Here is a 112,668-nt window from a genome sequence, read left to right on the forward strand (position 1 = left end):
GCACACACCATTCACCCGCTGGCCGGGCAGGGTGTGAACCTCGGCTTCCTCGACGCGGCGGTGCTGGCTGAGGTGCTGGTCAATGCTTGCGAGCGCGGCGAGAGACTGGCCGATGTGAAGGTGCTGAGCCGTTACGAGCGCCGGCGCATGCCACACAACCTGGCGTTGATGGCGGCGATGGAGGGGTTCGAGAGGTTGTTCCAGGCCGATCCGCTGCCGTTGCGCTGGTTGCGCAACAGCGGGTTGAAGCTGGTGGAGCAGATGCCGGAGGCCAAGGCGCTGTTTGTGCGCCAGGCGTTGGGTTTGAGTGGTGACCTGCCGGATCTGGCCAAGGCTTGAGAGTGGCGGGGCTGCGTAGCAGTCCTTTGCAACATCCGGTAACGCCTAGGTAGGTGAGCCAGAAAATGGGATTCACTACCATTCGCACCTCTCATACGATCGAGGAGTGCTTCAAATGTTGCCACGCAAGCCCCTACTGGCCGCCTTGGCCCTGACCCTGTTCGGCGGCACTGCCCAGGCAGCGGACGAAGTGGTGGTGTACTCCTCGCGCATCGACGAGCTGATCAAGCCGGTGTTCGATGCCTATACCGCCAAGACCGGGGTCAAGATCAAGTTCATCACCGACAAGGAAGCCCCGCTGATGCAGCGCATCAAGGCCGAGGGCGACAACGGCGTGGCCGACCTCCTGCTGACCGTCGATGCAGGCAACCTGTGGCAGGCCGAGCAGATGGGCATTCTGCAGCCGATCGAGTCCGACGTCATCGACCAGAACATCCCGGCGCAGTTCCGCGCCTCGTCCCATGACTGGACCGGCCTGAGCCTGCGCGCGCGCACCATCATCTACTCCACCGAGCGGGTCAAACCCGAGGAGTTGAGCACCTACGAAGCCCTGGCTGACAAACAGTGGGAAGGCCGTCTGTGCCTGCGCACGGCCAAGAAGGTGTACAACCAGTCGCTGACCGCCACCCTGATCGAAACCCACGGTGAGGCCAAGACCGAGCAAATCGTCAAAGGGTGGGTCAACAACCTGTCCACCGATGTGTTCTCCGACGACAACGCGGTGATCCAGGCCATCGAGGCCGGGCAATGTGATGTGGGCGTGGTCAACACCTACTACTACGGCCGTCTGCACAAGCAGAACCCGAACCTGCCGGTGAAGATCTTCTGGCCCAACCAGGGTGACCGTGGCGTGCACGTGAACCTCTCGGGCATCGGCCTGACCAAGCATGCGCCACACCCGGAAGCCGCGAAGAAACTGGTGGAATGGATGACCGGCGAAGAAGCGCAAAAGCTGTTTGCTGATATCAACCAGGAGTTCCCGGCCAACCCGAAGGTGAAACCATCGGAGGAAGTGGCGGCGTGGGGTAGCTTCAAGGCTGACAGCATTCCGGTGGAAATTGCCGGCAAGCGCCAGGCTGAAGCCATTCGCCTGATGGATCGGGCTGGCTACAACTAAGCGCCAGGCTTTATCCTCTTTGGGCCCGTTAGGGCCCTTTCGCGGGTAAACCCGCTCCTCAGGATCGGCACTGCCTTGCGCGGTCCCCGTAGGAGCGGGTTTACCCGCGAACGACCGCAAAGCGGTCGCAAATCAGCCACAGAGACATTCAATTTGCCCCACACCCCCCAACGCCGCTGGTACCTCCCGGTCTCCCTGATCGCCGCCTTGGTGCTGCTGCCCCTGAGCGTGCTGCTGTTGTCCTGGCAATCCATCGACCTGCAGATCTGGTCCCACCTGCTCGACACCCAGATGGGGCGCCTGCTCGGCAATACCCTGACCCTGGTGGTGGGCGTGGGCATTGGTGTCACCGTGCTGGGCGTCAGCCTGGCCTGGCTTACCAGCCTCTGCGACTTCCCTGGTCGACGCTGGCTGGACTGGGCGCTGATGTTACCGTTCGCCATCCCGGCCTACGTGCTGGCGTTCGTCTTCGTCGGCCTGCTGGACTTTTCCGGCCCGGTGCAAGGCGCCCTGCGCGAGGTGTTCGGGCCAATGCGCCTGCCTCGGGTGCGTTCCACCGGTGGGGTAATCACCGTCCTGGTGCTGGTCTTCTATCCCTATGTCTACTTGTTGGCGCGCACGGCTTTCCTGGCTCAGGGCAAGGGCCTGATGGAGGCGGCGCGGGTACTCGGGTTATCGCCCCTGCAGGCGTTCTGGCGGGTGGCCTTACCCATGGCTCGGCCGGCGATCGGTGCCGGTATCGCCCTGGCGCTGATGGAAACCCTGGCCGACTTCGGTGCAGTGGCCGTATTCAACTTCGACACCTTCACCACGGCCATCTACAAGACCTGGTACGGCTTTTTCAGCTTGTCCAGTGCGGCCCAGTTGGCCAGCCTGCTGCTGCTGGCGGTGATGTTGGTGCTGTACGGCGAGCGCCGCGCCCGCGGTGCCAGCCGGAGCGGCAACGAACGGCCGCGCGCGCAGGCGCTGTATCACCTGCGCGGCCTCAAGGCGCTGTTGGCCAGTGGCTGGTGCCTGCTGGTGTTTGCCTGCGCTTTCGTCATCCCGCTGGCGCAGTTGCTGGTGTGGTTCTGGCAACGCGGTCGGCATGACCTGGATGAGCGTTACGTCGGCCTGGTGCTGCACACCCTGTACCTGGGCAGCATGGCGGCGCTGGTCACGGTATGCGTGGCGCTGCTGCTGGCCTTCGCCCGGCGCCAGGCACCGACGGGCGGAATCCGCGCCGGGGTTGGCCTGGCCAATCTGGGGTATGCCCTGCCCGGTTCGGTGTTGGCGGTATCGATCATGCTGGCCTTCAGTTACCTCGACAACCACCTGGTCATCCCGCTGTCCAGCTGGATGGGCGGCGCCGGCAAGCCGCTGCTGCTAGGCAGCCTCTCGGCGTTGCTGCTGGCCTACCTGGTGCGCTTCATCGCGGTGGCCTACGGGCCGCTGGAGAGCAGCCTGGAGCGCATCCGCCCGTCACTCCCTGAAGCCTCGCGCAGCCTGGGTGTTGGCGGCGCAAGATTGTTTTTCAAGGTGTATCTGCCGCTGCTGGTGCCGGGGGCACTTAGCGCCGCGCTGCTGGTGTTCGTCGATGTGCTCAAGGAAATGCCCGCCACCTTGCTGATGCGGCCGTTCGGCTGGGACACCCTCGCCGTGCGGGTGTTCGAGATGACCAGCGAAGGCGAGTGGGCGCGCGCCTCGCTGCCGGCACTGACCTTGGTATTGGTGGGGCTGCTGCCGGTCATCGGCCTGATTCGCCGTTCGGCACGTCGACCCGGTCACAGTCACTGAGGATGTCAGTTTGCGACCTTGCGGCTACAATGCGCGGCATTCGCGCGGCGGGTGTGAGTAACAAGAAAAGCTGACGACCCAACGTCATCGACCGCCGCCGCTTCGCCACGCCCGGAAGGAGAAACCCATGGGACAGCGCACGCTTTTGTATGACCTGCACCTGGCGCTAGGCGCCAAGACGGTCGATTTCGGTGGCTGGGACATGCCCCTGCACTATGGCTCGCAGGTCGAGGAGCACCATCAGGTGCGCAGCGATTGCGGCGTCTTCGATGTTTCTCATATGACCGTGATCGATGTCGACGGCACTGATGCCACTGTTTGGCTGCAGCGCCTGCTGGCCAACGACGTGGCCCGCCTCGACGACACCGGCAAGGCGCTGTATAGCCCGCTGCTGAACGAACAGGGCGGGGTGATCGATGATCTGATTGTCTACCGCACTGAAACCGGCTATCGCCTGGTCACCAATGCCGCCACCCGTGCCAAGGTGCTCGATTGGCTGCAATTGCAACGTGCCGGGTTTTCCGTGGACTTCCAGGTCCGCCCTGATCTGGCCATCCTTGCCATCCAGGGGCCGCGTGCCCGCGAAAAGGTCGCGGCCCTGCTCAGCCCCGCGCGCGCTGCACTCATCCGCGAACTGCGCCCGTTCGAGGGCGTTGCCGACGGCGACTGGTTCATTGCCCGCACCGGCTATACCGGTGAGGACGGCCTGGAGATCATCTTCCCGGGCGATCAGGCGGTGGCCTTCTTCAACGACCTGGTCGGCGCCGGTATCGCCCCAAGCGGCCTGGGCGCCCGCGATACCCTGCGTCTGGAGGCCGGCATGAACCTGTACGGCCAGGACATCGACGAAAACCACACCCCGCTCACCTCCAACCTGGGCTGGAGCATCGCCTGGGAACCGGCCGAGCGCAACTTCATCGGCCGTGTCGGCCTGCTTGCGGAAATCGAGCACGGCGTGCAGGAAAAGCTGGTGGGTCTGGTGCTGGAAGAGCGCGGTGTACTGCGCGCCCATCAGGTCGTGCGTGTAGCCGGCATTGGCGAAGGAGAGATCACCAGTGGTAGTTTCTCGCCTACGCTGAGCAAGTCCATTGCGTTGGCGCGCGTGCCTATGGCTACCGGTGATCGGGCCGAGGTGGAAATTCGCGGCAAGTGGTACCCGGTGCGGGTGGTCAAACCGACCTTCGTGCGCCACGGCAAGATTCTGATCTGAACAATTTATAACCGGCGGGCGTACCGCTGAGCCAATCGAGGAATTCAAGACATGAGCAATATCCCCGCCGAACTGCGTTTTGCCGAAAGCCATGAGTGGGCTCGCCTGGAAGCCGACGGCAGTGTGACCGTGGGTATCAGCGATCACGCCCAGCAAGCCTTGGGTGATGTGGTGTTCGTCGAGCTGGCTGAAGTCGGCAAAGTGTTTGGCGCTGGCGACGCTGCGGGTGTGGTCGAGTCGGTCAAGGCCGCTTCGGACATCTATGCCCCGGTCGGTGGCGAAGTGATTGCGGTCAACGAAGAGCTGGCCGATAGCCCGGAACTGCTTAACGAAGAGCCTTACGGTTCGTGGATCTTCAAATTGAAGCCAAGCAACCCGGCCGAGCTGGACAAGTTGCTGGATGCGGCTGGCTACCAGGCGCTGATTGGCGAGTAAGACCGCGTCGCTTGCTTCGCGGCTAAAGCCGCTCCTACACAGGTACAGCGCTGCATTCGAGACGGGTGCAGCCCCTGTAGGAGCGGCTTTAGCCGCGAAGAGGCCGGGCCTGCAAACAAGTTTCCCCGCACAATCGGCAATCCCTTCCTAGACTTGTAAGTCTCCATGAGGCCTGGTCTAGGAAGAGAGCGTCGTCATGTCCCAGTCGCCATCCCTGCATCAACTGCAAGAGCTCAACCCATTTCTGCGCCGCCACCTGGGCCCCGATGCCACAGAGCAGCAGGCCATGCTCAACGCGCTGGGTATCGCCAGCCGCAACGAGCTGATCGAGCAGACCGTTCCCCCAGACATCCGCCTCAATCGCCCCCTCGACCTCCCAGCGGCACTGGACGAGCAAGCCGCCCTGGCCAAGCTCGCCGGTTACGCCGAACAGAACCAGGTCTGGACCAGCCTCATCGGCATGGGCTACCACGGCACCATCACCCCCACGGTCATCCTGCGCAACGTGCTGGAAAACCCTGGCTGGTACACCGCCTACACGCCCTACCAACCCGAAATTGCCCAAGGCCGGCTGGAGGCGCTGCTGAACTTCCAGCAAATGGTCATCGACCTCACTGGCCTGCCTCTGGCCAATGCCTCGCTGCTCGATGAAGCCACCGCTGCCGCCGAAGCCATGGCCCTGGCCAAGCGGGTGGCACGCAACAAGAGCAACGCCTTCTTTGCCGACGAGCACTGCCATCCGCAGACCCTTTCGGTACTCAAGACCCGCGCCGAGGGGTTCGGCTTCGAGCTGATCGTCGATTCTGTGGATAACCTTGCCAAACACTCGGTGTTCGGCGCTTTGCTGCAGTACCCCGACACCCACGGCGAAGTGCGCGATTTGCGCCCGCTGATCGACCAGTTGCACGGCCAGCAGGCCTTGGCCTGCGTAGCCGCTGACCTGCTGAGCCTGGTGGTGCTGGCACCGCCCGGAGAGCTGGGCGCCGATGTGGTGCTGGGCTCGACCCAGCGCTTCGGTGTGCCGATGGGCTATGGCGGGCCTCACGCGGCCTATTTCGCCTGTCGCGACGACTACAAGCGAGCCATGCCGGGGCGCATCATCGGCGTGTCGCGCGATGCCCGTGGCAACACCGCATTACGGATGGCCCTGCAAACCCGCGAGCAGCATATTCGCCGCGAAAAGGCCAACTCCAACATCTGCACGGCCCAGGTGCTGTTGGCCAACATTGCCGGCTTCTACGCGGTGTACCACGGCCCGGAAGGCCTGCAACGCATCGCGCAGCGTGTGCACCGGCTGACCTTCATCCTGGCTGCCGGCCTTGAGGCCAAAGGCATCAAACGCCTCAATCAGCACTTCTTCGACACCCTTACCCTGAATGTTGGTGGTGCCCAGGCGGCCATCATTGAAAGCGCCGAGGCCGCGCACATCAATTTGCGCATTCTCGGTCGCGGGCACCTGGGGGTGAGCCTGGACGAAACCTGCACCGAACAGACGGTGCTGCGCCTGCTCGACATCTTCCTGGGGGTGGATCATGGCCTGGAAATCACCGCCCTCGACCAGCTGGCCCTGCCTGAAGGCATCCCCGCCAGCCTGGTGCGACGCACGCCATTCCTCGCCCATCCGGTGTTCAACCTGCATCACAGCGAAACAGAGATGCTGCGCTACCTCAAGCAGCTAGAGAACAAGGACCTGGCGCTGAACCAGTCGATGATTCCACTGGGCTCGTGCACCATGAAGCTCAACGCCACCAGTGAGATGATCCCCATCACCTGGCCCGGTTTTGCCCAGCTGCACCCGTTCGCCCCGGCGGCCCAGGCGGCAGGCTACAAGGCGATGATCGACGAACTGGAAAGCTGGCTGTGCGCGATCACCGGCTTCGATGCGATCTGCATGCAGCCCAACTCCGGTGCTCAGGGTGAATACGCCGGCCTGATGGCCATTACCCGCTATCACTGCAGCCGCCACCAGCCGATGCGCACGTTGTGCCTGATCCCGTCGTCGGCCCACGGCACCAACCCAGCGTCGGCACAGATGGCCGGCATGGAAGTGGTGATCGTCGATTGCGACAACGATGGCAACGTCGACCTGGCTGACCTCAAAGCCAAGGCGCACGCGGCCGGGGAGCGTCTGTCGTGCCTGATGATCACCTACCCCTCGACCCACGGCGTGTACGAAGAGGGGATACGCGAAATCTGCGATGTGGTGCACCAGTACGGCGGCCAGGTTTACATGGACGGTGCCAACCTCAACGCCCAGGTGGGCCTGGCGCGCCCCGCAGACATTGGGGCCGATGTTTCACACATGAACCTGCACAAGACGTTCTGCATTCCCCACGGCGGCGGCGGCCCGGGTATGGGGCCGATCGGTATCCGCGCGCACCTCAAGCCGTTCGTCGCCAGCCACCCGGTGGTGCCGGTGCCTGGGTTGGACCCGAACAACAGCGCGGTCAGCGCCGCGCCCTGGGGCAGCGCTAGCATCTTGCCGATCAGCTGGATGTATATCGCCGTGATGGGCCCGCAGCTGGCCGACGCCAGCGAGGTGGCTATCCTTTCGGCCAACTACCTGGCCAGCCAGTTGGGCGCGGCGTTCCCGGTGCTCTACCGTGGGCGCAACCAGCGCGTGGCGCATGAATGCATCCTCGACCTGCGGCCGTTGAAAGCGCTGACAGGCATCAGCGAAGAGGACGTGGCCAAGCGCCTGATGGACTATGGCTTCCACGCACCGACCATGTCGTTCCCGGTGCCGGGCACGTTGATGGTGGAGCCGACCGAGAGTGAATCGAAGGCCGAGCTGGATCGGTTCGTCGAGGCGATGCTGGCGATACGGGCGGAAATTGACGAAGTACAGCAGGGCAACTGGCCAGCGGAGAACAACCCGCTGAAACATGCACCGCATACCTTGGCTGATGTCTTGGGGGTATGGGACAGACCGTATAGCCTGGAGCAGGCGGTGGCCCCCAGTGCTCACGTGCGCCAGCACAAATACTGGCCGGCGGTGAACCGGGTAGACAACGTGTATGGGGACAGGAACCTGTTCTGTGCGTGTGTGCCGGTGGAGGCTTATCGCTGAGGTTGGTGTTGGATGCTTCGCGGGTGCCTGTAGGAGCGGGTTCACCCGCGAAGCAGGCGACGCAGTTACTCGGCTACCGCATTCTTGGCCAGGATGGCATTGGCCAACTCCATGTCGGAAGCCTGCATCCCTGGGTTATCTGCCCGTGCCTCGCGCATGGCCGCTTCCAGGAACGGCCCGCGGATCGCGCCTTCGCTGGCGACGAAGCTGCTGGCGTCATCCTGCGCGGCCACTACCAGCTTGTGATCCCGCGAGGTCAGGTAGCTCGACGCCGTGGTAGCACCGGAAGTCATCACGTTACGCCAGAAGGTATCGGCCATGGCCGAGCCAAGAGGCAGCGAAAGCAAGGTAGCGGCGGCAATGGCGGTTTTGAGACGCATGTTGAAACACCTCGAAGGGTGATGGTTGAAGATGCGCGCTTGGATCTTTTCGGGCAAGGCAAGTTCCTTGAATACAAAGGACTTTTCGTCAGTTGCAGACGCGCAGCACTTCCTCGGCACGGGTCTGCCCAGCGGCCACCTTGGCCTCGCCGCAACGGCGCAGATCAACCAGGCCATCGGCCAGCGCCTGGCTCCGCAAACGGGTCAGGTCGGCATCAGGGCCGATCAATGCGCGCAAGGTGTCGCTGGGCTCGAGCAGTTCGAATAATCCCGTGCGCCCCTGAAAACCGGTGCCGCGGCAGGCTCGGCAGGTGGCTGATGAACCTGCCTGGCAGTCGGTGCAGACGGTTCGCACCAAGCGCTGGGCCATCACCCCGATAAGCGTTGCCTTGATCAGGTAGTCGGCCACCCCCAGCTCTTGCAGGCGGGTGATTGCTGCGCAGGCGTCGTTGGTATGCAGGGTCGATAGCACCAGGTGCCCGGTAAGCGCTGCCTGCACCGCCACCAGGGCGGTTTCGCGGTCGCGGATTTCGCCGATCATGATGATGTCGGGGTCTTGGCGCAGCATGGCCCTGACCGCGTTGGCAAACCCCAGGTCCAGCGCGGGCTGCACCTGCAACTGGTTGAAGGCTGGCTCCAGGCGCTCGATCGGGTCTTCGATGGTGCACAGGTTGACCTGTGGTGTGGCCAGCAGTTTGAGGCTGGTATACAGCGTGCTGGTCTTGCCGGAGCCGGTGGGGCCGGTGACCAGGATGATGCCTTGGCGCTGACAAAGCAGGCGCTGCCATTGGGCCAGTTGCTGGCCGTGCAGGCCAAGGCGGTCGAAGCCCTCTTGCAACTGGTGCGGGTCGAACAGGCGCAACACCAGTTTCTCGCCAAATGGGGTGGGTAGGGTCGAAAGCCGCAGCTCCACTTCGCCACCACCGGGTAGGCGGCTTTGCAGCCGGCCGTCCTGCGGCCGTCGCTTCTCTGCAACGTCCATGCGGCCCAGGTGTTTCAGGCGGCTGACGAGGGCCAGGGTGACCCCGGCGGGGAAGGCATAGACGGTGTGCAGCAGGCCATCGATGCGGTAGCGCAGCTGGCCCTGTTCGCGGCGTGGTTCCAGGTGGATATCACTGGCGCGTTGCTCGATGGCGTACTGCAACAGCCAGTCGACGATATGCACGATATGCGCGTCGTCTGCGCTGGCCTCGGCCTGGCGTTTGCCCAGCTCAAGCAATTGCTCAAGTTCCCCCAGGCTCGCCGACTGCTGGTATTGCGCGCCTTTTACCGACTGGGCCAGGCGGTGGAACGACTGCGCTGACTGACGGATCTGCTGCGGGCTGGCCAGTACGCGACGGATCGACCGGCCGAGGCTGCGGGCCAGGTCGGCCTGCCAGTCATTCTGGAAAGGCTGGGCGCTGGCGACGGTGACGCTGGAGGCATCGGCCGCGACGATGAGGATGCCGTGGCGCTGGGCGAAGGCTGGGGAGATCAGGCTGGTGACCTGGGGCAGGTCGAGTTGCATGGGGTCGATGCGCAGGTAGGGTTGGCCGACCTTGTCGGCCAGCCACTGGCAAAGGTGCTCCAAGTCCAGGGGCTGGCCGGGGTGCTTGCGGCTTTCCAGGCTGCAGGCGGCGATGTGCTCCAGCGGGTGGCTAGCGGGGTGGGCAGCGGCGTGTTCGAGTACTTGCAGGGTATCGCTGGCGTGCAGGTGCTGGTCAGCGAGCAGGGCCTGGAGCACGCGCTTGAGGTCGAGTGCGGGGTTGTCGGGGGTGTGCATGGTTGGCGTCCGTGCCTGATCGGGTAGTGCTGATCAAGGCTAGCCGGGCGGCGGGAGGCTATCGGAGGTGAAAGGTTTCGGGATTTTGCTGCGCCTGTACCGGACGCTTCGCGGGTGAACCCGCTCCGACAGAGATCGTACGGGCCTTGAGGTACAGGTCCAGCAGAGAGGGTGGTTCAGACCACTGCCAACGCCACTCGCTGCAAGTTGGTCAGGCTCACCTCACCCACACACACCAGGTTACGCAGTTTCTGTGCAATGACCTCGGCCCGGTGCCAGCTCAACCCGCCAATGCCGATTTCGATATCCAGCCAGTCATCCTGCTGGCTGACCTGCACGCTATGCGGGGTCAGGAACTGCAAGGCGAACAGGTTGAGCACCCGGCACAGGCTATCGGGCTCGGCCTCGGCCTGCAGGCGATAGTGCACGGTGCTGTGGGCGTTGGTGGCGGCCCAGGCGTCGGTACGGGGCTGTGCGTTCATGCTGGTCTCCGCAAATGAGGGAGAAATTCTTGCACGTTGGTGGCGGTATTTTTTCGCTATGATTGGGTGATTTCGCCTTATTGGTGAATTTTTTTATTCAAAAAAATCTGATATGGAGAATAAACAATGCACAGCGAGCTGGATGCCTACGACCGTCGCATCCTCGAACTGCTGCAGGAGGACGCTTCGCTGTCCAGTGCACAGATCGCCGAGCGCGTCGGGCTGTCGCAATCGCCGTGCTGGCGGCGCATTCAGCGCTTGAAGGAAGAGGGGGTGATTCGGGGGCAGGTGACCTTGCTGGACCGCAAGAAGGTCGGCCTGAACACGCAGATTTTCGCCGAAGTGAAACTGAACGCCCACGGGCGCTCCAACTTCACCGAGTTCACCGAGGCGATCCGCGGGTTCCCTGAGGTGCTGGAGTGTTATGTACTGATGGGGGCTGTGGACTTTCTGCTGCGCATCGTCACGTCTGACATCGAGGCCTACGAGCGGTTCTTCTTCGAAAAACTGTCGAACGTGCCGGGGATTCAGGAGGTGAATTCGATTGTGGCGCTTTCCGAGATCAAGTCCACCACTAGCCTGCCGCTATCGCGGTGAGGCCATTCGCGGGTAAACCCGCTCCTACACCGGTGTGGTCATTCGCGGGTAAACCCGCGCCTACACCGGCCTCACGCCTGGCGCGAACCTTTGTAGGAGCGGGTTTACCCGCGAAGCAGGCGACGCGGTATCACGCCTTGAGCAGGTGCTTCCAGCCGCGGCTCTGGTCCACCGCCCGAGCCTGTTCGATACGCGCTTCCAGCACTTCATCGCTGATGGGCTGCTCGGCCAGCTCGTGCAGCTTTTTCAGGTCGCCGTACAAGCGGTCCATTTGCGGCGCTTCCAGTATTTGGCGGGCGTGGTGCAGCCAGGCCAGAAGCTGCTCGATACGTGGCAGCTGCTCGGCCAGGTCTTCCGGGCGCTGGGTGTACAGCGGCAGCTTCAGCGCGCGGCCTTCCTCACCCAGCAGGTGCACCAGCCAGCTGGCCAACTGCGCCTTGCCCTGGCGTTCGCCGCGGCCCTTGCGCTCTGCGGTCCAGGTCCGGGCCATCAGCCAGCGTGAGGTTTCCAGCGAGAACTGGCCCCAGCGTACGTCTTCCAGTTCTTCGGTGAACTGCTCGGGCGCGGCGCGACGGATGTCTTCGTCATCGTTGCCGGCCTGCACCAGCGGGCGCCAGTCTTCAAGCAAGGCATCAAGGCTGGCGCGCAGGTCGCGGGTGGTGGCGCGCGGTGCTGCCTGGCCCAGGCTGGCGGTGAGCGCGCGCAGCTCGCTCAGGCACTCGACCCAGTCCTGGAGCAGGCGCCAGTGGCCGTTGTGGCGGTACTGCTCGGCCAGGCGCTGGCTGCTGCCCAGCAGTTGCCAGGCGAGGGCGGCATAGGCGTCGTCCAGGGCCATTTCGGCTTCCAGCGCAGTGTGCGGCAGGTCCAGCTCGTAGCTGTCCGGTTCCAGCAGGCGGTAACCGCGCTCAGCCTTGCTGATGTCGCACGGCATCAGTGGCAGGCTGGCGGCCAGCTCTGCGGCCAGTTCCAGCAGGGCTTGCGGTTCACCTTCGCGCAGTTCCAGCTCCAGCTCGCAGATCTCTTCCTTGCGCTTGCCGGCGATCACGAAGCCTTGGTCCAGTGCAGCCTCGATCACCACCTTGCTCTTGCCACGGCCCCAGGCGATTTCGGCGTATTCACGGCTGAAGTCGGTGGTGAACAGCGGCTTGATGGTTTTCTTGTCCAGGTTGGCCAGTTGCTCGGGCCAGCAGGTGGCGTCCAGCTTCTTCAGGTCGAGCTTGACCTTGTCCAGGTTCCATTCGTACTCGTTGCGCTCGGACAGGCCGGCCACGCTCTGGCCGCGGCACTTGAGGGTTTGAATGACAGCGTCGCCATCGCGGCGCAGGCGCAGGGCGACACGGGCGGCGGACAGCTCACGCTCGGGGGTGTCGAAGTACTGGTTGAGCAGTTCACGGGTCTGCCAGCCGGACTTGTTGCGCTTTTTCAGCAGAGGGTGCTCGCGCAGGGCGGCAAGGGTCTCGCGGCTGGCGCGGAGCTTCAGTTCGGTTTCTTTGTGCATCACAGACTCGAAAGAGGGGGCGTGGTTGGCAGAGAGTCTACAGCAGTCAGCCCTCAACGGTTTATTCCAGACAGCGGATAGTCCTATGATGGGCAACGTTTCCGAGGAGTACGCGCATGCCGTTGCCGACGCTGAAAGACCAGTTTGCCGCCTTGATCGCCGCGCCTTCGGTCAGCTGTACCCAACCTGCGCTGGACCAGTCCAACCGCCAGGTTATCGACCTGCTGGCCGGTTGGCTGGGCGACCTGGGTTTCAAGTGCGATATCCAGCAGGTCAGCCCCGGCAAGTTCAACCTGCTGGCCAGCCGTGGCACCGGCCCGGGAGGGCTGGTGCTGGCCGGGCACAGCGATACCGTGCCCTATGACGAACAGCTGTGGGCCAGCGACCCGCTGAAGCTGACCGAGACCGATGGCCGTTGGGTCGGCCTGGGCAGCTGCGACATGAAGGGCTTCTTTGCCCTGGTCATCGAAGCGGTCATCCCGCTGCTGGAGCACGACTTCAAGGAGCCGCTGCTGATCCTTGCCACCTGCGATGAAGAAAGCTCCATGTCCGGCGCCCGTGCCCTGGCCGAGGCCGGCCAGCCACTGGGCCGTGCAGCGATCATCGGTGAGCCTACCGGGCTGCGGCCGATCCGCATGCACAAGGGCATCCTCATGGACCGCATCGACATCCTCGGTCGCAGCGGCCATTCGTCGGACCCAAGCCTGGGCCGCAGCGCCATGGAGGCCATGCATGCGGTCATGGGCGAGCTGATGGGCCTGCGCCAGCAGTGGCAACAAACCTATAGCAACCCGCAATTCACCGTGCCGACCCCGACCATGAACTTCGGCTGCATCCACGGCGGCGACAACCCCAACCGTATCTGCGGCCAGTGCGCCCTGGAGTTCGACCTGCGGCCGCTGCCGGGCATGGACGTGGACCAGCTGCGCGCGGCTATTCGCGAAAAGCTGGTGCCCGTGGCCGAGCGCCATGAGGTGCGCATCGACTACGCGCCGCTGTTCCCGGAGGTGCCGCCATTCGAGCAGGCTGCCGATGTCGAGCTGGTACAGGTCGCGGAGCGCCTGACCGGCCATCGCGCTGAAGCGGTGGCGTTCGGCACCGAAGCACCTTATCTTCAGCAACTGGGCTGCCAGACCATCGTGCTGGGCCCTGGCGACATTGCCTGTGCCCACCAGCCCGGCGAATACCTTGAAATGTCACGAATCGAGCCTACCGTGCGTCTATTGCGTGACTTGATCCGGCACTATTGCCTGCACTAAACGTCAATCGAACTGATTCGTTCCTGCCTAGAGGAGACCGCGCGTGACCGCAAGCCTGTTCCGACGATGATCCTGAACGCCCCCTGCATCGCCGTTCTCCGTCCACTTATCCACAGGCCCTGTCATGCCCGATTACGTCAACTGGCTGCGTCATGCATCCCCCTATATCAATGCCCATCGCGACTGCACCTTCGTGGTCATGCTTCCTGGCGATGGGGTGGAACACCCTAATTTCGGCAATATCGTCCACGACCTGGTGCTGCTGCACAGCCTCGGCGTGCGGCTGGTGCTGGTGCATGGCTCGCGCCCGCAGATCGAAAGCCGGCTGGCCGATCGCGGCCTGACCCCGCACTACCACCGGGGCATGCGTATTACTGATGCGGCCACCCTGGACTGCGTGATCGATGCCGTCGGCGCCCTGCGCCTGGCCATTGAAGCGCGGCTGTCGATGGACATCGCCGCTTCGCCGATGCAGGGCTCGCGCCTGCGCGTGGCCTCCGGCAACCTGGTCACCGCGCGGCCGATCGGCGTGCTCGAAGGCGTGGACTACCACCACACTGGCGAAGTGCGCCGGGTCGACCGCAAGGGCATCAGCCGCCTGCTCGACGAGCGTTCCATCGTGCTGTTGTCGCCCTTGGGCTACTCGCCTACCGGGGAAATCTTCAACCTGGCCTGCGAAGACGTGGCTACCCGCGCGGCCATCGAACTGGGCGCCGACAAGTTGCTGCTGTTCGGCGCCGAGCCGGGCCTGTTGGACGCTGACGGTAGGTTGGTGCGCGAACTGCGCCCGCAGCAGGTTGCTCCGCATCTGCAGCGTCTAGGCAGCGACTACCAGGGCGAACTGCTGGATGCTGCGGCCGAGGCTTGCAAAGGCGGTGTGGCGCGCAGCCATATCGTCAGCTATGCCGAGGATGGCGCGCTGCTCACCGAGCTGTTCACCCGGGGCGGTGGCGGTACGCTGGTGTCGCAGGAGCAGTTCGAAGTGGTGCGCGAGGCGACCATCGAGGACGTCGGTGGCCTGCTGGAGTTGATCAGCCCGCTGGAAGAGCAGGGCATCCTGGTGCGCCGCTCGCGCGAAGTGCTGGAGCGAGAGATCGAGCAGTTCAGTGTGGTCGAGCGCGAGGGCATGATCATCGCCTGTGCGGCGCTGTACCCGATTGCCGATTCCGAAGCCGGGGAGCTCGCTTGCCTGGCGGTGAACCCGGAGTACCGCCATGGCGGGCGTGGCGATGAGCTGCTGGAACGCATCGAGAGCCGGGCACGGCAGATGGGCTTGAGTACTTTGTTCGTGCTGACTACGCGCACTGCGCACTGGTTCCGCGAGCGCGGCTTTGCGCCGAGTGGCGTGGAGCGGCTGCCGGCGGCGCGGGCTTCGCTGTACAACTACCAGCGCAATTCGAAGATTTTCGAGAAGCCCCTGTAAGCCTGGGCCGCCCTCTTCGCGGGCACGCCCGCTCCCACAGGTAAGTCACAGGCTTCAGCCCTCGAAATTACCCTGTGGGAGCGGGCGAGCCCGCGAAGAGGGCGACACCGGTCTCAAACAAAAACGCCGCCCTTGAGGGGCGGCGTTTTCGTTTACACGGTATGCAGGTACCAGTTGTACTCGAGGTCGGAGATCGAGTGCTCGAACTCTTCCAGCTCGCTTTCCTTGCACGCGACAAAGATGTCGATGTACTTCGGATCGATGTACTTGTTCAGGATCTCGCTGTCGTCCAGCTCGCGCAGGGCATCGCGCAGGTTGTTCGGCAGGCTCTGCTCCAGCTGCTCGTACGAGTTGCCTTCGATCGGCGCGCCTGGCTCGATCTTGTTGGTCAGGCCATGGTGCACGCCAGCCAGTACGGCAGCCATCATCAGGTACGGGTTGGCGTCGGCACCAGCGACGCGGTGCTCGATGCGCACGGCATCGGCCGAGCCGGTCGGTACGCGCAGCGCTACGGTGCGGTTGTCCAGGCCCCAGCTTGGCGCGTTCGGCACGTAGAACTGCGCGCCAAAGCGGCGGTACGAGTTGACGTTCGGGCAAAGGAAGGCCATGGACGCGGGCAGGGTCTCGAGCACACCGCCGACAGCGTGACGTAGCGCGGCGTTCTGCTCGGGATCCTCGCTGGTGAAGATGTTGTTGCCATCTTTGTCCAGCACGGAAATGTGCACGTGCAGGCCGTTGCCTGCCTGGCCCGGGTAGGGCTTGGCCATGAAGGTGGTGTCCATTTCATGGTCGTAGGCGATGTTCTTGATCAACCGCTTGAGCAGTACCGCGTAGTCGCAGGCCTTGAGCGGGTCGGCCACGTGGTGCAGGTTGACTTCGAACTGCGCCGGGGCGCTTTCCTTGACGATGGCGTCGGCCGGAATGCCTTGTTCTTTCGCGCCTTCGAGGATGTCCTGCAGGCAGTCGGCATATTCGTCGAGGTCGTCGATCAGGTACACCTGGGTCGACTGCGGGCGTTTGCCCGAAATTGGCGAGCGTGGTGGCTGCGGGCGGCCGTTCACGTTCTCCTGGTCGATCAGGTAGAACTCCAGCTCGAATGCGGCGCAGATAGTCAGGCCCAGTTCGTCGAACTTGGTCACCACCTGACGCAGCACTTCGCGCGGGTCGGCGAAGAAGGGCTCGCCTTCCAGCTCGTGCATGGTCATCAGCAGCTGGGCGGTGGGGCGCTTTTGCCATGGCTCGTTACAGAGCGTGTCGGGGATTGGATAGCAGATGCGGTCAGCATCGCCGATGTCCAGGCCCAGCCCGGTGCTTTCGACGGTGGAACCGTTGATGTCCAGGGCAAAGAGGGAGGCCGGCAGATTGATGCCTTTCTCGTAAACCTTGTGGAGGCTGGTGCGCTCTATGCGCTTGCCACGCACCACACCATTCATATCTGCAATCAGAAGGTCAACGTAGAGAACCTCAGGATGTTCCTTAAGGAACGCGTTCGCTTCGTTAAGCTGAACGGCACGCGGGGGTACCGACATGATGCAACACCTTTGTTGTTAAAAATATCAATCAAGGGGGGCTTGCAAGACCAGTCAATCGAAAAGAGATACTGATGTCAAGCCGACCCCATGATGCCCTGAAATGGCACATCTACGGCAGATTTGCTGCATATCGGGGCAATCCATTATCCGCTATTTCCCGGGTAAAGGGCTATCTCCGGTGCGCCGTGTTTTATTTTTTACGGAGGTGTTGTGTAAAAAAATGAACAAGGCTAAGCTCGGTTTCAACCCAAAACACAATAATACGAGGGTCACATGGTCCGCTTGCCGCGACCTGAAAGCATTGCCTGCGCAGTGCCATCGGGTACATCCGTCGTTTTTGCAAGCTTCGTCAATGGCGTGGTCGCCCTGGCCGCAATAATTGACGTTTCGCGTTCCCGGACCGGTCCTCGCAGCGGCTTGCCGCCTTTCGCTTCACCTTCCTGCCTTTTGAACTCATTACGGACACAGCTGATTTCAGTGTATCCACTGTGGCTCTGCGCGTGGGTTTTTGCTTTAGCAATCGACTCCATCCAGAATCAAGTCGCGGACCACCTTACCTCCTGAGGTATTTATGAGTAACAACCTCGACCAGCTCACCGATTGGTTGAAAGAGCACAAGATCACCGAAGTCGAATGCATGATCAGCGACCTGACCGGCATCACACGCGGCAAGATTTCGCCAACCAACAAATTCATCGCTGAAAAAGGCATGCGGCTGCCCGAGAGCGTGCTGCTGCAGACCGTGACCGGCGACTACGTCGACGACGACATCTATTACGAACTGCTCGACCCGGCAGACATCGACATGATCTGCCGCCCTGACGAGAACGCCGTGTTCCTCGTGCCGTGGGCCATCGAGCCGACCGCACAGGTCATCCACGACACCTACGACAAGAAGGGCAACCCGGTCGAACTGTCGCCGCGCAACGTGCTGAAGAAAGTGCTCAAGCTATACGCTGACAAGGGCTGGCAGCCGATCGTCGCCCCCGAGATGGAGTTCTACCTGACCAAGCGCAGCGAAGACCCGGACTTTCCGCTGCAGCCCCCGGTAGGCCGTTCCGGTCGCCCGGAAACCGGTCGTCAGTCGTTCTCGATCGAAGCTGCCAACGAATTCGACCCGCTGTTCGAAGACGTCTACGACTGGTGCGAGCTGCAGCAGCTGGACCTCGACACGCTGATCCACGAAGACGGCACGGCGCAGATGGAAATCAACTTCCGTCACGGCGACGCCCTGCACCTGGCCGACCAGATCCTGGTGTTCAAGCGCACCATGCGCGAGGCGGCGCTCAAGCACAACGTGGCTGCCACCTTCATGGCCAAACCGATGACCGGCGAGCCGGGCAGTGCCATGCACCTGCACCAGAGTGTGGTCGACGTGGCCACCGGCAAGAACATCTTCAGCAATGAAGACGGCAGCATGAGCGCGCTGTTCCTCAACCATATTGGCGGCCTGCAGAAGTTCATCCCCGAGGCGCTGCCGCTGTTCGCTCCCAACGTCAACTCGTTCCGCCGCTTCCTGCCCGACACTTCGGCGCCGGTGAACGTGGAGTGGGGCGAAGAAAACCGCACCGTCGGCCTGCGTGTACCGGATGCCGGCCCGCAAAGCCGGCGCGTCGAAAACCGCCTGCCGGGCGCCGACGCCAACCCGTACCTTGCCATCGCCGCCAGCCTGCTGTGTGGCTACATCGGCATGGTCGAAGGTATCGAGGCCAGCGCGCCAGTGCAGGGCCGTGGTTACGAACGCCGCAACCTGCGCCTGCCCCTGACCATCGAAGACGCCTTGGAACGCATGGAAAACAGCCGTGCGCTGGTGCAGTACCTGGGCAAGAAATTCATCACCGGGTATGTCGCTACCAAGCGCGCCGAGCACGAAAACTTCAAGCGTGTCATCAGTTCGTGGGAGCGTGAGTTCCTGCTGTTCGCTGTCTGATCAACCCTGGTGCCGCAGGAGCGCGGCGGTCCAATAACGGAGAAGCACATGAGCGTCAACAACCCGCAAACCCGTGAATGGCAAACCCTGAGCGGGGAGCATCACCTCGCACCTTTCAGTGACTACAAGCAGCTGAAGGAGAAGGGGCCGCGCATCATCACCAAGGCCCAGGGTGTGCATTTGTGGGATAGCGAGGGGCACAAGATCCTCGACGGCATGGCCGGTCTATGGTGCGTGGCGGTCGGCTACGGACGTGAAGAGCTGGTGCAGGCGGCGGAAAAACAGATGCGCGAGCTGCCGTACTACAACCTGTTCTTCCAGACCGCTCACCCGCCTGCGCTCGAGCTGGCCAAGGCGATCACCGACGTGGCGCCGAAAGGTATGACCCATGTGTTCTTCACCGGCTCCGGCTCCGAAGGCAACGACACTGTGCTGCGCATGGTGCGTCACTACTGGGCGCTGAAGGGCAAACCGCACAAGCAGACCATCATCGGCCGCATCAACGGTTACCACGGCTCCACCTTCGCCGGTGCTTGCCTGGGCGGCATGAGCGGCATGCACGAGCAGGGTGGCCTGCCGATTCCGGGCATCGTACACATCCCTCAGCCGTACTGGTTCGGCGAGGGTGGCGACATGACCCCTGACGAATTCGGTGTCTGGGCCGCCGAGCAGTTGGAGAAGAAGATCCTCGAAGTCGGCGAAGACAACGTCGCTGCCTTCATCGCCGAGCCGATCCAGGGCGCTGGTGGCGTGATCATCCCGCCGGAAACCTACTGGCCGAAGGTGAAGGAGATCCTCGCCAGGTACGACATCCTGTTCGTCGCCGACGAGGTGATCTGCGGCTTCGGCCGTACCGGCGAGTGGTTCGGCTCGGACTACTACGACCTCAAGCCCGACCTGATGACCATCGCGAAAGGCCTGACCTCCGGTTACATCCCCATGGGCGGTGTGATCGTGCGTGACACCGTGGCCAAGGTGATCAGCGAAGGCGGCGACTTCAACCACGGTTTCACCTACTCCGGCCACCCGGTGGCGGCCGCGGTGGGCCTGGAAAACCTGCGCATTCTGCGTGACGAGAAAATTGTCGAGAAGGCGCGCACGGAAGCGGCACCGTATTTGCAAAAGCGTTTGCGCGAGCTGCAGGACCATCCACTGGTGGGTGAAGTGCGCGGCCTGGGCATGCTGGGTGCGATCGAGCTGGTCAAGGACAAGGCCACCCGCAGCCGTTACGAGGGCAAGGGCGTTGGCATGATCTGTCGCACCTTCTGCTTCGAGAACGGCCTGATCATGCGTGCGGTGGGTGACACCATGATCATCGCGCCGCCGCTGGTAATCAGCCATGCGGAGATCGACGAACTGGTGGAAAAGGCGCGCAAGTGCCTGGACCTGACCCTTGAGGCGATTCAATAAGCGTTTGCTAGGCTAGCGTTGTGACATTAAGTCGTTACATGGCCCTGCTTTCCTTGATACAGGGCCTTGTAACTTGCCAGACTAGCGACTGTTTCAGTCGCCGCGCGCTCTGCACCGTGGGTTCTGGCTGCTGGACAGTTGCTAAATAAAAATTCTGGAGCATTACGCATGAATAAAATGGGCAAGACGTTGCTGGCCGCCGCCCTGATGGGTGCCATGGCCTCCGCTGTTCAGGCTGAAGACAAAGTGTTGAACGTCTATAACTGGTCGGACTACATCGCTCCGGACACCATCGCCAAGTTCGAGAAGCAGACGGGGATCAAGGTCAAGTACGACGTCTTCGACAGCAACGAAACCCTGGAAGCCAAGCTGCTGGCAGGCAAGTCGGGCTATGACATCGTCGTGCCTTCGAACAATTTCCTGGCCAAGCAGATCAAGGCGGGCGTGTACGAGGAGCTGGACCGTTCCAAGCTGCCGAACTGGAAGAACCTCGATCCTGACCTGCTCAAGGCCGTTGGCGATGCCAGCGACAAGGACAACAAGCATGCCTTCCCTTATATGTGGGGCTCGATCGGCATCGGCTACAACCCGGAGAAGGTCAAGGCTGCGCTGGGCGTGGACAAGATCGATTCGTGGGACGTGGTGTTCAAGCCTGAGAACATCGCCAAGCTCAAGAGCTGCGGCGTGAGCTTCCTCGACGCCCCGACCGAAATGCTCCCGGCTGCGCTGCACTACCTCGGCAAACCGACCGACAGCACCAAGAAAGAAGACCTGAAGGCCGCCGAGGACCTGTTCCTCAAGATCCGTCCTTCGATCACCTACTTCCACTCGTCCAAGTACATCGGCGACATGGCCAACGGCAACATCTGTGTAGCCGTCGGTTACTCGGGTGACCTGGAGCAGTCCAAGGCCCGTGCCCATGAAGCGGGCGACAAGGTCAAAGTGGACTACGTCATTCCGAAGGAAGGTGCCGGTACTTTCTACGACATGGTCGCCATCCCGAAAGATGCCGAACATAAAGACGCTGCCTACCAGTTCATGAACTTCCTGATGCAGCCGGAAATCATGGCTGAAATCACCAACGCCGTACGCTTCCCGAACGGTAACGCTGCTGCCACCCCGTTCGTGGACAAAGACATCACCAGCGACCCAAGCATCTACCCGCCTGCCGAAGTGAAGAAGCAGCTGTACGCGATCGCTGCGCCTGACGCTTCTGTGCAGCGAGTGATCACCCGCAGCTGGACGAAGATCAAGTCGGGCAAGTAAGCCCGATGCGACAGCTCTGGGCCGGGTTTTTCGGCCCAGAGCCATTGAAAGGTAATTGATGATTGCGGCATCGAAGCTGCGAAGTTAAGTTGCGCGCCGGTTTTGCGTGTGCGGCAGCATTGTCGCTACCCAGGCACTGATTGTGAGGACCCCCACTTGTCTATTTCTGTATTCCGCAAGGCCTTGATGGCTGGCGCGGGCCTGACGCTGGCATGCAGCGTCCAAGCGGCGCCGACGGTGCACTTCTATAACTGGTCCGACTACATCGGCCCGACCACACTCGCGGACTTCGAGAAAGCCACGGGCATCAAGCCTGTGCAAGACGTGTTCGACTCCAACGAAACCCTGGAAGGCAAGCTGCTGGCCGGTAACACCGGCTATGACGTGGTGGTGCCGTCCAACCATTTCCTCGGCAAGCAGATCAAGGCGGGCGCCTTCCAGAAGCTCGACAAGAACCTGCTGCCCAACTATTCCAATCTCGACCCGGCGTTGATGAAGCGCCTGGAAAAGAACGACCCGGGCAACCAGTACGCGGTGCCTTACCTGTGGGGTACCAACGGCATCGGTTACAACGTCGACAAGGTCAAGGCCGCGCTGGGCGTGGACACCATCGACTCCTGGGCCGTGCTGTTCGAACCCGAAAACATGAAGAAGCTCTCCAAGTGCGGTGTGGCCTTCCTCGACTCGGCGGACGAAATGCTGCCAGCGGTGCTCAACTACATGGGCCTCAACCCGAACAGCACCGACCCCAAGGATTACGCCAAGGCCGAGCAGAAGCTGCTGGCGGTGCGCCCGTACGTGACCTACTTCCACTCGTCCAAGTACATCACCGACCTGGCCAATGGCGACATCTGCGTCGCGGCAGGTTTCTCGGGTGATGTATTCCAGGCCAAGGCCCGCGCTGAAGAAGCGAAGAAGGGTGTGAACCTGGCCTACGCCATTCCCAAGGAAGGCGGCAACCTCTGGTTCGACGTGCTGGCGATCCCCAAGGACGCCAAGAACGTCAAAGAGGCGCATGCCTTCATCAACTATTTGCTGAAACCTGAGGTTATCGCCCAGGTCAGTGATTACGTCGGTTACGCCAACCCGAACCCCAAGGCTGGCGCCCTGATGGACCAGGCCGTAAGGACTGACGCCGCGGTTTACCCACCGCAGGAAGTACTGGACAAGATGTTCGTGAACTCAGAGTTGCCACCCAAGGTGCAACGGCTGATGACCCGCAGCTGGACCAAGGTCAAGTCGGGCAAGTAAAAAATCCAGACCCGCGACGGCGCCGTAGAACTGGCCACGCGGGCACAAAAATCTTGTTGGGAGTTTCACTCATGGCAGTTGCCTCCGGTGCCTATAAAAAAGCCCTCGAGGGTGGCCAGCAACCCAAGCAGGTGCTGGTCAAGATCGACCGGGTCACGAAAAAGTTCGACGAAACGGTAGCCGTGGACGATGTGTCCCTGGAAATCCGCAAGGGTGAGATCTTCGCCCTGCTGGGCGGCTCCGGTTCCGGCAAGTCCACCTTGCTGCGCATGCTGGCCGGCTTCGAGCGCCCGTCCGAAGGGCGGATCTTCCTCGATGGCGTCGACATCACCGACATGCCGCCCTACGAGCGGCCGATCAACATGATGTTCCAGTCCTACGCACTGTTCCCGCACATGACCGTGGCGCAGAACATCGCCTTCGGCCTGCAGCAGGACAAGATGCCCAAGGCCGAGATCGATGCCCGCGTGGCCGAGATGCTCAAGCTGGTGCACATGACCCAGTACGCCAAGCGCAAGCCGCACCAGTTGTCGGGCGGCCAGCGTCAGCGTGTGGCGTTGGCCCGCTCGCTGGCCAAGCGCCCCAAACTGCTGCTGCTCGACGAGCCGATGGGTGCACTGGACAAGAAACTGCGTTCGCAGATGCAGCTGGAGCTGGTCGAGATCATCGAGCGCGTGGGTGTAACCTGCGTGATGGTGACCCACGACCAGGAAGAGGCCATGACCATGGCCCAGCGCATCGCCATCATGCACCTGGGCTGGATCGCCCAGATCGGCTCGCCAGTGGACATCTACGAGACACCTACCAGCCGCCTGGTGTGCGAGTTCATCGGTAACGTCAACCTGTTCGAAGGTGACGTGGTCGACGACGCCGAAGGCTACGCGATCATTGCCAGCCCGGAGCTGGAGCGCAAGATCTACGTGGGCCACGGCATCACCACCTCGGTGGAAGACAAGCACATCACCTACGCCCTGCGCCCGGAAAAGATGCTGGTCACCACCCAGCAGCCAACCTGCGAGCACAACTGGTCGCGCGGCAAGATCCACGACATCGCCTACCTGGGCGGCCACTCGGTGTTCTATGTGGAACTGCCGAGCGGCAAGGTCGTCCAGTCGTTCGTTGCCAACGCCGAGCGCCAAGGTACCCGTCCTACCTGGGGCGATGAAGTGTACGTATGGTGGGAAGACGACAGCGGCGTGGTACTGCGGTCATGAAACTGCGCAAGCTCAAGCGAGCCTTCCAGCGTCTGGTCCCGGAGGGGCGGCACTTGGTGATCGGCGTGCCGTTCATCTGGCTGTTCCTGTTCTTCATGCTGCCGTTCTTCATCGTCCTGAAGATCAGTTTTGCCGAAGCTGACGTGGCAATTCCGCCGTATACCGAGATCTACACCTACGTCGAAGACAAGATCCAGCTGGTCCTCAACCTGGCCAACTACGGGCTGTTGACCGAGGATGAGCTGTACCTCTCGGCCTATCTGGGTTCGCTGAAGATGGCGTTCTTCAGCACCCTGCTGTGCCTGCTGATCGGCTTCCCGATGGCCTACGCCATTGCCAACGCCAAGAAGGAGACCCAGACGGTCCTGCTGTTGCTGATCATGATGCCAACCTGGACCGCGATCCTGATCCGCGTCTATGCCTGGATGGGTATTCTCAGCAACAACGGCCTGCTCAACGGTTTCCTCCTGTGGACCGGCTTGATCGACCAGCCGTTGCAGATCCTCAACACCAACCTGGCGGTGTACATCGGCGTGGTCTATTCGTACCTGCCGTTCATGATCCTGCCGCTGTTCGCCAACCTGGTTAAGCATGATCCGAGCCTGCTCGAAGCTGCCTCCGACCTGGGTTCGAGCACCTTCAACAGCTTCTGGAAGATCACGGTACCGTTGTCGAAGAACGGCATCATCGCCGGCTGCATGCTGGTGTTCATCCCGGTGGTGGGCGAGTTCGTGATCCCGGAACTGCTGGGTGGCCCGGAAACCCTGATGATCGGTAAAGTGCTGTGGCAGGAGTTCTTCAACAACCGTGACTGGCCGGTGGCATCCGCCCTGGCGGTGGTGATGCTGGCGATCCTGATCGTGCCGATCCTGCTGTTCAACCGTAGCCAGGCCAAAGAGATGGAGGGCCGCGCATGAAACGCTTCAGTTTCTCCAAGCTGATGCTGGTGCTCGGCTTGCTGTTCATCTACCTGCCGATGCTGATCCTGGTGATCTACTCGTTCAACGCCTCCAAACTGGTGACGGTGTGGGGCGGCTGGTCGATCAAATGGTACGTCGGCCTGCTCGACAACTCCCAGCTGATGGGTTCGGTGATGCGCTCGCTGGAAATCGCTTGCTACACGGCGGTGGCGGCAGTGGCGCTGGGTACCCTGGCGGCCTTCGTGCTGACCCGGGTCACCCGCTTCAAGGGCCGCACGCTGTTCGGTGGCCTGGTCACTGCGCCGCTGGTAATGCCCGAAGTGATCACCGGTCTGTCGCTGTTGCTGCTGTTCGTGGCCATGGCGCAGATGATCGGCTGGCCGCAGGAGCGGGGTATCGTCACCATCTGGATCGCCCATACAACGTTCTGTGCGGCGTATGTGGCGGTGGTGGTGTCGGCTCGCCTGCGTGAGCTGGACCTGTCGATCGAGGAAGCGGCGATGGACCTGGGTGCCAAGCCGTGGAAGGTGTTCTTCCTGATCACCATCCCGATGATCGCGCCATCGCTGGCGGCGGGCGGCATGATGTCGTTTGCCCTGTCGCTGGACGACCTGGTATTGGCCAGCTTCGTCTCCGGGCCTGGCTCGACCACCTTGCCGATGGAAGTGTTCTCGGCGGTGCGTCTGGGTGTGAAACCGGAGATCAACGCCGTGGCCAGCCTGATCTTGCTGTCGGTATCGCTGGTGACCTTCTTCGTCTGGTACTTCAGCCGCCAGGCCGAAGAGCGTCGTCGCAAGGCGATTCAGCAGGCGATCGAAGAGGGTGCTGCAGCCAACGCTTCGCAGCCGCAGGTCAAGCGCCCGGCGCAGGTGGCTGCGTCGGCCTGACCTGGCCCTTTCGCGGGTACGCCCGCTCCCACAGGGACCTCACAGCCTTCAGGGTTGCGCTGAGCCCTGTGGGAGCGGGCATGCCCGCGAAGGCTCCAGCACCGATTCAAAGCCATACCGCATCCCAATGTGGATAGTCCCTGATACTTCTGACCAATCCAGCCCTCAAGGGATTGGCAACAATGTACCGGGCTACATGAACCACACACTCTTCCCGCCGCAGCGCATGGTCCTGGTAACCCGGTTGCCATATCGGCTTGTGCCCGACACCGGCCTTGCGCAAGGCAATCGCTGTGCGTGATTTGAACTTGCGCATCAACGTTCCCAATGTCACTTCTTTCAGCTCAATCAGCCAATGCAGATGGTCCGGCATCACTACCCAGGCCAACGATCGGCAGTCCTGAATGTCATCTGAGACCCGAAGGTGTTTGACCACCAGGCGGGCATGGTGGAAGTCGCGGAACAGTGGTTTGCGTTGATGCGTGATGGCGGTCAGCATGTAGAGCCTGCCAGGCTCGGAGAAGCGCCCACGGCGCAATCGGTGGGATTCGGCTAACGGCATTTTGATCTTCCTTGAATGTGAACCTCCCTGTGAAAGGTAGCGGTTGGAGCGGGGATGGCCGATGCCTGATGGTTTCTGGATATGGCAGATACTGATGCATGGCTGTGGAGGCCTCTTCGCGGGCTCGCCCGCTCCCACAGGTACCGCGCAAGTCTCAGATAGTGCGCTCTCTCTGTGGGAGCGGGCGTGCCCGCGAAGAGGCCCTGAAGGTGTATGACTTTCATGAACTCACGTCGCTGCGTTGCGAGTACTGGCGACGAGATACTACTTTCCTTTAGCCGCAGGGCTATCTTTGAGTACGCTTCACAGCCTGACGCGGAGAACGGTAGACAGCAAATTACGTTCAAATTCATCGAAAGTGGTTCTGTAGATTTCTTTCAAGGCAGTGCGTAGGCGCCTGGCTTCACCGAAATTTTGAATGAAATCCTTGACTATTGGCGAATCTGAAGGAAGGTGCCGAACGTTCTGAGCTTTGAAGTCGTTGTGCTGATTTGCAGTGCGAATATAACCTCTTAAAGAAATGCGAGTGCTGTCAGGAAGCCTAGCGATTGCTTGAGGGGCTACGTTAATGTATTCGGGAGCTCGTCGTGAGGGTAGTATGCTATGTGAAGATTCATGGAGTTGTTGTTTGGATGGTGGCGTAGTTGATAGCGTAGCTGGGCTCTCATCTGAATTGAAGATTTTAGCGCTCGAGTTTCCCCAGCGAAGCTGTTTTTGCACATAGTCAGGTCTGGATTTCAATGTCCAGTTTGTATCGAGTGTTATTGTCTTGGGGCGAAGTAATAGGGGTGAGCGGCCTGTTGGGTCGGATAGATTTATGGGGTCACTTAAGCAATAGGTATATGAGTTGATACCGCCAAGCGAAAAAGGACTCAAGCTATCGCTGGAGTGGAAACGAAAAATTCTGGGGTTGTATGTTCGGGCGCCAAGACCAAGAAAGTATAAGCCCACTGTGCTGTGTAGAAATTCGCCGTGAAACTGTAAAGAGTTGGTAGGGTTACGGGGCGTCTTTGAGTGCCCGTAGGGGGTGAATGTATGGTTTCGATTGGTATCGCTCAGCTTCGTCATTTTTAGGTCCTCCTTTACAGGTTGACTCTCTACTTTTCTGGCCGTTTGGCAACTATTAGAAATATCAGGTCTCAGCGAGTGCTTTTGTGAATTAGCTGCGCTTTTCCTGCTGCTTGGATGCGGCTAAAAGCATTCAGGTTCATGACGTTCAATGAACCCTGATCGACGCTTTCCCTCGCATCCCACGATTCATTTGTGCGAGGCCCGCACCGGCTGTGAAAATGTCGGAATGATCCCCCGCCAGTGATGTTTATCGAACCCTGAACTACGCTCACAGTCGCATCCCACAAATCATTTGTGCACAAGCAAGGAGCCAGCATGGCGTTGATGCGTCCGCTGTCGGTCGTCTGCCTGGGGCTGTTGTACATGCTCACCGGCTGTAGCAAGGAAGAGGTCCCCGAGACACTGCCTCGGGTGGGTGTGCAGCAGGTACAACCCACCGATTTCGCTGCCAGGGTCACTTTGACCGGCGACGTGCAGGCGCGGGTGCAGACCGATTTGTCATTCCGCGTCGGCGGCAAGATCATTTCGCGTAGCGTCGACGTGGGCGATCACGTCAAGGCCAACCAGGTGCTCGCCCGGCTTGACCCGAAAGACCTGCAGAACAATGTCGACTCGGCCAAGGCCGAGGTATTCGCCGCGCAGGCGCGGGTCACCCAGACCAGTGCGGCCTTCGTGCGCCAGCAAAAACTGCTGCCCAAGGGCTACACCAGCCAGAGCGAGTACGATGCTGCCGAGGCCGCGCTGCGCAGCAATCAGAGCGCACTCAAGGCCGCCCAGGCGCAACTGGCCAATGCCAACGAGCAACTCAGCTACACCGCACTGGTCTCCGAGGCCGCCGGGGTGATCACCGAGCGTCAGGCCGAGGTTGGCCAGGTGGTGCAGGCGACCATGCCGATCTTTAGCCTGGCCGTCGATGGCGACCGCGATGCGGTGTTCAACGTCTACGAGTCGCTGCTGGTGGCGCCGCCCAGCGATGCCGGGGTAGTCGTGAGCCTGCTGGACGATCCCAAGGTCCAGGCCCATGGCTTCGTACGTGAAATCACCCCCACCGTATCGGCGCAAAGCGGCACCGTGCAGGTCAAGGTAGGGCTCAAGGACGTGCCGCCCGGGATGCAGTTGGGGGCACCGGTTACTGCCACCACCAACGCCCAGGGCCGGCCCAGCATCGAGCTGCCATGGTCGGCACTGACCAAGGCCTTGCATGAGCCTGCCGTGTGGGTGGTGGGCGAGGGCGACAAGGTGGAACTGCGCAAGGTCGAAATCCGCCGTTACCTCACCGGCAAGATCGTGGTCGCCAGCGGCCTGAAAGGCGGCGAGACCGTAGTGGTCAACGGCGGCCAGTTGCTGCACCCCGGCATGCAGGTACAGAAGGTCGATGCCAAGGGCCCAGGGGGTGAGCTATGAAGCGTCTGTTGCTGATGCTCTCGGCCGCTGTGCTGCTGGTCGGTTGCAGTAGCGAAGAAGAGGCACCCGAGGCGATCCGGCCCGTGCTGTCGGTCAAGGTCGAACCTCAGGTGCAGTCGCAGCTGGGCCGCTTCGCCGGCAGTATCCAGGCGCGCTTCGAAAGCACCTTGGGCTTCCGGGTTTCCGGGCGCATTGCCCGGCGGTGGCTGGACGTGGGCGCCCAGGTGAAGCCGGGCGACACCTTGGCCACCCTGGACCCGACCGACCAGCAGAACCAGCTGCGCGCCGCCGAAGGCGATCTGGCCAAGGTGCAGGCACAGTGGATCAACGCCCAGGCCGATGCCCGTCGCCAGCAGCAGTTGTATGACCGTGGGGTTGGCGCCCAGGCACAGCTGGATATCGCCCAGACCAACCTGAAAACCACCAGTGCGGCGTTGGAGCAGGCGCGCTCCGCCGTCAGCCAGGCCCGTGACCAGCTCGACTACAGCACCCTGCGTGCAGACCACGCTGCCGTGATTACCGCGTGGCAGGCCGAAGCCGGGCAAACCGTTACCGCCGGGCAAGCCGTGGTGACCCTGGCCCGCCCGGACGTGAAGGAGGCGGTAATCGACCTGCCGATCGGCCTGGCCGAGCAGTTGAGCAAAGGCCTGACCTTCACCGTTGCCTCGCAACTGGACCCGACCATCAACACCACGGCCAGCCTGCGTGAACTGGAGCCCCAGGCCGATGCCACCACCCGTACCCGCCGCGCTCGCCTGACCCTGGCCAGCACACCGGCGGCCTTTCACCTCGGCACCGCCATCAGTGTGACCCTTAGCTCGGAAGTGTCCCCGCGCAGCGAACTGCCCTTGAGTGCCTTGCTCGAGCGCGATGGCAAGACCCAGGTGTGGGTGATCGATACGCAGAACAAGACCGTGGCCACCCGTGACGTGGCGCTGATCGACCGCACCGCTGACAGCATCGTGCTGAGCGCCGGTGTGCAGCCCGGTGAGCGTGTGGTCACCGCCGGCGTCAACAGCCTCAAGCCTGGCCAGAAGGTCACCTTCGACGAGGATGCGCAATGAAAGGAAGCTTCAACCTGTCCGAATGGGCACTCAAGCATCAATCGTTCGTCTGGTACCTGATGTTCGTTAGCCTGTTGATGGGGATTTTTTCCTACTTCAACCTGGGCCGCGAGGAAGACCCGTCGTTCACCATCAAGACCATGGTCATCCAGACCCGGTGGCCCGGTGCGACCCAGGACGAAACCCTGTACCAGGTTACCGACCGCATCGAGAAGAAGCTCGAAGAACTCGACTCGCTCGACTACACCAAAAGCTACACCCGCCCCGGCGAATCCACGGTCTACGTGTACCTTCGCGATACCACCAAGGCCAAGGACATTCCGGATATCTGGTACCAGGTGCGCAAGAAAATCCAGGATATTCGTGGCGAATTTCCCGCCGGTATCCAGGGGCCGGGCTTCAACGACGAATTCGGTGATGTATTCGGCTCGATCTATGCCTTTACCGCTGACGGCCTGACCCTGCGCCAACTGCGGGACTACGTGGAACAGGCACGGGCCGAGGTCCGCGATGTACCCAACATCGGCAAGATCGAGCTGGTCGGCACCCAGGACGAAGTGCTGTACCTGAACTTCTCCACCCGCAAGCTGGCAGCCCTGGGCATTGACCAGCGCCAGGTGATGCAGGCACTTCAAGCGCAGAACGCGGTAACGCCGGCCGGCATGATCGAGGCCGGCCCGGAGCGTATCTCGGTGCGTACGTCCGGGCAGTTTGCCTCGGAAAAAGACCTGCAAACCGTCAACTTGAGGATCAACGACCGCTTCTTCCGCCTGGCTGATATCGCCGACATCGAGCGCGGCTACGTCGACCCGCCTTCGCCAATGTTCCGTTACAACGGCCAGACAGCCATTGGCCTCGCCATCGGCATGAAGGCCGGCGGCAACATCCAGGTGTTCGGTGCGGCGTTGAAAAAGCGCATGGACCAGGTGGTCCAGGACCTGCCGGTGGGTGTCGGTGTACACACCGTTTCTGACCAGGCCGTGGTGGTCAAGCAGGCGGTCGGCGGTTTCACCAGCGCGCTGTTCGAGGCGGTGGTGATCGTGCTGGCCGTGAGCTTTGTCAGTCTTGGCGTGCGCGCCGGGCTGGTGGTGGCTTGCTCGATCCCACTGGTGCTGGCCATGGTGTTCGTGTTCATGGAGTACAGCGGCATCACCATGCAGCGGATTTCGCTGGGTGCGCTGATCATTGCACTAGGCCTGCTGGTGGACGATGCGATGATTACCGTGGAGGTGATGGTCACGCGGCTGGAAATGGGTGAAAGCAAGGAGCAGGCGGCGACGTTCGCCTACACCTCCACAGCCTTCCCCATGCTTACCGGCACCTTGGTGACCGTGGCCGGGTTCGTGCCTATCGGCCTCAACGCCAGCTCTGCGGGTGAATACACCTTCACCCTGTTCGCGGTGATTGCCGTGGCCCTGATCGTGTCGTGGGTGGTGGCTGTGTTCTTCGCGCCGGTGCTTGGCGTGCATATTCTCAAAGGCGACAAGCTCAAGGCTCACGAGGCTGAGCCTGGCCGGGTCGGGCGGGCATTTGAAGGCGGGTTGCTGTGGTGCATGCGCAACCGCTGGTTGACCATCATCGGCACCGTGGTGCTGTTTGCCCTGGCGATCTTCTGCATGCGTTTTGTGCAGAACCAGTTTTTCCCGTCCTCGGACCGCCCGGAAATTCTCGTCGACCTCAACCTGCCGCAGAACGCCTCGATCGAGGAGACGCGCAAGGTGGTCGACCGCTTCGAGGCACGGATCAAGGACGACCCGGACCTGGTGCACTGGAGTACCTACATCGGCCAGGGCGCGATCCGCTTCTACCTGCCCCTCGATCAGCAGTTGCAGAACCCTTACTACGCGCAGCTGGTGATTGTCAGCAAGGGCTTCGAAGAGCGTGAGGCCATGATGGACCGCCTGCGGAAGATCCTGCACGAAGAGTTCGTCGGCGTCGGCACCAACGTGCAATCGCTGGAGATGGGCCCGCCGGTAGGCCGGCCGATCCAGTACCGGGTCAGCGGTGCCGACATCGACCAGGTGCGCAAACACGCCATCGAGCTGGCCACCTTGCTCGACCAGAACGAGCACATCGGCGAGATGATCTACGACTGGAACGAGCCGGGTAAGGTGCTGCGCGTGGAAATTGCCCAGGACAAGGCACGCCAGCTGGGGCTGTCGTCCGAAGATGTTGCCAATGTGATGAACAGCATCGTCAGTGGCGTGCAGATCACCCAGGTCAACGACAACATCTACCTGGTCGATGTGGTCGCGCGCGCCGAAGACAGCGAGCGTGGCTCGCCTGATACCCTGCAGAACCTGCAAATTCTCACCCCTAACGGCACGTCGATCCCGCTGCTGTCGTTCGCCACCGTGCGCTACGAACTGGAACAGCCGCTGGTGTGGCGCCGCGACCGCAAGCCGACCATCACCATCAAGGCCTCGGTCAATGGCGAGATCCAGCCCACTGACCTGGTGGCCCAGCTGAAGCCGAAGATCGACGAATTCGCCAGCAAGTTGCCGGTAGGCTTCGAAGTGGCTACCGGCGGTACGGTGGAGGAGAGTGCCAAGGCGCAAGGGCCGATCCGCAAGGTTATTCCGCTGATGCTGTTCCTGATGGCGACCTTCCTGATGATCCAGCTGCACAGCGTGCAGAAGCTGTTTCTGGTGGTCAGCGTGGCGCCGCTGGGGCTGATCGGGGTGGTGCTGGCGCTGGTGCCTACGGGTACGCCGATGGGCTTTGTGGCGATCCTCGGCATCCTCGCGCTGGCGGGTATCATCATTCGTAACTCGGTGATTCTGGTGACCCAGATAGACGAGTTCGAAGCCCAGGGCTTGTCGCCGTGGGATGCGGTGGTGGAGGCCACCAACCACCGGCGCCGGCCGATCCTGCTGACCGCGGCGGCGGCGAGCCTGGGCATGATCCCGATTGCACGCGAGGTGTTCTGGGGCCCCATGGCCTACGCCATGATTGGCGGGATCATCGTGGCGACCTTGCTGACGCTGCTGTTCCTGCCGGCGCTGTATGTGGCCTGGTACAAGATCCGCGAGCCGCAGAAACACTCCTGAAGGCCCATATGGCCCCTTGTAGGAGCGGGTTTACCCGCGAATGCGATGGTGCATCGACCACCGTATTCGCGGGTAAACCCGCTCCTACAAGGGGCGTGTGCTTTTAAATGGTTATATAAAAATTCTTAAACAGTATTTTTAAGAATAATCCCGCCTCACTACTATTGCCCTCAAGCCAGGCGCAAATCCCCTTCAAACCTCTGCCCGGCGCCCTCACTCCAAGGAGAACGAGCATGAGTGCATCTCTGCGTAGCATCGACGGTCAGGACGAAGCCACCATCTTGCGTGAAATCCAGAGCGCCCTGCGCGACCTGCGTTTCGGTGCGGTGGAGATTACCGTGCACAACGCTCAGGTCGTACAGATCGAGCGCAAGGAGAAGTTCCGCCTGCAACAGCCCGGCAACAAGCCCGGCTGATCGGCGCCACAACATCCAAAACTAGAAAAATGCCAATCGGGAGCTTCACCATGTCCATCCGCCGTTATGCGCTCGCCGCCGTGGCCAGTGCTGTTTTTGCCGGTTCCGCCATCGCCAAGGACTACGAACTGCTCAACGTGTCCTATGACCCGACCCGTGAGCTGTACCAGCAGTACAACGCCGAGTTCATCAAACACTGGCAACAGGCCCACCCGGGTGACAAGGTGAAAATCCAGCAATCCCATGGGGGTTCGGGCAAGCAGGCCCGTGCGGTGATCGACGGCCTGCGCGCCGACGTGGTGACCCTGGCCCTGGCCGGTGACATCGACGAAGTGGCCAAGCTTGGCAAGACCCTGCCCGAGAACTGGCAGACCCGCCTGCCTGACGCCAGCACCCCGTACACCTCGACCATCGTGTTCCTGGTGCGCAAGGGCAACCCGAAAGGCATCAAGGACTGGGGCGACCTGATCAAGAAGGACGTGTCGGTCATCACTCCGAACCCGAAAACCTCCGGCGGTGCACGCTGGAACTTCCTCGCAGCGTGGGCGTACGGCCTGAAGGCCGGCGGTAGCGAAGAGAAGGCCAAGGCCTATGTGCAGGAGTTGTTCAAGCATGTACCGGTGCTGGATACCGGCGCCCGTGGTTCGACCATCACCTTCGTCAACAATGGCCAGGGCGACGTGTTGCTGGCCTGGGAAAACGAAGCCTTCCTGGCCCTGAAGGAAGACGGTGGTGCCGACAAGTTCGAGATCGTCGTGCCGTCGCTGTCGATCCTTGCCGAGCCGCCAGTGGCTGTGGTCGACAAAAACGCCGAGAAGAAGGGCAATACCGAGATTGCCACCGAATACCTCAAGCACCTGTACAGCCCGGCCGGGCAGAAGATTGCCGCCGAGAACTTCTACCGCCCGCGTGACGAGAAAGTCGCTGCGGAGTTCGGCAAGCAGTTCCCGAAACTGGACCTGGTGACCATCGACAAGGACTTTGGTGGGTGGAAGACTGCACAACCGAAATTCTTCAATGATGGCGGTGTGTTCGACCAGATCTATCAGGCACAGTAAGGGCCAAAGGAAAGCGGGGCCGCGTTGCGGGCCATTCGCGGCACAAGGCCGCTCCCACAAGGAACCATGATCCCCTGTGGGAGCGGCCTTGTGTCGCGAATGGGCTGCCAAGCAGCCCCAGGATTCAAAAGCTTGCACCGGCCCGGGATTGTTTCCGGGCTTAGTGCGTTCAACCAGGGATATTTATGTCGCGTCGTATCTCCCCCGTCATACCCGGCTTCGGGCTGACGCTGGGCTACACCTTGGTGTACCTCAGCCTGATCGTGCTGATACCGCTGGCGGCCATGTTCATCCATGCCTCGCAGCTGACCTTCGAGCAGTTCTGGAACATCATCAGTGCGCCGCGAGTGATCGCTGCGCTCAAGCTGAGCTTCGGCACCGCCCTGTTCGCCGCCATCATCAACGGTGTGATCGGTACCCTGCTGGCCTGGGTGCTGGTGCGTTACACCTTCCCCGGGCGCAAGATCATCGATGCGATGATCGACCTGCCGTTTGCCTTGCCCACCGCGGTTGCCGGTATCGCCCTGACGGCCCTGTACGCGCCGCAGGGCTGGGTCGGCCAGTTCGCCACCGACCTTGGCTTCAAGATCGCCTACACCCCGCTGGGCATCACCCTGGCACTGACCTTCGTGACCTTGCCGTTCGTGGTGCGCACGGTGCAGCCGGTGCTGGCCGACATCCCACGTGAAGTGGAAGAGGCCGCAGCCTGCCTGGGGGCCAAGCCACTGCAGGTGTTCCGCCACATCCTGGCGCCGGCCCTGCTGCCGGCATGGCTCACCGGCTTTGCCCTGGCCTTCGCCCGTGGCGTGGGCGAGTATGGTTCGGTGATCTTCATTGCCGGCAACATGCCGATGAAGACCGAGATCCTGCCGCTGCTGATCATGGTCAAGCTCGACCAGTACGACTACACCGGCGCGACCGCCATCGGCGTGTTGATGCTGGTGGTTTCCTTCATCCTGCTGCTGCTGATCAACCTGCTGCAGCGCCGCATCGAAACCCCCTGAAGGAGGCCGGCATGTCCAGTTCATCCCTGAGTGCAAGTGCCGCAGCCAACGCCGCCCGCCGTGGCAGCGCCACGTCACGGCGTATCCTGATCGGCCTTGGCTGGCTGGTGTTCGCCCTGTTCCTGCTGCTGCCGCTGGTGATCGTGGTATCGCAGGCGCTGAAGAACGGTTTTGGCACCTTCTTCGAGGCGATATTCGAACCCGATGCGTTGTCGGCGCTGAAGCTGACCCTGCTCGCCGTGGTTATCTCGGTGCCGCTCAACCTGGTATTTGGCGTAAGCGCCGCCTGGTGCGTGAGCAAGTACACCTTCCGTGGCAAGAGCATCCTGGTCACCCTGATCGACCTGCCGTTCTCGGTGTCCCCCGTGATCGCCGGCCTGGTCTACGTGCTGATGTTCGGCGCGCAAGGCCTGCTCGGGCCGTGGCTGCAGGACCACGATATCCAGATCGTGTTCGCCCTGCCGGGCATTGTCCTGGCGACCATTTTCGTGACCGTGCCGTTCGTGGCCCGTGAGCTGATCCCGCTGATGCAGGAGCAAGGCACGCAAGAGGAGGAGGCTGCACGGCTGCTCGGTGCCAACGGCTGGCAGATGTTCTGGCACGTGACCCTGCCGAACATCAAATGGGGCCTGATTTACGGCGTGGTGCTGTGTACCGCGCGGGCCATGGGCGAGTTCGGCGCGGTGTCGGTGGTGTCGGGCCACATCCGTGGCGTGACCAACACCTTGCCGCTGCATGTGGAGATCCTCTACAACGAGTACAACCACGTCGCGGCCTTCAGCGTGGCCAGCCTGTTGCTGATCCTGGCGCTCTTCATCCTGCTGCTCAAGCAGTGGAGCGAGAACCGTATTAACCGCCTGCGCCACAGCGCCGCGGAGGAATGATTCATGTCGATCGAAGTTCGTAACGTCAGCAAGCGCTTCAACAGCTTCCAGGCCCTGAACGCTATCAACCTGGACATCAACAGCGGCGAGCTGGTGGCTTTGCTCGGCCCGTCCGGCTGTGGCAAGACCACCCTGCTGCGCATCATTGCCGGCCTGGAAACCCCGGACCAGGGCAACATCGTGTTCCATGGCGAGGACGTTTCCGGCCATGATGTGCGTGACCGTAACGTCGGGTTCGTGTTCCAGCACTACGCGCTGTTCCGCCACATGAGCGTGTTCGACAACGTTGCCTTCGGCCTGCGCATGAAGCCCAAGGGCGAGCGCCCGAGCGAGAGCAAGATTGCCGAGAAGGTGCATGAGCTGCTGAACATGGTGCAACTGGACTGGCTGTCCGACCGCTACCCCGAGCAGCTTTCCGGTGGCCAGCGTCAGCGTATCGCCCTGGCCCGCGCCCTGGCGGTGGAGCCGAAGGTGCTGCTGCTGGACGAGCCATTCGGTGCGCTGGATGCCAAGGTGCGCAAGGAGCTGCGTCGCTGGCTGGCGCGGCTGCACGAGGATATCAACCTGACGTCGGTGTTCGTTACCCACGACCAGGAAGAAGCCATGGAAGTAGCCGACCGCATCGTGGTAATGAACAAGGGCGTGATCGAGCAGATCGGCTCGCCGGGTGAAGTGTACGATCAGCCGGCCAACGATTTCGTCTACCACTTCCTCGGTGACTCCAACCGCCTGGCCTTGAGCGAAGGGCATCACGTGCTGTTTCGCCCGCACGAGGTGTCGCTGTCGCGGCACGAGACCGAAGGGCACCATGCGGCCGAGGTGCGCGACATTCGGCCGTTGGGTGCAACCACGCGGGTGACCTTGAAGGTGGAAGGTCAGAGTGAGCTGATCGAGGCCGAAGTGGTGAAAGACCATGACAGCCTGACCGGGTTGGCGCGGGGAGAGACGTTGTTCTTCCGGCCGAAGGTGTGGCAGAAGGTGGCGGATATCTAAATCGCACAAGGCAAAGAGAGCCCGGGCATGGTCCCGGGTTTTTCTTGCCTGAACGCGTGACAGGGCAGCTTTGCAGCCTTTCTCAAGCGAGTGGCTGTAGCCTGCTTGTTATGCAATATGGGTATTAATAAATATCTTCTTATTCCTTTACGAATATTCCCCCCTCCCTATACTTGTCTCCAAGCACGCAAACTTACTGGAGGCGTCCCCATGCGCAATGAGTCGATTCGCTACCTGATTGTGCCGGGTTGGCAAGGATCGCCAGACAACCATTGGCAGAGTCACTGGCAGCGCACCCTGCCCAACAGTGCACGGGTTGAACAGCAAGACTGGCTCACCCCGCAGCGGCAGGACTGGGTGCACGCGTTGGAGCAGGCGATTGCCGCCGACCGCTCGCCGGTGATCCTGATTGCCCACAGCCTTGGTTGCATCACTGTCGCCCATTGGGCAGCGCAGGCAAGCTCGGCCTTGCTACGGCAGGTGCGTGGTGCACTGCTGGTGGCGCCGGCAGATGTCGAACGGCCCACTTGCGCACCCGTGCTGCGCAACTTTGCGCCGATCCCTACCGAGGTGCTGCCGTTCCCTAGCCAGGTCGTCAGCTCGGACAACGACCCAGCCGTGAACGTGCCACGGGCGCTGTACCTGGCCCAGGCATGGGGCGCCGAAGCGGGTTTGCTGAGCAATGCCGGGCACATCAACGTCAAGTCCGGTCATGAGCGCTGGGAACAAGGTTTCGCCTACCTGTATCGCTTGCAGAGCCGGATTGAGCAGCGCGCACTGCGCCGCGCCTGATCGGCCTTATTGTTCACCCTTTGCCTGACGCCTGGCCATTACGGGCCTGGGGCGGGAGTTCGTCATGACTTTTCAAAACCCGTTCGGCCAGCCGCTGTTGACCTTCCCCGAGCTGGACAAGAGCCCGCTGAGCATTCGTGCCAAGGCGCTGGTGTTTATCGACCCGCGCTCGCAGCAGCTGCGCGAGGACCTTGAGCGCCTGGCGCCACAACCTTTGCCGGTGCTGATCCGTGGCGAGACCGGCACGGGCAAGGAGCTGCTGGCCCGGCAGATCCACCGTACCAGCGACCGTGGAGGGTTGTTCGTGTCCGTCAACTGCGCGGCCATCAGCCCCACCTACGCCGATGCCGAGCTGTTTGGCTATAGCGCCGGCAGCCATGGCGGTACGGCCAGCAGCCGCGCCGGCTGGTTCGGTTCGGCCAGCGGCGGCACCTTGTACCTGGACGAGATTGCCGACTTGCCACTGGCGATCCAGGGCAAGCTGCTGGCGGCTCTGGAAAACCGCGAGGTCACTCGGGTGGGCGCGCAGCAGCCACAGCCGGTGGATGTGCGTCTGGTAGCCGCCACCAGCATCGACCTGGCCCGTGTGGTGCGTGCAGGGCGCTTCAACGAGCGCCTGTACCAGTATTTGCGCGAGGGCGCGCTGGAACTGCCGCCGCTGCGCGAGCGGCCGGGCGATATCCTGCCGCTGGCCGAGTACTTCGCGGGTATCTACAGCGTGCGCCTGCAGCGGCCTGTGCCCTTGGTGAGCGAGGCGGCGCAGCGGGTTCTGGAGGGGCATTTCTGGCCCGGCAATACCCGCGAACTGGAGAACGTCATCCACTTTGCCTTGCTGGTCAATGACGGCGAAGAGATCCTGCCCGAAGACCTCGACCTGCCTGACCCCGCGCGTTAGATATCGCTCCTGGGTAAAGAGGCTGATGCCATTCTGTTTTTGGAATAAGCAGCTAAGCAAAAGATATTGTTGCGGAATAAAAAATTTGGGTATCGTCCGCCTCACGCCCACTGGTGAACCGGTTGGGCACCCGATTCGCCATCGTCGATGGCCCAGATTCAGAACAAGGACCACCATGAAGAAGACCCTGCTGACCACTGCCCTGGCTGCTGCCCTGTCGTTCTCCGGCCTGGCCGCTGCTGCCGAGAAACTGGTGGTTGCCGCTACCCCGGTACCGCACGCCGAAATCCTCGAATTGATCAAGCCGACACTGGCAAAAGAAGGCGTGGACCTTCAGATCAAGGTCTTCACCGATTACGTGCAGCCGAACGTGCAGGTGGACCAGAAGCGTCTGGACGCCAACTACTTCCAGACCCTGCCGTACCTGCAGAACTTCAACGAAGGCAAGGGCACCCACCTGGAAACCGTGGTGGGTGTACACGTAGAGCCCTTCGGTGGCTACTCGAAGAAGGTCAAGGCCCTGAGCGAGCTGAAAGAAGGCGCAACCGTTGCCATCCCTAACGAGGGCAGCAACAGCGGCCGCGCGCTGCTGCTGCTGCAGAAGGCCGGCCTGATTACCCTGAAAGACCCGAAGAATGCCCTGGCCACCCCCAAGGATATCGCCGAGAACCCGAAGAAGCTGAAGTTCCGCGAGCTTGAGTCGGCCATGCTGCCCCGTGTGCTGGACCAGGTCGACCTGGACATGATCAACACCAACTACGCCCTGGAAGCTGGCCTGAACCCGGCTAAAGATGCACTGGTGATCGAAGGTGCCGACTCGCCTTACGTGAACTTCCTGGTCGCCCGTCCGGACAACAAGGACAGTGAGGCCATCCAGAAACTGGCCAAGGCCCTGACCAGCCCTGAAGTGAAGGAATTCATTGCCAAGAAGTACCAAGGTGCGGTGCTGCCGGCGTTCTGATGCGCTTGCTTCACCTTGCATGACCCAACGCCGACACCTTTGTGTCGGCGTTTTCATTGCTGGGATCTCTGAAAGCTGGCGCGATCCCTGTGGGAGCGGGTTTACCCGCGAAGAATCCAACGCGGTGCATGGCACCGGCTGCGCCGGTGTTCGCGGCTAAAGCCCCACAGTGCTCGCGCAAGCTTTTGGGTTTTGAGCAAGGCAGCCCCTTACGGCCCTGGCACCAATCGCAAGGTACTCTGCGCCGGTATTACCCCCATCTGTGCCTTCTGATACTGCCCCTGCACATACCCTTCGGCCTGGTCCGCGTAATGGCGGTCATACGGCACGCCACTCTGCCCAACCGGGTTGCTGGTCAGCGCCTGCCCGGCATCGGCAAAGTCGATCAGCCGCCGCGTCGACGGCCCATAGGTCACCGGCCATGGCGCAGAGCTGATCTTCGCCGAGAGGTTGTTCGGCACTTCATGGGTACCAGGTGCGGCGAAAGGCCCAACGTTGAACAGCAGGTTCAGCGGCTTTTTCACCCCAAGCGGATGGTTGTGGGTCAGGGTATGGGCCTTGCCCCATTGCCAGCTGGCTGGGTCCTTGCCGAGGGTGTCGCGCAAGTGGCCAAGGCTCTTCTGCCAGGCTTCGCGCACGATCGAGCTGCGGTCAGTGCGCTGGTTGGCGCCGCGGGTGTTCCACCAGGGCGACTCGGCATCGGCGGCCAGGCGTGGCAGCGCGGCATCGATGGCACGGGTGCTGATCAGCACCGGGAACCAGGTGTCGCCCAATTCGTCATGCAACGCGGCATAGGCCAGCTCGTAGAGGAACTGGTTGAACAGGGTGGCGCTGGTTGAGTCCAGTGGATAGTCGCCGCGCCAGGCAGCCAGCTGCTCGACCAGTTCCTCTTCCTCGTCACCCTGGGCGATCTGACGCAACGTCGCTAGCAGCGGTGCCAAGGTGCGCGGGCCGTAATCGCTGGCCGTATCGAGTTGCAGCGCCTGGCTGTTCTGCATGTCCCATTTCACCTCCGGGTTGGCCAGCTGGCGATCGAGCTGGCGGCCGCGGTCGGCGAGGTTGTAGTAGCCGGGTATCGGCACCACGGCGGGTGGCTGGTAGTTGGCCGAGACGATATAACCGCTGGCCGGATTCTCCTGTTGCGGGTTGACGCTGAAGGGGTAAAAGCCGGGTTTGTCGCCCTGGCTGCTGGCGCCGTCGAGGATGAACGCCGGGTTCACACCGTCCGGGCGAATCGGCAGTTTCGCCGCCGCCCACCAGCCGATATCGCCACGGGCATTGGCCCAGACGAAGTTCAGCCCCGGCGCCTGCACCTTGGCAGCCGCTTCGCGCATCTTGCCCAGGGTGTCGGCGCGATTGAGCTGGTAGAAGCCTTCGAGGATCGGGTTCTCGGTTTCGAGGAACGCCCACCACATGGCAATCGGCGTGGCCCCTGCCGTGGCGCCGAGGACTTCGTTGACGATTGGCCCGTGGGGTGAGCGGCGCAGGTTGATGGTGACCGGTTGCTCGCCTTTGATTGCAATCTGCTGCTCGGTCTTTTCCAGTGTGCGCCACTGGCCATCGACCATGACCTGGTCAGCGTTGGCAGGGTTGGTCTTTTCTGCGATCAGGTCGACGTCATCGTTCTGGAACATGGTCAGGCTCCAGCCAAAATCACGGTTGTGGCCGAGCAGAGCGAACGGGTTGAGTGCCTGGAAATAGCCGTAGAGATTGAAACCGGGCGCTGACAGTTCGGCCTCGTACCACACCGCAGGTACGGCGAAGCTGATGTGCGGGTCGCCAGCCAGCAACGGCTTGCCACTGCGGGTGCGGCTACCCGCGACCGCCCAGGCGTTGCTGCCTTCGAACTGCGGGATGCCGGCGTCGCCCAGTGCCTCATTGCTTAAGCGCGCAAGTGCTTCCAGGCTTTGCCAGTCGGCAGCGGCCAGTGGCGTGCCCAGTGCGCCCTCGGGTTGCCAGCCAAGGTCGAATATTTTCAGGTAGTCAGGCCCCAGCTGGTCGCGGATGTAGGTCAGAGCAGGCTCGGTGCGGAACGCGGCGGCAAAACTGTAGGCCAGGTAGCCGGCGATGCTCAGCGTGTCCTCGGCGGTGAACGGGCTCGGGGTGATGCCGAGTAGGTCGAATTCCGTGGGCTTGGGGTGGCTGGCCTGCCAACTGTTGACCCCGTCGAGGTAGGCTTGCAGGGCCTGCCATGCCGGCGCCTGCGGATCCTGCCGCTTGGCCATCAGCGCGGCCTGCTCGCGTATGCGCAGGCTACGGAACAGGGTGTCGGTGGGCAGCAGCTTGTCGCCGAGCACTTCGGCCAGCTCGCCACGGGCCAGGCGGCGCATGATCTCCATCTGGAACAATCGGTCCTGGGCATGCACGTAGCCCAGTGCGCGGTAAAGGTCCGGCTCGCTCTGTGCCTGCAGGTGGGGCACGCCGCGTGCGTCGTAGCGCACGCTGACCGGCGCTTGCAGGCCGGCAACGGCGACCTCGCCCTCGCGCTGCGGCAGCTTGCCCTGAACGTACCAGTACCCGGAGGCGCCAGCGGCCACGGTGACTACCACCGCCAGCAGGGTCAGGCTGCGCTTCATTCAGACTCCTTGTGCATTCAAACGAAAAATGTGGTCCGATCATCGGCGGATTCGCGAACAGAGCATAGCCCCAGGAAGGAGTTTCCATGTCCCTCAGCGAAAAACACAAAATGCTCACCGGCCAGCTCTACCACGCTGGCTGCCCTGAACTGCAGGCCGAGCAGATCGCCAACAAGCACTGGATGCATCGCTACAACAACAGTGTCGAACTGCTCAACGACGCACGCCACGGGCTGCTTGTGGAGCACTTTGGCCAGGTTGGCGAAGGCGCGGTGATTCGCCCGCCGTTCTATTGCGACTACGGCTACAACATCAGCGTTGGCCGTAATACTTTCATGAACTTCAACTGCGTGATCCTCGACGTGGTGCCGGTGCGTATCGGCGAGGACTGCCAGATCGGCCCCAACGTGCAGATCTATACCGCCGACCATCCGCTCGATCCTGAAGTGCGGCGCAGCGGGCTGGAGAGCGGGCGGCCGGTGACCATCGGCGACAACGTGTGGATTGGCGGTGCGGCGATCATCCTGCCGGGGGTGACCATCGGTGATAACGCCATCGTCGGCGCCGGCAGTGTGGTGACCCGGGATGTGCCCGCGGGCGCGACGGTGGTGGGTAACCCGGCGAGGGTCCGTCAGCCCGACCAAGGGCAGTAGCAGCCTACCGCCAGGGTATTGGAGGCGTTGACCTGGCGGCCGTCGAGCAAAGCCTTGAGGATTGGCTCGATGAAGCTGTTGCTGGCGTTGCACACGGCACCTTCGCTGTAGGGGCCAAAATAAGCCAGGCGGCCTTGCCGGTCCCAGATGGCCACGGCCGGGGACGCCGGCAGGTGCTCGCTGCCGGGCAGGTGGGTGATGGGTTGCAAGCTGCCGATATTGGCCGGCAGCTGGCCGTGGCTGCCGGGTTTTTGCAGCACATGGAAGGTAACGTCGTGGCCAGCGAACTGGCTGATAAGGTCGCCCAGGTGCTGTTGGTTGCCAACGTTGCATGGGCAGGCCGGGTCCCAGAAATGCACCACGCGGATCGGGCCAGTACCGGCCAGCTCGGCAGGTAGCTGTAACTGGCTGCCGTCGAACAGCGTGGCCTGGTTGTCGAACGGGCGCAGGTAGCGAGCCTGAAAGGCGCTATAGGCCTGCCAGAGGATTACGGCGCCGACCAACAAGGCGATGACCGTGCACAGCGGTTTGATGATTCGGCTATTCATGAAGAGTCGGTGGCCCTTGTGGTAGCAACTGTCTTGCTCAGTTTCTAAAAGCTGGCGCGATCCCTGTGGGAGCGGCCTTGCGTCGCGAAAGGCCGCTCCCACAATTAGTTCGATGCTGGTTGTTCGAGGTGAGCAAGCTTGCCATGGCGCCGGCCAGAGCTGAAGATTCCAGATCAATACTTGCATCAATGTGGATGTACCCGATGCCCCCTGCCTTTCACCCCGACCGCCTGCGCACCAGCCTGGCGCCGTTCACCACTCGCCAGCCCCTGTCGGCACAAGCGCAGGACTACCAGCGCTTCTATGGCCTAAACCTGCCGGCACACAGCTGGCTGGGCAGCTTTCAGGCAGCGGGGTTCGACCTGGTCGGGCAGGCCTGGCTACCCGAGCAGCCAAGCGCGACGCTGTTCCTGCTGCACGGCTATTACGACCACATGGGCCTCTACCAGCATGTGATTGCGTGGGCACTCAAGCAAGGTTTTGCGGTGATCAGTTGCGACCTGCCCGGCCACGGCCTGTCCAGCGGCGAGCGGGCCAGCATCACTGACTTCGCGGTGTACCAGCAGGTGCTGGAGGCCCTGTTCGAACAGGCGCACACGCTGCAACTGCCGCACCCGTGGCACCTTTGTGGGCAGAGCACGGGGGGGGCGATTGCCGTGGACCATCTGCTGCACCAGGGCGCACGCAGCCCCGTCGATGGCCAGGTCATCCTGCTGGCCCCGCTGGTGCGGCCAAGTTCCTGGCGTTGGTCGAAGTTCAGTTATTGCGTGCTGCGCCACTTCGTCAATGGCATCGAACGGCGCTTCAGTGAGAACACCAACGACCCGGCCTTCCTGCCGTTCCTTGAGGCCGACCCGCTGCAACCGCGTCGCCTGCCAACGGCCTGGGTGGGCGCACTGATCGCCTGGGTCAAACGCATCGAGGCCGCGCCCCGCAGTGCGCGTCGGCCATTGATCGTGCAGGGGGAGGCGGATGGCACGGTGGACTGGCCCCACAACCTCGAAGTGCTCAAGGCCAAGTTTGCCGAGCCACAGATCCTGATGCTGCCCGAAGCCCGTCACCACCTGGCCAACGAGTTGCCGGGCATCCGCCAGCGCTACTTCGACTTCATCGACCAGCGCCTGGGCTGATCACTTCAGGTCGTTGGTGCTCTGGCCAACCGCCAGGCCGGCACGTACAGCGGCCAGGGCCGCCTGGTAGTAAGCCTTGCCCTCGGGCGACTCGGCAAAGGTGGCGAACGCTTCCAGCTCGGCATCGGACAGGTCGCGGTAGACGTACAACAGGGTGTTGTTCAGGTCTTCGCCAATCTGCCCCATCAGCCGCTGGCGCTGGCCATCCAGCAGGCTCTGGGCCTGGCCGCCGCCGAACAGGCCGGGGATCATCGAGCTGAGGCTGTCGGCGGCTACACCGGCGATGGCAAGGCTGACTTCGGCGCCGGCTTCCCGCGCAGGCAGGGCTTGGGCCAGGTGGCCGATGATCAGCAGACGATCGTCGCTGGCCTGGATCTTGGGCAGGCCTTTGGCGTTCTTGGCCAGTTCGTCCTTGCGGGTGGCCTTGAGCTCGGCCGCCACCACTTTGCGCCCCAGCGGCGACTGGAAGAAGGCCAAGGCTGGTGCCGGGTCGGCCAGTGTGGCGCGCAGCTTTGCCTGGGCGCGACGGTCCACCGCCTGCGCCTGGAAGCGCTGGTTGCTGTTGTTGACCAGCGCCTGGTACACGGCGGGTGGCAAACTGTTGCGGTAGCGCTCCTGGGCAGCGGTCAGGGCATCGTTGAAGTGGGCGCGCTGGTCGGGCCAGCCGGCAGCCTTGTACAGTTGATCCAGGTTGTCTGCCCAGACAGGCATGGTGCAGATCATCAGCAGAATCAGGGAAAACAGACGGCGCATTCAGGACTCCTGTCGGCAGGTGGCTATTGTCCTTGGCCCGGCGCCGGTTTGTCGAGATATCCGCGTGTTTCTCGGCCAAGTGGCGCTGTGCGGCGACAGGGCGAATGGATATGATGCGCGCCATGCACATATCCCCTGAACACCCGATGCTTGCGGCCGTCGTCGACGATCTGGCCACCCATGGCTGGTCCCAGCAGGCGCACTTTTTGCCTGCCGACCTGGTGCGCGCACTTGCAGCCGAGTGCCGGCGCCGTGATGCCGAAGGCGAACTCAACCCCGCAGGGGTTGGGCGGGGAGCTACCCAGGAGGTGCGCGAAACCATTCGCGGTGACCAGATCCAGTGGATCGACCCGGGGCAGGCCGAGGCCTGCGACCAGTACCTGGCGGCCATGGATCAGCTGCGCCTTGCAATCAACCAAGGCCTTTTCCTGGGCCTGGAAGACTTTGAATGCCACTTTGCCCTGTATCCACCGGGGGCATTCTATCGCCGGCACCTGGATCGTTTTCGCGACGATGACCGGCGCATGGTCTCGGCGGTGCTTTACCTCAATGAAGGCTGGCAACCGCATGACGGTGGCCAGTTGCGCATGTTCCTGGCCGACGGTGTCGAGCACGATGTCGAGCCAGTGGCCGGTTGCCTGGTGGTATTCCTGTCGGGCGAAGTGCCTCACGAAGTACTGCCGGCCGGGCGTGAGCGGCTGTCATTGACCGGCTGGTTCAGGCGGCGTGGCAATGACCCGTTCTGATAGGCCCAAGGTGCTGGTGAGCGCCTGTCTGTTGGGGCAGCCAGTTCGCTATGACGGCCGGGCCAGCGGCCATCCCGATTTGTTGCAGCATTGGCAGGCCGAAGGGCGCGTGGTGCCGTTGTGCCCCGAGGTAGCAGGCGGCTTGCCGACACCGCGGCCGCCAGCGGAGATCCCGGGAGGGCAGGGCAGCGCAGTGCTCGAGGGTGACACACAGGTGCTGACAGTGACGGGTGAAGATGTCAGTGCCGCGTTTCTGGCCGGAGCGCAGATGGCGCTGGAACTGGTGCGGCGGCATGGCATTCGTGTAGCGGTGCTGAAGTCTGGCAGCCCTTCGTGTGGCAACCGGTTGACCTATGATGGCACCTTCAGTGGTGTGAAAGTGGCGGGGGAAGGGGTAACCACGGCGCTGCTGCGGCGGGCGGGAGTGCAGGTGTTCAGCGAGCTGGAACTGGACCAGGCGCAGCGGGCTTTGGCTGATATATCTGTTTGAACCTGTGCCGGCCCTTTCGCGGGTGAACCCGCTGATGGACACACATCGAGGGTTGGACCCAGGCCGCCGTGTAGGAGCGGGTTTACCCGCGAAAGGGCCAGGCCTGCTGGCCAATTTTCACCCGCCGTTCACCGTTGCCGCCGCTACCGTATTCGCGGGTAAACCCGCGCTCCTACACACATTGGTGGTGGACACACGTCGAGGGTCGGACCCAGGCCGCCGTAGGAGCGGGTTTACCCGCGAAGAGGCCGGCATAGGTTGCAAACAAGACCTCACTGCCCGCCTGCAGTCTCCTGCACACCCTTGAACCACTTCTGCTCAAGTTCGGCAGTCCGGCCACTGTCTTTCAAACGTTGCAACGCATTGTTTACAGCACTTTCAAAAGCCGGGTTGTCCTTCTGGAACGGGATCACCAGCTTCTTCTCGCCAATCGGCAGGCTTACATCGAGCGGGCCGTCGCCTGTGAGCGATTCACTCGACGGGGTGAATGTGATGTCGTACTTGCCACTCTCGACACCCGCCAGCACTTCGGTAGCCGGGGCTTCGACGAACTCGGCGCGCAAATCCAGTTCCTTGGCCAGGGCCTGGCCAAATTCGATGTCGAAACCTGTCAGGTGGTCGTCTTGCTTGAAGGCGTATGGCGAGTTCTCGGCCTGTACGGCAATGCGCAGTTCGCCCCGGTCGGCGATTTCGTCGATCAGCTCCGCCTGAGCCAATGGACTGATCAGTACTGCCAGCAGTACCCCTATGGTCGAACGCATGTATGCCCCTTTTCTTTTAGCAGTTTGAAATCGATCGCCACGGCTTTCTTCCTCGCCGTGATCGAGCGCAGCCTATGACCTTCAAGCCTCGGCATTGTTTAACCCTGACGGAAATATTTCTGTCAGGCAATGTGAACACCTTGGCGGTTATTTCAACTAAGGTGAACTACCGCCGCTTTTGGATGACAGCTGCGGTCAATAAGTGAACCACAGGAGAAGTGAATGAACAGCCTATTTTCGCGTGCTGCCGTTGCCGGTCTGCTGATGGGAGCGTCGGTGTTCGCCAGTGCCGCAGACGCCCTGAAGAGCCAGGAGCCGCCCAAGGAGGCGAAGGTCTTCATCGTTTCCCCCGCCGATGGTGCCACGGTCGACAAGACCTTCACCGTCAAGTTCGGTATCGAGGGTATGGGCCTCAAACCTGCGGGTGACCAAACCCCGCACACCGGGCACCACCATCTGCTGGTGGATGTCGACAAAGAGCCGGTGGCTGACATGCCGCTGCCGACCAGCCTGATGCCAGAGGCCGGCGTCGCACTGCCGAAGGGGCCGCAAGTGCTGCACTTCGGCAAGGCACAGACCGAAACCAGCATTACCCTGACCCCGGGCAAGCACACCCTGCAACTGATTCTGGGTGACCAGTATCATGTGCCGTTCAAGCCTAGCGTCGAGTCGAAGAAGATCACGGTTGAAGTGAAATAAAAAAAGGGAGGCCACCAGGGCCTCCCTTTTTCATACCGCCAGCGACCTTAGAACAGGACGCGCGAACGGATGGTGCCTTTGACCTGTTGCAGTTTTTCCTGCGCCAGGTCCGAGTACTCGGCGTCAACATCGATTACCACGTAACCGACTTTCTCGTTGGTCTGCAGGAACTGACCGGAGATGTTGATACCGTTCTCGGCGAAGACCTTGTTGATCTCGCTGAGCACGCCCGGGATGTTTTCGTGAATGTGCAGCAGACGATGTTTGCCTGGGTGCGCTGGCAGGGCCACTTCCGGGAAGTTGACCGAGGACACCGAAGTACCGTTGTCGCTGTACTTGACCAGTTTCTCGGCCACTTCCAGGCCGATGTTGGCCTGGGCTTCGGCGGTGGAACCACCGATGTGCGGGGTCAGGATCACGTTGTCGAGGCCGCGCAGCGGGCTCTCGAACTCTTCGTCGTTGGAGCGTGGCTCGACCGGGAACACGTCGATGGCGGCGCCGATCAGGTGCTTGTCCTTGATGGCAGCGGCCAGGTGGTCCAGCTCGACCACGGTGCCACGGGCGGCGTTGATCAGGATCGCGCCCTTCTTCATCGAGCGGATTTCCTTCTCGCCGATCATCCACTGGGTGGATGGCAGCTCAGGCACGTGCAGCGAGACGATGTCGGCCAGGCTCAGCAGCTCGTTCAGGCTGGTGACCTGCACGGCGTTGCCCAGTGGCAGCTTGGTCAGCGGGTCGAAGAAGTACACCTGCATGCCCATGTTCTCAGCCAGTACCGAAAGCTGGGTACCAATCGAGCCGTAGCCGACGATGCCCAGTTTCTTGCCGCGGATTTCGAACGAGTTGGCCGCGCTCTTGATCCAGCCGCCACGGTGGCAGGAGGCGTTCTTCTCAGGGATGCCGCGCAGCAGCAGGATGGCTTCGGCCAGTACCAGCTCGGCGACCGAGCGGGTGTTGGAGTATGGCGCGTTGAACACGGCGATACCGCGTTCGCGGGCAGCTTCCAGGTCAACCTGGTTGGTACCGATGCAGAAGCAGCCAACAGCGACCAGTTTCTTGGCGCAGTCGAAGATCTCTTCGGTGAGCTGGGTACGCGAACGGATGCCGATGAAGTGGGCATCGGCGATCTTTTCCTTCAGCTCGGCTTCCGGCAACGAACCAGTGAGGTATTCGATGTTGGTGTAGCCGGCGGCCTTGAGGGTATCGACCGCGTTCTGGTGCACACCTTCAAGAAGAAGGAACCGGATCTTGCTCTTGTCGAGAGAAGTCTTGCTCATCTGCGTAAACCTGTATCCCGGAGATAAATTGGCGAGGGGTGATGCCAGGCGCGAGGGCAGCCTTGGCATGAACAGCGGGAGGGCTATGCTAGCATACGCGACACAATCTGAGCTTATCCCGACAGGTGAAGAGTGCTCAGGGTGACCATGAATAAGTCGAGAGTTCCAGCGATGACCCATCCCGCTGTTATTGAAGAACTGATGACCCTTGTCGACCCTGGCAAGGTCCTGACTGACCCGGTTTCCCTCGAAGCGTATGGCAAGGACTGGACCAAGCATTACCCGCCTGCGCCCAGCGCCATCGTCTTTCCCAAAACGATAGAACAGGTGCAAGCCATTGTGCACTGGGCCAATGCGCACAAGGTGGCGCTGGTGCCCTCTGGCGGGCGCACCGGGCTTTCTGCCGGCGCCGTGGCGGCCAATGGCGAGGTTGTCATCGCCTTTGACTACATGAACCAGATCCTTGGCTTCAATGCTTTCGACCGTACTGTGGTTTGCCAGCCAGGGGTCGTCACCCGCCAGCTGCAAACCTACGCCGAAGAGCAAGGCCTTTATTACCCGGTGGACTTCGCTTCCAGCGGTTCCAGCCAGATTGGCGGCAATATCGGCACCAATGCCGGCGGGATCAAGGTGATTCGTTACGGTATGACCCGCAACTGGGTGGCCGGGCTGAAAGTGGTCACCGGCAAGGGCGAGTTGCTGGAGCTGAACAAAGACCTGATCAAGAACGCCACCGGCTACGACCTGCGCCAGCTGTTCATTGGTGCCGAGGGCACGCTGGGCTTCGTGGTCGAGGCCACCATGCGCCTGGACCGCGCACCGCGCAACCTCACCGCCATGGTGCTGGGCACACCGGACTTCGACTCGATCATGCCGGTGCTGCACGCCTTCCAGGGCAAGCTGGACCTGACCGCTTTCGAGTTCTTCTCCGACAAGGGGCTGGCCAAGATCCTCGCCCGCGGCGATGTGCCTGCGCCCTTCGCGACGGATTGCCCGTTCTATGCGCTGCTTGAGTTCGAGGCCAGCACTGAAGACGTGGCCAACGAAGCATTGGCTACCTTCGAGCATTGCGTCGAGCAGGGTTGGGTGCTGGATGGGGTGATGAGCCAGAGCGAAACCCAGCTGAAAAACCTGTGGAAGCTGCGCGAGTACCTGTCGGAAACCATTTCGCACTGGACACCGTACAAGAACGACATTTCCGTCACCGTCTCGAAAGTGCCTGCGTTCCTGCGCGATATCGACGCCATCGTCTCTGAACATTATCCGGACTATGAAGTGGTGTGGTACGGCCATATTGGTGACGGCAACCTGCACCTGAACATCCTCAAGCCTGAGCATATGAGCAAGGACGACTTCTTCGCTTCGTGTGCCAAGGTCAACAAGTGGGTGTTCGAGATCGTCGAGCGTTACAACGGGTCGATTTCTGCCGAGCATGGCGTGGGCATGACCAAGCGTGACTACCTGGGCTACAGCCGCTCCCCTGAAGAAATCGCCTGCATGAAGGCAATAAAGGCCGTGTTCGACCCTAACGGCATCATGAATCCGGGTAAGATCTTCGCACCTGAATAAAAAGCAGTATCCAGAAGGAGTCGGCCATGAGTTACCAGCACCAGTACGTAGACGGCACGCGCATTCACTTCCCCCTGGGCAAGGTGGTGTGCATCGGCCGTAACTATGCCGAGCATGCCAAGGAACTGGACAACCCGATCCCCACCGAGCCGCTGCTGTTCATCAAGCCAGGCAGCTGCGTGGTGCCGGCCGAAGGTGGCTTCAAGATCCCGGCCGAGCGTGGGTCGGTGCACTATGAGGTTGAAATTGCGGTGCTGCTGGGCAAGCCGCTGTCGACCCACCCGAGCGAGGAAGAGGTGCTGGACGCCATTTCCGGTTACGCACCGGCGCTGGACCTGACCCTGCGCGACGTGCAGGCCAAACTGAAGGAAAAGGGCCTGCCTTGGGAGCTGGCCAAGTGCTTTGACGGCGCTTGCGTGCTGCCACCGTTCGTCTCGGCCGCCAGCTTCGAGGACGTGACAGACATCCCGTTGCGCCTGACCGTGAACGGCGAAGTACGCCAGGATGGTAACAGCGCGATGATGCTGAACCCGATCGTGCCGATGATTCAGTACATGGCAGCACATTTCTCGCTACAAGCGGGGGATGTGATCCTCACCGGTACCCCGGCGGGCGTCGGGCCGTTCAATGTCGGTGACGAGCTGGTGCTGGAGCTGCCGGGTGTGAGCCGCTTCGAAAGCCGGGTGCTTTGACTCGAAACCGCGTCGCTTTCTTCGCGGGTAAACCCGCTCCTACAGGGGTTGCACAGGGCCTTGAACACTGTGCAGTACCTTGGGCACGGGTTTACCGGCGAAGAGGCCGGCCCTGTTTACCGATTTTTCACACCCAATCCGGATAATGCGCGCACCTACGCCCATTTTCCCAGGATCACCGCATGCCATCCTCCTCCAGCGCCCCGGCAACTCCCAAGCGTCGCTTCTACCTGCGCTGGCCCTTCGGCCTGGCCGTGGCGGCGGTGATCGGCTATGGCGTGGCCGTGGCCATGCACTGGGATGACCGCGGTGCACTGTGGGTAAAAGAAAGCTTCGAAAGCACCGCCGAGCGCAGCGAAAGCGTGTGGCTGCCGGATTACCAGGTGGACATCGACGCCAAACCGCTGCCGGGCATGGACGATGATGAAGCCTCGGATGTGGCCTTCAACCCGCAGACCCGCACGCTGTTCGCGGTCATGGGCAAGAACCCGTTCCTGGTCGAGCTGAGCCTGGAGGGCGATGTACTGCGCAAGATCCCGCTCAACGGCTGGAACAACCCCGAGGGCGTCGCGGTGCTGGAAGACGGCAACCTGGCCATCACCGACGAGCGCCTGCACGATCTGACCGTGGTCAAGGTGGACGCGCAGACCACCGCACTGAATCACGACGACTTCCCGAGCTACGACCTGGGCCCGTCGGTCAAGAGCAACAAGGGCTTCGAGGCCATCGCCTGGGACCCGCTGCGCCAGCGCCTGATCATTGGCGAGGAGCGCCCGCCCAAGCTGTACACCTGGAACACCGATGGCCGCAGCCTGCTCAAGGGTGAGAAGCAGCCGTTGCCTAGCGATGAACTCGACTTGCGCAACCTGTCTGCGCTGGGTGTCGACCCGCGTACTGGCCACTTGCTGGTGCTTTCGGCCGACTCCAACATGCTGCTGGAGCTGGACGAGCAGGGCCAGCAAGTCAGCTTCATGACGCTGCTGGGCGGCTTCAACGGGCTTGAAGGCACCATTCCGCGGGCGGAAGGGGTGGCCATGGACGACAAGGGCACCTTGTACATGGTCAGCGAGCCGGCGCTTTTCTATCGATTCCAAAAAAACTGACAACATCATCAGATTTGCCTGACGCTTGCATTAAGCTTTGCTTCAGCCATTCATGATTAGATTCGCCATCCTTGTGTCGAGTCTGTCCCTATGCGTCGTTTTGTTCGCCTGTTCCTTGTTCTGGCTGCCCTTGGTCTGCTGCTGCTTGGCTGGGCCGGGCAGGAGTTTCGCCTGTTCGAGCGTGGCTGGTTCAATCTCAAGACCTGGTGGCAGCCTGTGGAGCGCAGCATTGGCCTGGATCGCTACCGGGTGGTGCTGGAGGCGCAACCGATCGAAGGGCTGGATGATGACATTTCGGCGCTGACCTACGACCCCGACCGCAAAACCCTCTTCACGGTCACCAACGCCCGTTCGGAGCTGATCGAGCTGTCGCTGGATGGCCGTATCCTGCGCCGTGTGCCGCTGACTGGCTTCGGCGACCCGGAGGCTGTGGAGTACGTTGGGCCAAACAGCTATGTGATCACCGACGAGCGTCAGCAACGGCTGATTCGCGTACGTTTGGAAGACGACACGATGTTTCTCGATGCCGGTGATGCCGAACAGCTGACGTTGGGTATTGGCCTCAATGGCAACAAAGGCTTCGAGGGCCTGGCGTACGATTCGGCGGGCAAGCGCCTGTTCGTGGCGAAGGAGCGTGACCCGATGCTGATCTATGAGGTGCATGGCTTCCCGCATGACAATCCGGAAAAGCCCTACGCCGTGCATGTGGTGCAGGACCGCAAGCGCGATTCACGGTTGTTTGTGCGGGACTTGTCGAGCTTGCAGTTCGATGAACGCAGCGGGCATTTGCTGGCGTTGTCGGACGAGTCGCGGTTGGTGCTGGAGCTGGATGTACAGGGCCAGCCGCTGAGTACCTTGTCGTTGCGCAAGGGTTTCCAGGGGTTGCAGGCGACGGTGCCGCAGGCGGAGGGGATTGCGATGGATGAAGCGGGGACCATTTACCTGGTCAGTGAGCCGAACCTGTTCTATGTGTTCAAGCAGCCGGCTGACTGATCGCCTGTCAGGGCCTGTTCGCGGGTAAACCCGCTCCTACAGGGATCGCCACGGTTCCAGGCCTGTGGGGTACCTTATAGGAGCGGGTTTACCCGCGAAGGGTTTTACTCGGCCTTCAGGCTCTTCACGCCCTCAGCGGTGCCCAGCAGCAGCAGATCCGCCGGCCGCGCCGCGAACAGGCCGTTGGTCACCACGCCGACGATGGCGTTGATCTGCGCTTCCAGCTCCACCGGGTTGGTGATCTGCAGGTTGTACACATCCAGGATCACGTTGCCGTTGTCGGTGACCACGCCTTCACGGTACACCGGGTCGCCACCCAGCTTCACCAGCTGACGCGCCACGTGGCTGCGGGCCATGGGGATCACTTCGACCGGCAGCGGGAAGGCCCCCAGTACCGGCACCAGCTTGCTGCCGTCGGCGATGCAGATGAAGGTCTTGGCCACGGCCGCGACGATCTTTTCGCGGGTCAGCGCTGCGCCGCCGCCCTTGATCAGGTGCAGGTGTGCGTCGCTCTCGTCAGCACCGTCCACGTAAAACTCAAGCTCGCTGACGCTGTTCAGTTCGTAGACCGGGATGCCATGGCCCTTCAGGCGCTGGGCAGTGGCTTCGGAGCTGGCGACTGCGCCGTCGAACGCGGTCTTGTGCTGAGCCAGGGCATCGATGAAGAAGTTGGCGGTCGAACCGGTACCGACGCCTACGACGCTCTTTTCATCCAGCTTGGGCAGAATGAAGTCGACAGCGGCTTGGGCGACGGCCTGTTTGAGTTGGTCCTGGGTCATGCGGGCTCCGGAAGGGGCAGGGCGGTTTCAAAGTTGCCTAGTATAACGGCTCGCACGGCTTTGCTGTGGTCGCCCGACGTAGCGCTGGGGTAGACTCCCAGCCCTCGTCCCGCGGCCCAGTGATGCTTTCCCGATGCTCGAACAGTACGTCAAGAAGATCCTCACCTCGCGCGTCTATGACGTTGCCGTCGAAACCCCGTTGCAGAGCGCCGGGCAGCTGAGCAAGCGCCTGGGCAACCAGATTCTGCTCAAGCGCGAAGACCTGCAGCCAGTATTCTCGTTCAAGATCCGCGGCGCCTATAACAAACTGGCCCAGCTGAGCCCGGAAGAACTGGCCCGTGGCGTGGTCACCGCCTCGGCCGGCAACCACGCCCAAGGCCTGGCCCTGGCCGCGCGCGAAATGGGCATCAAGGCCACCATCGTGATGCCCAAGACTACTCCGGAGATCAAGGTCGAAGGCGTGCGCTCGCGCGGTGGCAAGGTGGTGCTGCATGGCGACTCGTTCCCTGAGGCACTGGCCTACTCGCTGAAACTGGTCGATGAAAAGGGCTTCGTCTACGTTCACCCTTACGACGATCCGCACACCATCGCCGGGCAGGGCACCGTCGCCATGGAAATCCTGCGCCAACACCCTGGCCGGCTGGATGCGATCTTCGTGCCGGTGGGCGGTGGCGGCCTGATCGCCGGCATTGCTGCCTACGTGAAGTACCTGCGCCCGGAAATCAAGGTAATCGGTGTCGAGCCGGACGATTCCAACTGCCTGCAGGCGGCCATGGCTGCCGGTGAGCGTGTGGTGCTGCCGCAGGTCGGGCTGTTCGCCGATGGCGTGGCGGTGGCGCAGATTGGCCAGCACACGTTCGATATCTGCCGCCACCATGTGGACGAAGTCGTCACTGTCAGTACCGATGAAATCTGTGCAGCAATCAAGGATATCTACGACGATACCCGCTCGATCACCGAGCCTGCTGGCGCGCTGGGTGTGGCGGGTATCAAGAAGTACGTCGAGCTATACGGCGTCAGCGGCCAGACCCTGGTGGCCATCGACTCCGGTGCCAACGTCAATTTCGATCGCCTGCGCCATGTGGCCGAGCGTGCCGAGCTGGGCGAGAAGCGCGAGGCGATCATCGCCGTGACCATCCCTGAGCGCCCGGGTAGCTTCAAGGCCTTCTGCGAGGCTATCGGCAAGCGTCAGATCACCGAGTTCAACTACCGCAAGCACACCTCTGACGAAGCGCATATCTTCGTTGGGGTGCAGACCCACCCGGAAAACGACCCGCGCGCGGCGCTGGTGCAGCAACTGACCGAGCAGGGCTTCCCGGTTACCGATCTGACCGACAACGAACTGGCCAAGCTGCATATTCGTCATATGGTCGGCGGCCACTCGGCCGGTGCCAGCGACGAAATGGTGCTGCGCTTCGAATTCCCCGAGCGGCCAGGGGCACTGTTCAACTTCCTCAACAAGCTGGGCGGGCGCTGGAACATCTCGATGTTCCACTACCGCAACCACGGTGCGGCTGACGGGCGCGTAGTGGCGGGGCTGCAGGTGCCGGAGGACGAACGTCACCTGGTGCCGGCAGCGCTGGCCAAGATCGGTTACCCGTACTGGGACGAGACCGAAAACCCGGCCTACAAACTGTTCCTGGGCTGAGCGGCTAAGCTAGGGCTGATGGCCCTTTCGCGGGCTTGCCCGCTCCCACAGGTACTGCGCAGGCCTAAAGGCCTGAGATACCTTGGCAGGAGCGGGTAAGCCCGCGAAGAAGCAACCGCAAAATGCCAGTTTAAGGACGACCGAGAGATGGAACACCTGACCACGCTCAAGACCCTGCACATCATCGCCACCGCGCTGCTGTTTCTGGGCGCCCTGGGCCTGGCGATCTGGACCTGGCGCGCTCGCCGTCAGGGCGATGCCGAAGCCTACGCCAAGCTGCTGCGCCGGCCGTTGGTGTTTGTCTGGCTGGTGATGGGGCTGTGCCTGGTGAGCATGCCGTTCACCGGCTGGTGGCTGGTACATCTGGTGGGCTGGCCACTGGGGCAGACCTGGGTGTTGGCATCCAGTGTCATCTATACCTTTGGTGCGTTTGCCGTGTGGTGGCTACTGGTGCGGCTGAACCGGCTGCGCAAGGCCGAGGTGGTGGGGTTGCGGTTTACCTTGGCGCTGGCGGTGTTCAGTGGGGTTTGCTTCCTGTCCATTGCCGGGCTGATGGGGGCCAAACCGGTCTGACAGCCTTGTGCTGTTTGTGCCGGCCTCTTCGCGGGTGAACCCGCTCCTACAGGTACAGCGCAGCCCTCAAGGCCTGTGGTGATTCCTGTGGGAGCGGGCGTGCCCGCGAAAAGGCCGGCACGCGAAACCTCAATCCCGCAGCGAGATCACCGGCCACCCACGCTTATCCGCCTCGGCCCGCAGGTCCGGGGCCGGGTCCACTGCTACTGCATGCGTCACCCGCTGCAACAACGGCAGGTCATTCATCGAGTCGCTATAGAAGTAGCTGTCCTCAAGATCAAAGCCGTTCTCCAGCATCCAGCGCTCCAGCCGCGTCACTTTGCCTTCACGGAAACACGGTATATCGGTACTACGCCCGGTATAGCGGCCGTCGCGCACCTCGCATTCGGTTGCCAGCAACACCCGCACCCCCAGGCGCCGGGCGATCGGTGCGGTGACGAAGCGGTTGGTAGCGGTGATGATCACCAGCTGGTCGCCCGCCTCGCGGTGCTGCTGCAGCAAGGCCAGGGCCTTGGGCAGGACGATGGGCTCGATGCAGTCGCGCATGAAGTCGCGGTGCCACTCGTCGAGCCGGGCCATGGGTGTTGCCGCCAGGATCTCCATGGAAAAGGCCAGGTAGGCCTGCAGGTCCAGGGTGCCATTGAGGTAATCCTGGTAGAAGCTGTCGTTGCGTTGCTTGTAGGCGACCGGGTCGAGAATGCCGCGCTCGCAAAGATAGTCACCCCAGGCATGGTCGCTGTCGCCACCGAGGAGGGTATTGTCCAGGTCGAATAAAGCCAGGCGCATCGCGGTCACTCGCATCAGCCACAGGGTAGGCCCGCAGAATACGGAGTTTTCACGCAGCTGCACATAAGCTTGGCGGGCGCGTTGCTGCGCTCGCAAGCTTTGTGGAACAATGCGTTGACATGCGTTTGCGAGGTTGCTGCCGTGATCGACCCGGATGGTTTTCGCCCCAATGTCGGGATCATTCTCACGAATGATGCCGGGCAGGTGCTATGGGCTCGACGGATCAACCAGGATGCCTGGCAATTCCCCCAGGGTGGTATCAACCCTGACGAGACGCCGGAAGACGCCCTGTACCGCGAGCTGAACGAAGAAGTTGGCCTTGAACGCGACGATGTAGAAATTCTTGCCTGCACCCGTGGCTGGTTGCGTTATCGTTTACCCCAGCGATTGGTACGTACCCACAGCCAGCCGCTGTGCATCGGCCAGAAGCAGAAGTGGTTCCTGCTGCGCCTGGTCAGCAACGAACAACGGGTGCGGATGGACCTGACCGGCAAGCCGGAATTCGACGGCTGGCGCTGGGTGAGCTATTGGTATCCGCTGGGCCAGGTTGTGACATTCAAGCGCGAGGTGTACCGGCGCGCCCTGAAAGAGCTAGCACCGCGTCTGTTGACGCGCGACTGACGACGGAGTTCGACCCCGAGCCATGCTCAATACGCTGCGCAAGATCGTCCAGGAAGTAAACTCCGCCAAAGATCTCAAGTCGGCGTTGGGGATCATTGTCTTGCGCGTCAAGGAAGCCATGGGCAGCCAGGTCTGCTCGGTCTACCTGCTCGACCCGGAAACCAACCGCTTCGTGCTGATGGCTACCGAAGGCCTGAACAAGCGCTCCATCGGCAAGGTCAGCATGGCCCCCAACGAAGGCCTGGTTGGCCTGGTCGGTACCCGGGAAGAGCCGCTGAACCTGGAAAACGCCGCCGACCACCCGCGTTACCGCTACTTTGCCGAAACCGGCGAAGAGAAATTCGCCTCCTTCCTGGGTGCGCCGATCATTCACCACCGCCGTGTGGTCGGGGTACTGGTCATCCAGCAAAAGGAGCGCCGTCAGTTCGACGAGGGCGAGGAAGCCTTCCTGGTCACCATGAGCGCCCAGCTTGCCGGGGTTATCGCCCACGCCGAGGCTACCGGCTCGATCCGTGGCCTGGGCCGTCAGGGCAAAGGTATTCAGGAAGCGCGCTTCGTGGGTGTGCCGGGTTCGCCTGGTGCCGCGGTGGGGCGCGCGGTGGTGATGTTGCCGCCGGCCGACCTGGAAGTGGTCCCGGACAAGACAGTCGATGACATCGACGCCGAACTCAAGCTGTTCCAGAACGCCCTGGAAGGTGTGCGCGACGACATGCGCAAGCTTTCGGCCAAACTGGCCACCCAGCTGCGCCCGGAAGAGCGTGCGCTGTTCGACGTCTATCTGATGATGCTTGAAGACGCAGCCCTGGGCGGTGAGGTGACCGAGGTCATCAAGACCGGCCAGTGGGCCCAGGGCGCCCTGCGCCAGGTGGTTGGTGAGCACGTCAACCGCTTCGAGCTGATGGACGACGACTACCTGCGTGAGCGTGCCTCCGACGTCAAGGACCTGGGGCGCCGCCTTTTGGCCTACCTGCAGGAAGCGCGCTCGCAGTCGCTGGTGTATGCCGACAACACCATCCTGGTCAGTGAGGAACTGACACCGGCCATGCTCGGTGAAGTGCCGGAAGGCAAGCTGGTCGGCCTGGTCTCGGTACTCGGCTCGGGCAACTCCCACGTCGCCATTCTCGCGCGGGCCATGGGCATCCCCACGGTGATGGGCCTGGTCGACCTGCCATACTCCAAGGTCGACGGTATTGAACTGATCGTCGACGGCTACAAGGGCGAGGTGTTCACCAACCCCAGCGAAGTGTTGCGCAAGCAGTACAGCGAAGTGGTCGAGGAGGAACGCCAGCTGGCCCAAGGGCTGGATGCACTGCGCGAACTTCCGTGCGTCACCCCCGACGGCCATCGCATGCCCCTGTGGGTCAACACCGGCCTGCTCGCTGACGTGGCCCGTGCCCAGCAGCGCGGTGCCGAAGGGGTAGGCCTGTACCGCACTGAAGTGCCGTTCATGATCAACCAGCGCTTCCCCAGTGAGAAAGAGCAGCTGGCCATCTACCGTGAGCAGCTGGCGGCCTTCCACCCGCTGCCGGTGACCATGCGTACCCTCGACATCGGTGGTGACAAGGCACTGTCGTACTTCCCCATCAAGGAAGAAAACCCGTTCCTTGGCTGGCGCGGCATCCGCGTCACCCTCGACCACCCGGAAATCTTCCTGGTGCAGACCCGCGCCATGCTCAAGGCCAGCGAGGGCCTGAACAACCTGCGCATCCTGCTGCCGATGATTTCCGGCATTCACGAGCTGGAAGAGGCGCTGCACCTGATCCACCGAGCCTGGGGTGAAGTGCGTGACGAAGGTACCGATGTACCGATGCCACCAGTGGGTGTGATGGTGGAAATTCCAGCGGCTGTGTACCAGACCAAGGAATTGGCGCGGCAGGTGGACTTCCTGTCGGTAGGCTCCAACGACCTGACCCAGTACCTGCTGGCGGTGGACCGCAACAACCCGCGGGTCGCCGACCTGTACGATTACCTGCACCCGGCGGTACTGCAGGCGCTGAACACGGTGGTGCGCGACGCCCATGGCGAAGGCAAGCCGGTGAGCATCTGCGGCGAGATGGCCGGTGACCCGGCGGCGGCGGTCCTGCTGATGGCCATGGGCTTCGACAGCCTGTCGATGAACGCCACCAACCTGCCGAAGGTGAAGTGGATGCTGCGCCAGATCAATATGGGCAAGGCCAAGGAACTGCTGGCCGAGGCCTTGAGCCATGACAACCCGCAGGTTATCCACAGCTCGCTGCAACTGGCGCTGAAGAACCTTGGGTTGGCGCGGATGATTGGGCCTGGGGCTAATAAAACCCTGTGAGGGTGATGCTGTCTGTGCCGGCCTCTTCGCGGGTGAACCCGCTCCTACAACGGCCTGTGATGCGTGTACGTGGTAGGAGCGGGTTTACCCGCGAAGAGGCCCGAACAGACAACATCAAATACTCAGACCAACAACTCAATTTCCCCCAAATGCCCGCCAAAAGGCCCGAAACTGCGCTCAACCAGCCGCCTTCGCCCCTGATCATCCACAATCAGCACTGTGCTCGCCCGGGTCCCGTAATTCTGGCTGGCGATGAAGACGCTCGATAGCAACTTCTCGGTTGCCAACCCCACGCCTGTTTCGGGTAGGTCACCATCAGCCGCGGGCTCGTTATCCGCGAGCAAGGCCAGCAGCCTGTGCGGCTCCGGCGTGTCCAGCAGGTTTTCCAGCCCGTCACGTGCCTTCACCAGCTTCGGCCACGGTGTATCCAGCCCGGCGTTCGAAAGCCCGTAAACCCCAGCCTTCAGCAGGCGCGGCGTGGCCTCACGGGCATGCAGATAACCCAGTTGCTGCCCATCACCCACCAGCAGGTTGAACCCCGAGTACTGCCCGCTACGGCTGGCCACCTGGTCCAGGTAAGCCTCGACCCCTAGCTCGCCCTGCAGAAACGCCGCCACCAGCTCACCCCGCGAGCGGGGCCCCTGCGCCTGGGCCGGGTCGCGGATGTTGGTCAGCGCGGCAAAGCGCCCCTGTGGTCCTACGCCCAGCCAGGTACCGCCTGCCTCCAGGTCGCGCCCGGCATGCACCCCAGGTGCATCCTCCCAGGCCGCCAGGGGCTGAGTGGGGCGGGCATAGAATTCGTCGCGGTTGGCCGCCACGATCAGCGGCAGGGTGTGCCCCGGCCGCCAGGCAAATACGATCAGGCACATAGGTTGGGCCTCTTTGTTTTTTGGTCACTGTACCCACAGGAACGATGCGGATCCATCCTGACACAGAGTTCACTAGAGCCCCGAGCCCGGCTTCCGTTACCATGCCGGATTGATTTCTAGGGGACGCCGAATGGAATTCGTGCTCTATCTGTTGTTGGGCGCCTGTGCCGGTGTGCTGGCCGGGCTGTTCGGCGTGGGCGGCGGCATCATCATCGTGCCGGTGCTGGTGTTCAGCTTTACCCTGCAGGGTTTCGACGCTTCGGTGCTGACCCACCTGGCCGTCGGCACGTCACTGGCCACCATCGTCTTCACCTCGATCAACGCCGTGCGGGAGCACCACCGCAAGCGCGCGGTGCAATGGCCGATCTTCATCTGGATGACCATCGGCATCCTCCTGGGGGCCGGTGTCGGTGCCAAGACCGCTTCGCTGATCCAGGGCCCACTGCTGCAGAAGATCATCGGTGTGTTCGCCCTGGTCATCGCCGCCCAGATGGCCCTTGACCTCAAACCCAAGGCCAGCCGTGGCGTCCCCGGTAAACCTGGGCTGATCGGTGCAGGTGGCGTGATTGGCTGGGCCTCGGCCATTTTCGGCATTGGCGGTGGTTCGCTGACGGTGCCGTTCCTCACCTGGCGTAGCCTGCCCATGCAGCAAGCAGTGGCCACGTCATCGGCCTGCGGCCTGCCGATTGCTGTGGCCAGTGCCCTGAGCTTCATGCTGCTGGGTTGGCACGAGGAGCACCTGCCGCCCCACAGCCTGGGTTACGTGTACCTGCCGGCGCTGGTCGGCATTGCCGTGACCAGCATGTTCTTCGCCCGCTTCGGCGCGCGCCTGGCGCACAAGCTGTCGCCCCGTTTGTTGAAACGCCTGTTCGCAGCCCTGCTGTTCTGTGTCGGCCTCAGCTTTTTGATTTGAATCGAGAGGAAGTTCCATGCTGCCTTACCCGCAGATAGACCCCGTGGCCTTGGCCATCGGGCCGCTGAAAATCCATTGGTACGGCCTGATGTACCTGATCGGCATCGGCGGTGCCTGGCTGCTGGCCTCACGCCGGCTGAACCGCTTCGACCCCACCTGGAGCCGCGAGAAGCTGTCCGACCTGGTGTTCTGGCTGTCGATGGGGGTGATTGTCGGCGGGCGCCTGGGCTATGTGCTGTTCTACGACTTGCACGCCTACCTGGCCAATCCGACGCTGATCTTCGAGGTATGGAAAGGCGGTATGTCGTTCCACGGCGGCTTCATCGGCGTGATGCTGGCGGCCTTGTGGTTCGGCAAGCGCAACAACAAGTCGTTCTTCGAGCTGATGGACTTCGTCGCCCCGCTGGTACCGATTGGCCTGGGTGCCGGGCGTATCGGCAACTTCATCAACGCCGAACTGTGGGGCAAACCCACCGACGTGCCATGGGCGATGATCTTCCCGCCGTTCAGCGATCCGGCCCAGTTGCCGCGCCACCCGTCGCAGCTCTACCAGTTCGCCCTTGAGGGCGTGGCGCTGTTCGTCATCCTGTGGCTGTTCTCGCGCAAGCCACGGCCGACCATGGCGGTGTCAGGCATGTTTGCGCTGTTCTACGGTATCTTCCGCTTCATCGTCGAATTCGTGCGGGTGCCGGATGCCCAACTGGGTTACATCGCCTGGGGCTGGCTGACCATGGGTCAGATTCTCTGTGTGCCGATGATCCTGGCTGGCCTCGGTCTGATCTGGTGGGCTTATAATCGCAAGCCCACGGCGAAACCCGCCTGATTAATCCCACGGCAGGGGCGATCCCCCTGCCGTTTTTGCTACAGGTAAGCCATGAAACAGTATCTGGACCTGGTCCGCGACGTCATTGATAACGGCACGTTGCAGGGAAACCGCACCGGCATCCGCACCATCAGCCTGCCGGGCGCGATGCTGCGTTTCGACCTGCAGAAGGGCTTTCCGGCCATTACCACGCGCAAGCTGGCGTTCAAGTCGGCGATCGGTGAAATGGTCGGTTTCCTGCGTGGCGTGAAGAACGCCGGTGAGTTCCGTGAGCTTGGCTGCAAGGTCTGGGACCAGAACGCCAACGAAAACGCCCAGTGGCTGGCCAACCCGTTCCGCCAGGGCCATGACGACCTGGGCGAGATCTATGGCGTGCAATGGCGCCAGTGGCCGGGCTACAAGCGCATCCCGCTGAGCAACCCGGCGGCCATCGAAATGGCCGAGCAAGCCGGTTTCCGCCGCATTGCCCAGGACGAAGAGGACGGCGTCGCGTTCGTCATCCTGTACAAGGCGATCGACCAGGTGCGCCAGTGCCTGGACACCATCGCCAACGACCCGGGTAGCCGCCGCATCCTGTTCCACGGCTGGAACTGCGCGCAACTGGACGAAATGGCACTGCCACCGTGTCACTTGTTGTACCAGTTCCACCCGAATGTCGAGACCAGGGAAATTTCCCTGACCCTCTACATCCGCTCCAATGACCTGGGGCTGGGCACGCCGTTCAACCTCACCGAAGGCGCGGCGCTGCTGTCGCTGTTTGGCCGCCTGACCGGCTATACACCGCGCTGGTTCACCTACTTCATCGGCGATGCCCATGTGTATGAAAACCACCTGGACATGCTCAACGAGCAGCTCAAGCGCGAGCCGCTGGAAGCGCCGAAGCTGGTCATCAGCGACCGTGTGCCGTCGTTTGCCGAGACTGGTAAATACGAGCCGGAGTGGCTAGAGAAGATCGAACCGAGTGATTTCTGGCTGGAAGGCTATGAGCACCATGCGCCGATGACAGCGCCGATGGCGGTCTGATAGATCTTCATTGTTCGAACTGGCCTCTTCGCGGGTGAACCCGCTCCTACGGGGTACTGCACAGGCCTAAGTCCTGCGCGGTCCATGTAGGAGCGGGTTCACCCGCGAAGCTTCTGGCTTAATGCCCATGACTCCGCCCCACATGCGAATGCTCGGTATCCGGCACCGATACCGCCCCGTTCGTCTCCAGTTGCTGCAAGATCGCGCATTCACTCCCCTGCGCGTTGCAGCGCCGCCGCAGCTCCACCAGCTGCTCCTGCAATGCCACCAGGCCATCGATCCGCGCCTGAACATGCTCGATATGCTCGTCGATCAGCGCATTGACGCTGCCGCACGCGTCGGCGGGGCTGTCGCGCAGGCGTAGCAGGCTGCGAATTTCGTCCAGGGTCATGTCCAGCGTGCGACAGTTGCGGATGAAGGTCAGCCGCTCCACATGGGCCTGGGTGTACAACCGGTAGTTGCCCTCGCTGCGCGCCGGCTCCGGCAGCAGGTTTTCACGCTCGTAGTAGCGGATGGTTTCCACCGCGCAGTCGGTGGCTTTGGCCAGTTCTCCGATCTTCATCGCGAAATCTCCAGCAAGTGGCTTGACCCTATAGTGGCTACAGGGTGTTCACTTGGCAACAGGCTCAATTTAAGGATGACCCCATGAACCAGCCTGTCAGCCACGAACACAAGCATCCGCACGATCACGCTCATGGTGATGACGACCATGGCCATGCTGCCCACGGCCACAGCTGCTGCGGCGCCAAAGCCGCGCCGCCGCTGGTGCAACTGAGCGAAACGGCCAGTGCCCAGGCACAACTCAGCCGTTTCCGCATCGAGGCCATGGACTGCCCCACCGAGCAGACCCTGATTCAGGACAAACTGAGCAAGCTGGCCGGTATCGAACAGCTGGAATTCAACCTGATCAACCGCGTGCTTGGCGTGCGCCACACCTTGGACGGCACCGCCGATATCGAGCGGGCTATCGACAGCCTGGGCATGAAGGCCGAGCCGATTGCCGCCCAGGACGACGGCAGCGCCAGCGTGCCACAACCGGCCAAGGCCCGCTGGTGGCCACTGGCATTGTCGGGCGTCGCCGCGATCGCCGCCGAAATCGTGCACTTTGCTGCACTGGCCCCTGAGTGGGTGGTAGCGGGACTGGCGCTTGCCGCGATCCTCGGTTGCGGCCTGGGTACCTACAAGAAGGGCTGGATTGCCCTGAAAAACCGTAACCTCAACATCAATGCGCTGATGAGTATCGCCGTGACGGGGGCCGTATTGATCGGCCAGTGGCCGGAGGCGGCGATGGTCATGGTGCTGTTCACCGTTGCCGAACTGATCGAAGCGCGCTCGCTGGACCGTGCGCGCAATGCCATCGGCGGGTTGATGCAGCTGACCCCGGACATGGCTACGGTGCAGCAGGCCGATGGCCAGTGGCGCGAGCTGGACGTGCGTGAGGTGGCCATCGGCGCACTGGTGCGGGTGCGCCCTGGTGAGCGCATCGGCCTGGACGGTGAAGTGACCAGCGGGCAATCCAGCGTGGATCAGGCACCGATTACCGGCGAAAGCCTGCCTGTGGAGAAGGGGGTGGGCGACAAGCTGTTCGCTGGCACCATCAACCAGGCGGGGGCGCTGGAGTTTCGCGTCACCGCCGCTGCCGGGCAGTCGACCCTGGCGCGGATCATCAAGGCTGTGGAGGAAGCGCAGGGCGCGCGGGCGCCTACCCAACGCTTCGTCGACCGATTCTCGCGTATCTACACCCCGGTGGTATTTGCCATTGCGCTGGCCGTGGCGCTGTTACCCCCGCTGTTCATGGCTGGCGCCTGGTTCGACTGGGTTTACCGCGCCTTGGTGCTGCTGGTGGTGGCCTGCCCCTGCGCGCTGGTGATCTCGACCCCGGTGACCATCGTCAGTGGCCTGGCGGCCGCTGCGCGCAAAGGCATCCTGATCAAGGGGGGCGTGTACCTGGAGGGTGGCCGCCATCTGGATTTCCTGGCCCTGGACAAGACCGGCACCATCACCCATGGCAAGCCGGTGCAGACCGACGCCAAGGTGCTGGCGCCGCTGTTCGAAGACCGTGCGCAAGCCTTGGCGGCCAGCCTGGGCGAGCGTTCGGACCACCCGGTGTCCCGCGCCATTGCCGAGTTCGGCAAGCAGCAAGGCCTGGCCTTGAGCGAGGTCAGTGACTTCGCCGCCCTGGCCGGGCGTGGCGTGCGTGGTGTCATCGCCGGTGAGGTCTACCACTTGGGCAACCACCGCCTGGTCGAGGAACTGGGGCTGTGTTCGCCAGCGCTGGAGGCCCAACTGGATGCGCTGGAGCGCCAGGGCAAGACCGTGGTCCTGCTGCTCGACCGATCCGGCCCTCTGGCACTGTTCGCCGTGGCCGACACGGTCAAGGACAGCAGCCGTCAGGCGATCGCCGAATTGCATCAACTGGGTATCAAGACTGTCATGCTGACCGGTGACAATCCGCATACTGCGCAGGCCATTGCCGCCGTGGTGGGGATCGACCGCGCCGAGGGCAACCTGTTGCCGGCCGACAAGCTGAGAACCATTGAGGCGTTGTACGCCCAGGGCCATCGGGTGGGCATGGTCGGTGACGGCATCAACGACGCCCCGGCACTGGCCCGCGCCGAAATCGGTTTTGCCATGGCTGCTGCCGGCACCGACACCGCCATCGAGACGGCCGATGTGGCGCTGATGGACGATGACTTGCGCAAAATCCCGGCCTTCGTCAGGCTGTCGCGCCAAAGTGCGGCGATTCTCATGCAGAACATCGTCCTGGCGTTGGGCATCAAGGCGATATTTCTGGCGATCACCTTCGCCGGCATGGCCACGATGTGGATGGCGGTGTTCGCTGATATGGGCGTGAGCTTGCTGGTGGTGTTCAACGGCTTGCGCCTTTTGCGCAAATAGAGGACGTACATGCTGAGTTCCGAGCTGAAGGCCTTCTACATGGTGGCCCGTCTGGGCAGCATCACCCAGGCGGCGAAGAAGCTTGGCCTCAGCCAGCCCACGGTGACCACGCAGATCCGCAGCCTGGAAGGCCAGTACGCCGTGGAGCTGTTCTACCGCGGCGGGCGGCGCCTGGTGTTGAGCGAGGAGGGCTTACGCCTGCTGCCGATGGTCAAGGCGCTGCTGCAGCAGGAAGCCGATATCGAGTTCGAGCTGCGCAACAGTGGGCAGGCCCAGGGCAGCCTGCGCATTGCGGCCACTGCGCCTTACTACATTCTCGACCTGGTCAAGATCTATCGCGAACGCTTGCCGCAGGTTGAAGTGGCGGTGGAGATCGGCAACTCGCAGCAGGTGCTGGAAATGCTCGAGGATTACCGGGTGGATATTGCCGCGTCGTCGCAATGGGTGGAGGACGCGCGGTTGGTGCGGCGGATACTGGGCACTGACCCCTTGGTGGTGGCGGTGCACCGCAACCACCCTCTGGCCCAACGCCAGACGGTGTCGATCGAGGTGGTGTCGGGGCATTGCCTGCTGATGCGCGAGAAGGGCTCGACCACACGCAAGCTGACCGAGCAGATGATGCAGGAGGCCGGGGTCAAGGCCGGCGCCCTGATGGAGATCGGCAGTCGCGAGTCGATCCGCGAAGCGGTGCTGCGCAATATCGGCATCAGCGTGATTGCCCGTCATGAGGTGCCGCACAACCCCGAACTCCGGGTGCTGGCGCTGGAGAATGCGCCGGTGATGCACGAGTACCTGTATTGCCTGAAGGAACGGCGCCAGGCCCGGTTGCCGGCGGCATTCCTGGGGGTGGCGCAGGAAGTGGCCGGTTCGCAGTTCTAGATTTTTGCTGGCTTCTTCGCGGGTAAACCCGCTCCTACATTTCAGCGTACCCGCGTGCCTGCATTTTCCGCGAACATGCATGCCGTTGTAGGAGCGGGTTTACCCGCGAAGAGGCCGGCACAGGCCACTACTAAATCTGCCTATACCACTATCACCGGCTTTTGCCTTAAAGCCACAGAACCTTCGCACAGCCTGCCTAGCATGGCCCCATCTCTTCGATGAGGCCATGCCATGAACCACACCACCCCCGGCGCACAGATAAAAGTGTGCAACATCCACAAGCGCTTCGGTGCCTTTACGGCGCTCAACGATGTCTCGCTGGACATCGCCGCGGGCGAACTGGTGTGCCTGCTCGGCCCGTCCGGTTGTGGCAAGACCACGCTGCTGCGTTGCATTGCCGGCCTGGAGCGCCAGGATCGCGGTACGCTGTACATCGGCGAACGCGATATCTCCGATCTGTCACCCCAGGCGCGGGACTACGGCATCCTGTTCCAGTCCTATGCGCTGTTTCCCAACCTTACCGTCGAAGCCAATATCGCCTATGGCCTGACGGGCAGTGGTCGCGAGCAGGCCCGTCAGCGGGTGGCCGAAATGCTCGAACTGGTTGGCCTGTCTGGCAGCGAGAAGAAGTACCCAGGCCAGCTCTCCGGTGGCCAGCAGCAACGTGTGGCCCTGGCCCGCGCGCTGGCACCGTCGCCATCGCTGCTGCTGCTCGATGAGCCGATGTCGGCGCTGGACGCCCGGGTGCGCGAGCACTTGTGCACCGAACTGCGTCAGCTGCAGCGCCAACTGGGCATCACCACGTTGATGGTTACCCACAACCAGGACGAGGCCATGTTGATGGCCGACCGCATCGCGGTGATGAACAACGGCCAGGTCGAGCAGTACGCCACCCCGCAGGAAATCTATGACCACCCGGCCACGCCGTTCGTGGCCGAGTTCGTCGGCCAGGGCAACTGGCTGCCGTTCCAGCGCAGCAGCGACAGCCATGCCCTGGTCGGCGACATGAACATGCGCCTGGCGCCGGGTTCAGCCCAGGCCAGCAGTGGCCGGCTGTTCTGCCGCCCGGAAGCGATCACGGTCAACCCGGTGGTGCACGAAGAGAACCTGTTCCCGGCCATGGTCCGCGAAATCACCTTTCTCGGTAACCGCTGCCGCATGAGCTTTGAACTCAAGGCCCTGCCAGGCCATGCCCTGCTGGCCGAGCTGGCCCCTGAGGCCATGCCGCGCCTGGGCTCGCAGGACATCTGGGTGGCGTTGCCGCCGCAGAGCCTGCAGGTGTTTGGCTGAGATGGCCGCGCCAATGTCCCTGCCGTTGAGCCAGGCCAAAGCCGCGCCGCGTGCTGGCATCGCCCTGGGTGACCGGCTGTTCGTCGTCGGCGGCAAGAGCCTGCTGCTGATCCTGTTGGTGCTGGCCGTGCTGATGCCGTTGCTGGCGATCTTCTGGCGTGGTTTCAGCGGTGAAGCGGGCCAGGGCGGTGGCTTGCTGGCGGCCCGTGAACTGTTCACCAGCGCCAGCTTCCATTGGTTGCTTGGCAACAGCCTGTCGGTGGCCTTCACCGTCGCGGCCATTGTGGTACCGCTGGCCTATTTGTTCGCCTTTGCCCTGCAACGCACGTTGATTCCGGCCAAGGGCCTGTGGCGGGGGATTTCGCTGCTGCCATTGCTGGCACCGTCGATGCTGCCGGCCATCGCCCTGGTCTACCTGTTTGGCAACCAGGGCCTGCTGCGTGGGTTGCTCAGCGACAATATCTACGGCTTCTGGGGCATCGTGCTGGGCGAGGCCATCTACACCTTCCCGCATGCGCTGATGATTCTGCTGTCGGCACTGTCACTGGCCGATGCTCGCCTGTTCGATGCGGCCTCCAGTATGGGGGCAGGCTCGTGGCGTGCGTTCACCAGCATCACCTGGCCGGCCTCGCGCCAGGCGGTATTCGCGGCGTTTTGCCTGGTATTCACGCTGACTATCACAGACTTCGGTGTACCGGTCGTGGTGGGGGGCGACTATCAAGTGCTGGCGCTGGAAGCCTACAAGGCGGTGGTGGGCCAGCAACAGTTCGGCCGTGGCGCGCTGATCGGCATGGTGCTGCTGTTGCCGGCCCTGTTCAGCTTTACCGTCGACGCCTGGCTGCGTAGACGCCAGGGCGACGCCATGGGTGGCCGTGCGCAGGTGTTCGAACCCAAGCCATCACGCGGTCGTGATGCCTGCTTCCTGACCATTGTGCTGCTGGTGTGCGCGGCGTTGCTGGTGGTGATCGGTATGGCGGTGTACTCCTCGCTGGTCACTTTCTGGCCCTACAACCTGTCGTTGTCGCTGCGCCACTACCTGTTCGAAGACACTGCCGGTGGCGGCTGGCTGGCCTACCGCAATAGCGTGACCATGGCCATTGGCACCGCACTGATCGGCAGCATCGTGATCTTCACCGGTGCCTACCTGATGGAGAAGACCCAGGGCCAACGCCTGCTCAACCATGCGCTGCGCCTGCTCAGCTTCATCCCCATGGCCGTGCCGGGCCTGGTGCTGGGCCTGGGCTACGTATTCTTCTTCAACCTGAACGGTAACCCGCTGCATGTGCTGTACGGCGGCATGGGGTTGCTGGTGGTGTGCACCATTGCCCATTACCTGACCACCGCGCAGATGACCGCGACCACCGCCCTGCGCCAGCTCGACGGCGAGTTCGAGGCTGCCGCGATGTCGCTGAAAGCGCCGCTGTACAGGCACTTCCTGCGCGTGACCGTGCCGATTTGCCTGCCGGCACTGCTGGACATCATCCGCTACCTGTTCGTATCGGCGATGACCACCGTGTCGGCAGCGATCTTTCTGTACAGCCCCGACACCATCCTGGCTGCCGTTGCCGTGCTGAACATGGACGACGCCGGCAACGTTGGCGGTGCCGCCGCCATGTCCACCTTGATCCTGCTGACCAGTGCCGGCGCTTCACTGTTGCTGGCTGCAGCCTCGCGCGGCCTGCTGCGCCGCTCCCAAGCCTGGCGCCAACGCGCCGCGACCGTCTGACCTGTAAGGAACCTACCCATGCACAAGCACCTTGCACTTGCCGTTGCCGTTTCCGCCGTGTTCAGCCTGCAGGCTTCGGCCGCCGATACCCAACTGACGGTCTACACCGCCCTGGAAGCCGAGCAGCTGAAAACCTACAAGCAGGCCTTTGAGAAAGCCAACCCGGATATCGAGATCAAGTGGGTGCGTGATTCCACCGGCATCATCACTGCCAAGCTGCTGGCGGAGAAAGAGCGCCCGCAAGCTGACGCTGTGTGGGGGCTGGCGGCATCGAGCCTGGCCATCCTCGACCAGAACGGCATGCTCGAAGCCTATGCGCCAAAGGACCTGGGCAAGATCTCCGGCAATTATCGCGACGCCGCCAACCCGCCAGCCTGGGTCGGCATGGACGTGTGGGCCGCCACCATTTGCTTCAACACCATCGAGGCCGAGAAACAGGGCCTGAGCAAACCGGTGAGCTGGCAGGACCTGACCAAGCCTGAGTACAAAGGCAAGATCGTCATGCCCAACCCGGCCTCGTCCGGCACCGGCTTCCTGGATGTCAGTGCCTGGTTGCAGACCTTTGGCGAGCCGCAGGGCTGGGCCTACATGGATGCGCTGCACCAGAACATCGGCCAGTACGTCCATTCCGGCTCCAAACCGTGCAAGCTGGCGGCGGCGGGCGAGTTCCCGATCGGTATTTCGTTCGAATACCCGGCCGTTCAGCTCAAGCGCCAAGGCGCGCCGTTGGACATCGTGTTGCCAAAGGAGGGTTTGGGCTGGGAGATCGAGGCAACCGCAGTGATCAAAGGCTCGCCCAAGGCAGATGCGGCCAAGCGCCTGGCCGATTTCTCGGCCAGCCCGGCGGCCATGGAACTGTACAAGGAAAACTTCGCCGTACTGGCCGCGCCGGGCATCGCCAAGCCGCAGACCGAGCTACCGGCGGATTATGAGCAGCGGCTGATCAAGAACGACTTTGCCTGGGCCTCGAAGAACCGCGACCAGATTCTGGCCGAATGGCGCAAGCGCTATGACGGCAAGTCGGAGAAGGTGGCCCAGCAGTAACGCTTCACTATTGCAGGGCCGGCCTCTTCGCGGGTAAACCGTGAAAGGGCCGGCCCTGCTGGCCAATTTCCACCCGCCGTTCACTGTTGCTGCCGCTACCGTATTCGCGGGTAAACCCGCTCCTACACCGGATTGGTGGTGGGCGCACATCGGTGGTTGGACACAGGCCGCCGTGTAGGAGCGGGTTTACCCGCGAAGAGGCCGGCCCTGCTGGCCAATTTCTACCCGCCGCTCACCGTTGCCGCCGCCACCGTATTCGCGGGTAAACCCGCTCCGGATTGGCGGTGGACACACATCGGTGGTTGTACACAGGCCGCCCGTAGGAGCGGGTTTACCCGCGAAAGGGCCGGCCCTGCTGGCCAATTTCCACCCGCCGTTCACCGTTGCCGCCGCTACCGTATTCGCGGGTAAACCCGCGAAGAGGCCGGCCCTGCTGGCTCAAATCTGTGAAACCAGCGCCTCCAACTGCTCCTGCCGCTCAGCCTGATTCAGCTTCGCCCCGGGATTCAGGGTGGACCACTGCGGGTGCGCCCGCGCTTTGACCAACGCCTCCGGCAACTTGCCCTCGCGCCAGGCCTTTTCATCCAGCTCGCCCAGGCGAATGCTGTCCTGCGCCGCATGCCCGCGGTTATCCAGCGCCACCATCAACTGCTGCTGACGCAAGGCCAGCAAACGCAATACAGTGTCGTCCACGGTCAGCTCGCGCTTGCCCTTGAGCTTGCCCATCAACCGTGACCCATAGTTGCGCGCCGTCTGCAGCGCGCCACCGGCAATCGCCCCGGCCAGCGCCGCTGCGCCGAGGGTAAGGCCACCAACCAGCAAATCGACCCCGGCCCCCGCTGCCGCCCCCGCCGCCACGCCACTACCCAGGCGCACGCCCAGCAGTTTCAACGTCTCTGGATTGAACAAATCATCGCCCCAGCGGCCGTCCAGCAATGGCAGGTCGCTGGCATGGGCATCCTCGCGGCGGAAGGCATACAGCTTGAGCAAGGCTTCGACGCAGCGTTGTTCACGTTGGCGAATGTCCTGACGCAGCGCCGCGATGGCCCGGGCTTCTGCCGCCGATTCGGCCTCGACACTGCGCCGGCATGCAGCGCAATCGAGCAGCAGTTCGGCAATCAGGCGCTTGCCGCTGTGCCGGCGTGCCAAACGCTGTGCCTGCTGGTCGTCGATCAGCCGTTGCAGCGCCGGGCGGGCGTTTTCCAGCAGCAGCGCCAGGCTTTCGTACAAACGGCGCTCGCCATCCTCTGGCGGGGCCACGCTGTCGAACCGGACCAATGCGTGAAGCCCAAGCCGGGCAAGGGCTTCACGCCATTCCGGCTCACGGTGCTGGCTGCTGGCGACGAAGTTGAGCACCGGCAGCAACGGCTTGCCGCAGTTGGCCAGTACTTCCAGTTCGTCGCGGTACTTGGCCAGCACCGGCTCGCGCGCATCAATCACATACAGCCCGGCATTACTGGCCAGCAATTGGCGCAATACCTTGGCCTCCTGCTCGAAACGTTGGCGCGCTTCGCTGCCCTGCAGAAAGCGCTCCAGCCGGGCCGGGCCGTCCAGGCGCTCGCCCGGGCGCTCCAGACGTTCAAGGTAGTCGAGCAGGGCGATGGCATCTTCCAGGCCGGGCGTGTCGTACAGCTCCAGCAAGGGTTCACCGTCCACAGACAGCCGCGCACCTTCCACATGGCGGGTAGTGCTGGGGCGGTGGGACACTTCGCCAAAACCGACGTCGCGGGTCAGGGTGCGCAGTAGCGAGGTTTTGCCAACATTGGTATGGCCGACCACGGCCAGTTTCAGTGGCTCAGTCATGGCCATGCTCCAACCAGGTCAGCGGTGAGGTGTCGGCATGTTGCAGGCCAAGGCGGTCAAGGGCTTCGTGCCAATCGCCCAGGCGCTCGGCATCGAGGGGCTGGCCCGGTGCAGCCTGCAGCAGCCAGATACGGGTTGCGCCGGCATTGCGCGCCAGTTCGGCGAGCAGCGCCAAGCTGCCGCGGTCCGGCGAGCGGCGTGGGTCGCAGGCGATGGCCAGGCGTGCCGGTGGGAAGCGGCTGAGCTGCTCCAACAACCGGTTGCGTGATTCGCGGCTGTCGAGCACGCCGGCATCGGTCACGCTTTTGGGCAGGGCCGGTGGCCAAGGGCGCTGGTCGTCCAGCTCCAGGCCCACCAGCAGGGCACCGCTGCTGCCGCTTTCCAGCTGCCCGGCGGCAAACTGTGGCAAGGCTTGCGGGGCAGCATCCTGCACGCCGATGCGCTCGCTGCGCGGCATCAGTGCCTCGCGCAGTTGCGCGTAGCCGGGCAGGCCCAGGTCCAGCGTCAGGCGTTCACGGCCCTGGCGCCAGCGCCACAGGCATAGCCCGGCCAGCAGCAGGCGGGGCAGCAGGCCGTATACCAGCACCACGCCGAGCAGCCAGCTGGCCCAGGCCTGGCGTGCCATGTCCAGGGCCGGCAGGCTGTCGCCGCTGGCGCGGATCATGGTTTCGTCGGGCACGGCGAAGTCTAGCAACGAGGGCAGGGCGCCCAGTGCTTGGGTCAGGTGAATGAACGGCTCGGCGGCGAGCAAGGTGGTTTCCCAGACAAAGCCATAGCGTCGGGTCGCCAGCAAGGCCAGCAGCATGCCTAGCGCGGTGAGCATCGCCAGCAGCCACAGACCGTGTACCAACAGGCCGAGCAGCCACCGGTTGAGGCGTTGACGTTGCAGCAGCACCAGCAGCGCTGGCGCCAGGTGCGCGGCCTTGGCATCGCGGGCAAAGCGTTCGCTTAGCCATAGCCACAAGCGGCCCAGCCCTGCGCCATGCTCGCCGCTCAGGGCAAAACCCATGGCCCAGCCCAGCAGCATCAGCAGGTTCAGCCCGAGCAGGCTGCCCAGCGCCCAGAACACATTCACCGGGCGCTGCCCGTCACCGAGGGCGGCCAGCCCCAGGCCTGCGCCGCTGAGCACGGCCAGCAGCAGCAGGGCCAGCAGCGCCAGGCGCGCGCCCTGCTTCCAATGGCGCAGGGCGCCGGTCATGTCATCGCGCTCGGCCAGGAACAGCGCACGTGTTTCGATGCGCGTGGCCAGGTCGCCACCTATCTGGCGGGCGTAACGGTTGGCTTCCTGGTCTTCCAGCGGGCCGGCATGTTCTTCGCGCAGGCGTACCGCTTCGGTGAGCCAGCGCTTGTCCAGTGGCGTGGGTGCAGTCACAAGGTCTTCCATTGCACAGGTCAAGGCAGAAGCATAACCCACACGCCCGGTGCTATCCTCGCCGGCATGAATACATCACTCCCCCTCAGCCTGATCGCGGCTTATGCCGAGAACCGCGTGATCGGCATCGACAACTCCATGCCCTGGCATTTGCCGGGGGACTTCAAATACTTCAAGGCCACCACCCTGGGCAAGCCGATCATCATGGGGCGCAAGACCTGGGACTCGCTGGGGCGGCCGCTGCCTGGGCGGCTGAACATCGTGGTCAGCCGCCAGCCGGGGCTTGAACTGGCGGGTGCCGAGGTGTTCGCCTCGCTTGAAGAGGCGTTGGTGCGGGCCGAGCAGTGGGCGCGCGAGCAGGGCGTCGGTGAGCTGATGCTGATTGGGGGCGCGCAGCTGTATGGGCAGGCGCTGGAGAAGGGGCTGGTCAGCCGTATGTACCTGACGCGGGTTGAGTTGGCGCCAGAGGGGGATGCGTGGTTCCCGGCGTTTGATGAAGGGCAGTGGAGGCTGACTTCTAGCGAGGCACAGGCTGAGGAAGGTAAGCCGGTGTATCACTTCGAGGTTTGGGATAAGGGTTGAGATTGTTGGGGGCTGCTTTGCAGCCCTTCGCGGGTGAACCCGCTCCTACAGCAGCCTGCGGCCAATCACCAATGTGTGTCCACCACCCTGTAGGAGCGGGTTTACCCGCGAATACGATAGCGGCGGCAACGGTGAACGGCGGGTGAAAATTGGCCAGCAGGCCTGGCCCTTTCGCGGGTGAACCCGCTCCTACGGGGGCGCAGGGGTTCAGGTTTTGAGCAAGACACGAGCGGTCTTGTCGCGAAAGGGGCGCAATGCGCCCCGGCGATCTGTCAGGTGTGGCTCAGCTCGGCATGTTCATCACCGGCCAGCACTTCCTTGTCAGTCTCTTTCAACAGCTGGCTGGTGACAACGCCCGCCGTCATCGAACCGTTCACGTTCAACGCCGTACGGCCCATGTCGATCAGCGGCTCCACCGAAATCAGCAACGCCACCAGTTCCACCGGCAAGCCCATGGCTGGCAGCACGATCAGCGCGGCAAAGGTGGCACCGCCGCCCACGCCGGCAACCCCTGCAGAGCTCAGCGTGACGATGGCCACCAGGGTGGCGATCCACAGCGGGTCGAAGGTGTCGATGCCTACCGCTGGCGCGACCATCACCGCCAGCATGGCAGGATAGAGCCCGGCGCAGCCGTTCTGGCCAATGGTGGTGCCGAACGATGCGCTGAAGCTAGCGATCGATTGCGGCACGCCCAGACGGCGGGTTTGTGCCTCGATGTTCAGCGGAATGCTGGCGGCGCTGGAGCGGCTGGTGAAGGCGAAGGTCAGCACCGGCCACACCTTGCGGAAGAAGCGCAGCGGGCTCACACCGGTGGCGGCGAGGATGATGCCATGCACCACGAACATCAACCCCAGGCCCAGGTACGACACCACCACGAAGCTGCCCAGCTTGAGGATGTCCTCCGTGTTGGAGCTGGCCACGACTTTGGTCATCAACGCCAGCACGCCATAGGGGGTCAGCTTCATCACCACGCGCACCAGACGCATCACCCAGGCCTGCAGGGTGTCGATGGCCGACAGGGCGCGCTCGCCCTTCTCGGCGTCGTCCTTGATCAACTGCAGCGCGGCCAGGCCGAGGAACACCGCAAAGATCACCACGCTGATGATCGAGGTCGGCTTGGCCCGCGCCAGGTCGCCTACCGGGTTGCTGGGGATGAACGACAGCAGCAGTTGAGGGATGTTGAGGTCGGCGACCTTGCCCGCGTAGTCACTGTGGATAACCTGCATGCGTGCGCTTTCCTGGGCGCCGGCCACCAGGCCCTCGGCGCTGAGGCCGAACAGGTTGGTCAACACAATGCCGATCAGGGCGGCAATGGCCGTGGTCAGCAGCAGGGTGCCGATGCTAAGCGCGCTGATGCGGCCCAGTGAAGAGGCATTGTGCAAACGTGCCACGGCACTGAGGATCGAGGCGAAGATCAGCGGCATGACGATCATCTGCAACAGGCCGACATAGCCGTTGCCGACCAGGTCGAGCCACGCGATGGTTGCCTTGAGCACGGGGTGGCCAGCGCCATAGATCGTGTGCAGCACAAGGCCGAAGACCACGCCCAGCACCAGGCCAAGCAGTACCTTCTTGGCCAGGCTCCAGTCGGTGCGGCGGGTTTGTGCCAGACCCAGCAACAGGGCCAGGAACGCCAGCAGGTTGAGTGACAGCGGCAGGTTCATTGAAGCTCCAGCAGAAAAAAGCAGAAGTGGCATCGCCTCTGTGAGCGATTGCGAACGGAAATGCTAACAGCCTGAAAACAAACGAATTTATACCCAAATGGAATTTACATAGTCGTTTATGGAATAACGGGATGTCGCAGATTGCAATGAACAAGGCGTTTGCAGCTGCCTGGAGGTCGTTATCGGGGGCTTGCAGTGGGGATTGTTGCACTAGCGTTTCTGGGTCATTTCAGGAGATTCGTACATGAAAGTCGCTGTGAAAGCCGCCGCCATCGGCCTGTCCCTGCTGTTCAGTATCGAAACCTTCGCCACGGAGCTCAAACACTGGCCTGCCGACGCGGCCAAACAGCTCGACACCATGATCGCCGCCAATGCCAACAAGGGTAACTACGCGGTGTTTGACATGGACAACACCAGTTATCGCTATGACCTGGAAGAAGCCTTGCTTCCGTTTATGGAAAACAAGGGCCTGCTAAGCCGCGACAAGCTCGACCCTTCGTTGAAGCTGATGCCGTTCAAGGACACTGCCGAGCACAAGGAAAGCCTGTTCAGTTATTACTACCGGCTGTGTGAAATCGATGACATGGTCTGCTACCCGTGGGTAGCCCAGGTGTTCTCGGGCTTTACCTTGCAGGAGCTGAAGGTGCAGGTGGATGAGCTGATGGCTTCGACCAAGCCGATCCCCAGCACCTATTACGAAGGCGACCAGGTCAAGGCCATCGAGGTTCAGCCGCCCAAGGTCTTCAAGGGCCAGGCCGAGCTGTACAACAAGCTGATGGAGAATGGCATCGAGGTTTATGTGATTTCGGCGGCCTCCGAAGAGCTGGTGCGCATGGTCGCCTCGGACCCCAAGTATGGATACAACGTGAAGCCCCAGAACGTGATTGGCGTGAGCCTGCTGCTCAAGGACCGCGCCAGCGGCCAGCTGACCACTGCGCGCAAGCAGATCAGCGCCGGGCAATACGATGCCAAGGCTAACGAGGGCCTGGAGCTGACCCCTTACCTGTGGACCCCGGCCACCTGGATGGCGGGCAAGCAGGCGGCGATCCTTACCTACATCGATGAGTGGAAGAAACCGGTGCTGGTGGGCGGCGACACGCCGACCAGCGATGGCTACATGCAGTTCCACGGGGTGGATGTGGGCAAAGGCGGTATCCACCTGTGGATAAACCGCAAGGCCAAGTACATGGACCAGCTCAACGGGATGATTGCCAAAAATGCGGCGGCACAGGCCAAGGAAGGGTTGCCGGTGACGGCCGACAAGAACTGGGTGATCGTCACGCCGGAGCAGATCCAGTAAATCTTGCCCTACCTGTGCGGCCCCTGTGGGAGCGGGCGTGCCCGCGAAGGGGCCGGTGCAGGCATAAAAAACCGGCGCCCAGGGCGCCGGTTCTTATTTCACGCCAAAAGCACCTCAGAGGCCTTCCAGCATCGCCTTGTTACGCACAGCGCCTTTGTCGGCACTGGTGGCCAGCAGGGCATAGGCCTTGAGCGCGGTGGTCACCTTGCGTGGACGGACCTCGGCTGGCTTCCAGCCCTTCTTGTCCTGCTCGACACGGCGTTCCGCCAGCTCTTCATCGCTGACCAGCAGGTTGATCGAACGGTTAGGGATGTCGATCAGTACCTTGTCGCCGTCGCGCACCAGGCCGATGGCGCCGCCCGCCGCGGCCTCTGGCGAGGCGTGGCCGATCGACAGGCCCGAGGTACCGCCCGAGAAGCGACCGTCGGTGAGCAGGGCGCAGGCCTTGCCCAGGCCTTTGGACTTGAGGTACGAGGTCGGGTAGAGCATTTCTTGCATGCCCGGGCCGCCTTTCGGGCCTTCGTAGCGGATGATCACGATGTCGCCGGCTTTCACCTCGTCGGCGAGGATGCCGCGCACGGCGCTGTCCTGGCTTTCGAAGATCTTCGCGGTGCCCTCGAACACGTGGATCGATTCGTCGACACCGGCGGTTTTGACCACGCAGCCATCCAGCGCGATGTTGCCGTACAGCACGGCCAGGCCGCCCTCTTGCGAGTAGGCGTGTTCAAAGCTGCGGATACAGCCGTTTTCACGGTCGTCGTCGAGGGTTTCCCAACGGGTCGACTGGCTGAATGCGGTCTGGGTCGGGATACCGGCAGGGCCAGCCTTGAAGAAGGTGTGCACGGCTTCGTCATCGGTCTGGGTGATGTCCCATTTGGCGATGGCTTCTTCCATGCTGCGGCTGTGCACGGTCGGCAGGTCGGTGTGCAGCAGGCCGCCACGGGCCAGCGAACCGAGGATGCTGAAGATGCCGCCGGCGCGGTGGACGTCTTCCATGTGGTACTTCTGGATGTTCGGCGCCACTTTGCACAGCTGCGGCACTTTGCGTGACAGGCGGTCGATGTCGCGCAGGTCGAACGCCACTTCGCCTTCCTGTGCTGCTGCCAGCAGGTGCAGGATGGTGTTGGTCGAACCGCCCATGGCGATGTCCAGCATCATGGCGTTTTCGAACGCTTTGAAGTTGGCGATGCTGCGTGGCAGTACCGACTCGTCATTCTCGCCGTAGTAGCGCTTGCACAGCTCGACGATGGTGCGGCCGGCCGTGAGGAACAGCTGCTCGCGGTCGGAGTGGGTGGCCAGGGTCGAACCGTTGCCCGGCAAGGCCAGGCCCAGGGCTTCGGTCAGGCAGTTCATCGAGTTGGCGGTGAACATGCCGGAGCACGAACCGCAGGTCGGGCAGGCGCTGCGCTCGTATTCGGCGACTTTCTCGTCGGAGGCCGTGGAGTCGGCCGCGATGACCATGGCATCGACCAGGTCCAGGCCGTGGCTGGCCAGCTTGGTCTTGCCGGCTTCCATCGGGCCGCCGGAAACGAAGATCACCGGGATGTTCAGGCGCAGGGCGGCCATCAGCATGCCGGGGGTGATCTTGTCGCAGTTGGAGATACAGACGATGGCGTCGGCGCAGTGCGCATTGACCATGTATTCCACCGCGTCGGCAATGATTTCGCGGCTTGGCAGCGAGTACAGCATGCCGTCGTGGCCCATGGCGATGCCGTCATCGACCGCGATGGTGTTGAATTCCTTGGCCACGCCACCGGCGCGTTCGATTTCGCGGGCCACCAGCTGGCCCAGGTCCTTCAGGTGCACATGGCCCGGGACGAACTGGGTGAACGAGTTGGCGATGGCGATGATCGGTTTCTTGAAGTCTTCGTCCTTCATCCCGGTGGCGCGCCACAGGGCACGGGCGCCGGCCATGTTGCGGCCTTGGGTGGAAGTCTTGGAACGATAATCAGGCATGAAACACTCCTGGCGGCTTAATCAGGTCACAAATAGGGGAGTGAGCTTCTCTTGTCCTTTGCGCCGCAGGCCGGTTGCCACTGGCACGGATGGGGCCAAGACCGCGCGGGATCGCCGCGTGCTTGACCAGAGCTCATAAACCCGCCGGGGATGACTGGCGATGAATAGGCCGATTCTACACCGCTGGCGCGGTGAGGGAATGCAGATGTGGATGGTTGGCGGGGGGATTGCGGCAGGAAAGGGCCGCTGGGCGGCCCTTTTTGGCAGATATCAGCTGTTTGGCAGTAACCGGCAGGTGATGCTTTTGATGTAGCGGGTTTCGGCGATGGCCGGGTGTACCGGGTGATCCGGGCCCTGACCGCCTCGCTCAAGCAGCTGCATGTTGCGGTCCAGGTGGCGGGCACTGGTCAGCAGGATGTTGTTCAGGTCGTCCTCGGGCAGGTGCATTGAACACGAGGCGCTGACGAGGATGCCGTCTTTGTTCAACATGCGCATGGCCTGTTCGTTCAGGCGGCGGTAGGCCGCTTCGCCGTTTTTCAGGTCCTTCTTGCGCTTGATGAAGGCAGGTGGGTCGGCAATGATCACGTCGAAGCGTTCTTCGGCCGCCTTGAGCTCGCGCAGGGCTTCGAACACGTCGCCTTCGATGCAGGTCAGCTTCTCGCTGATGCCGTTCAGTGCAGCGTTACGCTCCACGCCGTCCAGGGCAAAACCCGAGGCATCGACACAGAACACTTCGCTGGCGCCAAAGGCACCGGCCTGCACGCCCCAGCCGCCGATGTAGCTGAACAGGTCGAGTACACGCTTGCCCTTCACGTACGGTGCCAGGCGGGCGCGGTTCATGCGGTGGTCGTAGAACCAGCCCGTCTTCTGGCCTTCGCGCACCGGAGCTTCGAACTTGACGCCGTTCTCTTCCAGCGGCACCCAGTCCGGCACTTCGCCGTAGACGGTCTCGACATAGCGCTGCAGGCCTTCGGCGTCGCGCGCGGCCGAATCGTTCTTGAACAGGATGCCGCTGGGCTTGAGCACCTGCACCAGTGCGGCGATCACATCATCCTTGTGCGCTTCCATGGTGGCCGAGGCCAGCTGCACCACGAGGATATCGAAGAAGCGGTCGACCACCAGGCCCGGGAGCAGGTCGGAGTCACCGTAGACCAGGCGGTAGCACGGCTGGTCGAACAGGCGCTCGCGCAGCGACAGGGCGACGTTCAGGCGGTGTACCAGCAGCGACTTGTCCAGCGGCAGCTTGATGTCGCGTGACAGCAGGCGGGCGCAGATCAGGTTGTTCGGACTCAGCGCGACGATGCCCAGCGGCTTGCCGTTGGCTGCCTCGAGAATGGCCTGCTGACCCGCCTGGAAGCCTTGCAAAGGGGTCGCGCTGACATCGACTTCGTTGCTGTAGACCCACAGGTGGCCGGCGCGCAGGCGGCGGTCGGCATTGGCTTTGAGGCGAAGGCTGGGCAGGGACATGACGTCGCTCCGGGAAAAAGAGCGGGATTATAGCGTGTCTGCTGTGCTTTCGCCTTTAGAGGTGTGGTAACTGGGAGCGCTTAGAGGGTTAAAATGCCGCGTCCTAAACGAGTGTGCACGTATGTCCCAAGAACTCAGCGCCGAACAGATCCAGCAAGCCTTGCAAGGCATCACCATCCCGCCTCAACCGCAGATCATGGTCGATCTGCAGTTCGAGCAGTACATGCCTGACCCAGACCTGGAAACCATCGCCAAGCTGATTTCCCAGGACCCGGGCCTCTCTGGCGCCTTGCTCAAGCTGGTCAACTCTCCGCACTTCGGCTTGTCGAACAAGATCGGTTCGATCCAGCGTGCGGTGAACCTGCTGGGTAGCCGTTCGATCATCAACCTGATCAACGCCCAGTCGATCAAGGGCGAGATGAGTGACGAGACCATCGTTACCCTCAACCGCTTCTGGGATACCGCCCAGGACGTCGCGATGACCTGTCTGACGCTGGCCAAGCGTACCGGCATACAGGCGGCGGACGAGGCCTATACCCTTGGCCTCTTCCATGACTGTGGCGTGCCGTTGATGCTCAAGCGCTTCCCCGATTACATGGACGTGCTGGAAGAGGCATACGCCAAGGCCGACGAAGAAACACGCGTGGTCGATACCGAAAACCGCACGTTCAACACCAACCATTCAGTGGTCGGCTACTTCACAGCCAAATCCTGGCGCTTGCCCGAGCACCTCAGTGCGGCCATCGCCAACCACCACAATGCCTTGGCCGTGTTCCGCGACGATACCTCGCGCAATACCCAGAGCCAGCTGAAAAACCTGCTGGCTGTGCTGAAGATGGCTGAGCATATCTGCGCGTCCTACCGGGTGCTGGGCAACCAGGCGGTGGACCACGAATGGAATGTGGTGGGCCCCTTGGTGCTCGATTACATTGGTTTGTCGGAATACGATTTCGAAAACCTCAAGCAGAACATTCGCGAGTTGGGCGGACACTGACACATGCCGGAATTGCCAGAAGTAGAAACCACCCGACGCGGTATTGCGCCACACCTGGAAGGCCAGCGGGTCAGCCGTGTGGTGGTTCGCGACCGGCGGCTGCGCTGGCCGATCCCGGAAGACCTCGATGTGCGCCTGTCGGGGCAGCGCATCGTCAGCGTGGAGCGACGCGCCAAGTACCTGTTGATCAATGCCGAAGTGGGGACGCTGATCAGCCACTTGGGCATGTCGGGCAACTTGCGGCTGGTCGAGTTGGGCTTGCCGGCGGCCAAGCATGAGCATGTCGACATCGAGCTGGAGTCTGGGCTGATGCTGCGTTACACCGACCCTCGCCGCTTTGGTGCCATGCTGTGGAGCCTGGACCCTCTGAACCATGAGTTACTGCTGCGCCTGGGGCCTGAGCCGCTGACCGACCTGTTCGATGGTGAACGGCTGTTCCAGCTGTCCCGCGGGCGGTCGATGGCGGTCAAGCCGTTCATCATGGACAACGCGGTGGTGGTAGGGGTGGGCAACATCTACGCCACCGAGGCGTTGTTTGCCGCCGGTATCGACCCACGCCGGGAGGCGGGTGGGATTTCCCGGGCGCGCTACCTGAAACTGGCGATCGAGATCAAACGGGTGCTGGCGGCGGCGATTGAGCAGGGCGGTACAACCCTGCGTGACTTCATCGGTGGCGATGGGCAGCCGGGCTACTTCCAGCAGGAACTGTTTGTGTACGGGCGTGGCGGGCAGCCGTGCAAGGTATGCGGCACTGAGTTGCGCGAAGTGAAGCTGGGTCAGAGGGCGAGCGTGTACTGCCCGCGCTGCCAACGATGAAACGTTCGCTGCGAACCTGTTGAAGCGAAACCTGAACGTTGGCGCGGTAACTGTGGGAGCGGGCAAGCCCGCGAAGCAGGCGACGCGATGAATGGCACCGGCTACGCGGGTGTTCGCGGGCACGCCCGCTCCCACAGGGACCGTGCAGGGAAGGGCAGTGATCAGCCCTTGCCAGGCACAGGTAAGGGGGCGATCACGCAGATCTCTTCGCCTGAAGCGAAACCTGAATGTTGGCGCGGTAACTGTGGGAGCGGGCAAGCCCGCGAAACAGGCGACGCGATGAATGGCACCGGCTACGCCGGTGTTCGCGGGCATGCCCGCTCCCACAGGGGCCGTGCAGGAAAGGGCAGTGATCAGCCCTTGCCAGGCACAGGTAAGGGGGCGATCACGCAGATCTCTTCGCCTGAAGCGAAACCTGAATGTTGGCGCGGTAACTGTGGGAGCGGGCAAGCCCGCGAAACAGGCGACGCGATGAATGGCACCGGCTACGCCGGTGTTCGCGGGCATGCCCGCTCCCACAGGGACCGTGCAGGGAAGGGCAGTGATCAGCCCTTGCCAGTGATCCGACGATACTTGGCCATCAGCTGTTCTTCGGTTTCCGGGTGCGCTTCATCCAGCGGGATGCAGTCGACCGGGCAGACCTGCTGGCACTGCGGCTCGTCGTAATGGCCTACGCACTGGGTGCACAGGTTAGGGTCGATCACGTAGATCTCTTCGCCTTGGGAGATAGCCTCGTTCGGGCACTCGGGTTCGCAGACGTCGCAATTGATGCAATCGTCGGTGATGATCAGGGACATGGGGACTCCGGCCGGGGCTCACAGCCCGGGCATGTTCAACGCAATGGGCACAATTGTGCCGCATTCGCGCCCGCAGTGCACGCGGGCGCGACAATCAGGCGTCAGGCTTGCTTCTTGAAGCGTTCAGTCAGTGCGTCGGCCACCACCGGGTGGACGAACTTGCTGATATCACCGCCCAGCGCCGCAATCTCCCGGACCAGGGTCGAGGAAATGAACGAATAACGCTCCGACGGCGTCAGGAACAGGCTCTCGACGTCGGGGGCCAGTTGCCGGTTCATGTTCGCCAGCTGGAACTCGTACTCGAAGTCGGACACCGCACGCAGGCCACGCAGGAAGACGTTGGCGCCCTGTTCCTTGGCGAAATGCGCCAACAGGGAAGAGAAGCCGATGACTTCGACATTGGGCAGGTGCTTGGTGACCTCACGGGCGAGCTCAACCCGTTGCTCCAGGGGGAACAAAGGGTTTTTCTTGGGGCTGGCCGCCACCGCGATGATCACGTGGTCGAATAGCCGCGAAGCGCGCTCGACCAGATCGCCATGGCCTTTGGTAATGGGGTCGAAAGTACCCGGGTACAACACTCGGTTCATCGCGTCATCCTGGCTGGAGTGCGTTGGGGAGTCGGATGGTAGCGCAGCGACGGCGCCCCGGCCAAGTCATGCGGCCGACTGATGGCACTATAGACAGGGGCCATGTTCGTTGTCATGCGCTGTGTGCCAGGCGGCTGACCAGTGCTTCGCTGAGCCTGGCGCTGATGGCATACACCGACAATTGCGGGTTGGCGCCGATGCTGGTGGGGAACAGTGAACCGTCGTGAATCGACAGGTTTTCCAGCTGGTGATGGCGGCCCAGGCTGTCGCACACCGCGTGGCGCGGGTCTTCGCCGAGGGCGCAGCCGCCCATCACATGGGCGCTGCCCAAGCGCGTGCGGAAGGGCTCCAGGCGCAGTTTGTCGATCATGGTCAGGGCCTGTTCCAGGCTAGAGGCGGCGCTGGCGTCGCTGTGCACCGGGGTTACCTGGGTGGCGCCAGCGGCAAACTGGACGTGTGCCATGCTGCGGTAGGCGCGCCGCAAGCCGTCACGCAGGTAGTCGGTGACCGGATAATCGAGCACGGGTGAACCATCGCCGCGCAGCTCCACGGACCCGCCCTGGCTTTCGGGGTGAAAACCATCGCGTAGCAGCGCCAGCATCACATGGGTATGGGGCAGCTCGGCCATGCGCTGGGCATTCTCGTGGCCGTGCCCGCCCAGCAGGGTGCTGGCCAGGGCCGGGTGCAGTGGCGGCACTTCCAGCTTGTAGCCAACCGGACCGTCTGCGCCGTCTTGCCACTGAAAGTGATCGCTGTAGATCGACTGCGGGGCGCCATAGTAGGGGTCGATACGCTCGCTGAAGCGTGCCGCACTGAAGTTGACCAGGTGCAGGAAGGTTCGCTTGCCCAGGCGACCATGCGGGTCGGGCGCGGCAGAGCGCAGCAGCAGGGCCGGGCTGTTGATACCGCCACCGGCCAGGAGGTAATGGCGTGCCTGCACGCTGACCTGCCTGCCGGTAGGGTGTATGCCCTGGGCGTCCAGGGCCTGGCATGTCAGGCTCTGAATGCGTTCGCCGTTGTGAGCGAAGCGCTCGGCCCGCGCCAGGTACAGCAGTTCGCCGCCTTGCTCGAGGGTGGCAGGTATACGGGTCACCAGCATCGATTGTTTGGCATTCACCGGGCAGCCCATGCCGCAGTAGCCCAGGTTCCAGCAGCCGCGCACATTGCGCGGGATCACCCCCCAGCGGTAGCCCAGCTGTTCGCAGCCCCGGCGCAGCACATCGTTGTTGGCATTCGGCGGCAAGGCCCAAGGGCTGATGCCCAGTTCCTGCTCCATGCGCTCGAACCAGGGGCGCAGTTCATCCTCGCCCAAACCGTTCACGCCATGGACCGAGGCCCAGTGCGCCAGGGTTTGCGGCGGGGTACGAAAGCTCGAGGTCCAGTTCACCAGGGTGGTGCCGCCCACGGCGCGGCCCTGCAGGATGGTAATGGCGCCATCCTTGCTCATGCGCCCCAGCCCTTCCTGGTACAGGCTGGCGTAGGCTTCGCTCTCCAGCAGGTGGAAATCGCTACTGGTCTTCAGGGGGCCTTCTTCGATCAGCAGTACCTTGAAACCGGCAGCGCTGAGCATCTGCGCACTGGTGGCGCCGCCGGCACCACTGCCGATCACGGCAATGTCGGCCTCCAGAAACAGGTCGTGCTCCAGGCGCGAGGCGTCGTGGGTGATCCAGCCGCGTTCGAGGCCTTGGCGAAACGGGTCGGGGACAGGCATTGGCGATGCTCTTGTTGTTTTCAGATTTTCGGTGGGCCCGGGTAACCGCAGCCTGCCCAGGATTCGGGGCGTTCGTACCAGGCCATTTGCAGCAGTTGCAGCAACGAGGCGTGCCCCATGCGTAGCAGGTTCAGCGAGCTGTCCTGCCAGCGTTGCAGGAACGCCGTGACCTGCGTGGCGCCAGCTTGGCCCCAGCTGCCCCAGACGCCGGTCAGCGGGCCGCGAGTCAGCGGCAGGCTGAGCACGTCGAACAATTGCCGGGTGAGCTTGAGCATTTCCGGCGACAACGCCGCCAGCTTGTTGTCGAGGCTGCGCAACACCGGCGCCTCGGTGGCCTGTGTACCGGTCAGGACCACCGGGATCAGCGCACGCAGCAGGGGCAGGTCGTCGTCACGAAGTACCTGATAGCCGGTCGCGGCGGTTTGCACGCTGCACCCCACCAGGCTGGCACCCGCCAGAAAAGCACTGGCGCCGAGGCTGAAACGCAGCAGGTCGCGGCGGTGCATGGCGCGGCCCTCAGCGGATGAACAGTTTGTAGACCAGGCGCTGCAAGGCTTTGCCATAAGGCGGGTAGATCAGCCGTGCGGCGTTGAAGCGTTGCTTGGCAAGTACCGCCTTGGCCTTGCTGAAGGTGAGGAAACCGTCATGACCATGGTAGTGGCCCATGCCTGAAGGGCCGATGCCGCCGAAGGGCAGATCGTCCTGGGCGACATGCAGCAAGGTATCGTTCAGGCACACACCGCCGGAGTGGGTGTGACGCAGCACATGCTCCTGGGTGCGGCGGTCATAGCCAAAGAAGTACAGCGCCAATGGGCGTGGGCGCTGGTTGATGTAGGCCAACGCCTGGTCGATGCCGTCATAAGGCACTAACGGCAATAGCGGGCCGAAGATTTCGTCTTGCATCACCTGCATGCTGTCGTTCACGTCCAGCAGCAGGTGTGGCGGCAGGCGTCGGCCCTGCGGGGTTTCGCCTGGGTACAAGTCGAGTACTTGCGCGCCTTTGGCGCGGGCATCGTCCAGCAGGTGCTGCAAGCGCTGCAACTGGCGCGGGTTGATGATGGCGGTGTAGTCGGGGTTGTCGGCGATGCGCGGGTACAGTCGGTGCACGGCGCGCTGGTAGGCGTCGCTGAAGGCGGGCAGCCGTTCGCGCGGCACCAGTACGTAGTCGGGGGCGACGCAGGTCTGGCCGGCGTTTAGGGTCTTGCCGAAGGCGATGCGCTCGGCGGCGCTGTCCAGCGGCACATCGTCAGAAACAATAGCGGGGGATTTGCCACCCAGCTCCAGGGTGACCGGGGTCAGGTTGTGCGCGGCAGCCTGCATCACCTGGCGGCCCACGCTGGTGGCACCGGTGAACAGCAGGTGGTCGAAGGGCAGGCGGGCGAAGGCCTGGCCCACCTCGACCTCACCGAGCACAACGCTGACCAGGTCTGTGGGGAACACACGCTCGAGCAGTTGCTGCAGGGCCAGGCCCGTCGCGGGCGTGGCCTCGCTAAGCTTGAGCATGACCCGGTTGCCGGCGGCCAGGGCGCAGGTCAACGGGCCGATGGCGAGGAACAACGGGTAGTTCCACGGCACGATGACGCCGACCACGCCCAAGGGTTGATAGCGCACCTGTGCGCTGGCCGGCTGGAACGCCAGGCCGACGCGGCGTCGGCGGCTGCGCATCCAGCGTTGCAAGTGCTTTTCGGCGTGGCGCAGGCCTTGCACCGACGGTAGCAGTTCGGCCAGCAAGGTCTCGTCGGCGCTGCGCCCGGTAAAATCCTGGCTGATGGCTTCGATCAGTTCTGCCTGGCTGCTCAGCAAGGCTTCACGCAGGCTCTTCAGCCACTGGCGCCGCTGCGCCGCTGGTGGCAGCGGGTTACCGGCAAAAGCCAGGCGCTGGGCCGCGAACGTCGTCGCGAGGTCGAGGTCGAATTGCACAGGGGGCAAGGCACTGGGCGAGTTCATGGTGATGTCGAGTCCGGGCCGGGGTTGCCTAGAGCCTATACTCTAATTTGTACCATGGTGCGAATTTTTACATGCCGTTCAACGGTGCATTCCATCTGTAATACGCCGTAAGATAAACCTTTGATGAAGGCCCGCAGACTGGGAGCGAGCATGGCCCCGCGCATGAAGACCCGAGAGCGCATCGTGCAGAACAGCCTGGAGCTGTTCAACCAGCAGGGCGAACGCAGCGTCAGTACCAACCACATTGCCGCGCACATGGAAATCTCGCCCGGCAACCTGTATTACCACTTTCCCAACAAGCAGGCGATCATTGCCCTGTTGTTCAGCCAGTACGAAGCGCTGGTGGACAGTTTTCTGCGCCCGCCACAGGGCCGCGCGGCAACCGTGGAAGACAAGCGCTTCTACCTCAAGGCCTTGCTGGCGGCGATGTGGAACTACCGCTTCCTGCACCGTGACCTGGAGCATCTGCTGGACAGCGATGCCGAACTGGCCGCCCGTTACCGGCGTTTTTCCGAGCGCTGCCTGCGCCAGGGCCAGGCGATCTACCGCGGCTTCGTCGAGGCTGGCATCCTGGCCATGGTGCCGGCGCAGATCGAGTCACTGACCATCAACGCCTGGATCGTGCTGACATCATGGGTACGTTTTCTCAGCACCACGCGTGAACATTCTGCGCACTTGGGTGAAGAAGCCTTCAAGCGCGGCGTCTATCAGGTGCTGGTGCTGGAGCTCGGTTTCGTCACCGACAATGCCCGTACTGCCGTAGACGCGCTGTGTCAGGAATTCCATGTACCGTTCAACCAGGCCCTGGAGCACTAGCCCAGGGCTCTCGTGCCATCGATCAGGAGATTGTCATGCCCCTTGCGCAATTGATCACCCCGCAGCAGTTGGCCGAGCGTCTGGGCTCGCCCAAGTTGGTGATCCTCGACTGCCGCTTTGCCCTCGAGGATGTGGACTATGGCCAGCGCAGCTATGCCCTGGGGCATATTGAGGGGGCGCATTTTGCCGACCTGGACCGGGATCTCAGCGGGCCGGTGAGCAAGGGGCGCACCGGGCGCCACCCATTGCCCGATCCGCAGCGGCTGGTCGAGCGCCTGCGAGAGTGGGGCCTGAACAACGACAGCGAGGTGGTGCTGTACGACGACGGCCCCGGCGCCTTTGCCGCCCGCGCCTGGTGGCTACTGGTCTGGCTGGGCAAGCGCAGTGGTGTGGCGATTCTCGACGGTGGCTTGAAGGCCTGGCACGCAGCGAGCCTGCCGTTGAGCCTGGACCCTCCACCCAAACGTGAGGGCACTTTCAGTGGTGAACCTGACGCGAAGCTGCTGATCGATGCCGACCATCTGGGCAAGCGCCTTGGTAGCACAGACCTGACCTTGATCGATGCGCGTGCCTTGCCACGTTTTCGTGGTGAAGTGGAACCGATCGACCCGGTGGCGGGGCATATTCCCGGTGCCCAGTGCGCGGCGTTTACCGACAACCTGGGGGATGACGGGCGTTTTCTGCCGGCGGATGAGCTAAAGCAGCGTTTTGCCGAAAAGCTGGCTGGACGGGCGCCGGAGCAGTTGGTGTCTTATTGTGGGTCTGGGGTAACCGCTTGCCATAACCTGTTTGCGCTGGCGCTGGCGGGGTACCCGCTGGGCAAGCTGTATGCGGGGTCGTGGAGTGAGTGGATCAACAACCCGCAGCATGCTGTGGCCACCGGCGAGTAAGCAGACCGGGTTGAACCCCCGCGGTGGGTGGCACCGGCAATGCCGGTGTTCGCGGGCATGCCCGCTCCCACAGGGGGCGCGCAGCCTTTACCAATTCGCGGGCTAGCTACCGTCCACCAGCCACTGCGGAATCCGTCGTTCCAGGTAGTACCCCGGATTTCGCAGGCTACCATCGACAAATCCCACATGCCCACCGCGGTCATGCAGTTCGAAGCGGGTTTGTGGTGACAGTTCACGGGCCGTCGGCAGGCTGTGGCTGGACACGAACGGGTCATCGCTGGAATGGATGATCAGCGTAGGTGTGCGGTTCTGGCCAAGGAAGAAGTGGCTCGATGAGCGGCGATAGTAGTCGTGCGCATCGCGAAAGCCATTGAGCGGTGCAGTGACTTTACCGTCGAAGTCCCAGAATGTGCGCAAATTGGTGAGTTGGCCCAAGCGTTCCAGTGTCGCCAGCTGTTCATGCTGGCCCCGGGCGTGGAAGTGCCGCTGCTTGAGCTGAACATACGCCAGCATCTCGCGCATGAAATGCGCCTGATACACCTTGGAGAACCCTTGGCCGATACGGTCGGCACAGTGGTCCAGGCGAAAGGGCACCGAAACTGCAGCCGCTGCCTCCAGTTGGCTGGCGACGCCGCTCTCTCCCAGGTATTTCAACAGTACATTGCCACCCAGCGAATAACCCACTGCATACAGCGGCGCCAGCGGGCGCTGGGCGCGAAGATGGCTGACAATTTCCGCCAGGTCTTCGCTGGCGCCGGAATGGTAGCTGCGCGGCAACAGGTTGGGCTCGCCTGAACAACCCCGCCAGTTCACGGCCACACTGGCCCAGCCGCGATCTTGCAGCGCTTGCTGCAAGCCTTTCACGTAGGGCGAGTGAGACGAGCCGGTCAGCCCATGCAGCACAATGACCAGTGGCGCATGGGGTTGGTGCGGGCCGTGCCAGTCCAGGTCGATGAAGTCGCCGTCGGCCAGCCACAGCCGCTCTCGGTCACGCTGCAGCTCAGGCAGCTTGCGCCAGAGCGGCCCCCACAGGGTCTGCAGGTGGGGATTGGATAGGCCGATGGCCGGACGGAATGTGGCGTTGTGGCTGGGCATGCTGGGTGGCTCATGATGTGCCCTGCTAGCTTGCCATGAAACAGCGCCACAATACCTGCGCTATTGGTCGGGGGCTGGCAGCGGCTGTTGCTGAACGCCTGGTCCGACACTGACAAGCACCTTGCGGCTCAGGGCCAGCCGGCGCTGCATGACGGCTCGGACATCTGCCGGGGTAAGTTCGGCAATACGGGCGCTGTACGTGTCGAGATGATCGGCAGGTTGCCGTTGATGGGTTACTTCCGTCAGCAGTGTTGCCAGTTGCCTGTTCTGCGCGATCCCTCGCAGCAACTGCCCTTCCAGCTGTTTGCGTGCCAGTTGCAGCTCCAGCTGGGTGGGCCCTTCGTCGATGAACGCCTGTAGCAGGGTTTCTACCAGTGCCTGCGTGCCCTGCACATGCTGGGGCGTAACCTCCCATTCCACGGTGAACAGGCCGCCTGCACTCAGTGGCAATACATGCGTGTGCACGCCGTAGGTCAGGCCGCGTCGTTGGCGTAACTCCACCATCAAGCGCGACTCGAGGCCCTCTCCCAGAACAGCACTTGCCAAGGTCAGGGCCAGAAACTCCGGATCGTTGGCGGGTACGTTCATTGGCAGTGCCAGCAGGATCGCACTGCTGGCACCAGCCTGCTCGACGGCTATCGTCGCGCTGGGAGCTGATGGGGCCGCCGGTAGTTCAGTGGCCGACCAGCCTTGCGGCAGGGCCTGGCTGATCTGTTGTGAGATGGCTTGGGCTTGTCCAGGCGAAAGGTCGCCTACCACGACCATCTCAAGGTTGCTGGCGCTGTAGGCGCGTTGGTGGAATGCCCGCAAGTCCTCAGGGGTAATGGCCTCGATACCTTGAGCGGTGCTGCCCAGAGGGTTGCCGTAAGGATGCCCGTTGAACAGGTGGCGGAAGGCTTCGCTACGTGCTCTGAGGATGGGTAGCCGCTCGCGCGATGCATGGTTTTGCAGCAACTGGCGCTTGATCCTGGTCAGGGCCATTGGGTGGAAGACTGGGTGGGCCACGAGGTCGGTGAACACCGCCAAGGCCGGGTCGAGCAAAGAAGGGGGCTAAGGCTGCGAAGGCGCAGCGTCGCATGTTCCAGACGTACTTGTTTTTCCATGACCGCGCCCAGGCGCTCCAGGTGCTCAGCCTGCTGGGCGGCCGTGTAGGCTTGGCTACCCTCATCGAGCATGGAGAGCGTCAAGGCTGCCAGGCCAGGGTACAGAGTGTCCTGCGTGGTGCCGGCCTTGAACCGTAGTATCACGTCAACGATTGGCAGTTCCCGTGCTTCAACGAATTTGACGTCCGTGCCCGCAGTCGTCTTCCACGCTTGAACCTGTGTATGGATGGTTTCGAACTGGTCCAGGTCAAGTCCCTGGGCAGAGAGCAGCCCGCCGTAGAGGTTGTTGGCTCCGGCAGGCTGTTGCAGGGTCGTTGAGTCAGTCATGAGCGCTTTCCTTGTGGTGCGTGAACGTGAAGGCTGCACGGGAATGGGTGAGGAATTCATAGGCAGCCAGGCCTACCTGCTCGGCTGTCACGGTCTCGATGGCCTGTTGTTCTTCCTCGAGCGAAATGACCGGCAAGCCACAGGCGGCCTGTTTACCCATGGTTTGGGCCTGCTCGGCAATGTCGTCCCGTTCGAACAGCAGCCTGGCCAGCAGACGAGCCTTGGCACGTTGCAGGTGTTCCTTGGCTGGCGCCGACTGGCGAAACGCTTCGATCTCCTGCATCAGTCGTTCGGCGGCGGTCTGCGGGGTTACGTGTGGGCTGCAGAACGCGTAAAGGGTCAGCAAGCTGTCACCGCGCTGCCAGGGTTCATAGGTCGCTTTGATGTATTGCAGGATTGGTTCGTCCAGCAGCAGCCTGCGCTGGAGGATGCTGCTGTAGCCGTTGGCAAGCAGATCGGGAAGCAGACGCAGCGCGTAGGCCTGCCTGGCAGACCGCGCGGTACGCTGGCTGGGTAGTTTGAAGCTTATGATCACGCCGTTGTGCAAGCCTGGCAGGCGCAGCGTCTGAAAACGCCGGCCCTGGGAGGAGGGCCCTGTGGGTAAGGGCCGCATCGGCAAGCGATGGGCGGGGATCGCCGCAAAGTGGCGCGTCACCAAGGTTTGCAGTTGTAGCAGGCTGATGTCGCCGGCCACGGCGAGGGTGGCATTGTTGGGGTGGTACCAGGTCTTGTACCAGGTACGTGCTGCGGCTGGAGTGAGGCTCTCCAGATCTGACATGTGGCCAATGACAGGCGTGCCATGGCCACTATTGCCGTAAGCCAGCAAGTCGTGATGCTCCAGCGCCAATGCCCAAGGGTTGTTGTCCACTGCCTCGCGTCGCTCAGCCATGACCACTGCCAGTTCCCGAGCAAAGGGCGTATCGCCGAGGGTGGCACTGGCCATTCCATCAGCCATGGCCTCCAGGGCAATTTCCAGGTGGCGGGTTGGCAAGGTGAGCGGAAATACCGTGGCATCCGCATAGGTGAATGCATTCGGGTCGCCGCCCAAGCGGGTCATCAGGGTTGAGTACTGGCCAGGGGCCAGTTTGCTGCTGCCCTCGAACAGTAGATGTTCCAAGGCATGGGACAGGCCGGTGTGGCCTTCAGGTTCGTAGCTGGAGCCTACGTGGTACCACAGCTGCACGCTGACCAGTGGCGCACGGTGGTCTTCACGCAGGCAGACGTGCAGGCCGTTGGCGAGGGTAAAAGAACCTTTCGAGGCTGCCATTAGCGGCGGGGAGGGGTGTTCGGCCATGGTTGAACTGCTCCTTCAGGAAATGAAGGTGCAGCTTCAACCATGGCGCAGGTGGGGTGCGGTAACTAAGTACACCCAACCCGCGGGTAATCAGCCCCGCTGCCAGAGTGCGTAGTGCACCTGGCCGGTCTTCTTCTCGCGGTGCAGCCGCCAGTTGCCCGGCAGCTGCAAGGTCGAGGGTGCCGCTTCGCTTTCGGTGTAGACCCATGCCTGCTCGCCCAGCCACTGATTCTGCTCCAGCATGTTGCAGGTGTTGGCCAGCAGGTCCTGATGGAACGGCGGGTCGAGGAACACAACATCGAACTGCTGCTTGGCCGGGCCTTGCAGGTAGCGCAGGGCGTCGGTTTGCAGGATTTGCCCGCGAGGGCAGCGCAGGATTTCGAGGTTGTTCTTCAGGTTGGCGATGGCCGCAGGGTTACTGTCCAGCGCCACGGCGTCCTCGGCCCCACGGGACAGGGCTTCGAGCACCAGGGCACCACTGCCGGTGAAGGCGTCCAGCACGCGGGCGCCCTCGATGTAGGGGGCCAGCCAGTTGAATACGGTTTCCCGCACGCGGTCAGGCGTTGGCCGCAGGCCTTCGCCTTCCGGCACCGCCAGGCGGCGGCTGCGCCACTCGCCGGCGATGATGCGCAGGTGGCCCTGGCCCTTGCTTTGGCCCGCTTGCGGGCGGGCGGGAGGGGTGGATCTTGGCATTAGTGCTCCGGTACCCCGAGCGGTTGCTCGGAGGGCTTGTCAGTGGGTGCTGGCAGCGGTTTTTGTGGCACTTTCGGGCCAACGGTGACGATCACCAGTTTATCGGCTGACAGGTGTTTGTTCATGGCTGCCTTGACCTGTTCGACGGTAAGGGCCTGGGACTGTTGCATGAAGTCCTCAAGCCAGGTCAGCGGCAAGTTGTAGAAGCCGATCGCGCCCAGTTGGCCGACGATACTGGCATTACTGGCGTTGGACAGCGGGAAGCTGCCGGCCAGTTCGCGCTTGGCATCGTCCAGTTCCTGTTGGGTCGGGCCCGTCTTCAGGTAGTCGGCGAGAATGCCTTGCACCAGCTTGAGCGTACCTTCGCTGAGCTCGGCACGGGTTTGCAGGTTGATCATGAACGGGCCGCGTACCTGCATCGGGCTGAATACCGAGTAAACGCCGTAGGTCAGGCCGCGCTTCTCTCTCACCTCGCTCATCAGCCGGGTACCGAAGGCGCCACCGCCAAGGATCTGGTTGCCCATGGACAGGGCTGGCCAGTCCGGGTCCTGGCGGTCGATCCCCAGTTCGGCCAGCATCAGGTGGGTCTGCTTGGACGGGAAGTCGATGTGGGTCAGGCCGGCCTTGGCGTCTGCGGGTTGGGCCGGTGCGGCCAGCGCAGGGCCCTTGGGCAGGCCGGCAGACACCTGTGCGGCGATGGCTTCGGCCTCTGCACGGCTGAGGTCGCCGACCAGGGCGATTACCGCATTGCCGCCGGTATAAGCCTTTGCGTGGAACGCGCGCAGTTGGGCAAGGCTTATGCCCGTGATGCTCTCGGCAGTGCCGTCGCTTGGGTGGGCATAGGGGTGGTCACCATAGAGCTTGCCGAAAAGGGCCTTGCCGGCGATCTTGCCGGGGTTCTGTTTGTCATATTCGAAGCCAGCCAGCATCTGGTTCTTGATGCGCTTGAGGGCATCCTCGGGGAATGTCGGCTTGCCCGCCACCTCTGTAAACAGTTTGAGGGCCGGTTCGCGCTTGTCCTTGGCACTGAGGCTGCGCAGCGATGCGACGGCCATGTCGCGGTAGGAGCCGTTGCCAAAGTCTGCGCCCAGGCCTTCGAAGCCCTCGGCGATGGCGGTGACGTCCTTGCCGGCCACGCCCTCGTTGAGCATGGCGTTGGTCAGGGCGGCCAGGCCTGGCGTGCCACCATCCTGGCTACTGCCGGCAGCGAAGGTGACGCGCAGGTCGAACATGGGCAGTTCGCGGGCTTCGACGAACAGCACCCGGGCACCTTCGGCGGTGTTCCAGTGCTGGATGTTCAACTGACGCCGGCTGGGTGCCTTGCCATTCAGTTCGGCCAGCGACTGCAAGGTGTTGGCCGGGCGGGCCGCGCTGCTGTCGGCCTTGGCAGCGTTATCGGCCATGGCCGGAGCGGCCAGCACTGCCGCCAGCGCCAGGGCACGAATGCCCGTGGCCAGCAGGGTTGGGCGTGGTGCGCGGCGATCACTCATGGGCGGACTCCTCGGGCAGTACATGGGCAACGCTCAGGCGTTCGCGGGTGAAGTAGGTGCGCGCGGCGTTCTGGATGTCCTGTGGGGTGACGCGCTTGAGTTCGTCCAGTTCGCTGTCGATCAGCTTCCAGGACAGGCCGACGGTTTCCAGCTGGCCGATGGTGGTGGCCTGGCTGCTGATGGAGTCGCGGTCGTAGACCAGGCCGGCGATGACCTGGGCGCGTACGCGTTCCAGCTCTTCGGCGCTGGGCGGCGTGCTCTTGAGTTCTTCAAGCAACTGCCAGATGCCTTTCTCGACGTCGGCGAGGGTTTTCTGCTTCTGCACATTCGGCGTCGCCGAGATCAGGAACAGGCTGTCGCCGCGGGTGAAGGCGTTGTAGCTGGACGACGCGCCGGCCACCAGTTCCTGGCCACGCTCCAGGCGGGCCGGCATGCGGGCGCTGTAGCCACCGTCGAGCAGTGCCGAGATCAGGCGCAGGGCGTGCACCGTCCGAGGGTCCTTGGCGGTGGGCAGGCCGGGCACGTTGAAGCCGTAGATCAGGCTTGGCAGCTGGGTGCGTACGTGCAGGGTCAACTGGCGCCACCCTGGTTCAGCCAGCTCCAGAGGCAGCTTGGCTGGCGGCACGGCGCGTTTGGGAATATTGCCGAAATACTTCTGCGCCAGGCCCTTGACCTCGTCGGCGGTGACATCACCGACCACCACCAGGGTGGCGTTGTTGGGGGCGTACCAGGACTCGTACCAGTGGCGCAGTTCCTCGACCTTCATGCGTTCCAGGTCGGCCATCCAGCCAATGGTCGGCGTGTGATAGCCGCTGGCCGGGTAGGCCATGGCGCGGAACAGCTCGAATGCCTTGGCATTGGGCTGGTCGTCGGTGCGCAGGCGGCGTTCTTCCTTGATGACCTCGATTTCGCGGCTGAACTCGTCGGCAGGCAGGCGCAGGCTGGCAAGGCGGTCGGCCTCCAGCTCCAGGGCTACCGGCAGGCGGTCGCGGGCCAGCACTTGGTAATAGGCGGTGTAATCGTCGCTGGTGAAGGCGTTTTCATCGGCGCCGAGGTCACGCAGAATGCGCGAGGCCTCGCCGGGGCCGACCTTGGCGCTGCCCTTGAACATCATGTGTTCCAGCGCATGGGACAAGCCGGTCTGGCCCGGGGTCTCGTAGCTGGAGCCGACCTTGTACCAGATCTGCGAGACCACCACGGGGGCGCGATGGTCTTCGCGGACCACGACCTTCAGGCCATTGTCGAGGATGAATTCGTGGGTGGGTTGCACATCGGCGGCGAAGGCCGCGAGCGGCAGGCAGAGCGTGCCGAGCAACAGGCCAGCGGCGCGGCGGGCTAGAGCATTCATACGGTGTTTAACCTGTTCGGCGGCCCGCTGGGTTTAGCGTCGGCGGGCCAGGAGGTGCTAGGATACTGATCCGGTTGCCTGGCGACCATGCCTGTCGCCGTTCTGGCCCACAGGACACTAAGTCAAAACGTTGCGCATGAACCAGCCGGCTTCAAGATAGTCTGTTCTGCGTAGAGAGAATTCCCGATTGGCCGTAGCTGGCCTATCGCTACCCTGAGATAGCCGTCTTCCATGTTTGGTTCCAACGACGACAAAAAAGCGCCGGCCGAGGCTGGTGAGAAGAAAGGCCTGTTCAGCTGGTTTCGCAAGAAGCCGCAGCCACCTGCGGGAGCGGGCGTGCCCGCGCATGAACCCCCCGCTGTCGAGCAGTCTGCAGCCGCTCCGGTCGAGGGATCTGCCGCCGAAGCGCCACAGGCCCCCGAACCCGTTCAGGCCGTTGCGGCCCCACAGCTAGCTGAGCCGCAGCCGCTCGCGGCCCCCCCCCGGCCCCCGGTAGTCGAGGCCCCCGTCCCTGAACCGGTTGCGCCCCAGCCGTTGCAGGCGCCTGAGCCAGAGCCGGTCGCATCCCAGCCGCTGGTGGCACCTGCACCGCAGCCGGTTGCGTCCATGCCCTTGCAGGCGGCCCCTGTCGAGTCTGCCCCTGTCGAGGCCGCAGCGCCGGTCAGCAACCTGGTGCTGCCGGTTGCCGAAGAGCCCGTGGCCCTGGTGCCGGACCTGGAGCCGAAGGCACCGCCCGCAATCCCGGAACGCGCGGCACCAGCCCCTGTTGCTGCACCCGTTGAACAGGCCAAGCCCGGCTTCTTCGCGCGCCTCAAGCAAGGCCTGTCCAAGACCAGTGCCAGCATCGGCGAGGGCATGGCCAGCCTGTTCCTCGGCAAGAAGGTCATCGACGACGACCTGCTCGACGAAATCGAGACGCGCCTGCTGACTGCCGACGTGGGTGTGGAGGCTACATCGGCCATTGTCCAGAACCTGACCCAGAAGGTCGCGCGCAAGCAGTTGGCCGATGCCGATGCCCTGTACAAATCGTTGCAGGAAGAACTGGCTGCGCTGCTGCGCCCGGTCGAGCAGCCGCTGAATGTGCAGGCCCAGAACAAACCCTATGTGATCCTTGTGGTTGGCGTGAACGGCGCCGGCAAGACCACCACCATTGGCAAACTGGCGAAAAAGCTGCAACTGGAAGGCAAGAAGGTCATGCTGGCTGCCGGTGATACCTTCCGCGCAGCGGCGGTCGAGCAGTTGCAGGTGTGGGGCGAGCGTAACCAGATTCCGGTGATCGCCCAGCACACGGGTGCCGACTCTGCTTCGGTAATCTTCGATGCCGTGCAGGCCGCCAAGGCGCGTGGCGTCGACGTGCTGATCGCCGACACTGCCGGCCGCCTGCACACCAAAGACAACCTGATGGAAGAGCTGAAGAAGGTCCGCCGGGTCATCGGCAAGCTCGACGTTGAGGCGCCGCACGAAGTGCTGCTGGTGCTTGACGCCGGCACCGGCCAGAACGCCATCAGTCAGGCCAAGTACTTCAACCAGAGCGTCGAGCTGACCGGCCTGGCCCTGACCAAGCTGGACGGCACTGCCAAGGGCGGGGTGATCTTCGCCCTGGCCAAGCAGTTCAACATCCCGATCCGTTTCATCGGCGTCGGTGAAGGCATCGACGACCTGCGTACCTTCGAAGCCGAGCCGTTCGTCAAGGCTCTGTTCGCCGAGCGAGATTGACCATGATCCGATTCGAGCAGGTTGCCAAGCGCTATCCCAACGGTCATGTGGGTTTGCATGAGCTGAGTTTCCGGGCGCGCCGGGGCGAATTCCTGTTCGTCACCGGCCATTCGGGCGCTGGCAAGAGCACCTTGCTGCGCCTGTTGCTGGCCATGGAGCGCCCGACCAGCGGCAAGCTGATGCTGGCAGGGCAGGACCTGGGCCAGATCAGCAATGCGCAAATCCCGTTCCTGCGCCGGCAAATCGGCGTGGTGTTCCAGAACCACCAGCTGTTGTTCGACCGCACCGTGTTCAACAACATTGCCTTGCCGCTGCAGATTCTCGGCCTGTCCAAGGTCGAGATCGCCAAGCGCGTGGACTCGGCTCTGGAGCGTGTATCGCTGTCCGACAAAGGCGAGCTGTTCCCGGCCGACCTGTCCACCGGGCAGCAGCAGCGAGTGGGTATCGCCCGCGCCATCGTTCACCAGCCGGCTCTGCTGCTGGCCGACGAGCCCACCGGTAACCTCGACCCGCGCCTGGCTGCAGAGATCATGGGCGTGTTCGAGGACATCAACCGCCTGGGCACGACGGTATTGATCGCCAGCCACGACCTGGCGCTGATTGCGCGCATGCGTCACCGCATGCTGACCTTGCAACGCGGCCGCTTGATCGGCGATGGGGAGGCCGGGCAATGAACACAACACGTACGCCGAAGGTTTCCGAGCGGGTCGCACCGAAACCGGCCGATCCGCAACCTGCGAAGAAAAAGCGCGGTGAAGACGATGATGGCCCGGACTTCCGCACACTGTTGCATGCCTGGCTGGAAAGCCACCGTGCCAGCTTGGCCGACAGCCTGCGCCGCCTGGGCAAGCAGCCGATCGGCAGCTTCTTCACTTGCCTGGTCATGGCCGTGGCGCTGAGCATGCCGATGGGCCTGTCCTTGTTGCTGAAGAACGTCGAGCAGCTTGGCGGTTCGTGGCAACGCGCTGCGCAGATTTCGCTGTACCTCAAGCTCGATGCCGGCAGCCGCGATGGCGAGGCGCTGCGCGACGAGATCAAGGGCATGCCTGGCGTGGCGGACGCCCAGTATGTCAGCCGCGAGCAGGCCCTGGAGGAGTTCCAGCAGCAGTCCGGCCTGGGCGAGGCCTTGCGCGAACTGCCAGACAACCCACTGCCGGGTGTGGTGGTGGTAACCCCGACCGAGGTCGACAAACCGGCCCTGGACGCCTTGCGTCAGCGCCTGTCGGAGCTGCCGCGGGTGGACGTGGCGCAACTGGACCTGGTCTGGGTCGAGCGCCTGGCAGCCATCCTCAAGCTGGGTGACCGCTTCGTCTTCGGCCTGGCCGTGATGCTGATTTCTGCCCTGTTGTTAGTAATCGGTAACACAATTCGTCTACACATTGAAAACCGTCGTATCGAGATCGAAGTGATCAAGCTGGTCGGCGGCACCGACGCCTACGTGCGCCGGCCTTTCCTGTACATGGGCGCCCTGTATGGCCTGGGCGCAGGCCTGCTGGCGTGGGGCATCCTGGCGTTTGGCCTGAACTGGCTGAACGAGGCGGTGGTAGGGCTTTCCGGGCTGTATGGCAGTGACTTCGCCCTGGGCGGCGTTCCGGCTTCCGATGGTCTGTCGCTCTTGATCGGAGCAGTGTTGTTGGGGTATATCGGTGCATGGATTGCAGTCGCCCGCCACTTGAACGAGCTGGCGCCGCGATAGTTTTTACGTGCCAGCATTGACATTTTCTTCACTGCGGAACTTGTACCGTCGTTCCAGGTCAATGTTGGCAGCGCCCACAAGGTGCGAGTTTTGTAAGTCGGAGGTTCTTGAATGACCACATCGTTGCAACCTGCCTATGCCCTGGTACCCGGTGCAAACCTGGAAGCCTATGTGCACACGGTCAACAGCATCCCGCTGCTGACGGTCGAGCAGGAGCGTGATCTGGGCGAGCGTCTCTATTATGAGCAGGATGTCGAGGCCGCTCGTCAGATGGTGATGGCCCACCTGCGTTTCGTCGTACATATCGCCCGTAGTTACGCCGGCTACGGGTTGGCCCAGGCTGACCTAATCCAGGAAGGCAATGTCGGCCTGATGAAAGCCGTCAAGCGCTTCAACCCGGAAATGGGCGTGCGCCTGGTGTCGTTCGCCGTGCACTGGATCAAGGCAGAGATCCACGAGTTCATTCTGCGCAACTGGCGCATCGTCAAAGTGGCTACCACCAAGGCTCAGCGCAAGCTGTTCTTCAACCTGCGTAGCCAGAAGAAGCGCCTGGCGTGGCTGAACAACGACGAAGTGCATCGCGTGGCGGAAAGCCTTGGCGTCGAGCCGCGCGAAGTGCGCGAGATGGAAAGCCGCCTCAGCGGCCAGGACATGGCCTTTGACCCGGCAGCGGAAGCTGACGACGACAGCGCCTTCCAGTCGCCTGCGCATTACCTGGAAGATCACCGTTACGATCCGGCGGTGCAGCTTGAGGATGCCGACTGGAGTGACAACTCCACCAGCAACCTGCACGAAGCGCTGCAGGGCCTGGACGAGCGTAGCCGCGACATTCTCTACCAGCGTTGGCTGGCGGAAGAGAAGGCCACGCTGCATGAACTGGCAGACAAGTACAGCGTATCGGCTGAGCGTATTCGCCAGTTGGAGAAGAATGCGATGAACAAGGTCAAGGCCCTGATCGCTGCCTGATCGAGTCTGGGTTGTAAAGAAAAGCCGCTGGCCCTGATGGGGTGAGCGGCTTTTTTGTTTGTGCTGGCTTTGCCGGCCTCTTCGCGGGTAAACCCGCTCCTACAGGGGATGCGGTTGCCCGTAGGCGCGGGTTTGCCCGCGAGGAGGCCGGGTATGCGGTTGCCCGTAGGCGCGGGTTTGCCCGTCAGGAGGCCGGGGATGCGGTTGCCCGTAGGCGCGGGTTTGCCCGTCAGGAGGCCGGGGATGCGGTTGCCCGTAAGCGCGGGTTTGCCCGTGAGGAGGCCGGGGATGCGGTTGCCCGTAGGCGCGGGTTTGCCCGCGAGGAGGCCGGGGGGGCGGTTGCCCGTAGGCGCGGGTTTGCCCGCGAGGAGGCCGGGGATGTGGTTGCCCGTAGGAGCGGGTTTACCCGCGAAGAGGCCGGGTATGCGGTTGCCCGTAGGAGCGGGTTTACCCGCGAAAGGGCCGGGCCTGCATTCAAAGCTTTCTGGAGGAGTCCAGCTGCATCAGGTAGCTGGGCCCACCCAGCTGGCTCATCTGCCGGCGAATCCAGCCGGCCCGGCTGGCCACGTAGGCACTTGGTCGGCTGGCACTCCACTTGATTGGGCTTGGCAGCACCGCTGCCAGCTGCGCTGCCTGCTGGCGGCTGAGCCGGCTGGCGTCGACGCCAAAGTGATAACGCGCCGCTGCCTGGGCACCAAACACGCCCTTGCCCCACTCGGCGCTGTTCAAATAGACCTCGAGAATCCGTTCCTTCGACCAGAACAGCTCGATCAGGGCGGTGAACCAGGCCTCCAGCCCCTTGCGAAACCAGCTGCGGCCTGACCACAGAAACAGGTTCTTGGCCACCTGTTGGGTCAGGGTGCTGGCGCCGCGAATGTTGCCGCCACGCTCGTTGTGGGCCAGCGCCGCCTGAATGGCCGGGAGGTCGAAGCCCCAATGGTTGGCGAACTTCTGGTCCTCGCCAGCAATGACCGCAACCTTGAGCTCATCGGAGATGTTCTCCCATGGCTCCCAGTCGCGCTGCAGGTCGATCGGTTCACCATTCACCCATGACTGTACCTTGCGCTCGACCATCAGCGCCGTGCCGGGCGGTGGTACCCAGCGGAACACCAGCACCAGCACGATGCTGCCGGCAACGAACCAGAGCAGGGCGCGGGAGAGGCGACGGATAAGCGTTGACAGCATGTCGATGGCTTGGCCCTAAGGGTGGAAGGGGCCATTATACAGACCCGATACAAGGAGTCGTCCCATGCTTCGCAGCTTCCTGATGCTTGCCGCCTTTTTTGGCTTTACCGGTGTCGCCCTGGGCGCCTTCGCCGCTCATGGCCTGAAAAACCGGCTGACGGCTGACTACCTGGCGATCTTCCATACCGGCGTGACTTACCAACTGGTCCATGCCTTGGCGATCTTCGGCGTTGCGGTGCTCTCGGCGCACCTGCCCGGGCGCCTGGTCGGGTGGGCTGGCGGCCTGTTTGCGTTAGGCATCGTGCTGTTCTCCGGCAGCCTGTACCTGCTGACCCTCAGCGGCCTTGGCAAGCTTGGCATCATCACCCCGATTGGCGGCTTGTGCTTCCTCCTCGGCTGGCTGTGCCTGGGGCTGGCAGCCTGGCGGCTGGGCTGACCGAGTGGTCCACAATCACGACTAATGGCGTGCACCGCCCTTGGGTTGCAGGACGGTTCGGCGCTAGAATGCTGGCCCCAAAGAACAATGGTGGCCGTGCGCATGCGCATTAAATTGAACGGTGAACCTTACGAACTGCCTGCCGGCGAAAGCGTTGCAGCCCTGCTGGCGCGCCTGGAACTGACCGGGCGCCGTGTTGCAGTGGAACTGAACCTGGATATCGTGCCGCGTAGCCAGCACGACAGCACGCTGCTGAATGACGGCGACCAGGTCGAAGTGGTCCACGCCATCGGTGGCGGCTGACAGCAGCCCGGCGGTTCACAAGCAAGCCCTGCAACCTTTTCCCGAGGAACAACGATGAGCAACGTTCGTAGCGACAAGCCCTTCACCCTGGCCGGGCGTACTTTCCAGTCGCGCCTGCTGGTCGGTACCGGCAAGTACCGTGACATGGAAGAAACCCGCCTGGCCACCGAGGCCTCGGGTGCCGAAATCGTCACTGTCGCTGTACGCCGCACCAACCTTGGCCAGAACGCGGGCGAGCCGAACCTGCTCGATGTACTGTCGCCCGACAAGTACACCATCCTGCCGAACACTGCAGGCTGCTTTGACGCGGTGGAAGCGGTACGCACTTGCCGTCTGGCCCGCGAACTGCTCGATGGGCGCAAATCGCACGAGTCCCGGACGCTGGTGAAGCTGGAAGTGCTGGCCGACCAGAAAACCCTGTTCCCCAACGTGATCGAAACCCTCAAGGCAGCCGAAGTGCTGGTCAAGGAAGGTTTCGACGTCATGGTCTACACCAGCGACGACCCGATCATCGCCCGTCAGCTGGCCGAAGTCGGCTGCATCGCGGTCATGCCGCTGGCTGGCCTGATTGGCACCGGCCTGGGTATCTGCAACCCCTACAACCTGCAGATCATCCTGGAAGAATCCAAGGTGCCGGTGCTGGTCGATGCTGGCGTGGGTACCGCATCCGACGCCACCATCGCCATGGAAATGGGCTGTGAGGCAGTGCTGATGAACTCGGCCATCGCCCACGCCCAGCAGCCGGTGCTGATGGCCGAGGCCATGAAACACGCCATTGTCGCGGGTCGCATGGCCTACCTGGCCGGTCGTATGCCGAAGAAACTCTATGCCAGCGCCTCCTCGCCGCTGGATGGTCTGATCAAGTAAGAGCAACTGATGACTGAATCGCACGATACGCCGATCACCCCCGACGGCGAAGCCCGCCCACACCGCCGCATCAAGAGCTTCGTGATGCGTGCCGGGCGCATGACCGAAGGCCAGCAACGCGGCCTGGATCAAGGCGGCCCGCTGTACATCCTGCCACTGGCTGACAGCCCGGTGGACTACGACCAGGTGTTCGGCCGTTCGGCCCCGCGCACCTTGGAGATCGGCTTCGGCATGGGCCATTCCCTGTTGGAAATGGCCGCCGCCGCCCCTGAGCAGGACTTCATCGGTGTGGAAGTGCACCGCCCGGGTGTTGGCGCGCTGCTCAATGGCGTGCTGACCCAGGGGCTGAAAAACCTGCGGGTGTATGACTGCGATGCCATCGAAGTGCTGAACCGCTGCGTGGCGGATAACAGTCTTGATCGGTTGATGCTGTTCTTCCCAGACCCTTGGCACAAGGCGCGTCACCACAAGCGCCGCATTGTCCAGCTGGAGTTCGCCGAGCTGGTACGTCGCAAGCTCAAGCCCGGTGGTGTGTTCCACATGGCCACCGATTGGGAGCCGTATGCCGAGTACATGCTGGAAGTGATGAGCGCAGCTCCTGGCTATCGCAACCGTGCGGCAGACGGCACCTATGTGCCGCGCCCCGAAGAGCGCCCGATCACCAAGTTCGAACGCCGCGGTGAGCGGCTGGGGCATGGGGTGTGGGACTTGAAGTTCGAGAAGGTGGATTGAGCGGCTGATACGGCTTTTCGATGTGCTGATGCCGGCAGGAATGCAGGCGAAAATAACCGCCTTGAGAAGGGCGGTTTTTTTTCGGTAATACACAACACCTCAGGGCATGCCCGCGAAGAAACCAACGCGGTGGATGGCACCGGCTTTGCCGGTGTTCGCGGGCGGCTGCGACGGTGAGCGGCGGGTGGAGATTGGCCAGCAGGGCCGGCCCTTTCGCGGGTGAACCCGCTCCTACGGGCGGCCTGTGTACAACCACCGATGTGTGTCCACCACCAATCTGTGTAGGCGCGGGTTTACCCGCGAATACGGTGGCGGCGGCAAAGGTGAACGGCGGGTGGAAATTGGCCAGCAGGGCCGGCCCTTTCGCGGGTAAACCCGCTCCTACGGGTGGGCTGTGTCCAGCCACCGATGTGTGTCCACCACCAATCTGTGTAGGAGCGGGTTTACCCGCGAATACGGTGGCGGGGGCAACGGTGAACGGCGGGTGGAGATTGGCCAGCAGGGCCGGCCTCTTCGCGGGTAAACCCGCTCCTACGGGCGGCCGCGCAGGTCTTTCAAATGTTGAGCAAGACAGTTGACCCAGGGGCCATTAGCTCAGCCGCGGCGATCCGCCACCACGCCAATCAACACCAGTACCACCAGCAACACAGGCGCCAACGCATAGTTGTTGAACTGGCTCAGGCCTTTCACCACCCATGGCGTGGCATAGATCAGCGCAGCACCGCTGCCGATCATCACCATCAGCGCCATGAACGGCACGCGCAGGGCGCCGGCGAGGCCGCCCAGGCGTTGCTCGGCCCAGGCTTTGACATCGGTGCCGAACAGCACCAGCAGGCAGCCTACCAAGGCCAGTGAAATCTCCGACAGGTTGCTGCGGCTCCAGCGGGAAACCGTCGCGAGCAGATCAAGTACCAGATCCATGGGTCATCCTCAGGTCAAGAAATACTGCAGCAGGTCATTGAGGAACAGCTGGCCCCTTGGGGTGGCCACCAGTCGATCCGGTTCGACCTGCAAAAGGCCCTTTTGTTCGGCGGCACGGCGTGCTTCCTGCAGCTGTGCCAGTGGCAAGCCGGTGCGCTGGGTGAACAGTTCGGCTTCCACGCCATCGGTCAGGCGCAGGGCGTTCATCAGGAACTCGAACGGCAGTTCATCGACTGGCAGCAGCTTCTCGCCGGCCCTGAACGGCTTGGCCAGGTTCAGGTAGTCCTTGGGCAGGCGGGTCTTCCAGGTACGCAGGATGCGCCCGTCGGCAAAGGTGAGCTTGCCGTGAGCGCCAGCGCCAATGCCGATGAAGTCACCGAAGCGCCAGTAGTTGAGGTTGTGCCGGGCGGCGCGGCCTGCCTGGGCGTAGGCCGATACCTCGTACTGGCGGTAGCCGTGCTCGGCCATCAGCGCTTGGCCGGCTTCCTGAATATCCCAGAGGATGTCGTCTTCGGGCAGCTCTGGCGGCTGGTTCCAGAACACCGTGTTCGGCTCCACGGTCAGCTGATACCACGACAGGTGGGTCGGCCCCAGGTCGATGGCCTGGCGCAGGTCACCCAGCGCGTCGTCCAGCGACTGGTCGGGCAGGCCGTGCATCAGGTCCATGTTGAAATTGTCGAAACCGGCCGCGCGCGCCATGCCGGCGGCTCGAACCGCTTCGTCGCCATTGTGGATGCGCCCCAGTGCCTCCAGCTTGGCTGGCTGGAAGCTCTGCACACCGATCGAAAGACGGTTGATGCCGGTCTGCCGGTAGGCCTTGAACTTGTCCTGCTCGAAGGTGCCCGGGTTGGCTTCCAGGGTAATTTCGATGTCTGGCGCGAACGGAATACGTTGCTCTACGCCACGCAGTAGCCGGCCAAGGGCGTTGGCACTGAACAGGCTTGGCGTACCGCCACCGAAGAAGATCGAGCTGATCGGGCGGCCTTGTACGGCAGCCAGTTCCTGGTCGAGGTCGTCGAGCAGGGCTGTGACGTAGGCATCTTCCGGTAGCTCAGGCCCGGCAGCGTGGGAGTTGAAGTCGCAATAAGGGCATTTGCGTACGCACCACGGAATGTGGATGTACAGCGCCAGCGGCGGCAGGCTGCTAAAGCCTGCTGCGCCGGGGGGCGACAGCATTTCGATCATGCCAGGCCCAGACGTGTGCGCAGCAGGGCCATGGCACGGGCGCGGTGGCTGAGCTGGTTCTTGTCTGCGGGGGCTAGATCGGCGCTGGAGCAGTTGCGCTCCGGTACCCAGAACAGCGGGTCGTAGCCAAAGCCCTGGTCGCCGCTGGCCTCGAACAGGATGCGCCCGTGCCACAGGCCTTCGCACAGGATCGGCAACGGGTCGTCGGCGTGGCGCACCAGCGCCAGCACGCAGACGAACTGTGCACTGCGCTCAGCTTCAGGCACGTCTTTCAAGGCTTCGAGCAGCTTGGCGTTGTTTGCCGCGTCGCCTTTGCCATCGGCATAGCGCGCCGAGTAGATGCCCGGCGCGCCACCGAGGAAGTCCACCGCCAGGCCAGAGTCATCGGCCAGGGCCGGCAGGCCGGAAATGCGGGCGGCGTTGCGCGCTTTGAGGATGGCGTTCTCGACGAACGACAGGCCGGTTTCTTCCGGCTCCACCTGGCTGAACTCACCAATCGAGCGCAGTTGCACGGAATGGCCGAGCATGGCCTGGAGTTCCTTGAGTTTGCCGGCGTTGTGGCTGGCCAATACGAGTTGCTGGAAATTCATCATTCGCCTGGGAACACTTCCTGGTTGAAGCGGAGAGAGTTGCTGATGCCGCCGGTTTCGATGTTGAGGTCGAAGGTGACGGTTTCTGGCTGGTCGATCTTGAACTGGGCGATGTAGTACACCGCGCCCTGTTCGGTAATCTGCTTGAACGACAGCGGGCTGCTGCGCCCGGTCAGGTCCTTGACCGTGCCGCTGATCACCGCCGTGGCAGGTTTGCTGGCCTTGAGGACGGTAATGTTGAGCACGCCCTGGTTCTTGCTGCGCACCAGGCCGGTGGCCGCGGCCACCTCGGGTGTGAGCATGCTCGAGGTGAATGCACTGTAGTGCACCGTCACGTCGCCAAATACCTCCTTGCGCTCGGGGCGTGCGGCATCGGCAGCCAGCACTGGCAGGGCCAGGCACAGGCTGATCAGGAACAGGGCTAGGCGACGCATGGGGCGATTCCTCCGGTGGGCGTCAGACCGCGAGCTGGTGCTCTTGCAGGCCCGGACTGCTGACGCGGTAGATGCCGATCTCACCTAGAAGATTAGGCCATAGCCGGCCACCCCACCCGTTGCGGTGCAAGTGGTCGACCGCCAGGCGGTCCAGTACCTTGGCTCGGCGTTCGTGCACAAGTTCTTCGAAGTCGGCGAAGGTGCAGAAGTGGATGTTCGGCGTGTTGTACCAGGTATACGGCATGAAGTCCGATACCGGCATGCGGCCTTTGGTCGCCAGGTACCAGCGGCAGCGCCAGTGGCCGAAGTTTGGGAAGGTGATGATGCACTGACGGCCCACCCGCAGCATTTCGTCGAGGATGCGGTCGGGGTATTCCACGGCCTGCAGGGCTTGGGTCATGATCACCACGTCGAAGCTGTTGCTGGCGAAGTTGCCCAGGCCTTTGTCCAGGTCTTGTTCGATGACGTTGACGCCCTTGGCCACGCAGGCGGCGATATTGTCGGCGTCGATTTCCAGGCCATAGCCGGTGACCTGTTTGCGGTCACGCAGCGAGGCCAGCAGTTCGCCGCTACCGCAGCCCAGGTCGAGTACCCGGCTGCCGGCGGGGATCCAGTCGTGGATGATTTCCAGATCGGCTCTCATGCTGTCCTCAGATGGCAATGCGGTTCATGTAGTTCGAGAAACCCTGCATGTAGCGAGGTGTGGGAATCAGGAAAGCATCGTGCCCGTAGGGCGAATCGATCTCCAGGTAGCAGACGTTCTTGCGCGCGGCCATCAGCGCGTCGACGATCTCGCGCGAACGGGCCGGAGAGAAGCGCCAGTCGGTGGTGAACGACATGATGCAGTAGTCCGCCGTGACGTGGGCCAGGGTGGCGGCCAGATCACCACCGTGCGTGGCGGCCGGGTCGAAATAGTCCAGTGCCTTGGTCATCAGCAGGTAGGTGTTGGCGTCGAAACGGCCGGAAAACTCCTCGCCCTGATAGCGCAGGTAGCTTTCGACCTGGAACTCGACGCTGTGGAAGTCGTAGTTGAGCTTGTCGCTTTTCAGCTCACGGCCGAATTTTTCACCCATCGAGTCGTCGGACAGATAGGTAATGTGGCCGACCATGCGCGCCAGCATCAGGCCGCGCTTGGGGATCACGCCTTGGTCCTGGAACGAACCGCCATGGAACTCAGGGTCGGTGAGAATGGCCTGGCGCGCCACCTCGTTGAAGGCGATGTTCTGCGCCGACAGCTTGGGCGCCGAGGCAATGTCGACGCAATGACGCACACGCTCGGGGTAGCTGATGGTCCATTGCAGTGCCTGCATGCCGCCAAGGCTGCCGCCGACGACAGCGGCCCATTGCTGGATGCCCAGGCGCTCGCCCAGGCGCACCTGGCTGTGTACCCAGTCCTCTACGGTCAGTACAGGGAAGTCGGCGCCATACGGTTTGCCGGTGGCAGGGTTGACGCTGCTGGGGCCGGTACTGCCGTTGCAGCCGCCGAGGTTGTTCAGGCTGACCACGAAGAAGCGGTTGGTATCGATCGGCTTGCCGGGGCCGATGCAGCTGTCCCACCAGCCCGGCTTGCGGTCGGTGGCGGCATGGTAGCCAGCGGCATGGTGATGGCCGGACAGGGCATGGCAGATCAGCACGGCGTTGCTCGCGCTGGCGTTCAGGGTGCCATAGGTCTCGTAGACCAGTTCGTAACTGGCCAGTGAACGGCCACAGGCCAGTGCCAGCGGTTCATCGAACCGGGCGGTTTGCGGTACTACCAGACCGACGGAATCTTCGGGAAAGACAGTTGACATCGACCCTGCTCACGCTTGACGGAGGCGTAAGTCTAAAGAGCGCTACCCCCAGCGGCAAGCAAAGGCTTGCGACTGGGGGCAAGCTGGCGCTGGCGAGCCTCAGATCATTCGCCACAGCTCTTGAGGCATGCCGGCGTAGGCGGCCAGCGGGGGCATGACAAACGACTGGACCACCTGGATCGCCAGGAAGGCGAAGATCGGCGAGATGTCCATGCCACCCAGATTTGGCACCAGGCGGCGGAACGGCGCCAGCACCGGCTCGCTGATCTGGTAGGCCAGTTCGGCCGCCGGGTTGTGGCTGTTGGGTGCAACCCAGGAAACGATCACCATGACGATCATCGCCACCCAGAAAATCTTCAGGAACAGCGAGGTGATGCCGATGATCGCCCACATCAGCAGGTGCAGGACGTCGCCGAAGGTACCGTAGGTGACCATCAGCACAAAGCCCATCAGCAAGGCCTGGATGACCACCGCCAGCAGTAGCGACGAGGTATCCAGCCCGCCAACGCTAGGGATGATCCGGCGGATCGGCTTGAGCAGCGGTTGGGTGGCACGAACGGCGAACTGGCACAGCGGGTTGTAGAAGTTGGCCTTGACCAGTTGCAGCACGAAGCGCAGCAGGACGATTACCAGGTAAAGGCTGACCAGGGTTTGCACCACGAAAATCGCGGCGCCTGACAGTGCATTCATCTAAGGCTCCTTATTTGCCCAGTTGTTCGGCCAGCTCGGCAGAGCGCGTGGCTGCAGCCTGCAGCGCCTGCTCGACGATGGCTTCGAAGCCGCTGGCCTGGAACGACTTGATCGCCGCTTCCGTGGTGCCGGCGGGCGAAGTGACGCGGCGGCGCAGTTCAGCGGCATCGACGTCGCTTGCAACTGCCATGCGCGCGGCGCCCAGGGCCGTCTGCAAGGTCAGTTGGGAGGCTGTTTCGCGTGGCAGGCCGAGTTTTTCGCCTGCCGCGGTCATGGCCTCGATCAGCAGGAAGAAGTACGCCGGGCCACTGCCGGACACAGCTGTCACGGCGTCCAGTTGCTGCTCCTGCTCCAGCCACAGGGCGGTGCCCACGGCCGACAGCAGTTGTTCGGCCTGCTGACGCTGTTCGCCGGACACTTCAGCGGTGGCGTACAGGCCGCTCACGCCTTGGCGCAGCAATGCCGGGGTATTGGGCATGCAGCGCACCACCGGGCGAGCGCCCACCCAGCTTTGCAGGCTGGCGCACGTGATGCCGGCGGCGATGGAAACGATCAGCTGGCCATCCTGCAGGTTGGGTTGCAGTGCCTGACATACGGTTTTCATGACTTGTGGCTTGACCGCCAGCACGATGACGTCAGCGCCATCGATGGCCTGGGCGTTGTCCTCGAAGGCTTCAATGCCGTGCTCGGCCTGGATGCGACTGCGGGTCTCGGCGCCCGGGTCGCTGGCGCGGATCTGCGAGGCGTCCAGGCCCTGGGCACGCAGACCACCGATCAGGCTGGCGGCCATGTTGCCGGCGCCGATAAAGGCAATACGTGTCTTGCTCATGTCAGGTCCTTGTGGAAAAGAGTGAGTGAAGCATGGAATCAGGTGTTGCCGTAGTCGCGGGCTCCGAACAGGGCCGTGCCAATCCGTACCCACGTCGCGCCCTGGGCGATGGCCGCTTCCAGGTCGTGGCTCATGCCCATGGACAGGGTGTCCAGGCCAAGCCCCAGGCCTTCCTGCAACTTGCGCAGGCTGGCGAAGGC

Annotated in this window: 103 protein-coding genes and 2 pseudogenes (2 of these 105 running past the window's edge); 62 read left to right on the top strand and 43 right to left on the bottom strand. The window is 62.8% G+C overall.

From position 1 onward, the window contains the following. The 6 genes from C4Q27_RS12830 to gcvP all read left to right on the top strand — a co-directional run. Window positions 1-339 carry the final stretch of a 2-octaprenyl-3-methyl-6-methoxy-1,4-benzoquinol hydroxylase gene (locus tag C4Q27_RS12830; RefSeq protein WP_177410038.1) on the top strand. 879 nt of this gene lie to the left of the window's left edge, so the window shows 339 of its 1,218 coding nt (coding positions 880-1,218); its start codon lies off the left edge, out of view; the stop codon is at window positions 337-339. Between the two features lie 115 nt (window positions 340-454). Then, the gene (locus C4Q27_RS12835) at window positions 455-1,456 is read left to right on the top strand and encodes an extracellular solute-binding protein (RefSeq protein ID WP_064491263.1); all 1,002 of its coding nucleotides are present in this window, start codon (window positions 455-457) and stop codon (window positions 1,454-1,456) included. 153 nt (window positions 1,457-1,609) lie between these two features. Beyond that, window positions 1,610-3,232, top strand: coding sequence for an iron ABC transporter permease (locus C4Q27_RS12840; RefSeq protein WP_064491262.1), 1,623 nt, complete (start codon window positions 1,610-1,612; stop codon window positions 3,230-3,232). Between the two features lie 127 nt (window positions 3,233-3,359). Beyond that, window positions 3,360-4,442 (top strand): glycine cleavage system aminomethyltransferase GcvT, encoded by a 1,083-nt coding sequence (gcvT, locus tag C4Q27_RS12845; protein ID WP_020191592.1) that lies wholly within the window; start codon window positions 3,360-3,362, stop codon window positions 4,440-4,442. Between the two features lie 51 nt (window positions 4,443-4,493). Further along, window positions 4,494-4,877, top strand: a complete 384-nt coding sequence (gene gcvH, locus C4Q27_RS12850) for a glycine cleavage system protein GcvH (protein ID WP_020191591.1) — start codon at window positions 4,494-4,496, stop codon at window positions 4,875-4,877. Between the two features lie 196 nt (window positions 4,878-5,073). Then, a complete protein-coding gene (gene gcvP, locus C4Q27_RS12855) occupies window positions 5,074-7,947 on the top strand; it encodes an aminomethyl-transferring glycine dehydrogenase (protein WP_104886919.1) in 2,874 nt (957 codons plus the stop codon). A 65-nt stretch (window positions 7,948-8,012) separates the two neighbouring features. Here the strand turns inward: gcvP and C4Q27_RS12860 are convergent, their stop codons facing one another. The 3 genes from C4Q27_RS12860 to C4Q27_RS12870 all read right to left on the bottom strand — a co-directional run bounded on the left by C4Q27_RS12860 (window position 8,013) and on the right by C4Q27_RS12870 (window position 10,571). Then, the gene (locus C4Q27_RS12860; RefSeq protein ID WP_064491286.1) at window positions 8,013-8,327 is read right to left on the bottom strand and encodes a DUF2388 domain-containing protein; all 315 of its coding nucleotides are present in this window, start codon (window positions 8,325-8,327) and stop codon (window positions 8,013-8,015) included. A gap of 88 nt (window positions 8,328-8,415) precedes the next feature. Next, on the bottom strand, window positions 8,416-10,089 hold the full coding sequence (locus C4Q27_RS12865; RefSeq protein WP_104886920.1) for a GspE/PulE family protein: 1,674 nt from the start codon (window positions 10,087-10,089) through the stop codon (window positions 8,416-8,418). A 176-nt stretch (window positions 10,090-10,265) separates the two neighbouring features. Next, complete coding sequence (locus C4Q27_RS12870; RefSeq protein WP_003253715.1) at window positions 10,266-10,571, bottom strand: hypothetical protein; 306 nt, start codon at window positions 10,569-10,571, stop codon at window positions 10,266-10,268. Between the two features lie 126 nt (window positions 10,572-10,697). Here C4Q27_RS12870 and C4Q27_RS12875 point away from each other — a divergent pair, with 126 nt between their 5' ends. After that, a complete protein-coding gene (locus tag C4Q27_RS12875) occupies window positions 10,698-11,168 on the top strand; it encodes an Lrp/AsnC family transcriptional regulator (RefSeq protein ID WP_003253717.1) in 471 nt (156 codons plus the stop codon). A gap of 130 nt (window positions 11,169-11,298) precedes the next feature. On the opposite strand, the gene C4Q27_RS12880 is transcribed toward C4Q27_RS12875, so the two are convergent. Then, window positions 11,299-12,666: an inorganic triphosphatase gene (locus tag C4Q27_RS12880; protein ID WP_104886921.1), complete on the bottom strand. Its 1,368-nt coding sequence runs from the start codon at window positions 12,664-12,666 to the stop codon at window positions 11,299-11,301. A gap of 116 nt (window positions 12,667-12,782) precedes the next feature. Here C4Q27_RS12880 and argE point away from each other — a divergent pair, with 116 nt between their 5' ends. After that, window positions 12,783-13,925 (top strand): acetylornithine deacetylase, encoded by a 1,143-nt coding sequence (gene argE, locus C4Q27_RS12885; protein WP_020193884.1) that lies wholly within the window; start codon window positions 12,783-12,785, stop codon window positions 13,923-13,925. Window positions 13,926-14,049: 124 nt separating this feature from the next. After that, window positions 14,050-15,348, top strand: coding sequence for an amino-acid N-acetyltransferase (gene argA / locus C4Q27_RS12890; RefSeq protein ID WP_003253723.1), 1,299 nt, complete (start codon window positions 14,050-14,052; stop codon window positions 15,346-15,348). Between the two features lie 152 nt (window positions 15,349-15,500). On the opposite strand, the gene C4Q27_RS12895 is transcribed toward argA, so the two are convergent. Beyond that, window positions 15,501-16,877: a glutamine synthetase family protein gene (locus tag C4Q27_RS12895; protein WP_010955711.1), complete on the bottom strand. Its 1,377-nt coding sequence runs from the start codon at window positions 16,875-16,877 to the stop codon at window positions 15,501-15,503. Window positions 16,878-17,149: 272 nt separating this feature from the next. Then, window positions 17,150-17,410, bottom strand: a complete 261-nt coding sequence (locus tag C4Q27_RS12900; RefSeq protein WP_020193883.1) for a hypothetical protein — start codon at window positions 17,408-17,410, stop codon at window positions 17,150-17,152. 41 nt (window positions 17,411-17,451) lie between these two features. Here C4Q27_RS12900 and C4Q27_RS12905 point away from each other — a divergent pair, with 41 nt between their 5' ends. The 7 genes from C4Q27_RS12905 to C4Q27_RS12935 all read left to right on the top strand — a co-directional run bounded on the left by C4Q27_RS12905 (window position 17,452) and on the right by C4Q27_RS12935 (window position 25,758). Beyond that, a complete protein-coding gene (locus tag C4Q27_RS12905; RefSeq protein WP_010955710.1) occupies window positions 17,452-18,810 on the top strand; it encodes a glutamine synthetase family protein in 1,359 nt (452 codons plus the stop codon). A 48-nt stretch (window positions 18,811-18,858) separates the two neighbouring features. Further along, window positions 18,859-20,220, top strand: a complete 1,362-nt coding sequence (locus C4Q27_RS12910) for an aspartate aminotransferase family protein (protein ID WP_010955709.1) — start codon at window positions 18,859-18,861, stop codon at window positions 20,218-20,220. Between the two features lie 168 nt (window positions 20,221-20,388). Next, window positions 20,389-21,486, top strand: coding sequence for a polyamine ABC transporter substrate-binding protein (locus C4Q27_RS12915; RefSeq protein ID WP_014592782.1), 1,098 nt, complete (start codon window positions 20,389-20,391; stop codon window positions 21,484-21,486). A 156-nt stretch (window positions 21,487-21,642) separates the two neighbouring features. Beyond that, window positions 21,643-22,737 (top strand): polyamine ABC transporter substrate-binding protein, encoded by a 1,095-nt coding sequence (locus C4Q27_RS12920; protein WP_010955707.1) that lies wholly within the window; start codon window positions 21,643-21,645, stop codon window positions 22,735-22,737. Between the two features lie 71 nt (window positions 22,738-22,808). Next, window positions 22,809-23,951 (top strand): polyamine ABC transporter ATP-binding protein, encoded by a 1,143-nt coding sequence (gene potA / locus C4Q27_RS12925; protein ID WP_010955706.1) that lies wholly within the window; start codon window positions 22,809-22,811, stop codon window positions 23,949-23,951. Further along, window positions 23,948-24,868: an ABC transporter permease subunit gene (locus tag C4Q27_RS12930; RefSeq protein ID WP_003253736.1), complete on the top strand. Its 921-nt coding sequence runs from the start codon at window positions 23,948-23,950 to the stop codon at window positions 24,866-24,868. The genes potA and C4Q27_RS12930 overlap by 4 nt, the downstream gene beginning before the upstream one ends. Beyond that, window positions 24,865-25,758, top strand: a complete 894-nt coding sequence (locus C4Q27_RS12935; protein WP_010955705.1) for an ABC transporter permease subunit — start codon at window positions 24,865-24,867, stop codon at window positions 25,756-25,758. The genes C4Q27_RS12930 and C4Q27_RS12935 overlap by 4 nt, the downstream gene beginning before the upstream one ends. A 106-nt stretch (window positions 25,759-25,864) precedes the next feature. On the opposite strand, the gene C4Q27_RS12945 is transcribed toward C4Q27_RS12935, so the two are convergent. Further along, window positions 25,865-26,320, bottom strand: coding sequence for a transposase (locus C4Q27_RS12945; RefSeq protein ID WP_104886923.1), 456 nt, complete (start codon window positions 26,318-26,320; stop codon window positions 25,865-25,867). Window positions 26,321-26,623: 303 nt separating this feature from the next. Beyond that, complete coding sequence (locus C4Q27_RS12950) at window positions 26,624-27,388, bottom strand: RHS repeat-associated core domain-containing protein (protein WP_081273158.1); 765 nt, start codon at window positions 27,386-27,388, stop codon at window positions 26,624-26,626. A gap of 318 nt (window positions 27,389-27,706) precedes the next feature. Here C4Q27_RS12950 and C4Q27_RS12955 point away from each other — a divergent pair, with 318 nt between their 5' ends. The 11 genes from C4Q27_RS12955 to C4Q27_RS13010 all read left to right on the top strand — a co-directional run bounded on the left by C4Q27_RS12955 (window position 27,707) and on the right by C4Q27_RS13010 (window position 39,912). Next, window positions 27,707-28,795: an efflux RND transporter periplasmic adaptor subunit gene (locus tag C4Q27_RS12955; RefSeq protein ID WP_014592777.1), complete on the top strand. Its 1,089-nt coding sequence runs from the start codon at window positions 27,707-27,709 to the stop codon at window positions 28,793-28,795. Beyond that, complete coding sequence (locus tag C4Q27_RS12960; RefSeq protein ID WP_020192410.1) at window positions 28,792-29,859, top strand: efflux RND transporter periplasmic adaptor subunit; 1,068 nt, start codon at window positions 28,792-28,794, stop codon at window positions 29,857-29,859. Before C4Q27_RS12955 ends, C4Q27_RS12960 begins: the two co-directional genes overlap by 4 nt. Further along, a complete protein-coding gene (locus C4Q27_RS12965; RefSeq protein WP_104886924.1) occupies window positions 29,856-32,909 on the top strand; it encodes an efflux RND transporter permease subunit in 3,054 nt (1,017 codons plus the stop codon). Before C4Q27_RS12960 ends, C4Q27_RS12965 begins: the two co-directional genes overlap by 4 nt. Before the next feature lie 233 nt (window positions 32,910-33,142). Continuing rightward, a complete protein-coding gene (gene oscA / locus C4Q27_RS12970) occupies window positions 33,143-33,325 on the top strand; it encodes a sulfur starvation response protein OscA (protein ID WP_003248957.1) in 183 nt (60 codons plus the stop codon). A 50-nt stretch (window positions 33,326-33,375) separates the two neighbouring features. After that, window positions 33,376-34,383 (top strand): sulfate ABC transporter substrate-binding protein, encoded by a 1,008-nt coding sequence (locus tag C4Q27_RS12975; protein WP_064491250.1) that lies wholly within the window; start codon window positions 33,376-33,378, stop codon window positions 34,381-34,383. A gap of 185 nt (window positions 34,384-34,568) precedes the next feature. Further along, the gene (gene cysT, locus C4Q27_RS12985) at window positions 34,569-35,387 is read left to right on the top strand and encodes a sulfate ABC transporter permease subunit CysT (protein ID WP_010955699.1); all 819 of its coding nucleotides are present in this window, start codon (window positions 34,569-34,571) and stop codon (window positions 35,385-35,387) included. Between the two features lie 11 nt (window positions 35,388-35,398). Then, window positions 35,399-36,271 carry a sulfate ABC transporter permease subunit CysW gene (cysW, locus tag C4Q27_RS12990; protein ID WP_010955698.1) on the top strand — a complete coding sequence of 291 codons (873 nt, stop codon included), beginning with the start codon at window positions 35,399-35,401 and terminating at the stop codon, window positions 36,269-36,271. A 3-nt stretch (window positions 36,272-36,274) separates the two neighbouring features. Beyond that, window positions 36,275-37,264 carry a sulfate/molybdate ABC transporter ATP-binding protein gene (locus C4Q27_RS12995; protein WP_003248965.1) on the top strand — a complete coding sequence of 330 codons (990 nt, stop codon included), beginning with the start codon at window positions 36,275-36,277 and terminating at the stop codon, window positions 37,262-37,264. Between the two features lie 210 nt (window positions 37,265-37,474). Continuing rightward, window positions 37,475-38,056: an alpha/beta hydrolase gene (locus C4Q27_RS13000; protein WP_020191300.1), complete on the top strand. Its 582-nt coding sequence runs from the start codon at window positions 37,475-37,477 to the stop codon at window positions 38,054-38,056. A gap of 64 nt (window positions 38,057-38,120) precedes the next feature. After that, a complete protein-coding gene (locus tag C4Q27_RS13005) occupies window positions 38,121-38,951 on the top strand; it encodes a sigma 54-interacting transcriptional regulator (protein WP_010955696.1) in 831 nt (276 codons plus the stop codon). Window positions 38,952-39,126: 175 nt separating this feature from the next. Continuing rightward, the gene (locus C4Q27_RS13010) at window positions 39,127-39,912 is read left to right on the top strand and encodes a MetQ/NlpA family ABC transporter substrate-binding protein (protein WP_019439108.1); all 786 of its coding nucleotides are present in this window, start codon (window positions 39,127-39,129) and stop codon (window positions 39,910-39,912) included. 209 nt (window positions 39,913-40,121) lie between these two features. Here C4Q27_RS13010 and C4Q27_RS13015 read toward each other — a convergent pair whose 3' ends face one another. Next, window positions 40,122-42,488, bottom strand: coding sequence for a penicillin acylase family protein (locus tag C4Q27_RS13015; RefSeq protein WP_104886926.1), 2,367 nt, complete (start codon window positions 42,486-42,488; stop codon window positions 40,122-40,124). A gap of 86 nt (window positions 42,489-42,574) precedes the next feature. Between C4Q27_RS13015 and C4Q27_RS13020 the strand changes: the two genes are divergently transcribed. Continuing rightward, the gene (locus C4Q27_RS13020) at window positions 42,575-43,141 is read left to right on the top strand and encodes a sugar O-acetyltransferase (RefSeq protein WP_004575846.1); all 567 of its coding nucleotides are present in this window, start codon (window positions 42,575-42,577) and stop codon (window positions 43,139-43,141) included. Here the strand turns inward: C4Q27_RS13020 and C4Q27_RS13025 are convergent. Beyond that, the gene (locus C4Q27_RS13025) at window positions 43,120-43,689 is read right to left on the bottom strand and encodes a DUF6436 domain-containing protein (protein WP_104886927.1); all 570 of its coding nucleotides are present in this window, start codon (window positions 43,687-43,689) and stop codon (window positions 43,120-43,122) included. The genes C4Q27_RS13020 and C4Q27_RS13025 overlap by 22 nt on opposite strands. 203 nt (window positions 43,690-43,892) lie before the next feature. Here C4Q27_RS13025 and C4Q27_RS13030 point away from each other — a divergent pair, with 203 nt between their 5' ends. Next, window positions 43,893-44,819, top strand: coding sequence for an alpha/beta hydrolase (locus tag C4Q27_RS13030; RefSeq protein ID WP_104886928.1), 927 nt, complete (start codon window positions 43,893-43,895; stop codon window positions 44,817-44,819). Here C4Q27_RS13030 and C4Q27_RS13035 read toward each other — a convergent pair whose 3' ends face one another. Further along, window positions 44,820-45,572 (bottom strand): DUF2059 domain-containing protein, encoded by a 753-nt coding sequence (locus tag C4Q27_RS13035; protein ID WP_010955691.1) that lies wholly within the window; start codon window positions 45,570-45,572, stop codon window positions 44,820-44,822. Between the two features lie 113 nt (window positions 45,573-45,685). Here C4Q27_RS13035 and C4Q27_RS13040 point away from each other — a divergent pair, with 113 nt between their 5' ends. Next, window positions 45,686-46,318 (top strand): 2OG-Fe(II) oxygenase, encoded by a 633-nt coding sequence (locus C4Q27_RS13040; protein ID WP_049588366.1) that lies wholly within the window; start codon window positions 45,686-45,688, stop codon window positions 46,316-46,318. Beyond that, a complete protein-coding gene (locus tag C4Q27_RS13045) occupies window positions 46,305-46,808 on the top strand; it encodes a DUF523 domain-containing protein (protein WP_064491247.1) in 504 nt (167 codons plus the stop codon). The genes C4Q27_RS13040 and C4Q27_RS13045 overlap by 14 nt, the downstream gene beginning before the upstream one ends. Before the next feature lie 272 nt (window positions 46,809-47,080). Here C4Q27_RS13045 and C4Q27_RS13050 read toward each other — a convergent pair whose 3' ends face one another. After that, window positions 47,081-47,569 (bottom strand): transporter substrate-binding domain-containing protein, encoded by a 489-nt coding sequence (locus tag C4Q27_RS13050; RefSeq protein ID WP_104886929.1) that lies wholly within the window; start codon window positions 47,567-47,569, stop codon window positions 47,081-47,083. A 222-nt stretch (window positions 47,570-47,791) separates the two neighbouring features. On the opposite strand from C4Q27_RS13050, the gene C4Q27_RS13055 reads away from it, so the two are divergent. Then, complete coding sequence (locus tag C4Q27_RS13055) at window positions 47,792-48,268, top strand: DUF4399 domain-containing protein (RefSeq protein WP_010955687.1); 477 nt, start codon at window positions 47,792-47,794, stop codon at window positions 48,266-48,268. 47 nt (window positions 48,269-48,315) lie between these two features. Here C4Q27_RS13055 and serA read toward each other — a convergent pair whose 3' ends face one another. Next, the gene (gene serA / locus C4Q27_RS13060; RefSeq protein WP_020189953.1) at window positions 48,316-49,545 is read right to left on the bottom strand and encodes a phosphoglycerate dehydrogenase; all 1,230 of its coding nucleotides are present in this window, start codon (window positions 49,543-49,545) and stop codon (window positions 48,316-48,318) included. Window positions 49,546-49,716: 171 nt separating this feature from the next. On the opposite strand from serA, the gene C4Q27_RS13065 reads away from it, so the two are divergent. From C4Q27_RS13065 to C4Q27_RS13080, 4 genes are all read left to right on the top strand, one after another. Further along, window positions 49,717-51,114 (top strand): FAD-binding oxidoreductase, encoded by a 1,398-nt coding sequence (locus tag C4Q27_RS13065; protein WP_104886930.1) that lies wholly within the window; start codon window positions 49,717-49,719, stop codon window positions 51,112-51,114. Between the two features lie 26 nt (window positions 51,115-51,140). After that, the gene (locus C4Q27_RS13070) at window positions 51,141-51,806 is read left to right on the top strand and encodes a fumarylacetoacetate hydrolase family protein (protein WP_064491653.1); all 666 of its coding nucleotides are present in this window, start codon (window positions 51,141-51,143) and stop codon (window positions 51,804-51,806) included. A 182-nt stretch (window positions 51,807-51,988) separates the two neighbouring features. Further along, the gene (locus C4Q27_RS13075; RefSeq protein ID WP_064491654.1) at window positions 51,989-52,909 is read left to right on the top strand and encodes an SdiA-regulated domain-containing protein; all 921 of its coding nucleotides are present in this window, start codon (window positions 51,989-51,991) and stop codon (window positions 52,907-52,909) included. A 90-nt stretch (window positions 52,910-52,999) separates the two neighbouring features. Beyond that, complete coding sequence (locus tag C4Q27_RS13080) at window positions 53,000-53,902, top strand: SdiA-regulated domain-containing protein (protein ID WP_104886931.1); 903 nt, start codon at window positions 53,000-53,002, stop codon at window positions 53,900-53,902. A gap of 104 nt (window positions 53,903-54,006) precedes the next feature. On the opposite strand, the gene rpiA is transcribed toward C4Q27_RS13080, so the two are convergent. Continuing rightward, complete coding sequence (gene rpiA, locus C4Q27_RS13085) at window positions 54,007-54,681, bottom strand: ribose-5-phosphate isomerase RpiA (protein WP_003249004.1); 675 nt, start codon at window positions 54,679-54,681, stop codon at window positions 54,007-54,009. 133 nt (window positions 54,682-54,814) lie between these two features. Here rpiA and ilvA point away from each other — a divergent pair, with 133 nt between their 5' ends. Further along, a complete protein-coding gene (gene ilvA, locus C4Q27_RS13090; RefSeq protein WP_012054019.1) occupies window positions 54,815-56,329 on the top strand; it encodes a threonine ammonia-lyase, biosynthetic in 1,515 nt (504 codons plus the stop codon). Between the two features lie 147 nt (window positions 56,330-56,476). Next, a complete protein-coding gene (locus C4Q27_RS13095) occupies window positions 56,477-56,902 on the top strand; it encodes a DUF2269 domain-containing protein (protein ID WP_010955681.1) in 426 nt (141 codons plus the stop codon). A gap of 129 nt (window positions 56,903-57,031) precedes the next feature. On the opposite strand, the gene C4Q27_RS13100 is transcribed toward C4Q27_RS13095, so the two are convergent. Then, window positions 57,032-57,688 (bottom strand): HAD family phosphatase, encoded by a 657-nt coding sequence (locus C4Q27_RS13100; protein ID WP_010955680.1) that lies wholly within the window; start codon window positions 57,686-57,688, stop codon window positions 57,032-57,034. 141 nt (window positions 57,689-57,829) lie between these two features. Between C4Q27_RS13100 and C4Q27_RS13105 the strand changes: the two genes are divergently transcribed. Next, window positions 57,830-58,309, top strand: coding sequence for an RNA pyrophosphohydrolase (locus C4Q27_RS13105; protein ID WP_003249017.1), 480 nt, complete (start codon window positions 57,830-57,832; stop codon window positions 58,307-58,309). A gap of 22 nt (window positions 58,310-58,331) precedes the next feature. Then, complete coding sequence (ptsP, locus tag C4Q27_RS13110; RefSeq protein WP_003249020.1) at window positions 58,332-60,611, top strand: phosphoenolpyruvate--protein phosphotransferase; 2,280 nt, start codon at window positions 58,332-58,334, stop codon at window positions 60,609-60,611. A gap of 122 nt (window positions 60,612-60,733) precedes the next feature. Here the strand turns inward: ptsP and C4Q27_RS13115 are convergent, their stop codons facing one another. Continuing rightward, window positions 60,734-61,480: an NRDE family protein gene (locus C4Q27_RS13115; RefSeq protein WP_104886932.1), complete on the bottom strand. Its 747-nt coding sequence runs from the start codon at window positions 61,478-61,480 to the stop codon at window positions 60,734-60,736. Window positions 61,481-61,610: 130 nt separating this feature from the next. Here C4Q27_RS13115 and C4Q27_RS13120 point away from each other — a divergent pair, with 130 nt between their 5' ends. From C4Q27_RS13120 to C4Q27_RS13130, 3 genes are read left to right on the top strand one after another with little or no spacing between them, the layout of a single operon-like run. Then, window positions 61,611-62,393, top strand: a complete 783-nt coding sequence (locus C4Q27_RS13120) for a sulfite exporter TauE/SafE family protein (RefSeq protein ID WP_003249024.1) — start codon at window positions 61,611-61,613, stop codon at window positions 62,391-62,393. Window positions 62,394-62,409: 16 nt separating this feature from the next. Then, on the top strand, window positions 62,410-63,216 hold the full coding sequence (gene lgt, locus C4Q27_RS13125) for a prolipoprotein diacylglyceryl transferase (RefSeq protein ID WP_003249027.1): 807 nt from the start codon (window positions 62,410-62,412) through the stop codon (window positions 63,214-63,216). Window positions 63,217-63,267: 51 nt separating this feature from the next. Continuing rightward, window positions 63,268-64,239, top strand: a complete 972-nt coding sequence (locus C4Q27_RS13130; protein WP_003249029.1) for a thymidylate synthase — start codon at window positions 63,268-63,270, stop codon at window positions 64,237-64,239. A gap of 118 nt (window positions 64,240-64,357) precedes the next feature. Here the strand turns inward: C4Q27_RS13130 and cadR are convergent, their stop codons facing one another. Then, window positions 64,358-64,801 carry a cadmium resistance transcriptional regulator CadR gene (gene cadR, locus C4Q27_RS13135; protein ID WP_019439122.1) on the bottom strand — a complete coding sequence of 148 codons (444 nt, stop codon included), beginning with the start codon at window positions 64,799-64,801 and terminating at the stop codon, window positions 64,358-64,360. An 83-nt stretch (window positions 64,802-64,884) separates the two neighbouring features. Between cadR and C4Q27_RS13140 the strand changes: the two genes are divergently transcribed. From C4Q27_RS13140 to C4Q27_RS13165, 5 genes are all read left to right on the top strand, one after another. Then, the gene (locus C4Q27_RS13140; protein WP_104886933.1) at window positions 64,885-67,137 is read left to right on the top strand and encodes a heavy metal translocating P-type ATPase; all 2,253 of its coding nucleotides are present in this window, start codon (window positions 64,885-64,887) and stop codon (window positions 67,135-67,137) included. A gap of 9 nt (window positions 67,138-67,146) precedes the next feature. Next, window positions 67,147-68,016, top strand: coding sequence for a LysR family transcriptional regulator (locus C4Q27_RS13145; RefSeq protein ID WP_003249038.1), 870 nt, complete (start codon window positions 67,147-67,149; stop codon window positions 68,014-68,016). Window positions 68,017-68,247: 231 nt separating this feature from the next. Then, window positions 68,248-69,306, top strand: a complete 1,059-nt coding sequence (locus C4Q27_RS13155) for a putative 2-aminoethylphosphonate ABC transporter ATP-binding protein (RefSeq protein WP_104886934.1) — start codon at window positions 68,248-68,250, stop codon at window positions 69,304-69,306. 1 nt (window position 69,307) lies between these two features. After that, window positions 69,308-71,032 carry a putative 2-aminoethylphosphonate ABC transporter permease subunit gene (locus C4Q27_RS13160; RefSeq protein ID WP_104886935.1) on the top strand — a complete coding sequence of 575 codons (1,725 nt, stop codon included), beginning with the start codon at window positions 69,308-69,310 and terminating at the stop codon, window positions 71,030-71,032. An 18-nt stretch (window positions 71,033-71,050) separates the two neighbouring features. Continuing rightward, entirely contained in the window at window positions 71,051-72,076 is a 1,026-nt protein-coding gene (locus C4Q27_RS13165) for a putative 2-aminoethylphosphonate ABC transporter substrate-binding protein (RefSeq protein ID WP_014592747.1), read from the top strand. A gap of 438 nt (window positions 72,077-72,514) precedes the next feature. Here C4Q27_RS13165 and C4Q27_RS13175 read toward each other — a convergent pair whose 3' ends face one another. Beyond that, complete coding sequence (locus C4Q27_RS13175; protein WP_104886937.1) at window positions 72,515-73,879, bottom strand: GTPase/DUF3482 domain-containing protein; 1,365 nt, start codon at window positions 73,877-73,879, stop codon at window positions 72,515-72,517. Then, window positions 73,872-75,263, bottom strand: a complete 1,392-nt coding sequence (locus C4Q27_RS13180; protein ID WP_104886938.1) for a DUF2868 domain-containing protein — start codon at window positions 75,261-75,263, stop codon at window positions 73,872-73,874. The genes C4Q27_RS13175 and C4Q27_RS13180 overlap by 8 nt, the downstream gene beginning before the upstream one ends. 54 nt (window positions 75,264-75,317) lie before the next feature. Here C4Q27_RS13180 and C4Q27_RS13185 point away from each other — a divergent pair, with 54 nt between their 5' ends. After that, window positions 75,318-75,833 carry a dihydrofolate reductase gene (locus C4Q27_RS13185; RefSeq protein WP_003249048.1) on the top strand — a complete coding sequence of 172 codons (516 nt, stop codon included), beginning with the start codon at window positions 75,318-75,320 and terminating at the stop codon, window positions 75,831-75,833. A 272-nt stretch (window positions 75,834-76,105) separates the two neighbouring features. On the opposite strand, the gene C4Q27_RS13190 is transcribed toward C4Q27_RS13185, so the two are convergent. Beyond that, window positions 76,106-77,497, bottom strand: a complete 1,392-nt coding sequence (locus tag C4Q27_RS13190; RefSeq protein WP_064493536.1) for an L-cystine transporter — start codon at window positions 77,495-77,497, stop codon at window positions 76,106-76,108. Between the two features lie 244 nt (window positions 77,498-77,741). Here C4Q27_RS13190 and C4Q27_RS13195 point away from each other — a divergent pair, with 244 nt between their 5' ends. Beyond that, on the top strand, window positions 77,742-78,797 hold the full coding sequence (locus C4Q27_RS13195; protein WP_104886939.1) for a phosphorylcholine phosphatase: 1,056 nt from the start codon (window positions 77,742-77,744) through the stop codon (window positions 78,795-78,797). Window positions 78,798-78,911: 114 nt separating this feature from the next. On the opposite strand, the gene ilvD is transcribed toward C4Q27_RS13195, so the two are convergent. Both ilvD and C4Q27_RS13205 read right to left on the bottom strand, forming a co-directional pair. Further along, window positions 78,912-80,753 carry a dihydroxy-acid dehydratase gene (gene ilvD / locus C4Q27_RS13200; RefSeq protein WP_003249056.1) on the bottom strand — a complete coding sequence of 614 codons (1,842 nt, stop codon included), beginning with the start codon at window positions 80,751-80,753 and terminating at the stop codon, window positions 78,912-78,914. 270 nt (window positions 80,754-81,023) lie between these two features. Then, window positions 81,024-82,220, bottom strand: coding sequence for a class I SAM-dependent rRNA methyltransferase (locus C4Q27_RS13205; protein WP_004575470.1), 1,197 nt, complete (start codon window positions 82,218-82,220; stop codon window positions 81,024-81,026). Between the two features lie 175 nt (window positions 82,221-82,395). Here C4Q27_RS13205 and C4Q27_RS13210 point away from each other — a divergent pair, with 175 nt between their 5' ends. Together C4Q27_RS13210 and mutM are read left to right on the top strand one after the other, a co-directional pair. Beyond that, window positions 82,396-83,214, top strand: coding sequence for an HDOD domain-containing protein (locus tag C4Q27_RS13210; RefSeq protein ID WP_172835041.1), 819 nt, complete (start codon window positions 82,396-82,398; stop codon window positions 83,212-83,214). A gap of 3 nt (window positions 83,215-83,217) precedes the next feature. Beyond that, complete coding sequence (mutM, locus tag C4Q27_RS13215; protein ID WP_010955661.1) at window positions 83,218-84,030, top strand: bifunctional DNA-formamidopyrimidine glycosylase/DNA-(apurinic or apyrimidinic site) lyase; 813 nt, start codon at window positions 83,218-83,220, stop codon at window positions 84,028-84,030. A 545-nt stretch (window positions 84,031-84,575) separates the two neighbouring features. On the opposite strand, the gene C4Q27_RS13225 is transcribed toward mutM, so the two are convergent. The 5 genes from C4Q27_RS13225 to C4Q27_RS13245 form a co-directional block, all read right to left on the bottom strand. Next, window positions 84,576-84,827 carry a YfhL family 4Fe-4S dicluster ferredoxin gene (locus C4Q27_RS13225; RefSeq protein ID WP_003249063.1) on the bottom strand — a complete coding sequence of 84 codons (252 nt, stop codon included), beginning with the start codon at window positions 84,825-84,827 and terminating at the stop codon, window positions 84,576-84,578. A gap of 101 nt (window positions 84,828-84,928) precedes the next feature. Continuing rightward, window positions 84,929-85,414 carry a pantetheine-phosphate adenylyltransferase gene (gene coaD / locus C4Q27_RS13230; RefSeq protein WP_010955660.1) on the bottom strand — a complete coding sequence of 162 codons (486 nt, stop codon included), beginning with the start codon at window positions 85,412-85,414 and terminating at the stop codon, window positions 84,929-84,931. A gap of 112 nt (window positions 85,415-85,526) precedes the next feature. Next, the gene (locus tag C4Q27_RS13235) at window positions 85,527-87,125 is read right to left on the bottom strand and encodes a GMC family oxidoreductase (protein WP_104886940.1); all 1,599 of its coding nucleotides are present in this window, start codon (window positions 87,123-87,125) and stop codon (window positions 85,527-85,529) included. Between the two features lie 20 nt (window positions 87,126-87,145). Continuing rightward, complete coding sequence (locus C4Q27_RS13240) at window positions 87,146-87,631, bottom strand: twin-arginine translocation pathway signal protein (protein WP_104886941.1); 486 nt, start codon at window positions 87,629-87,631, stop codon at window positions 87,146-87,148. A gap of 10 nt (window positions 87,632-87,641) precedes the next feature. Then, window positions 87,642-89,072, bottom strand: coding sequence for a coniferyl aldehyde dehydrogenase (locus C4Q27_RS13245; protein WP_104886942.1), 1,431 nt, complete (start codon window positions 89,070-89,072; stop codon window positions 87,642-87,644). Window positions 89,073-89,222: 150 nt separating this feature from the next. On the opposite strand from C4Q27_RS13245, the gene C4Q27_RS13250 reads away from it, so the two are divergent. Both C4Q27_RS13250 and C4Q27_RS13255 read left to right on the top strand, forming a co-directional pair. Then, entirely contained in the window at window positions 89,223-89,888 is a 666-nt protein-coding gene (locus C4Q27_RS13250; RefSeq protein WP_020192222.1) for a TetR/AcrR family transcriptional regulator, read from the top strand. Window positions 89,889-89,923: 35 nt separating this feature from the next. Next, window positions 89,924-90,778: a sulfurtransferase gene (locus C4Q27_RS13255; protein WP_104886943.1), complete on the top strand. Its 855-nt coding sequence runs from the start codon at window positions 89,924-89,926 to the stop codon at window positions 90,776-90,778. Between the two features lie 102 nt (window positions 90,779-90,880). Here the strand turns inward: C4Q27_RS13255 and C4Q27_RS13260 are convergent, their stop codons facing one another. The 6 genes and pseudogenes from C4Q27_RS13260 to C4Q27_RS13285 all read right to left on the bottom strand — a co-directional run bounded on the left by C4Q27_RS13260 (window position 90,881) and on the right by C4Q27_RS13285 (window position 98,128). Then, the gene (locus C4Q27_RS13260; RefSeq protein ID WP_010955654.1) at window positions 90,881-91,873 is read right to left on the bottom strand and encodes a hydrolase; all 993 of its coding nucleotides are present in this window, start codon (window positions 91,871-91,873) and stop codon (window positions 90,881-90,883) included. A 60-nt stretch (window positions 91,874-91,933) separates the two neighbouring features. Next, window positions 91,934-93,303, bottom strand: a pseudogene (locus tag C4Q27_RS13265) (M16 family metallopeptidase). Next, window positions 93,296-94,597: a pitrilysin family protein gene (locus C4Q27_RS13270; RefSeq protein WP_064493545.1), complete on the bottom strand. Its 1,302-nt coding sequence runs from the start codon at window positions 94,595-94,597 to the stop codon at window positions 93,296-93,298. The pseudogene C4Q27_RS13265 and the gene C4Q27_RS13270 overlap by 8 nt, the downstream one beginning before the upstream one ends. A 90-nt stretch (window positions 94,598-94,687) precedes the next feature. Next, a complete protein-coding gene (gene rsmD / locus C4Q27_RS13275; protein ID WP_010955651.1) occupies window positions 94,688-95,290 on the bottom strand; it encodes a 16S rRNA (guanine(966)-N(2))-methyltransferase RsmD in 603 nt (200 codons plus the stop codon). Next, entirely contained in the window at window positions 95,290-96,780 is a 1,491-nt protein-coding gene (locus C4Q27_RS13280) for a pitrilysin family protein (RefSeq protein ID WP_020192227.1), read from the bottom strand. The genes rsmD and C4Q27_RS13280 overlap by 1 nt, the downstream gene beginning before the upstream one ends. Further along, window positions 96,773-98,128 (bottom strand): pitrilysin family protein, encoded by a 1,356-nt coding sequence (locus tag C4Q27_RS13285; protein WP_004575476.1) that lies wholly within the window; start codon window positions 98,126-98,128, stop codon window positions 96,773-96,775. The genes C4Q27_RS13280 and C4Q27_RS13285 overlap by 8 nt, the downstream gene beginning before the upstream one ends. Before the next feature lie 231 nt (window positions 98,129-98,359). On the opposite strand from C4Q27_RS13285, the gene ftsY reads away from it, so the two are divergent. From ftsY to rpoH, 4 genes are all read left to right on the top strand, one after another. Continuing rightward, window positions 98,360-99,844 (top strand): signal recognition particle-docking protein FtsY, encoded by a 1,485-nt coding sequence (ftsY, locus tag C4Q27_RS13295; protein WP_104886944.1) that lies wholly within the window; start codon window positions 98,360-98,362, stop codon window positions 99,842-99,844. A gap of 2 nt (window positions 99,845-99,846) precedes the next feature. Further along, complete coding sequence (gene ftsE / locus C4Q27_RS13300) at window positions 99,847-100,518, top strand: cell division ATP-binding protein FtsE (RefSeq protein WP_003249079.1); 672 nt, start codon at window positions 99,847-99,849, stop codon at window positions 100,516-100,518. Then, window positions 100,515-101,540, top strand: coding sequence for a permease-like cell division protein FtsX (ftsX, locus tag C4Q27_RS13305; protein ID WP_010955647.1), 1,026 nt, complete (start codon window positions 100,515-100,517; stop codon window positions 101,538-101,540). Before ftsE ends, ftsX begins: the two co-directional genes overlap by 4 nt. A 111-nt stretch (window positions 101,541-101,651) precedes the next feature. Next, window positions 101,652-102,506 carry an RNA polymerase sigma factor RpoH gene (gene rpoH, locus C4Q27_RS13310; RefSeq protein WP_003249083.1) on the top strand — a complete coding sequence of 285 codons (855 nt, stop codon included), beginning with the start codon at window positions 101,652-101,654 and terminating at the stop codon, window positions 102,504-102,506. Window positions 102,507-102,980: 474 nt separating this feature from the next. Here the strand turns inward: rpoH and mtgA are convergent. Further along, window positions 102,981-103,726, bottom strand: a pseudogene (gene mtgA, locus C4Q27_RS13315) (monofunctional biosynthetic peptidoglycan transglycosylase). 29 nt (window positions 103,727-103,755) lie between these two features. Between mtgA and C4Q27_RS13320 the strand changes: the two are divergent. The 4 genes from C4Q27_RS13320 (at window position 103,756) to trmB (ending at window position 106,029) form a co-directional block, all read left to right on the top strand. Continuing rightward, window positions 103,756-104,127 (top strand): DUF423 domain-containing protein, encoded by a 372-nt coding sequence (locus C4Q27_RS13320; RefSeq protein ID WP_064490850.1) that lies wholly within the window; start codon window positions 103,756-103,758, stop codon window positions 104,125-104,127. A gap of 102 nt (window positions 104,128-104,229) precedes the next feature. After that, entirely contained in the window at window positions 104,230-104,430 is a 201-nt protein-coding gene (thiS, locus tag C4Q27_RS13325) for a sulfur carrier protein ThiS (RefSeq protein ID WP_003249090.1), read from the top strand. Between the two features lie 54 nt (window positions 104,431-104,484). Further along, window positions 104,485-105,297: a thiazole synthase gene (locus C4Q27_RS13330; RefSeq protein WP_003249091.1), complete on the top strand. Its 813-nt coding sequence runs from the start codon at window positions 104,485-104,487 to the stop codon at window positions 105,295-105,297. A 9-nt stretch (window positions 105,298-105,306) separates the two neighbouring features. Continuing rightward, a complete protein-coding gene (trmB, locus tag C4Q27_RS13335) occupies window positions 105,307-106,029 on the top strand; it encodes a tRNA (guanosine(46)-N7)-methyltransferase TrmB (RefSeq protein ID WP_004575478.1) in 723 nt (240 codons plus the stop codon). A 594-nt stretch (window positions 106,030-106,623) separates the two neighbouring features. On the opposite strand, the gene C4Q27_RS13350 is transcribed toward trmB, so the two are convergent. The 9 genes from C4Q27_RS13350 to C4Q27_RS13390 all read right to left on the bottom strand — a co-directional run. Next, window positions 106,624-106,950: a DUF3392 domain-containing protein gene (locus C4Q27_RS13350; protein WP_003249095.1), complete on the bottom strand. Its 327-nt coding sequence runs from the start codon at window positions 106,948-106,950 to the stop codon at window positions 106,624-106,626. Between the two features lie 9 nt (window positions 106,951-106,959). Then, complete coding sequence (gene hemW / locus C4Q27_RS13355) at window positions 106,960-108,135, bottom strand: radical SAM family heme chaperone HemW (protein WP_064490851.1); 1,176 nt, start codon at window positions 108,133-108,135, stop codon at window positions 106,960-106,962. Beyond that, on the bottom strand, window positions 108,132-108,728 hold the full coding sequence (rdgB, locus tag C4Q27_RS13360) for an RdgB/HAM1 family non-canonical purine NTP pyrophosphatase (protein WP_064490852.1): 597 nt from the start codon (window positions 108,726-108,728) through the stop codon (window positions 108,132-108,134). Before rdgB ends, hemW begins: the two co-directional genes overlap by 4 nt. After that, window positions 108,725-109,159 carry a DUF4426 domain-containing protein gene (locus C4Q27_RS13365; RefSeq protein WP_020192921.1) on the bottom strand — a complete coding sequence of 145 codons (435 nt, stop codon included), beginning with the start codon at window positions 109,157-109,159 and terminating at the stop codon, window positions 108,725-108,727. The genes rdgB and C4Q27_RS13365 overlap by 4 nt, the downstream gene beginning before the upstream one ends. A 22-nt stretch (window positions 109,160-109,181) precedes the next feature. Next, on the bottom strand, window positions 109,182-109,802 hold the full coding sequence (metW, locus tag C4Q27_RS13370; RefSeq protein WP_003249106.1) for a methionine biosynthesis protein MetW: 621 nt from the start codon (window positions 109,800-109,802) through the stop codon (window positions 109,182-109,184). Between the two features lie 7 nt (window positions 109,803-109,809). Further along, window positions 109,810-110,949 carry a homoserine O-acetyltransferase gene (locus C4Q27_RS13375; RefSeq protein WP_010955639.1) on the bottom strand — a complete coding sequence of 380 codons (1,140 nt, stop codon included), beginning with the start codon at window positions 110,947-110,949 and terminating at the stop codon, window positions 109,810-109,812. Between the two features lie 99 nt (window positions 110,950-111,048). After that, a complete protein-coding gene (locus C4Q27_RS13380; protein WP_003249110.1) occupies window positions 111,049-111,639 on the bottom strand; it encodes a YggT family protein in 591 nt (196 codons plus the stop codon). A gap of 10 nt (window positions 111,640-111,649) precedes the next feature. Continuing rightward, window positions 111,650-112,468 carry a pyrroline-5-carboxylate reductase gene (gene proC, locus C4Q27_RS13385; RefSeq protein WP_004575483.1) on the bottom strand — a complete coding sequence of 273 codons (819 nt, stop codon included), beginning with the start codon at window positions 112,466-112,468 and terminating at the stop codon, window positions 111,650-111,652. Window positions 112,469-112,506: 38 nt separating this feature from the next. Then, window positions 112,507-112,668 carry the 3' end of a YggS family pyridoxal phosphate-dependent enzyme gene (locus C4Q27_RS13390; RefSeq protein ID WP_104886947.1) on the bottom strand. Its footprint extends 525 nt past the window's final position, so only the last 162 of its 687 coding nucleotides appear in the window; the start codon falls outside the window, past its right edge — the gene reads right to left on this strand; it ends in the stop codon at window positions 112,507-112,509.

Source organism: Pseudomonas sp. SWI36, assembly GCF_002948105.1.
Classification (GTDB): Bacteria; Pseudomonadota; Gammaproteobacteria; order Pseudomonadales; family Pseudomonadaceae; genus Aquipseudomonas; species Aquipseudomonas alloputida.

Coding starts and splice junctions, on each gene's coding strand:
- C4Q27_RS12995 (WP_003248965.1), top strand. CDS start 36,275: ATGTCGATCGAAGTTCGTAACGTCAGCAAGCGCTTCAACAGCTTCCAG.
- C4Q27_RS13040 (WP_049588366.1), top strand. CDS start 45,686: ATGCGCGCCATGCACATATCCCCTGAACACCCGATGCTTGCGGCCGTC.
- C4Q27_RS13145 (WP_003249038.1), top strand. CDS start 67,147: ATGCTGAGTTCCGAGCTGAAGGCCTTCTACATGGTGGCCCGTCTGGGC.
- C4Q27_RS12950 (WP_081273158.1), bottom strand. CDS start 27,388: ATGACGAAGCTGAGCGATACCAATCGAAACCATACATTCACCCCCTAC.
- thiS (WP_003249090.1), top strand. CDS start 104,230: ATGCGCATTAAATTGAACGGTGAACCTTACGAACTGCCTGCCGGCGAA.
- ftsE (WP_003249079.1), top strand. CDS start 99,847: ATGATCCGATTCGAGCAGGTTGCCAAGCGCTATCCCAACGGTCATGTG.
- cysT (WP_010955699.1), top strand. CDS start 34,569: ATGTCGCGTCGTATCTCCCCCGTCATACCCGGCTTCGGGCTGACGCTG.
- cysW (WP_010955698.1), top strand. CDS start 35,399: ATGTCCAGTTCATCCCTGAGTGCAAGTGCCGCAGCCAACGCCGCCCGC.
- C4Q27_RS13380 (WP_003249110.1), bottom strand. CDS start 111,639: ATGAATGCACTGTCAGGCGCCGCGATTTTCGTGGTGCAAACCCTGGTC.
- C4Q27_RS13115 (WP_104886932.1), bottom strand. CDS start 61,480: ATGTGCCTGATCGTATTTGCCTGGCGGCCGGGGCACACCCTGCCGCTG.
- rpoH (WP_003249083.1), top strand. CDS start 101,652: ATGACCACATCGTTGCAACCTGCCTATGCCCTGGTACCCGGTGCAAAC.
- C4Q27_RS13250 (WP_020192222.1), top strand. CDS start 89,223: ATGGCCCCGCGCATGAAGACCCGAGAGCGCATCGTGCAGAACAGCCTG.
- C4Q27_RS13235 (WP_104886940.1), bottom strand. CDS start 87,125: ATGCCTGTCCCCGACCCGTTTCGCCAAGGCCTCGAACGCGGCTGGATC.
- C4Q27_RS12955 (WP_014592777.1), top strand. CDS start 27,707: ATGGCGTTGATGCGTCCGCTGTCGGTCGTCTGCCTGGGGCTGTTGTAC.
- C4Q27_RS12915 (WP_014592782.1), top strand. CDS start 20,389: ATGAATAAAATGGGCAAGACGTTGCTGGCCGCCGCCCTGATGGGTGCC.
- C4Q27_RS13245 (WP_104886942.1), bottom strand. CDS start 89,072: ATGAACTCGCCCAGTGCCTTGCCCCCTGTGCAATTCGACCTCGACCTC.
- C4Q27_RS12945 (WP_104886923.1), bottom strand. CDS start 26,320: ATGCCGTTAGCCGAATCCCACCGATTGCGCCGTGGGCGCTTCTCCGAG.
- C4Q27_RS13165 (WP_014592747.1), top strand. CDS start 71,051: ATGCACAAGCACCTTGCACTTGCCGTTGCCGTTTCCGCCGTGTTCAGC.
- C4Q27_RS12900 (WP_020193883.1), bottom strand. CDS start 17,410: ATGGAGTCGATTGCTAAAGCAAAAACCCACGCGCAGAGCCACAGTGGA.
- C4Q27_RS13260 (WP_010955654.1), bottom strand. CDS start 91,873: ATGCCCAGCCACAACGCCACATTCCGTCCGGCCATCGGCCTATCCAAT.
- C4Q27_RS13065 (WP_104886930.1), top strand. CDS start 49,717: ATGACCCATCCCGCTGTTATTGAAGAACTGATGACCCTTGTCGACCCT.
- C4Q27_RS13010 (WP_019439108.1), top strand. CDS start 39,127: ATGAAGAAGACCCTGCTGACCACTGCCCTGGCTGCTGCCCTGTCGTTC.
- serA (WP_020189953.1), bottom strand. CDS start 49,545: ATGAGCAAGACTTCTCTCGACAAGAGCAAGATCCGGTTCCTTCTTCTT.
- C4Q27_RS12895 (WP_010955711.1), bottom strand. CDS start 16,877: ATGTCGGTACCCCCGCGTGCCGTTCAGCTTAACGAAGCGAACGCGTTC.
- C4Q27_RS12910 (WP_010955709.1), top strand. CDS start 18,859: ATGAGCGTCAACAACCCGCAAACCCGTGAATGGCAAACCCTGAGCGGG.
- ptsP (WP_003249020.1), top strand. CDS start 58,332: ATGCTCAATACGCTGCGCAAGATCGTCCAGGAAGTAAACTCCGCCAAA.
- mutM (WP_010955661.1), top strand. CDS start 83,218: ATGCCGGAATTGCCAGAAGTAGAAACCACCCGACGCGGTATTGCGCCA.
- C4Q27_RS13025 (WP_104886927.1), bottom strand. CDS start 43,689: ATGAATAGCCGAATCATCAAACCGCTGTGCACGGTCATCGCCTTGTTG.
- trmB (WP_004575478.1), top strand. CDS start 105,307: ATGACTGAATCGCACGATACGCCGATCACCCCCGACGGCGAAGCCCGC.
- C4Q27_RS13075 (WP_064491654.1), top strand. CDS start 51,989: ATGCCATCCTCCTCCAGCGCCCCGGCAACTCCCAAGCGTCGCTTCTAC.
- C4Q27_RS13100 (WP_010955680.1), bottom strand. CDS start 57,688: ATGCGCCTGGCTTTATTCGACCTGGACAATACCCTCCTCGGTGGCGAC.
- C4Q27_RS13255 (WP_104886943.1), top strand. CDS start 89,924: ATGCCCCTTGCGCAATTGATCACCCCGCAGCAGTTGGCCGAGCGTCTG.
- gcvH (WP_020191591.1), top strand. CDS start 4,494: ATGAGCAATATCCCCGCCGAACTGCGTTTTGCCGAAAGCCATGAGTGG.
- C4Q27_RS13350 (WP_003249095.1), bottom strand. CDS start 106,950: ATGGATCTGGTACTTGATCTGCTCGCGACGGTTTCCCGCTGGAGCCGC.
- C4Q27_RS13375 (WP_010955639.1), bottom strand. CDS start 110,949: ATGTCAACTGTCTTTCCCGAAGATTCCGTCGGTCTGGTAGTACCGCAA.
- C4Q27_RS13035 (WP_010955691.1), bottom strand. CDS start 45,572: ATGCGCCGTCTGTTTTCCCTGATTCTGCTGATGATCTGCACCATGCCT.
- C4Q27_RS13270 (WP_064493545.1), bottom strand. CDS start 94,597: ATGGCCGAACACCCCTCCCCGCCGCTAATGGCAGCCTCGAAAGGTTCT.
- C4Q27_RS13000 (WP_020191300.1), top strand. CDS start 37,475: ATGCGCAATGAGTCGATTCGCTACCTGATTGTGCCGGGTTGGCAAGGA.
- C4Q27_RS13030 (WP_104886928.1), top strand. CDS start 43,893: ATGCCCCCTGCCTTTCACCCCGACCGCCTGCGCACCAGCCTGGCGCCG.
- C4Q27_RS13280 (WP_020192227.1), bottom strand. CDS start 96,780: ATGAGTGATCGCCGCGCACCACGCCCAACCCTGCTGGCCACGGGCATT.
- argA (WP_003253723.1), top strand. CDS start 14,050: ATGCCCGATTACGTCAACTGGCTGCGTCATGCATCCCCCTATATCAAT.
- C4Q27_RS13080 (WP_104886931.1), top strand. CDS start 53,000: ATGCGTCGTTTTGTTCGCCTGTTCCTTGTTCTGGCTGCCCTTGGTCTG.
- C4Q27_RS12965 (WP_104886924.1), top strand. CDS start 29,856: ATGAAAGGAAGCTTCAACCTGTCCGAATGGGCACTCAAGCATCAATCG.
- rdgB (WP_064490852.1), bottom strand. CDS start 108,728: ATGATGAATTTCCAGCAACTCGTATTGGCCAGCCACAACGCCGGCAAA.
- cadR (WP_019439122.1), bottom strand. CDS start 64,801: ATGAAGATCGGAGAACTGGCCAAAGCCACCGACTGCGCGGTGGAAACC.
- C4Q27_RS13225 (WP_003249063.1), bottom strand. CDS start 84,827: ATGTCCCTGATCATCACCGACGATTGCATCAATTGCGACGTCTGCGAA.
- C4Q27_RS13015 (WP_104886926.1), bottom strand. CDS start 42,488: ATGAAGCGCAGCCTGACCCTGCTGGCGGTGGTAGTCACCGTGGCCGCT.
- potA (WP_010955706.1), top strand. CDS start 22,809: ATGGCAGTTGCCTCCGGTGCCTATAAAAAAGCCCTCGAGGGTGGCCAG.
- argE (WP_020193884.1), top strand. CDS start 12,783: ATGCCGTTGCCGACGCTGAAAGACCAGTTTGCCGCCTTGATCGCCGCG.
- proC (WP_004575483.1), bottom strand. CDS start 112,468: ATGAGCAAGACACGTATTGCCTTTATCGGCGCCGGCAACATGGCCGCC.
- hemW (WP_064490851.1), bottom strand. CDS start 108,135: ATGATCGAAATGCTGTCGCCCCCCGGCGCAGCAGGCTTTAGCAGCCTG.
- C4Q27_RS13045 (WP_064491247.1), top strand. CDS start 46,305: ATGACCCGTTCTGATAGGCCCAAGGTGCTGGTGAGCGCCTGTCTGTTG.
- C4Q27_RS13320 (WP_064490850.1), top strand. CDS start 103,756: ATGCTTCGCAGCTTCCTGATGCTTGCCGCCTTTTTTGGCTTTACCGGT.
- C4Q27_RS13175 (WP_104886937.1), bottom strand. CDS start 73,879: ATGACTGAGCCACTGAAACTGGCCGTGGTCGGCCATACCAATGTTGGC.
- C4Q27_RS13095 (WP_010955681.1), top strand. CDS start 56,477: ATGGAACACCTGACCACGCTCAAGACCCTGCACATCATCGCCACCGCG.
- C4Q27_RS13155 (WP_104886934.1), top strand. CDS start 68,248: ATGAACCACACCACCCCCGGCGCACAGATAAAAGTGTGCAACATCCAC.
- rsmD (WP_010955651.1), bottom strand. CDS start 95,290: ATGCCAAGATCCACCCCTCCCGCCCGCCCGCAAGCGGGCCAAAGCAAG.
- C4Q27_RS13285 (WP_004575476.1), bottom strand. CDS start 98,128: ATGAATGCTCTAGCCCGCCGCGCCGCTGGCCTGTTGCTCGGCACGCTC.
- C4Q27_RS12905 (WP_010955710.1), top strand. CDS start 17,452: ATGAGTAACAACCTCGACCAGCTCACCGATTGGTTGAAAGAGCACAAG.
- C4Q27_RS12930 (WP_003253736.1), top strand. CDS start 23,948: ATGAAACTGCGCAAGCTCAAGCGAGCCTTCCAGCGTCTGGTCCCGGAG.
- C4Q27_RS12865 (WP_104886920.1), bottom strand. CDS start 10,089: ATGCACACCCCCGACAACCCCGCACTCGACCTCAAGCGCGTGCTCCAG.
- C4Q27_RS12835 (WP_064491263.1), top strand. CDS start 455: ATGTTGCCACGCAAGCCCCTACTGGCCGCCTTGGCCCTGACCCTGTTC.
- C4Q27_RS12875 (WP_003253717.1), top strand. CDS start 10,698: ATGCACAGCGAGCTGGATGCCTACGACCGTCGCATCCTCGAACTGCTG.
- gcvT (WP_020191592.1), top strand. CDS start 3,360: ATGGGACAGCGCACGCTTTTGTATGACCTGCACCTGGCGCTAGGCGCC.
- rpiA (WP_003249004.1), bottom strand. CDS start 54,681: ATGACCCAGGACCAACTCAAACAGGCCGTCGCCCAAGCCGCTGTCGAC.
- C4Q27_RS13005 (WP_010955696.1), top strand. CDS start 38,121: ATGACTTTTCAAAACCCGTTCGGCCAGCCGCTGTTGACCTTCCCCGAG.
- C4Q27_RS12935 (WP_010955705.1), top strand. CDS start 24,865: ATGAAACGCTTCAGTTTCTCCAAGCTGATGCTGGTGCTCGGCTTGCTG.
- C4Q27_RS13330 (WP_003249091.1), top strand. CDS start 104,485: ATGAGCAACGTTCGTAGCGACAAGCCCTTCACCCTGGCCGGGCGTACT.
- lgt (WP_003249027.1), top strand. CDS start 62,410: ATGCTGCCTTACCCGCAGATAGACCCCGTGGCCTTGGCCATCGGGCCG.
- C4Q27_RS13020 (WP_004575846.1), top strand. CDS start 42,575: ATGTCCCTCAGCGAAAAACACAAAATGCTCACCGGCCAGCTCTACCAC.
- ilvD (WP_003249056.1), bottom strand. CDS start 80,753: ATGCCTGATTATCGTTCCAAGACTTCCACCCAAGGCCGCAACATGGCC.
- C4Q27_RS13205 (WP_004575470.1), bottom strand. CDS start 82,220: ATGTCCCTGCCCAGCCTTCGCCTCAAAGCCAATGCCGACCGCCGCCTG.
- coaD (WP_010955660.1), bottom strand. CDS start 85,414: ATGAACCGAGTGTTGTACCCGGGTACTTTCGACCCCATTACCAAAGGC.
- C4Q27_RS13240 (WP_104886941.1), bottom strand. CDS start 87,631: ATGCACCGCCGCGACCTGCTGCGTTTCAGCCTCGGCGCCAGTGCTTTT.
- C4Q27_RS13120 (WP_003249024.1), top strand. CDS start 61,611: ATGGAATTCGTGCTCTATCTGTTGTTGGGCGCCTGTGCCGGTGTGCTG.
- C4Q27_RS13190 (WP_064493536.1), bottom strand. CDS start 77,497: ATGAACCTGCCGCTGTCACTCAACCTGCTGGCGTTCCTGGCCCTGTTG.
- ftsX (WP_010955647.1), top strand. CDS start 100,515: ATGAACACAACACGTACGCCGAAGGTTTCCGAGCGGGTCGCACCGAAA.
- C4Q27_RS12870 (WP_003253715.1), bottom strand. CDS start 10,571: ATGAACGCACAGCCCCGTACCGACGCCTGGGCCGCCACCAACGCCCAC.
- gcvP (WP_104886919.1), top strand. CDS start 5,074: ATGTCCCAGTCGCCATCCCTGCATCAACTGCAAGAGCTCAACCCATTT.
- C4Q27_RS13055 (WP_010955687.1), top strand. CDS start 47,792: ATGAACAGCCTATTTTCGCGTGCTGCCGTTGCCGGTCTGCTGATGGGA.
- C4Q27_RS12975 (WP_064491250.1), top strand. CDS start 33,376: ATGTCCATCCGCCGTTATGCGCTCGCCGCCGTGGCCAGTGCTGTTTTT.
- metW (WP_003249106.1), bottom strand. CDS start 109,802: ATGAGAGCCGATCTGGAAATCATCCACGACTGGATCCCCGCCGGCAGC.
- C4Q27_RS12960 (WP_020192410.1), top strand. CDS start 28,792: ATGAAGCGTCTGTTGCTGATGCTCTCGGCCGCTGTGCTGCTGGTCGGT.
- C4Q27_RS13185 (WP_003249048.1), top strand. CDS start 75,318: ATGAATACATCACTCCCCCTCAGCCTGATCGCGGCTTATGCCGAGAAC.
- C4Q27_RS13365 (WP_020192921.1), bottom strand. CDS start 109,159: ATGCGTCGCCTAGCCCTGTTCCTGATCAGCCTGTGCCTGGCCCTGCCA.
- C4Q27_RS13070 (WP_064491653.1), top strand. CDS start 51,141: ATGAGTTACCAGCACCAGTACGTAGACGGCACGCGCATTCACTTCCCC.
- C4Q27_RS13050 (WP_104886929.1), bottom strand. CDS start 47,569: ATGCGTTCGACCATAGGGGTACTGCTGGCAGTACTGATCAGTCCATTG.
- C4Q27_RS13140 (WP_104886933.1), top strand. CDS start 64,885: ATGAACCAGCCTGTCAGCCACGAACACAAGCATCCGCACGATCACGCT.
- ilvA (WP_012054019.1), top strand. CDS start 54,815: ATGCTCGAACAGTACGTCAAGAAGATCCTCACCTCGCGCGTCTATGAC.
- C4Q27_RS13160 (WP_104886935.1), top strand. CDS start 69,308: ATGGCCGCGCCAATGTCCCTGCCGTTGAGCCAGGCCAAAGCCGCGCCG.
- C4Q27_RS13195 (WP_104886939.1), top strand. CDS start 77,742: ATGAAAGTCGCTGTGAAAGCCGCCGCCATCGGCCTGTCCCTGCTGTTC.
- C4Q27_RS13180 (WP_104886938.1), bottom strand. CDS start 75,263: ATGGAAGACCTTGTGACTGCACCCACGCCACTGGACAAGCGCTGGCTC.
- ftsY (WP_104886944.1), top strand. CDS start 98,360: ATGTTTGGTTCCAACGACGACAAAAAAGCGCCGGCCGAGGCTGGTGAG.
- C4Q27_RS13130 (WP_003249029.1), top strand. CDS start 63,268: ATGAAACAGTATCTGGACCTGGTCCGCGACGTCATTGATAACGGCACG.
- C4Q27_RS12880 (WP_104886921.1), bottom strand. CDS start 12,666: ATGCACAAAGAAACCGAACTGAAGCTCCGCGCCAGCCGCGAGACCCTT.
- oscA (WP_003248957.1), top strand. CDS start 33,143: ATGAGTGCATCTCTGCGTAGCATCGACGGTCAGGACGAAGCCACCATC.
- C4Q27_RS12860 (WP_064491286.1), bottom strand. CDS start 8,327: ATGCGTCTCAAAACCGCCATTGCCGCCGCTACCTTGCTTTCGCTGCCT.